Consider the following 115,343-nt stretch of genomic DNA (forward strand, 5'->3'; position numbering starts at 1 on the left):
CCGGGAGGACCATCTCCCAAGGCTAAATACTACCTAGTGACCGATAGTGAACCAGTACCGTGAGGGAAAGGTGAAAAGCACCCCGGAAGGGGAGTGAAATAGATCCTGAAACCGTGTGCCTACAAGTAGTTAGAGCCCGTTAATGGGTGATAGCGTGCCTTTTGTAGAATGAACCGGCGAGTTACGATTACGTGCGAGGTTAAGTTGAGAAGACGGAGCCGCAGCGAAAGCGAGTCTGAATAGGGCGAATTAGTACGTGGTCGTAGACCCGAAACCAGGTGATCTACCCATGTCCAGGGTGAAGGTGAGGTAACACTCACTGGAGGCCCGAACCCACGCACGTTGAAAAGTGCGGGGATGAGGTGTGGGTAGCGGAGAAATTCCAATCGAACCTGGAGATAGCTGGTTCTCTCCGAAATAGCTTTAGGGCTAGCCTCGTGATTGAGAATACCGGAGGTAGAGCACTGTTTGGACTAGGGGGGCATCTCGCTTTACCGAATTCAGACAAACTCCGAATGCCGGATATTTATACACGGGAGTCAGACTGCGAGTGATAAGATCCGTAGTCAAGAGGGAAACAGCCCAGACCACCAGCTAAGGTCCCCAAGTAATCGTTAAGTGGAAAAGGATGTGGCGTTGCTTAGACAACCAGGATGTTGGCTTAGAAGCAGCCATCATTTAAAGAGTGCGTAATAGCTCACTGGTCGAGTGACGCTGCGCCGAAAATGTATCGGGGCTAAACGATTCACCGAAGCTGTGGATGCATACTTTGAGTATGCGTGGTAGGAGAGCGTTCTAACAGCGTTGAAGTCAGACCGGAAGGACTGGTGGAGCGGTTAGAAGTGAGAATGCCGGTATGAGTAGCGAAACATGGGTGAGAATCCCATGCACCGTATGACTAAGGTTTCCTGAGGAAGGCTCGTCCGCTCAGGGTTAGTCGGGACCTAAGCCGAGGCCGATAGGCGTAGGCGATGGACAACAGGTTGATATTCCTGTACCACCTCCTCACCGTTTGAGAAATGGGGGGACGCAGTAGGATAGGGTAAGCACGCCGTTGGTTGCGCGTGTTCAAGCAGTAAGGCGTGTATGTAGGCAAATCCGCATACTTTAACGTTGAGCTGTGATGACGAGCTCGTATGAGCGAAGTTCCTGATTTCACACTGCCAAGAAAAGCCTCTATCGAGGTGAGAGGTGCCCGTACCGCAAACCGACACAGGTAGTCGAGGAGAGAATCCTAAGGTGTGCGAGAGAACTCTCGTTAAGGAACTCGGCAAAATGACCCCGTAACTTCGGGAGAAGGGGTGCTTCTTTGGGTGCATAGCCTAGAGAAGCCGCAGTGAATAGGCCCAGGCGACTGTTTAGCAAAAACACAGGTCTCTGCAAAACCGTAAGGTGACGTATAGGGGCTGACGCCTGCCCGGTGCTGGAAGGTTAAGAGGAGCGGTTAGCGCAAGCGAAGCTGTGAATTGAAGCCCCAGTAAACGGCGGCCGTAACTATAACGGTCCTAAGGTAGCGAAATTCCTTGTCGGGTAAGTTCCGACCCGCACGAAAGGCGTAACGATCTGGGCACTGTCTCAACGAGAGACTCGGTGAAATTATAGTACCTGTGAAGATGCAGGTTACCCGCGACAGGACGGAAAGACCCCGTGGAGCTTTACTGTAGCCTGATATTGAATTTTGGTACAACTTGTACAGGATAGGTAGGAGCCAGAGATCTCGGAGCGCCAGCTTCGAAGGAGGCGTCGGTGGGATACTACCCTGGTTGTATTGAACTTCTAACCCATGCCCCTTAGCGGGGTAGGAGACAGTGTCAGGCGGACAGTTTGACTGGGGCGGTCGCCTCCTAAAGAGTAACGGAGGCGCCCAAAGGTTCCCTCAGAATGGTTGGAAATCATTCGTAGAGTGTAAAGGCATAAGGGAGCTTGACTGCGAGACCTACAAGTCGAGCAGGGTCGAAAGACGGGCTTAGTGATCCGGTGGTTCCGCATGGAAGGGCCATCGCTCAACGGATAAAAGCTACCCCGGGGATAACAGGCTTATCTCCCCCAAGAGTCCACATCGACGGGGAGGTTTGGCACCTCGATGTCGGCTCATCGCATCCTGGGGCTGTAGTCGGTCCCAAGGGTTGGGCTGTTCGCCCATTAAAGCGGTACGCGAGCTGGGTTCAGAACGTCGTGAGACAGTTCGGTCCCTATCCGTCGTGGGCGTAGGAAATTTGAGAGGAGCTGTCCTTAGTACGAGAGGACCGGGATGGACATACCGCTGGTGTACCAGTTGTCTTGCCAAAGGCATCGCTGGGTAGCTATGTATGGACGGGATAAGTGCTGAAAGCATCTAAGCATGAAGCCCCCCTCAAGATGAGATTTCCCATTACGCAAGTAAGTAAGACCCCTGAAAGACGATCAGGTAGATAGGTTCGAGGTGGAAGTGCGGTGACGCATGCAGCTGACGAATACTAATCGGTCGAGGACTTAACCACATTTTATTGCTCAATTCAATGAAACGTTTATCCAGTTTTGAAAGAATGAAATTTCTTTTAACTAAATAATTAAGTGAAGTGATGATGGCAAAGAGGTCACACCCGTTCCCATACCGAACACGGAAGTTAAGCTCTTTAGCGCCGATGGTAGTTGGGGGCTTCCCCCTGCGAGAGTAGGACGTCGCTTCGCTTATTTTTTTTGGAGGATTAGCTCAGCTGGGAGAGCACCTGCCTTACAAGCAGGGGGTCGGCGGTTCGAGCCCGTCATCCTCCACCATTTTAATCAAGAGCCATTAGCTCAGTTGGTAGAGCATCTGACTTTTAATCAGAGGGTCGAAGGTTCGAGTCCTTCATGGCTCACCAGTTTATAATCATTATTTATACTGTCAGAGTAAAAATATCTTAAGCATTTTGCGGAAGTAGTTCAGTGGTAGAACACCACCTTGCCAAGGTGGGGGTCGCGAGTTCGAACCTCGTCTTCCGCTCCAAAAAATGCCGGGGTGGCGGAACTGGCAGACGCACAGGACTTAAAATCCTGCGGTGAGTGATCACCGTGCCGGTTCGATTCCGGCCCTCGGCACCATCTTTATAAATAAACAATATGCGCCCGTAGCTCAATTGGATAGAGCGTCTGACTACGGATCAGAAGGTTGTGGGTTCGACTCCTGCCGGGCGCGCCATATTACTCAACTGGATAGAGCTTACATTGCTTTAACTAGTAGAGATAACTATTGATCTTGGCTACCTAGCTCAGCTGGCTAGAGCATTCGGTTCATACCCGAAAGGTCGTGGGTTCGACTCCCTCGGTAGCCATTTTAAAATTTTGGAGGTATACCCAAGTCTGGCTGAAGGGATCGGTCTTGAAAACCGACAGGCGGGTAACACCGCGCGGGGGTTCGAATCCCTCTACCTCCTCCATTTTTACAAACTGGGTACTTAAAACAGGTTCAAACATAATATTATCGCGGGGTGGAGCAGTGGTAGCTCGTCGGGCTCATAACCCGAAGGTCGCAGGTTCAAGTCCTGCCCCCGCAACCAAATGGTCCCGTGGTGTAGCGGTTAACATGCCTGCCTGTCACGCAGGAGATCGCCGGTTCGATCCCGGTCGGGACCGCCATTTATGGGTTTGTAGCTCAGTTGGTAGAGCATTAGATTGAAGCTCTAAGTGTCGGCGGTTCGATTCCGTCCAAACCCACCATATGCGGGTGTAGTTTAGTGGTAAAACCTCAGCCTTCCAAGCTGATGTTGTCGGTTCGATTCCGATCACCCGCTCCAGTTTTTAAATAGGGCCTATAGCTCAGCTGGTTAGAGCGCACGCCTGATAAGCGTGAGGTCGATGGTTCGAGTCCATTTAGGCCCACCATATATAATTATTCCGAAGTAGCTCAGTTGGTAGAGCATCCGGCTGTTAACCGGCAGGTCGCAGGTTCGAGTCCTGCCTTCGGAGCCATGGCCCGTTGGTCAAGTGGTTAAGACACCGCCCTTTCACGGCGGTAACACGGGTTCGAATCCCGTACGGGTCATTTCTAAGCATGTAGCAGAAGCTGCATGCTTTTTTTATTTGTAAAGGATTTTAAATTTCTTATAGTCCGTAGTCTTTCTCGAAATAGGATATTAGTTTAACGATATAGAGATTGTTGTGAAAAAGGGGAGAAGCGACAAATCCTAACTATAATTTTGAGTGGTCATGAAAAGGATGAACAATCCATTACTACCAAAAAGATAATTTAAATACTATTCAAAAATAACTTTCTTTCTTTATTAAAAAATTTATAATAAATAAGGGAGGTTAGAAAATGAAAAAAGTATTTAGTCTATTATTAGTGTTTCTTCTAACTATATCCTCGATGTTATATGCTACACCAACAAGTGCGGAACAAGTGTTTACCGATGTATCGCCAAAGCATAGTAACTATCAGGATATAGCTTTTTTATTGGATAAAGGTATTATTAGCGCCGATAAAAAGATATACGGTGTAAAGGATATTGTGACACGCGAAGAAGTGGCTGTCATGGTCGCAAAAGCTGTTGGTCTTGACGGCACACAGCGAGCTACGAAGTTTAAAGATGTTCCGAAGTCTCATAAAAACAGCGGGTATATTCAATCAGCTGTGGAGGCCGGTATCATTAACGGCTATACGGATGGTACATTTAAGCCGACGACAAAAGTGACACGTGGTCATATGGCTGCATTTATTGCACGTGCATTTGATTTACCGAATGGCACGAAAACCTTTAAAGATGTGAAAAAAGGGCATACGGCATATGAAGCAGTGAGCCAATTAGCTGCAGCCAATATTACAACTGGTTATGAGGATGGTACATTTAAGCCTGCGAATAATTTAACGCGTGCTCATATTTCTGCATTTTTAGCACGTGCAGTGAAATATCAGGAAGGTTTAGGCTCAACATCTTCTAAATTGAACGTACACTTTTTAGATGTTGGACAAGGAGACTCGATTTTCGTTCAAGCACCAAATGGAAAAACAATGCTTATTGATGCAGGGACGAAAGAATACGGCAGCACGGTTGTTGCTTATTTAAAATCTAAAAATGTGAAGAAGCTTGATTACGTAGTAGCAACACATCCAGATGCCGATCATATCGGTGGATTAGCTGCAGTACTGGAAAGCTTTACGGTTGGCGAGTTTATTAACAGCGGGAAAGTCCATACAACGGTAGCATATGAAAATTTACTGCAGATGGTAGTTGATAAAAAAATTCCTTATACAGAGCCGAAAGCGGGAGACTTGATTTCATTGGATTCAAATGTGAAAACTCAAGTTTTAGCTGTCAATGCACAAGCAAGTGATATGAATGATGCTTCCATCGTATTAAAACTGACGTATCAAAATATGTCTTTCTTATTGATGGGCGATGCGGATGCAGGAATCGAAGAGCAAATTGCGAAGAAATATGATGTTTCCGCAACGATTTTAAAAGCGGGTCATCACGGTTCAAGTTCAAGTAGTTCGCTTGGATTTTTACAAAAAGTAAATCCGAAAGCGGTTATTTTAAGTTATGAAGAAGGCAACAGCTATGGCCATCCTCATAAAGAAGTGCTTTCAAACATTAAAACGGTTGGTACAAAAGCTTACGCAACTGCACAGGATGGAACAATTGTTGTGACAACGAACGGTCAATCCTACTCGATTAGTGCGAAAGAGTTCATCGTGCCGAATACGATACCTGAAAAACCAAAAGGTGATGTGAATTCAGGGACGTATGTCATTCCAGGAGCACCGACTGCATTTAAAAACTGTACAGAAATGCGGGTTTATTATCCGAAAGGTGTCAGCTCATCGCATCCTGCTTATGCAACAGCAAGAGACGGCGATAAAGATGGCTGGGCTTGTGAATTATAATATACGTGAAGCAGCTTAAGTGAAATTTTGCTTAAGCTGTTTTTTATTGGGCGGTTTTATTAGAACATTGATGTGGGTTATTAGAAGAGTAGTAGGGGATATTAGAAGAAATTTGAGCGATATTAGAAGTTTCGCCGGTTCCAGCTGTATTGAAGTAACGTTTTCAGCTTAATACGTTGAAACTGAAATGCAATGCGATTTTATTAGAACAACCGGACCGGATATTTGAAGAAGTCCGGGGGATATTAGCTAATCCAAAAGGGATATTAGAACAAAGTGACTGCTTATTTTCCGTTTACGGCAAACAGTGAAGAGTTTAAAGAAATGCACCAGCAGTTTTCTTATTTACTGGGCGAGTACTACAGGCAAGAAAAGAAATTTGAAAAAGCAATCCAATTCATTTAATTATAAAGGAGACGAGGAATATGAAGAAAAACGTTAAATTATCGCTATTATTATTAAGTGTGGCATTGGTGACATTGTCTATCCCAATTTATCCCCCAGTTTTATCTTAATAAAAAGCGCCATTCAGAAGCTTTATTTAAGCTGCTGGATGGCGTTTTACATTATTTCATTACCTTTGATTTCATCAAAAAAGCATATCCTTCTGCACTCTCCAATGAAAAAGATGCGCCCTGACCTTCCATTACATCAACAAGAACTTGCATATGCTTCAAATACTCCGACTGATGCTTATCAATATAATACGGAACATCCGAAATTTCCCCGAGAAGTACAAGCTGGCTGCTAATATAGTGCCCGTCCTTTGTAAAACACATTGGCACCGTACCATCGCAGCAACCGGAAGACTGCTCAAACACCAAATTTCCATGCTTTGCCTTCAACAGCTCGATAACCTCAACCGCTTTTTCAGTCGCGACTAACTTTTCCATAAAGCATCCTCCTATAAAAAAGAGGATGTACTGTAAAAGCACATCCTCTAATAGTTCGCTTCTCGCTTTGGCTTAGAAGAAACCTTGAGCGTTTTTGTTGTAGCTTACTAACATACATTTTGTTTGTTGGTAGTGATCTAACATCATTAAGTGGTTTTCGCGACCGATACCTGATTTTTTATATCCGCCGAATGCAGCGTGAGCAGGGTATTGGTGGTAAGTGTTTGTCCAAACACGACCAGCTTGGATACCACGTACAGCGCGGTAAGCTGTATCCATGTTACGTGACCATACACCAGCACCTAGACCGAATTCAGTGTCGTTGGCGATTTCCATAGCTTCTTCGAAAGTAGAGAAAGTTGTTACAGAAAGAACTGGACCAAAGATCTCTTCTTGGAAGATACGCATTTTGTTGTGACCTTTGAATACTGTTGGTGCTACATAGTAGCCGCCTTCTTGGTCAGCATCTAATTGGTTTTGGTAGCCGCCGATAAGTAGCTCAGCGCCTTCTTCTTTACCGATTTCGATGTAAGATAAGATTTTTTGTAATTGCTCATTTGAAGCTTGAGCACCCATCATTACTTCTGTATCTAACGGGTTACCGATTTTGATTGCTTTAACGCGTTCTAATACACGTTCCATGAACTTGTCATAGATAGATTCGTGAACTAATGCACGTGAAGGACAAGTACAAATTTCACCTGAGTTTAATGCGAACATTACTAAACCTTCGATAGCTTTATCCAAATACTCATCGTCATGATCCATTACGTCTGGGAAGAAGACGTTTGGTGATTTACCGCCAAGCTCTAATGTTACAGGGATAATATTCTCTGTAGCGTATTGCATAATTAAACGACCTACTCCAGTAGAACCAGTGAACGCCACTTTGTTAATGCGTGGGTTCGTAGCAAGTGGTTTACCAACTTCAATACCTAAACCATTAACAACGTTGAATACGCCTTTTGGTAATAAGTCTTGAATTAATTCGATTAATACCATGATTGAAGCTGGTGTTTGTTCAGCAGGCTTCATCACGATTACGTTACCAGCAGCTAATGCCGGAGCAATTTTCCAAGAAGCCATTAATAATGGGAAGTTCCAAGGAATAATTTGACCGACAACCCCGATTGGCTCGTGGAAGTGGTATGCTACTGTATCGTTGTCGATTTCAGAAATTCCGCCTTGTTGTGCACGAATCGCACCAGCAAAGTAACGGAAATGATCCACTACTAAAGGAATATCAGCATTTAATGTTTCACGTACTGCTTTACCGTTGTCCCAAGTTTCAGCAACAGCGATTTTTTCTAAATTTTCTTCAATGCGGTCTGCAATTTTATTTAAAATATTCGCGCGGTATGCAACAGAAGTTTGTGCCCAGGCACCTTTAGCTGCATGTGCTGCGTCTAATGCTAATTCAATATCTTCTTCAGTTGAACGTGCAACTGAAGTAAATACTTTACCAGTTACAGGTGATTTAACATCTAGGTATTGTCCTTTTACAGGAGCTACCCATTCGCCACCGATAAAGTTATCGTATTTTTCTTTAAAGTTAACTACTGCACCAGCAGTATTAGGGTTTGCATAGATCATCTATTAACACCTCTATTATTGTTTTAAAGTTATAGTAACTTTATGTCCTCATTATGCAACTAAGTACGTAAAATAGCAAATGAAAATGCTTACATACTTAGTTATGTCGTTATACTTGTAAAATGAAATTGCATGGAAAAATCATTTTTAGTGAAATTGTTTATGTATTGGTACAGAGGTATTAGGTGGGGGAGGTAATGAAAAATGTGGATTAAACCTTATATCATTATAATAAGTGGTTATTATATAACAAAAATATACAGTGAAACTATATGTATAAAAATTCATGAACATTTATAAATATTTGTTATTATGTGTTATATTTTCTATTTAATTAGTAGCTTTATAAGGTTGGAATTGTACACATTCTATTGTATTACCAGTTTAATAAGTTGTTCGCATTACGAAATAATTTAAGTTAAAATGAACGTATTCATTAAAAGGAAAGGGGAGAAATTATGCTTCTTGTATTCGTCATTGCACTTATTGGGGCACTTCTATTCTCCGCGCTTTCATTTCCGATCCCATGGCTGATCGGTCCTATTTTTTCGGTGCTGGTTGCACAGTTTTTCATTAAAGATAGGCTGCGATGGCCGGCTGTTTTGCGAAATACAGGACTTGTAATCGTTGGTGTCGCAATTGGTCAGCAATTTGATTTCTCGCTATTTTCCGATTTCAAATCCTTGCTGTTTTTTATGGTCATCGTCAATGTTCTATTATTTGCATTTTGTTTAGGGATTGCATGGGTGATTGCTCGATCAACGGGTCTTACATTTAAAACGGCCGTCGCTGCCAATGTTCCGGGTGGGTTATCCCAGCTTGTATTGTTTGCGGAAGAGGAAGGGGATGTCCATTTAACAGCGGTCACGTATTTTCATATTGTCCGTGTATTGGGGGTCGTGCTGCTCATCCCGTTTTTAGTGTCAGGTCATGTTGTTGGGGGAGCAAGTATTCCATTGACATGGGATGTATGGCAAGTGGGTCTGGTCATTTTGCTCGCTGCTGTTGCCGTCCCGCTTGGCAGAAAATTAAAGCTTCCTGTCGCGCACTTTTTAACACCGATCATCGTTGTCATCGGATTAAAATTTTTTGGAATTGAAGCACCGACAATGCCGAGTGATGTTCTTCATATTGCGCAAATTTTAATCGGTGCCTATATTGGACTGTTATTAAAGCCGGAAACATTGCGTCTTCCATTGAATGTTTTGATCGGTGGGATGGCCAGTACGGTTGCGATGATTATTCTCACATACGGCACAAGCTTACTCATTGCCCGGTATTTAGATTTGAGCTTTGCGACAAGCTTTTTAAGCACGGCACCTGGTGGACTCGATCAAATGGGGCTTTTAGCGGCTGCGGTAAAGGCAGATATTTCCGTTGTAACCGTTTTCCAGCTGTTTCGTTTGCTGTTTATATTCTTATGTGTACTACCTATTATTAAGTGGGTTTACCGAGAGCGGGAAGAGTCTGTACAACAATGAATGATAAGCCGTTTCATTAATTGTCTGTCCAGCAATTCAATCATTAATTGTGACAGGATTATCACGACATTTTAAATGGAAAAATGAGAAAAAAAGCCTGGATGCTAACCCTTTATGTCCCGATTAGGTTATACTAGAGAAAGTGATTAATTAGGAAGTAGGATTAAGAACATGCAAACGCAATCGAATCGACAGTTGTGGGCGCAAGCAGTGAAGACCGGCATTATAAAATCTAACTTAATTCCGATGATCGCGGCATTAATGCTCGCCCTGTATACGTATGAATTAAATTTTATTGATCATATTCCCGCTATTATTTATGCAATTATTGGTTCGGCAGCAGTTATAGCTGCAGCAGGTGCATATAATAACGTCTATGACCGGGATATTGATCAAATTATGCCCCGTACAAAAACTCGTCCAACCGTTACTGGAGAACTTTCTGCGAAGTTAGTGCTAATCGTTGCGACGATTTTATTAATACTAGGATGTACGGCGCTTTATTTAGCATCACCGTTAGCTGCTTTGTTAGGGTTTTTAGGTGTATTTTTCTATGTTGTTCCTTATACAATGTGGACAAAACGTCGTACAATCTGGAATACAGAAGTTGGTAGTATTTCAGGCGCTATGCCCCCACTCATTGGATGGGCAGCCGTCGCTCCGGATCTGTGGCATCCGGCTGCATGGGCGCTGTTTCTAATTATGGTCATTTGGCAAATGCCTCATTTTTATGCCATTGCCATTCGTAAAAAAGAGGATTACGCCGCGGCGAATATCCCGATGCTACCTGTAGCAAAAGGGGAAAAGCGCACATATATTCAGTCGAATATTTATCTCGTGCTGCTAATTTTATCGAGCTTTTTGTTTTTACCGCTTAGCTTAGGTTTAACAATCGTTTCACTTGTCCTTGGTGTCATTTGGCTATGCATGAGTATTGCTGCGTCAAAAAAACAAGGTGAGAAGAAGTGGGCGAATATTATGTTCGGTTATTCGCTCTTCCATATGATGGCTGTATTTGGGACAGTCTTTATTTATGCAACAGTTGGCATGATTTTAAATGCGCTTTAAAGTTGTAGAATCAAAAACTCATTCATTTTCCTATAGAGAAAATGAATGAGTTTTTTTATATAGGTTAAGCACATGTATAATCTTCTTTTTTATTTAGTAATAAATACTTATATGGAATAGACTTTTCTTATATATTATAGGATTTCGTCAAAAATCAATTAAGAAACATCAAAATATTATTATTTTCTATCCGCTTGTTGAGAAATTGTGAACAGAAAATGTGAGCATAATATGACAATGATAGCCCACGTATTTTTTGCTTGAAGGAGACATGCTATCATTGGTTTATCAAGTAGAGCGGTGTGCATGGAAGGCAAACTTGCTCACTCATTGATATGCTATGTTACTCATAAATCTCGTACATGACTTCGACAACATATAACCCCCCTATTTTTATATGGTCCCGTACGGATTCCAAAAGACGCCAATGCTGTAGTGAGCATTGGCGTCTTTTTTGTTTATCGTCCAGGCTAGGCTAAAGCGCCAACTCCTCAGACATTTCGGTCCCTCCAAAAGAGGCTCTCACGGTGTGAGTCATTGGGGGGCATGCCACAGGGACGTGGCGTTTTGCCCACTAGGAGTTGGACTGGCGCTTTAGCACACCTTGTTTTTAAAATTTAATTGTTGCTACTTCATGCATGTAATCGCCAAGTACTCGCAAGCCTTGGTCGAAGTTTTCAAGATGGAAGTGTTCGTTTGGTGCATGGAAGTTTTCGCTTGAAAGACCGAAGCCCATTAAGACTACAGGCAAACCTAAAATTTCATCGAATGCTGCAACGATCGGGATTGATCCGCCACCGCGCGTATAAGCTGTAGGTACTTCATATACTTTTTCATATGAACGACCTGCCGCCTGAATTGCCGGGTGATCGAATGGTGTTAAGTAAGGTTTTCCTTTATCAAATTCAGAAATCGTCACTTCGACACCAGTTGGTTTATGCTTTTCAATATGCGCTTTCAGTAAAGAAACGATTTCCTCAGAGTCTTGATCCGGTACTAAGCGGCATGTAATTTTTGCACCCGCTTCAGCAGGTAAAACTGTTTTAATGCCTTCACCAGAGAAGCCGCCGAAAACACCGTTTACTTCCAATGTTGGACGTGCCCATGTTTGTTCCAAGTAAGAATAGCCAGCTTCACCGAATAATTCTTTCACACCGACTTCTTCTTTTAATGCTTCTTCATCAAAGTTCAAATCACGGTAAGCTTGGCGCTCTTCTTCCGATAGGGGACGAACTGAATCATAGAAGCCTTCCACTTGAATTGTCCCGTGCTCATTACGGAAAGAAGCTAAAATTTCTGCAAGTGCATGGATCGCGTTTTGAACACCACCGCCATAAAGGCCAGAGTGCAGGTCACCTTTTGCACCGCGCACATCAATCTGCACACCTGTTAGTCCGCGTAAGCCATAGCATACTGCGGGTTTTCCTTTTGCGTATAGACCTGTATCGGAAATGACGATTAAGTCAGCTGCTAATTTTTCTTTATTGTCTTCTGTATACTTCGGAAGAGACGGACTGCCGATTTCCTCTTCACCTTCGTAAATGAATTTCACGTTTACCGGTAATGTACCTTCTGTCGCAAATAACGCTTCGATCATTTTTAAATGCATGAACACTTGTCCTTTATCATCTGAAGAACCACGTGCAAACAGTTTATTGTCGCGGATGGCCGGTTCAAAAGGAGGTGTTTCCCATAAGTTTAATGGATCAACTGGTTGTACATCATAATGACCGTAGAACAGAATTGTCGGTTTGCCTTCAGCATGAAGCCATTCCCCATAAACGACCGGATGACCCGCTGTTTCATCTACTGATACGTTTTCGATGTTTAATGATTTTAAGTGGTCCGCCAGCCAGTTTGCCGCTGACAACATATCTGCCTTGTGCTCAGATAAAGCAGAAATACTAGGAATACGTAAAAATTCGTTTAACTCCGCTAAATGACGTTCACGGTTTTCCGTAAAGTAACCGTCTAACTTTTCTAAATGACTCATATGGTTGAGTGCCTCCCTTTATTTCGGTTGTAGAAATAATTATAGCATAGAACATCTGGAAATCAGCTTCTCATCTTTCCTTTTTTTGAGCCTGCATCAAACACCCAATACATTGTCGCTGTCGCGATGGCAAAGACAATTCCGCCATATAAAGGCAAGTAAATGGATTCCATTATGAGTGAAACTGTCATTAAAAGCGTAAAGGAGATAAGTAAGTGCGCAAAGTATTTGTGGAACCGGTGATTTTGCGTTGTTTTTAATTCAATCAGGACATCAGAAAACATAACAAACGCAAATTCAATGACTCCATAAATTAGAATGAACCAAATTAAGTTTCCCCAACCTTCAAATTCAATTCCGACAAGCAGTAAAATGCCTACTTCCACAGAAATTGCGATTCCGATGATCGCTATAAATAGTAATCCGATAAAAATAAAGCCTATAAATCCTCCGAAATTCTTCATATAAACTCCTAACAAATTTGAATAGATAATAGTTAGTATAAATGATTTTTAGAAAAAAGAGGGAAGCACGCTCCGTCAGGAAATATAAAAGTACACTTTTTTCAATTGTTCTCTAAATGATTATATGGAGTACCCGCGAATAATCATTTTATAAACCCATTTAAAGTTAAGAAATACTGTATTGTGTTTTTGATAAATATGGAAAGCAATCGGTGCAACTTCTGCTCAAATACGCTACGATAAAAATAATAATTCCAAAAAGGGTGATTAAAATGTTCTATATACTGCTAAGTTATTTACTCGGTACAATCCTTTTTGCGGTCGTTCTAGGGAAAGTAAAAGGAATTGATCTTCAGCATGCGAATAGCGGTAATCTTGGGGCACGAAATGCCGGGCGTACATTAGGGAAGTGGGCTTTTATCTTTGTGGCAGTTGGGGATGGATTAAAAGGGCTTCTTGTAGTAGTTGTAGGACGAATGCTTGAGCTTCCTGAACTGACGATTGCACTTGCTGTTATTGCTGTAGTGCTTGGCCATTTGTACCCGTTTTGGAATCGCGGAAAAGGTGGAAAAGGAGTTGCAACGGTAATTGGAGCAATGGTCGCTTTTTCACCGTTATTGATTTTCGTATTTTTAGCTGGCTTTTTATTGAGCCTGCTCGTAACAAAAAGTGCAACACTTAGTATGACAGGCGGGTTTATCTTGTATGGAATAATTATGAGTGTATATATAGAAGCAGGATTCATCGTAACAATCGCACTTGTTCTCGTTATTTGGAAACAGCGTCATAGTATTGTAGAAAGGGTGAAACCAAATGTACTGGAGTAAAATTGCAGCAACAGATGAAGAATTTGATGCAATCGCAGCATTAAACTATGAAACTTTTGTAGAGGAAATTCCCCAGCATGAACACAATCCGCTGCGTCGGCTTATCGATAAATTTCATGATGAAAATATGTATGTAATCGTCTATAAAAATATGGAAATGGTCGGTATGGTTGCATTCCGCGATACACGACCATTTTCAATCGATCGAAAAATCGGTAATGTAGAAAAATACTTGGATGCAGAAGTTTGCGAACATTTATGTGAAATCCGGCTGCTCGCGGTGAAAAAGAATCACCGGAACGGGCGTGTTTTTACGAAGCTTGCAACAGCGATCTACCGCTATTTTTATGATGTAGGATATACAGCATGCGTCATTTCCGGTACGGTCCGAGAAGAGAAAATGTATACGCAAATGGGGTTCAGGCAATTTGCGTCAGCTGTTGGAACAGAGGAAGCACGGTATTTGCCGATGGTTTTAACACGGCAGGACAGCGCGGTTTTCCGTGAGCGTCTGCGTGAACAGAATAGAGTGTTTTTCCCGGGACCAGTTGCATTGGAAAATCCGCTGATTCCGTCCACCATTTCCCATCGCTCCGTAAAATTCCAGCAGGAGCTTGATGATATGAAAAGCGGGTTATGTAAACTTGCAAAGGCAAATTACGTTATACCACTTGTCGGTACAGGGACACTTGCCAATGATGCGATGCTCGGCCAGCTGAAAAGTGAATTTCCTCTTGAAGCCGGACTAGTATTGGTAAATGGGGAATTCGGTCAACGTCTTCATAACCAGGCGAAACAGTGGGGACTACATATTGAAAAGATTGATGTTGGATGGGGAAATCCATTCGATATTGCAGAAATTGAAGCGTATTTACAAAAGGTGGGGTATCGATACATTTTATTTGTGCATGGCGAAACATCAAACAGTACATTAAATCCGCTTGCCTCGTTAGGGAAGTTGGCGGAAAAATATGAGATAAAGCTATGTGCGGACTGTATTAGTTCGTTTGGTTCCATACCATTTTCGATGCAGGGGCTTCACTATGCAACAGCAGTCAGTGGGAAGGCGCTTGGCACGGTGGCGGGACTTGCTTTCATCTTCTGTAAGGAACAACCGATTTCTAGTGATGCACCACTGTATTTGAATTTGCCTTATTATATTGAAAAGCAAATTCCGTTCACATTGCCGCATAGTTTTGTAGAGGCAGTAAGCGATGTACTAAAGTTGTATCCGGAGCGCTTTGAAGTATTGGAAAAGCGGATGGAGGCAATTAAGAATTCAACGCTTGAAGTAACAGCAACTTATCCGATGATCGCTACATGGGAGCACCCAAAAATGGCTGAAATCCTTACTGCATGCGAATTAAATGGTTTCTATCTGCATGGCGACAGCGCATATTTAAGAGAACGCAATATCGCTCAAATCAGCACAATCCAACCGAATTTTGAAAAAGATTTTAAAAAGTTAAATGAATTGCTTACTTATGTAATGGAAACTTTGTAGGGGGAGGACTATGCGGGGGATGCAGAAACATTTATTTCGTTCAAATGATTACAACCAATCTTACAGCATTGTAAGGTAATTGAAAGCCAATCCGATAGAGTGTAATTGTTTAATTTGGCACAATAAGGTCATAAGGAAATTTAACATACACATACGATGTAATTATGCCAAGTGCGCACTTCATATAAAATCTATCGGAGGACTTTCAAATGAATGAATTATTAACGACTATTTATGATGAATACAACCGCTACATTTACCATCTTTGCTTAAAGCTTACACGCAATCAAAACGAAGCAGAAGATTTAATGCAGGAAGTTTGGGTAAAAGTTGTACGCTATGAAGAATCAGTATCAAAAGTAGACCATGTAAAAGCATGGCTTACAACAATTACGATGAATACATTCCGCGACCGCTATCGCAAAAATGTACGTCGCAGTAAATACATGATGAATCAACCTGAACAATTAGACGTACCGATTTTAGATTTGGTTCCCAACAATGATTTTACGACAGAAGAACTTGTGGAAAAAACAGAAATCACAAAAATCGTGCAGGAGAAAATGGCACAGCTTGATAGCATTTACCAAAAAACTTTATGGTATTTCTATGTGGACCAATTCTCATTAGCCGAAATTTCCGAATTGATGAAAGTGTCAATCGGTACGGTGAAATCTCGTCTATTCCGCGCAAAAGCACGCTTAAAAGAAATTTTACTATCCGATAATGGTGTCGCAGAAGCAGTATTGGCTTAGTAAAAGATAGGACGAAAGCTATGGCAGAAAGTTGCCGTAGCTTTTTTTGATTGCCTGGAGATCAAACCTTTATTAATACGTGATTTGCTTTCAATAATATAATATGATAAATTATGAATGAACGTCAGTCATTAATTGTAGGAGGTAAGAGATGAAAAAGTCATGGATTTATGTAGGGTTAACAAGTTTGTGCGAATTATTATGGATTTACGGCTTCAATGTAGCAAGTGCGTCATGGCATTGGGCAATTATTATCCCACTTATCACTGTTGATTTTTATTTTTTAGCAAAAGCGTGTGAAGGACTACCGACTGGAACAGTTTATGCAATTTTCGCTGCCATTGGGACAATTGGTACGGCATTGATGGATGTTTATTTATTTGGTGAATCCTTTACAACATTGAAAATTGTATTCATAAGTATCATTGTAATAGGTGTGATGATGTTAAATATAGCGGATACATTGTCTGAACGGAAGGTAGAAAAGGGGGCGCTATAATTGGGATGGATTTTTGTAATTTTAGCTGCAATATTAGAAACAATTGGAGTTATTGGACTTAAGAAATTTAGTACCTCGAAGAAGCCGAAAGATTTAGTAACACTTGTTGCGGGTTTCGGTAGTGCTTTTTACTTTTTATATGCATCTTTTGAATATTTGCAGGTAAGTATTGCTTACGCTGTTTGGATTGGTCTTGGAACAACAGCAGCAGTCATTATTAATATGCTTTTTTTCGGCGAGTCAAGGAGCATAGGAAGAATGGTGGCTGTGTTTGTGATTGTTATTGGAGTTTCCGGATTAAAATATGTTTCATAGCATGATATTATTGTTTTGGTACATTGTTTCTTCTTTGAACTTTCGTTATCATGAAAGTAGTTTCTGAATGAACTTCATTCAACAAGATAGGGGATGGCGTATTGAATAAAAAACAAAAAATTATTGAAGCAACAATTGAGCAATTTATAAATAAAGGTGTAGAAGGCACAAAAATTTCAGATATAGTTAAGGCCGCTGGAATTGCTCAAGGCACATTTTATTTGTACTTCCCTTCAAAATTTTCAGTCATGCCTGAAATTGCTAAATATGCTGTAGATGAAATTATGAAAAGTATCGAAGAAAATGTTAATTTAGATGAGTCTTTTGACCAAAAAATTGAGCAACTTATTAAAGCAGTGTTCCAAATTAATGAGCAGAAAAAAGAGTTGTTTGCGATTTTATATGCAGGTCTTGCACAAAGTGAACATTTAAAACAATGGGAATCAATATATGCGCCGTTTTATGAGTGGGTGTATAATTTATTGAATGAAGCATTACAAAAAGGCGAAATTCGTTCGACTATTGATGCTTCACGTACATCGCGAATTTTAATTGGTTTATTCGAGTCGACAGCGGAGCAATTATATCTATACGATTCTACGACAACTGAAGAAATTCAGGCCCAATATGAGGAACTTGTTAAATTTACGAAAAGCGCATTGAAATAGATGCGTTTTTTATTTTAATAATTGACTACAATAGCTGATTGCAACAGAAAAAAGCGAGCAAAGAGCTGCTCGCTTTTTTAAAACTTCGTACATTTTTCAAAGATTGCCGTTAAAGTTTTAATTTCATCTTCTGTTAACATGCCGAACAGATTTTCGAAAAGATTGTCTACTTGCTGTTGAGAGCGTTCGAGTACTTCGATTCCTGCTTCGGTAATATGAATTTGCGAAGCGCGGCGATCCGTTTCATTTTGTGTTTTTTCAATGAGCCCCGCCTTAATGAGCTTCGTCGTCAAAACAGTCACGCCACCTGTTGTCACTTTCAGCTTTTCTGCAATGGCAGAAGGGCGCTTTGGTCCGTCTGTATGCAAATAAGCCAAAATTAAAATATGTGATTTCGAGAAGCCTAACTGATTTTGACTGTTCCATTGATTAGCAATTTTGCGTTCCAACGATGTCATCTGTTCAAAAAGTTCGGTTAACTGCTCGCGTTTATGCTCATTCATCAGTGTCAACTCCAAATATTATCACTATTCTACGGCTAATTTTTGAAGGGCATTTAATTCAAATGCACGTACTTTACGAGGGATGAAACGACGAATGTCCATTTCGTTATAGCCGATCTGAATGCGTTTTTCATCAAGTAAAATAGGGCTGCGCAACATACGAGGATGCTGCTGAATTAAGTTGTACAACTCTTGAATGGATAACTGATCAATATCAATGTCCAGATTTTTGAAATCATTCGAGTTTGTCGCAATAATTTCATCCGTACCATCTTCAGTCATACTTAAAATATGTTTAAACTCTGCTAAAGTCAAAGATTGAGAAGTTGTTCTTTTTTCAGTATAAGTAATATTATTTTCGTTTAGCCATTTCAATGCTTTTCGTGATGAGGAACAGCTCGATTGTGTATAGATTGTTACTGTCATAATTAATTTCCTCGCTTTCCCATAATCAATAATTTGGTGATAGCTTAGTTGTAAGACATTTACTTATAATAATATCTTACCAGTAAGCTATTAGTAATGCAACAAGTTTATTATATGTTTCCCTATATCTGTTTACCCATTCTTCTAATAAATTATACGTATAAAACTATAAAAAGTTTCTAATTTAATATTACAGTTTTGTAAAGTAGAAATTAGAAGAGGGAGGGGATTACTGGGCGCGGTGAGTTTTAAATGGGAAATTATTCTAATATGTAGTTGGAGAGTGCTCTAAAATACCGCGACTTTTTAATATATTCCTGAATTATGCCAGTTAGAACTTTCTGTAAAAAAATTTTTTGGAATTCAGAGGATATTGAACTGAGATTACCAATAAAACAGCATTTGTTTCAATAAAATTGGCAGTGTTTCTAATAAATGCTCGAACATTTAATATATTCGTTAGTTATAATAAAAAGTCCTTGCCAAGCGCTATTATATTGGCGGAAAATTCCGAAAACTAAAGGTAATTTTCAAATATTTGCCACATTTATTCTGGGTAAAACAAACCGAAACTCAAAACAGCGCACTCCGTAAAAGAGTGCGCTGCTTCATTAAAAACTATTTAAATTCGTTTAATTCCTTTGTTTCGCGCGTCGTGAACCAATCTTGCACGTTCCACACTTTCGTAGCCAAGCCCTCATAGAATTCCGGTTCATGCGATACAAGAACGATTGTACCTTTGAATTCTTTCATGGCGCGTTTAAGCTCTTCTTTCGCATCAACGTCCAAGTGGTTTGTCGGTTCGTCAAAGATCAACCAGTTTGTTTGATCCATCATCAGCTTGCAAAGACGTACTTTTGCCTGCTCACCACCAGAAAGAGAATTCAGTGGGCGAGTAATATGGTCCGTTTTTAGACCGGCACGTGCCAATGCAGCACGAACTTGTGCTTGTTCCATAGAAGGGAACGCATTCCATACATCATCGATCGGTGTGATTTTATCTGCTTTTACTTCCTGTTCGAAGTATGATGGCTCCAAATAGTCACCTAAAATCACTTTACCGTCCAACGGTTGAACTTTGCCTAACATTGTTTTCAGTAATGTCGATTTCCCGACACCATTCATGCCGACTAACGCAATTTTTTCACCGCGCTCGATTTGGAATGTAAGTGGCGGCAATAATGGTTTTTCTTTATCATAACCAATTACCAAACCTTCCGCTTCCACTACGTAACGGCCAGGTGTACGCGCTTCTTTAAAGCTGAACTCTGGTTTTACGGCAGTTTCCGGGCGATCAATGCGCTCCATACGATCCAACTGCTTCGCACGTGATTTGGCACGACCACTTGTTGAGTAACGTGCTTTGTTGCGTGCAATGAAATCTTCCTGCTGCTTAATAAATTCCTGCTGTTTTTCATATGCATCGATATGCTGGCGCTTGTTAATTTCAGCAAGCTCGATAAATTTCTCATATGTGGCAGTGTAACGCGTCATTTTAGCAAATTCTAAATGTAAAATCACATCGACAACATTGTTCATGAATTCCGTATCATGCGAGATTAACAGGAATGCATACGGATAGTTTTTCAAATAGTTTTTCAGCCAAGTAACATGCTCTTCATCAAGATAGTTCGTCGGCTCGTCCAGTAATAATACTTTTGGCTTTTCAAGTAAAAGCTTAGCAAGTAAAACTTTTGTACGCTGTCCACCAGATAATGCGGCAACATCACGCTCCAGGCCGATTGCATCCAACCCTAAACCACGAGCAATCTCATCAATTTTCATATCGAGGCTATAGAAGTCACCGGCATCCAATGCATCCTGGATTTCAGACATTTCTTCCAATAGGCTGTCGTAATCTGCATCAGGCTCGCCTAATTCCACAGAAATTTCATTTAAACGCTCTTCCTTCTTATATAAAGGTGCAAACGCGTCACGTAATGCATCACGCATTGAACGGCCGGCAGTTAAAACCGTATGCTGATCTAAATAACCGTAATGTGTGCCAGGCAGCCATTCCACTTTTCCTTCATCATGAATTGCTTGCCCTGTAATGATGCTCATCAATGTTGATTTCCCAACACCGTTTGCACCAACAAGTCCGATATGATCGCCTTCAACAAGACGGAACGAAACATCTTTAAATAACGTACGGTCACCAAATGAATGACCTAAATTTTCAACAGTTAATATTGCCATATATAATCCTCCGAGTGTTTAAGTGTTTGCTACTAATAACGTTGATTTTTGTTTGGCGGAAGCTTTACTCATCGCCTGCATTCCAATCAACTAGATTCTTCTGAAAAATTTATCCATTAAAAAACCCGCAACATTAAAGTGCTGCGAGCTGTTTGTTTAGTTCTGCTAGCCGTGCTTCCATATTTTCAAGGCGTGCGAGCGCTTGTTTTACTGAGTCTGCATGGCCAAGTGATTCTAGCTTTTCCATGTCGCCTTGAAGATTGATGTAATCATTCTTTAATTCGGCGATTTGCTGCTGAAGCTGGTCTTTTGTTAGCATCATTAATTACTCCTTTATTTTCGGAAATTAATCTTTTCATATTGTAACATAATGCATACATTTATGTGATGGGGAAAGCCTAATTTTTTAGTTAAATATGGGCCATATTATGACGGGCATAAGCTAAATCGAGCAGCAGGTTTTTGAGGATTTCATTATTTGTTAAAATTTCAAGACTGCGCTGCTTGCGTACAGCTCGTTCACGGCGCTGCTCATGAAGTAAAAGTTCCATCACGGCATTTTGAATAATGGATTGCTTCATTTTCCGACCTAGGCCAATATGGATAAAGCCGTTCATTTCGCGTGTGAATGCATAGTTCAGCTCATTATCCTGCTGGGCCGTTGTAATACAAGGGATCCCGGCTGCTGCCACTTTGTATGGTGTATAGTTGGCATTGCAAATAATCAAGTCTGCTTGTGGCATCAACTCGAGCAGGGCATCAGCTTTTTGAACGATGACAGTATTCTTTCGGCTTAGTGCCATCATTTTTAGACTATCAATGTCATGATGGTATTCATCGTCAATCGCGACTGAAATTTTTAATGGAATTTGCAATTGTGTTAAGTGGCGTAAAGTGCGGTAAGTCAGGTTGTTGCTATCCCCATCTTCAAATGCGACAACAATATGGGGTAGCGAATCTTTAATCGAGCTGTCAGGTTTTTCAAGGATGTGGTGTGCGACCTTTTCTAAATTTGGCGGGACGGCAAACGCATAGCTGCCTGCCAGTTCATGTGTATGCGGCTCTTCATGGGATTCCCCAAACAACGAAACGATATGACAGTCGCTAAGCTGTGCACCCATGCCAAAATCGTCAAAATGAACAATCGTCGAGCAAAACGGTTTAATCATTTCAATTTGTTCAACTTGGGTATCTTTACCTTCATGGATAATTAAATGAGGCTCCAATTCACGCATTTTCTTTTTAAGTTCGATAAAACGATCAAACTTTACAATATTTAAGCCTGTTTGGGCCAATTTATCAAGAAGCTGTTCGTTTGCAGTTTTTACAAAGAGAATGACCTCTTCATCCTGCAACAGATTTGCCAAAGTTACTGCACGCTCAAAAGGATATGTTCCTTTAATCTCACAATGCTCGATAATCCATATAATTTTTCTTTTTTGCACGTAAATCCCATCCTTTCCACTATCTCTATAAAATATGGTGGGATTGCCGAAATTATGAATGAAAGAGCTTTCTACATATACATACATCAAAATAAAGAAAAGAGGAAACATATGAAAACCATGCGTTCAGCGTTGGTCGTAGGTGCAACAGGATTGGTCGGTTCTTCCCTTGTGAAGTTATTATGCGAGAGTGAGGAGTATGCAGCTGTCAATGTCCTTTCGAGAAGACCGCTTGATTTTACGCACCCAAAATTAGTTGTAAAGCTGTGTGAATTTGATCAGATTGCAGATAAGGATATTGAATTTGCTCATGAGGTATTTTGTTGTTTAGGAACGACGATGAAAAAAGCCGGGTCAAAGCAACAATTTGAAAAGGTCGATTTTGAGTACCCATTAACGATTGCAGCCATCGCAAAAAACCGAGGAGTTGGTCATTTCATTGTTATTTCCGCAATGGGAGCAAATGAGAAGGCACTTGCTTATTATAGTCAGGTAAAGGGAAAATTGGAGGCAGAACTTATTAAAATGGATTTCCCGCGACTATCCATCGTACGTCCATCACTTATTACAGGAGATCGCCAAGAATTCCGTCTAGGAGAAACAATAGGTGATAAAGTATTAAAGGTGCTGAACCCAATCTTAGTCGGACCGTTGAAAAAGATGCATTCCATTCCGGCAACGCAAATTGCATTGGCAATGAAAGTAATTGCACTACACGGGAAAAAGCAAAAAGTGGCGATATACTTATCCGATGAAATGTTGGAAATGCAAATGCCCATTATTGAAGAGAAAGAAGCTTTAGAAGAGGAAGAAGTGAGCTTTAACTGGGATAAATACAAAGAAGAAGTGCTATCGCCAGTAGGTATTGAGGACGAAGAGGTCAATCGGAAAAACGAAAACCCAAATAATAGGGAGTAATGCTGGTTATAAGGCTAATCTTATCTGCTATTTCTGAAACCGGTCAAGAAACGAAACCGTAACGAAACTTAGCAATGCTAGTGGGAAATTATTCTAATCCCTTTCCCGATATAACAATGTAAGACGAAAGACTGAAATTGAACTTAACTAAGCAACTACCTATTAAAAAGCAATGTTATTCTGATACAATATGAGTACAATGATTTACATGGAGGAACATTTATGAAAATATTACTTGTCGATGGAACCATTTTTGGTCGTAAAACCGGCGTTCTTTTGGAACAGGTTCAACAATATATTCAAGCTTTCAACCCTTCGCTAGAATTGGAGATTTTATATTTCTCGAAATTACAGCATCAAATTTTAGATGGCAGTCCGCTAAATGATGATATGAAAAAAATGATTCAAAAATTTGAAGAAGCAGATGCTTACATTTTCGCGTCGCCGATTTTCCAGGCATCAATTCCAGGCGTACTGAAAAATGCCTTTGATATGATTCCACCAAAAGCGTTACGCTACAAGCCGGCAGCAATTATCGGCAATGGCGGAACATACCAGCATCATTTAGTACTGGAAAACCAGCTGCGTCCGATTCTTGATTACTTCCGCTGCCTAGTTACACCAAACTATGTATACACACATGCGGACCACTTCGATAAAGAAAATAAAATTATTGATGAAGATGTACACAACCGCCTGCGCGAACTTGCACGCGTATTCGTTCAATATTGCGAAATGACAAAAACATTATCAAAACAAGCAGTTGATATGCAATAACCATTAAGAAGCCTCCGTTTAAATACGGAAGCTTCTTTTTTATTACCCTCAGCAAATGCATCATAACTCCTCAAAAATTCATGTATATAAACTTGCGTATAATATATTTCTTTATTCAACATAATTTAGGATTAGGAAGATGCTATAATAGGATTGTTAAAATTTGTAATGAGGAGGATTCGTAAATAGTTTCAATTGAATCCAACGTCATTTTGAAGTACCATGAATATTTATGTAAAGAGAAGATTTTACTTCCGGAGCATTTGGAGGCGAACCGATAGTGGAACAAACGATATGGCAACAGGAAGAGACACATTTAAAGGAAATTAGTGCACTTCTAAAACAACAAATAAAGATTCAGTCCAATCATTTAAAAAAGCAAAAAGGCGACATTGTTGAGGAACGCTCACAAGCATCTTCGGAGTTTAACGATGTATCAGGGGAAAGTGCCATCCAGTTTTCGCAAATGCTGCAAACGATGCAATTGCGCGAACGGGAGTACCTGAATGCAAGCGAACAATTAAGCAAAATGCAAATTTTATATAAAAGTCCGTATTTCGGGCGTATCTCAATTGAAAATGAAGAAGGCGAACGTGAACATTTATATATTGGCCTATCGACATTCCGCGAACCTAAAACGGATGATGTGCTGATCTATGATTGGCGAGCACCGATCTCCAGCCTTTTTTATGAAAATAAAGTCGGAAAGGCGCGCTATCAAATTCCAGACGGGGAATATATACCGGTTACAATACAAGGCCGCCGTCAGTATAAAGTAAAGTACGATGAGCTTTTGCAAGTACTGGACGCGGATATTTATGTAGGCGATGAAGTGCTGCAAAGCCTGCTGTCGGATACGGCAAAAGAAAAGATGAAATCGATTGTCGCAACGATTCAAAGTGACCAGAATATCGTCATTCGTTCATCAAATAAAGATAATTTAATCGTACTCGGACCGCCCGGCAGCGGGAAAACATCTGTTGCGATGCAGCGAATTGCTTATTTACTGTATGAATACCGCCAAACAATGAATGCACGTAGTATTTTGCTTATTTCGCCATCCGATTTGTTCAATGACTACATTTCGAACGTATTGCCTGAGCTCGGTGAGGATAATGTTCAACATACGACGTATTACCGTTTATTGCGCGATTTGAAATTATCTTATTACAAAGCAGAGACAAGCTACGAAAATATTGAACGTCTTCAAAAGGGGAGCAAGGAGGAACGCGAGCACTATGCATTCAAAGGCTCGCATGCATACGTAAAGCAGCTGCTGAAATATATTGAAAGTCTAAAGAAGAGTGGCATGCCATTTTATAATTTGAAGGTGGAAGAAAAGCTGTTTGTTTCCGCTAAAAAACTGACCGACCTGTTTTATGACAAGTTCGGCACATTGGATATAGATTTTCGCCTAAAAAAAATTCGTACAGTACTGCTGGAAAAAATAGAGCAGGAAAAAAAGAAAGACCGCAAAGTATTAATGAAGGAATTAAAGGCGGTCAATACGTATATCGGCACAGATAAGGAAATCGAGCAACAGGCAAATGAAAAGCTGCAAAAAAAGTACGGCAAACTTGAAAATGCGATTCATCAGCTAGGTTTTGTGAATTTAAATAAAATGTATCTTCATTCGTTAACATTCCAAAACGATAATTTAAAAACACAAATGATTCAGGCTGTAACGACTGAAACGCTGAAACAGCGCATATTATATTACGAAGATTTGGCCCCAATCATGTATATGCAAGCGGTTGTAAAAGGCTTGTATACGGATAATACAATTAAACATATTGTCATTGATGAAATCCAAGACTATTCGTATTTGCAATTGTTGACGATTAAAGCAATGCATCCAAAAGCGCATTACACGTTGCTGGGTGATAAAAACCAGGTTGTGCATCCGCAAATGAAGGATTCGCTGGCAGGTCCATTGTCCAAGCATTTCAAAGCTGTCGAGCTGAATAAATCATATCGTTCGACAAATGAAATTACCGATTTTATGAGCGCGATTTTGAACAACACGACAACCGAGTCGCTTGGTGTATCTGGAGATAAGCCACAAATGATCGAAACGAAATCAGTGGGTGAAACAATTGCTCGTCTTGTCGGTTCGCATTATAAAGAAGAGGAAAGCTTCGTCATCTTATGCAAAAATAAGCTGGCATGCGAACAATTATACAATGAATTAAAACCGCTTCTTCCACAGCTTCAGCTCGTTACAGAAGAACAGAAAGTTTATATGAAAGGGTTGCTCATCATGCCAGGCTATATGGCGAAAGGCTTTGAATTTACAACTGTTCTTGTGGCAGATGCCAATGCCCATGCATACCGGGAAGAGATGGATGCGTATTTACTGTATACAATTGCTTCTCGAGCGACCCGCCACTTATTTTTAGTAACGGACGGAACAATGCCAAAAGCGCTTGCACACATCAAAGAACAGTATTATCGTAAGGAAGTGAACATTTAGGCGTCTTTTGCGTCTAACAGAGGAGAACTACTTTTTTAGGAGATACAAATGGAAAATTTTGATTTAATTTTAGTGTTAAAGCATTTTATTATCGGTATTGTCCAAGGCTTAACTGAACCAATTCCGGTGTCATCAAGCGGGCATGTCATGATTGTAAGTGAACTTCTGGGAATGGGTGAACAGGGCTTTACATTCGCGATTCTAACGAATACGGCATCATTGATTGCGATTATGTTTATTTACCGTGAAGATATTATTCGATTAATTACTGGATTTTTACTGTATATTAAAACACGAAATGCGCGATACCGTACAGACTTTAATTTTGCACTGTATGTCATTATCGGTTCGATTCCAGCAGGTGTTTTAGGTGTTTTGCTGAGTGATGTTATTGCAGATAGTGTGAGCATGACGACGATTGCGATTATGCTGTTTGTGACAGGTATTGCCTTATGGTTAATTCGAAATTTACGCGGAACGAAACGTGATGGGGATTTATCAGCAAAGGATGCCTTATTAGTAGGTTTTGGGCAGGCTGTAGCATTAACACCGGGAATTAGCCGGTCAGGTGCAACAATTATTTCCGCAATTGCTGTTGGAATGAAACAGGAGACGGCACTGCGTTTCTCATTCATGCTGTATATTCCGGTAAGTTTAGGTGGTGTCGTATTAGGGTTTACGGACTTCCTCGATGAGCCAAACAAAATGGATTTAGCCATTCCGTATACAGTTACATTCCTTGCGACATTGTTTATGACATATTTCGCTATGCGATGGTTCATGGGGATTATGAAAAACGGAAAGCTCCACTACTTTACGTATTACTGCTTTTTAGTAGGTATTTTATTATTAATATTCTTTTAAAACAAATGAACACGCTCGTAGTCTTTAAGGCTATGAAGCGTGTTTATTTGTTTTAAGGAGAAGGAGGAGCTAATGCAGATGCATGCATAACTTGATTGATCCTTTTTAAAAGCATCATGCAATGCCAATTCAATAGCGTTCAGCAAAAAAAGATTGACAAATGAAGTAGAGTTCTATTTAATTAGTTAGGTTAACTAACCATTATAGAAAATAAAGGGAGGTAATCTAATTATGACTTTCTTTTTACAATTGCACCGTTTTCATAAACGTTATATGCAGCGTCTTACTAGTATGCTGGCAGGGCATGAACTGTCCAATGCCAACTGGTCTTTGATGCAATATTTGGCGAATGAAGAGCTGGCTACAATGAGTCAAATCGCGAAATATTGGGATGTCGAGAAGCCAACTGTTTCTGCAAATGTTAAGACATTGACGAAACGAGAGCTTATCCAACTGAAACAAGGCAATGACAGACGTGAAAAATATATAAGTTTGACGGAAAAAGGAGAAAAATTGTATGAAAATATTTCCCCGGAAATTAAATTTCTACAAGATCAGCTATTAAATAACCTGACAGACGAACAACAGGAGCTTTTCAAAAAAGCGCTGTCTGATATGGAGAAAATATTGAAAGAAGGGCTAGAATGAAGGAAATAAAAGAACCTATATGGACGAAAGATTTTATTATTGTATCGATCATTAACTTTGTATCCATTTTAATGTTCTTTCTTTTAATGGTGACTATTTCAAGTTATGCAGTAGATACATACCATGTTTCTACAAGTATTGCGGGGCTTGTTTCGAGTATTTTTATTATCGGTTCATTGATCGGCCGGTTAGGGGCTGGGCGTCTTATCGGCAATATCGGGCCACAGAAGATGCTTTTAATTGGCCTTGTCTTATTTTTTGTAACAACAACACTTTATTTAATGGAGTGGGGCGTTGTCTATTTATTGATCATCCGTCTATTGCAAGGGATTGCAGTCGGGACGATCGGGACAGCGACAGGTACGATTGTTGCTATGATTTTACCGATCTCACGTAAAGGAGAAGGGATTGGATACTTTAGTCTTAGCGCGGTTCTGGCAACAGCCATTGGTCCATTCGTCGGCATGTTCATGCTGAAGCTTGAAAATGGCTTTGATGTCATTTTCTATATGAACACCGGTCTTTCGCTTATGTTACTAATTGCTTATTTCTTTGTTAAAATCTCTTTACCACCAGTGAACAAGCAAAATGGGCAACAGACAGAGAAGTTATCGTTTATCGAAAAATTTATTGAACCAAAAGCGCTTCCGATTTCATTTATTGCCTTATTAATCGGTTTTGCGTACTCTGGCGTCATGACGTTTATTACGTTTTATGCAAGAGAAATCAACTTAGTGGAAGCGGCAAGCTATTTCTTCTTGGCATATGCAGGAATTGTCATTATTTCCCGCCCGTTTACAGGGAAATTAATGGATGTTCGCGGTCCCAACGTGATTGTATACCCATGTCTTGCTGTATTCGCAGTAGGAATGTTGCTGTTTAGCCAGGCATCTGCAGGCTGGATGCTGTTAGTAGCAGCTGTCCTAATTGGTTTTGGCTACGGGAACTTCAATTCCATTGCTCAAACAATTGCGGTTAAAGTAACGGAGCCTCATCGATTCGGCTTAGCAACATCGACATATTTTATTTTGTACGATTTAGGATTAGGGGTAGGGCCTTTTATTCTTGGAATGATCGAACCCCATACAACATACCGAACAATCTTTGTTTCTATGATTCCGCTAATTCTTATTTGTATCCCGCTTTACTATTTATTAGTAGGAAGAAAGCAAAGGCTAGCGTAAGTTATGACAGTTTATCAGTTTAGGTAAATAATCGGAATAACAACTTCATGTCAGGATCTTACTAGCAATAAGCATGTATCTTCTAAAATGGTACATGCTTATTGTGTATTTAGTTGAAAAGTGATAAAATTTTGAAAATTACAAAAAGGAAGAGAGTCCACTATGCAATATTCTGATAGTATTTTAAAAACCCCGTCATCATTCATCCGCAATATTTTAAAGGTAACGGATGCGTACGACGTCATTTCATTTGCGGGAGGCTTGCCAAATCCAATCTCATTTCCAATTGATGAGTTAAAACAGTCGGTAAATGATGCGATTGATGCGAATGGTGCAAAGGTATTCCAATATTCTACGACACAAGGCTATTTGCCGCTACGTCAGTATATTGCAGACAAGCTTAATAACAAGCAATCGAATTTAAATTATACAGCAGAGGATGTCCTTATTACGACAGGATCCCAGCAGGCATTGGAGCTAATTTCCAAAGTTTTGCTGAACAAAGGGGACGGCGTTGTTATTGAAGAGCCAGGCTATTTAGGCGCGATCCAGGCTTTTACATTACGTGAACCAAGTTTCTACGGTGTCACACTGGAAACAGAAGGGCTGAATGTTGAACAGTTTAAGGATGCGCTAAAACAGCCAAATGTGAAAATGGTATATACAGTACCAAATTTCCAAAATCCTACTGGGTTAACGTATACGAAAGAGCGCCGTGAAGAAGTGTTTGAGGCGGTAAAAGATCAAGATGTCATTTTTATCGAGGACGATCCATATGGCGAGCTTCGTTTTACTGGTGAACACTTGCCGTATATCGCAGCAGGGAAGATGACGAACAGTGTCGTATTAGGTTCGTTTTCAAAAACGGTTACACCAGGTATGCGCCTAGGTTATATTTTGACGAAAAACCATGAACTACTAAATCATGTCGAAACTGCGAAGCAGGCAACGGATTTACATACTAATATTTTTGCACAATATATTTTGCACCAGTATTTAACGAATAATGAATATGAAGCGCATGTTGAAAAAATTATAGCGCTATACAAAACACAAGCAGATGCAATGCTGGCGGCAATGGAAAAATATTTCCCACCATATGTGAAATATACAAAACCTGAAGGCGGTATGTTCGTGTGGGTCACACTTCCGGAAGGAGTAAATGCGCTTGATAAGTTTACGGAGGCGATGGAGAAAAAAGTGGCATTCGTGCCGGGAAATCCATTTTACACGGATAAAGAATCAGTTAACACACTACGCTTGAACTATACAAATGCAACACCGGAAACGATCGAAGAGGGTATTAAACGTTTAGCAGAAATATTATAAGAAAATGTGGGGGAGCTATTGCTCGGAGAAATTCGAGTGATAGCTTTTCTTATTCTGTGTATTTATACAAAGATAAAAGGATATGTGAACTTAAAAAACCGTTGCACCATTTCTGCTTTTTCCACTAACACCGTTCCTCTATCGTTAATTTGCAAAAAGTAAGGGAAATAATTACATGCACACGCAATAGTTACATACAGCTTATCCCTTCAAAGTACAAATAAATTAGAAGTGCCGTTATCATGAACAAAAGTTACGGAGTTAAAAGAGATTGTCGGATTATAATGGATTTCCTGGGAAATAGGGTATACGATACATCGATTTACACTATATAATTTCAATTTGCGACATTTCACCGTCGATATGATGCCTTCATCAACTTTCTTCATTAAATGTACTCGTTTTAAAGTGGTTGAATGGTTGCCAAGCACACAGTTATCGCAAATAGCAGAACTTTCACAAGCAGGAGGGGGACCTTCCGGAGTTAATAAGTACATTACCATCATCACAATTTGGGCAGTATAGCTGTTATCAAATCGATTATATTATTCAAGAAACGAACGAAACATGAATAGGTGTGAAAAATAGAAATAGCCGTGTCGAAAGTTAATCTCCGGCACGGCTATTTTTTCATCATTATGAAACTATAAAAAGAAGCATACCCGATAGAGTATGCTTCTTGCAACTAACTATGTGAACTTAATTCGTTAGAATTAAAGTTTTGTTACGTTAGTAGCTTGTGGGCCACGGTTGCCTTCTTCAACGTCGAATTCAACTTTTTGACCTTCGTCTAAAGTTTTGAAACCTTCGCCTTGGATAGCTGAGAAGTGTACGAATACATCGTTACCGCCTTCAACTTCGATGAAACCGAAACCTTTTTCTGAGTTAAACCATTTTACTGTACCTTGTTGCATGAGAGAAAACCTCCAAAAAATTAATTAATTGAATTGCTAAATGTATAAAAAATTCACACATTAAAAAAGGGAGCGTACACGTTCACTTTTTTAATATGTGAATTGATCGTAAACAGCTTAAGCAATTTAATTAAGTTTATTGTATAACAACATTATCCAAATGTCTACTAAAAATTCTCGAAATACAGTAGAGAATTTTGATTTTTCGTACAAATGAAGGGATAGTATGAGATGAATATACCGATTTAATAGTGCTTTTATATTGTTTAAAAGGAATAATAAGTAAAAATTTATGTATTTAATAATTTTTTTACCTTTTATTAAAAATATTCGTTATCAACTACCCAAAATCATTTTTGAATAATTTTGTTGCTTAAAACTAATATACCCGTCCTTTCAAAAGCTAAACATCATATTATATTCTTATACAAATTTATTGTGACATTCAATTATATTTTTTCAAAAACGGACGTAAAGCAAATACGTCTAGGTACTATTGATGTATGGTATAGTTGGTTCAAAGAGTTACGAAAGGATTGTTTACAATGGTTAAAAGCTTAGTACTAGCAGAGAAACCTTCAGTTGCACGGGATATTGCGAATGTGCTGAAGTGTCATAAAAAAGGTAATGGATTTTTAGAAGGAGACAAATATATCGTCACATGGGCTTTAGGACATTTAGTAACGCTGGCAGATCCGGAAAGCTACGACGAGAAATATAAGAAGTGGGATTTAGCAGATTTACCGATGCTGCCCGAACGTCTGAAACTAACAACAATCAAGCAGACAAGCAAACAGTACAATGCCGTAAAATCACAGCTTACACGTAATGATGTTAATGAAATTATTATTGCAACAGATGCCGGTCGTGAAGGAGAACTTGTTGCACGCTGGATTATTGAACGCGCAAAAGTAAATAAACCGGTTAAACGTCTATGGATTTCTTCGGTTACCGATAAAGCGATTAAAGAAGGCTTTGCGAATTTAAAGCCAGGGAAAGCATATGAAAATCTATATTATGCAGCGGTTGCCAGAAGTGAAGCTGACTGGTATATCGGACTGAACGCAAGTCGCGCATTATCGACGAAATTTAATGCACAGCTTAATACAGGTCGTGTACAAACACCGGTTGTTGCAATGGTTGCCGCTCGTGAAGATGAAATAAAGAATTTCAAACCTCAAACGTATTACGGAATCGAAGCTCAAACGAAAGAGCTGAAATTGACATGGCAGGATCAAAACGGCAATGCACGCAGTTTTGATAAAGAAAAGATCGACAAAATCGTTCATACATTAGATAAGCAAAATGCGAAAGTCATCGATATTGAACGTAAACCGAAAAAGACATTTTCTCCTGGACTTTATGATTTAACTGAATTACAACGTGATGCGAATAAGCTATTCGGATATTCAGCAAAAGAAACGTTGAATATTATGCAAAAGCTATATGAATCACATAAAGTGCTCACATACCCGCGTACGGATTCACGTTATCTTTCATCCGATATTGTCAGCACATTACCTGAGCGTTTGAAAGCTTGTTCTGTAGGGGAATATCGTACGTTAGCAAACAAAGTACTAACAAAGCCGATTAAAGCAAGTAAATCGTTTGTTGATGATAGTAAAGTATCCGATCACCATGCGATTATTCCGACTGAAGAATATGTGAATTTTGCGAACTTCAATGATAAAGAGCGTAAAATTTACGATCTGGTTGTAAAACGTTTCCTTGCAGTTCTTTTCCCTGCACATGAGTATGAGCAATTAACAGTTCAAGCCGAAATCGGGAAAGAGAAATTTATCGCACGCGGTAAGACGGTTATTTCTGCTGGGTGGAAAGAAGTATACTCGAATCGTTTTGATGACGAGGAAACTTCAGAGGATGTGAAGGAACAGCTGTTGCCGCGTCTTGAAAAAGGACAAGTGCTAAACGTGACATTACTTGCCCAAACATCTGGACAAACAAAACCGCCAGCGCGTTTTACAGAGGCGACAATACTGACAGCGATGGAAAATCCGGCGAAATATATGAACACGCAAAACAAAGCGCTTGCCGATACATTAAAATCGACAGGTGGGCTAGGGACTGTTGCGACACGTGCCGATATTATCGATAAATTGTTCAATTCGTTCCTTATTGAGAAGCGTGGAAAAGACATTCATATTACGTCAAAAGGCCGCCAGCTGCTGGATTTGGTACCGAATGAACTAAAATCTCCGGAAACAACCGCACAATGGGAGCAAAAGCTTGAGCAAATTGCTAAGGGCAAGCTGAAAAAAGATGTCTTCATTAATGAAATGAAGCAGCATACAAAAGCAATCGTTGCCGATATTAAAAACAGCGATAAAAAGTTCAAGCATGATAATATTTCAACGAAGTCCTGCCCGGATTGCGGAAAGCCAATGCTTGAAGTAAACGGGAAAAAAGGAAAAATGCTCGTATGCCAGGACCGTGAGTGCGGTCACCGCAAAAATGTCTCGCGTGTAACGAATGCCCGTTGTCCGCAATGTAAGAAAAAGCTGGAGCTGCACGGACAAGGTGAAGGCCAAATTTTTGTATGTAAGTGCGGTTACCGCGAAAAATTATCCGCATTCGAAGCGCGCCGTAAAAAAGAAGGCGGCGGTAAAGTTGATAAACGCAGTGTTCAAAAATATTTGAAGCAGCAAGAAAAAGAAGTAGAGCCAATTAATAACGCGTTTGCGGATTTATTAAAAGGCATGAAATTTGATGAGTAATTCGCTTTATTGATTACATGCAGGAACGGAAACCGTACTTTAACAAGTGCGGTTTTTATGTTTTAAATGGGTACCGTAGTTTCTTCAAATTCATCTAATATAGCGTAAGAATCGAATCCATTGGCGCAGTACCATTCGCAACTGCATTCACTTTGTTAACGTATTGCTTGTTGATTAAATACCTTAACGGTTGCTCTACGGCATTGAAATATTTGAATGTATCTCGTGCCATTTCATCCCATTCTTCATAATAGGTTAAATAGTCATTTGCCGTTACTTTAGTTCTCGATGTGCCTTCCTCAGAGATGCACTCAAAATCCTCAACACCTTTTAAAGTTCCATAATCACATGTTAATTGCTCGCCAGGTTGAATGTCTTTTGCGGCCATTTGAAAATTATAAGCTGTATCGACACAATTTGGTTTGAAACTGTGATTCATATATTTTGCGTGATCCCAATGAAGGACATAGATACCGTCAGTTTCTAAGTACGCATATTTATAGACATCCGCTTTTTGCAAATCACCAAGACTTTCGATAAACTCCTCTGTCAGCATCAAGTCAAGGCCATCTTTAATCCAAACAATCGTCCCTTTAGGGATTAGTTTAGTTGCAAAGACACCGACGCCTACCTGCTCACTGACAAATTGAATTTCTGTATGTGGATGCATCATTTGTTATTCCTCCTTAAAAGTAAAACCCATTTAAATGTTATGTTGAATAAGAGACAAGTTATTTCCTTGAAATCAGATTGTTTTAATATGTTTATGTCATTACTTTCTATTTGGAATAGGCTTTAGTCAGTATTTATAATGCTTTGATACATCATGAGGATAGGGATGTTTTTGATGGGGGTATGTATGACCTGTTGGATGAAGGAAATTAGTTTTAAACACAGCAAAAATACCATTTTCTCCTTAGAGAGTAATGGCATTTAGGCAACTTTATTTTAAGCAATATTTGGCAACGACTTCTGCACCAGCTTTTGCTGCAACTAATAATGCCCGTTCATCAATATCGAACTTTGGATGATGGTTCATATAAGGTACATCTAAGTACGTTGGTTGGCAGCCAATATAATAAAAAGTGGATGGCTTTGCGAGTGCATAATACGCAAAATCCTCTGACCCTGAAAACAACGGTGCTTCTTCAATCGCAATGATTTCTTCCTGTTCCGAAGCTTCCAATGTTTCAACGACAAAGTTTGTCAGGTCCTTATCGTTAACTAACGGTGGATAATCCTTTTCGTAAGTGAGCGTGCAAGTAACACCAAACTGGACTTCTAAACCGTCTACTAACCGTTTGATTTCCTTTTCAATCGTAGCGTGAACAGTGTCGTTCATATAACGCACATCACCTTCAAGCGTTACGGCATCTTTAATAACATTAAACGTTCCTTTTCCATCAAATGAACCGATTGTAACGACACCCATATCATACGGGTTTAACCGTCTGCTAATAACCGTTTGTACAGTCGTTACAAAGTTCGAGGCTGCAACAATTGCATCATTCGCCAGGTGAGGGGACGAACCATGCCCTCCTGTACCATGTACGACCAATTTGAAAAATGAGCGGCCGGCCATTGCAGCGCCAGCACGATATCCGATATGTCCGACTTTAAATGTTGGGAATAAATGTGCCCCAACAATAATTTCACAGTCATCGAGTAAACCGGAAGCCATCATACTTTTGGCACCACCAGGCGGTTTTTCCTCTGCATGCTGATGAATAATTTTCACTGTTCCGTGTAATTCATCTTTTAACTGGATGAGACAGTCCGCTAAAATGAGCAAATACGCGGTATGACCGTCATGACCGCAAGCATGCATGACACCCGGGTTTTTCGATTTAAATGGGACATCTGTTTCTTCTTCAATCGGTAAAGCATCAAAATCTGCACGTATCCCGATGACAGGACCTGGATTTTGCCCTTGAATTTCTACAATAATTCCGTACCCATTGCCGACATTGCGATGGACCTTTACGTCTTTATTTGCATAGAAATCCGCGATATACTGTGCTGTTTGCTGTTCTTCAAAGGAGAGTTCCGGATGTTCGTGTAGATGACGGCGAATGGCAATCATCTCATCGTTTCGTGCTGCTAACTTATCCATTAACTGTTGTTTAATTGTCATGATGTTTGTTCACTCGCTTTCATTTTTTCAAGAATTACGGCAAAGAGGACTGTTCCTGCAATACAAATAAATGTTTGGAACGACGGCGGAATGGGGCCAAGCGCTGCAAAAATCCCTAATCCAATAGCACCGATTCCCCAAACGGGTTTTTTTAATGCGAATTGCGCAAGCACTCCACCAAAGATAGCCGGCAATACAAAGCTGAAGCTGGCGCGGATTGACTCAGGCAACGCATTAATTAAGTAAGACCCCCCTAAAATCACAGCTATAAGCATTGTTGTATTCACAATGGAAGCGGCAGAAATCGCTAATGTTGCGGTAACTTCACCTTTGCGCGTCCCTGGCTCTGCTTTTACGATGGATTGGGCAATAGATGCGCTAGGTAAGCACATATTTCCGATATTACCTGTTAGAAAGGCCAAATACGTGCCCGACACACCTAAAATAGGGTAGTAGCTAATTGGCTCGACAAACCAGATGATCGATACAACGGCCCCGTAACTTAAAAAACCTGTTAAGATAACAGACCAACCTGGATGGTACCCTAGACCAAATGATAAATAGAGGGGAAGGGCTATCGTACAAATGATGACACTCCAAATAGTAAGACGCCCCCAGAAATGTGCCTGACTATGAAACGTTGCAAAGTTTTCCTCGCTTTTTGTAGGTGAAGCATCTGTTGTGTGACGCTCTAAAACGACCATTTTAATCATCCTCCTTCAATTAAATTAAGAAATACCCGACGCTCATACCGATTAAAATAACTAATCCTAGTGACCACTCACGGAGCCAATTCTGGTTAAAGCGTTGAGCTGCCCACATAATAACCGGCATTACAAGTAAAGCGACTATAAAAATAATCGTTTCATTCATACCTTTTGCGATCTGGCCACCACCAAAATATCCGAAAGCACCAATCATTGCTGCAGTCGAAATGACACTTAACCATTTTGCCCGATTGCCGCCACCACTCGTTAACTTACTTTGAAGGCGACCAAGAGATTTCGTAAACAATGCTGTAACAATCAACCATCCCATGCCGCCTAAACACATTGTCCAAACTGCTGCTGTAAATGCTTGTGCTGAGAAGCTTTTGTCACTTAACTCTTCACCTGCTGCTTCGGCCCCAAGACTTGCTCCTACTGTTTCGATCGGTGCTGATCCGACAATACCAATTCGCATCATTGTCGTTGGTTCACCAATTAAAGTAATTAAAGAAATGGCCACGATAATAATGGCAAATGATGGACCTAATGAACTAATTGCACCTGTTCGAATAATTGAAGTGACTTCCTTGTTCGTTAAGCCTACTTCTGGTGCTACTTTCTTTGAAATCCTTATAAAGACAATGGCTTGGAAAATTACAATGAGTACAACGACAAATGCTATAACCCATAAAATCGGATGATCCATAATCTCTGATGCTAAGTTCAATAAAACCCCTCCTTTAAATTGACGAACAATTCAGTTTTTTAATACTATACTTTGTTTTCTTGTTGCGAAACAATGTGTAATCCTCTATATTTATAAATAAAATTATGGAATATTCTATATATTTCAGAAAGAGGGGAATGTCTATGTCAGATGGACAAGAAGCAATTCTACGTCACTTAACACTTTCAAATAAACAGTTATCTATCCTCGTGGAAAGTATCCGGACAATCACTTCCAAACTTCATATTGATGAAGTATTACATACAATCATGCGGCATGCACTGAACGTTATTCCTGAAGCAGATGCAGGGTATTTAATGCTTTTTGATGAACAGAAACAGTGTCTAATTCCGAAAACCTATATTCATTTCCCGCCACTTATTGAACAATTTCAAACAAAGCCGAATGAGGCCATTACTGGTCGTGTATTTGCGACAGGAATCGGTGAGTTCTTTAACAGTTACGATGAAATTATGGCTGCTATGTACCATCAAAATGTAAGCCCGCGTAATTTACAGACAATATTAAAGAGCGCACATGTTCCGCAAGCAGCTCTTTGTGTACCGATAACTGTTGATGCTAAGCCAATCGGCATCATGATCCTTCACCAACTTCAAAAGAAAAGAGACCTCACACAAGAAGATCTATTATTTTTTCAAGCCTTTGCCGATCAGGTAGGGGTGGCAATTCAAAAAGCCCAGTATTATGAACAGATGACTGAGAAAGTAAAAGAAGCGCACGAATTATCTCTGGCATTAGAGACAAAACATACCCTTCTTAAACAGCGCTATGATGTGCATGCTACATTAAATCAATTGCTCTTACAAAACGAACCGATCTCCGTCATTTTAAATGAACTAAAAAACTTAACACAATTACCAATTGGTTTTTATGATGCATATGATGATGTGTTTTTTGAAGATGATCAGTCCATTCCCCCTCACACAAAAGCTAAAATAAAAAAACAATTATTCTTGAAAATGAAGCCATTTGAGTATCGGCTTAAAAATGACCGCAGCTTTATTGTTTATCCTCTCTATAATTTGGATATTTGTTTAGGGAGTATGATTATTGAACAGAAAGGCATCATTTCCTACAAAGATCAGCAAACACTGGAGCAGGGGGCCAATATTTTAACACTGCAAATTTTACGCAATAAAAATGTTCTGGAGCACCATAACAAACGAATGCAGGAAACATTCCAGCATATCATCGATGCACCTAATCAAAAAACAGTTGCTTCTATGGCATATCAACTTGATCTAGATGTGCTGGACTACTACCGATTATGTATTTTCGAGTTCAAACAAACGGCCGACATGTTATCGATTGAACAATATTTACATCAGTTCATCTCCATGCTAAAGGAACAATTTACAGGTGAACGGAAATTACTTTTTTATGAAAAAAACAAAATCACTCTTTTAATCGGTGTGCCGTCACCAGCAATGCTTACAACATTAAACGAAACACTCTCGCGCCTACAAAAAAAGTGGCAATCACTGCATAAACCGCTTTTTCGGTGCGCAATTAGTAAACAATATAAAACCCTACAGACAGTTTCTTCTCTATACGAAGAAGCGCTGCAAACATTGCGCTTTTTACATGTACGTGGTGAATGGACAATTACGAGCTACGATAAAATCGGTCTCAACCAGCTGATTTTACAAGTCCCGCCAAAAGACTTGGCAAACTTCATTCATGACCAAATCGGTGAGTTATTGACTAAAGCCAATAAAAGTCACCTGTATGAAACATTGTTGGCCTATTTCAGATTTAATCGCTCCGTTCAGCAAACAGCACAGCATTTACATATTCATACCAACACTTTGTACCAGCGATTAAGCCGAATTGAGCAAATATTAAATATCTCGTTTCAAATACAGGAAGATGCACTGAAAATACAATTAGCTTGTTATTTAAAAGAAAATTACTTAACGCCTGTAAAAAAACGAGAGTAAATATAGGGGAGTGAGGAGGATAACTGTCATGCTAGAAAATTAATACATCTTAATAAAAATGTATACTAAAATTTCAAGTGAGTATAAAATAGGACAAGTTAGCATCGGTGTAGGAAAATGACTTTGTATTTAGGAGATGTTGGTGCAGAATTTTAATAGTTGACGAAGTAGCACGGCCTACATACCAACAGAAAAAGTTGAAAAAATAGAGGAAGTGAAACAATGGATTGGTTCGGTAATATATTGGGTGAAGTGAATACAATATTATATTCATATGTATTAATAATTTTATTAGTAGGAACAGGCATATTTTTAACGGTTAAAACAAAGTTTATTCAATTTAGATTAATAGGTGAAATGTTTAAACTTATAACAGAATCGGCGCCAACAGATAAGTCAGGAAAAAAAGGTATATCTTCTTTTCAGGCTTTTACAATTTCTGCTGCTTCTCGAATTGGAACAGGTAATATAGCGGGTGTCGCCACGGCAATTGCTCTTGGCGGTCCCGGTGCGATATTTTGGATGTGGATGATTGCGCTGATCGGAGCGGCATCTGCACTAATTGAAAGTACATTAGCACAAGTATATAAAGTGAAAGATAAGAGTACTGGATTGTTTCGTGGTGGTCCTGCTTATTATATGGAAAAAGGCTTAAATAAAAGATGGATGGGTATTCTTTTTGCTGTTGTCATTACAATTACGTATGGCTTTATTTTTAATTCTGTCCAGGCAAATACGATTTCCATTGCATTTGAAGAAAGTTTTGGTGCCAATCGATTTGTAGTAGGTTTAGTATTGGCTGCTTTAACAGGGATTATTGTTTTCGGTGGATTAAAGAGAATTGTTAGCTTTACTCAAATAGTTGTTCCTGTTATGGCAATTTTGTATATTATAATTGCTCTTATTGTTGTATTCCTCAATATTTCCGAAATTCCGAATGTATTTCTTCTTATCATAAAGTCTGCCTTTGGATTGGAAGAAGCCTTTGCGGGAATGATCGGGGCAGCAATTATGAATGGTATTAAACGGGGATTATTCTCAAATGAAGCAGGGATAGGTTCTGCACCCAATGCAGCAGCAACAGCAGCTGTTTCACACCCAGTAAAGCAAGGGTTAATTCAAGCCCTTGGTGTATTTATAGACACATTAGTCGTTTGTACAGCAACAGCTGCAATCGTATTATTAGGCGATGCATACCTTCAATCTGACGCAACTTCAGTCAATTTAACGCAAGCCTCTTTAGTCGGAAGTTTAGGTGATTGGGCAGGCAGCTTCTTAGCGATCATTGTATTTATGTTTGCTTTTAGTACGGTTATTGGCAATTACTATTACGGTGAATCGAATATTAGTTTTATAAAAGATTCAAAGACCGGTTTATTAGTATTCCGTATATTTGTCGTACTTTTTGTTATGTTTGGTTCCATTGCAAAGGTACAAGTTGTATGGGATTTAGCGGATCTGTTTATGGCCTTTATGGCGATCATTAACTTAATTGCTATTCTCCAACTTTGGAAAGTGGCCAAACCGGTTATTAATGATTATTTAACTCAACGGAAGCAAGGCAAAGATCCAGTATTCTATAAGAAAAACGTACCTAATTTAGGCGAGGTGGAATGCTGGGGCGAAGATGAAGAAATAGAAGGAAAACGTTAAATTTGAGCTTTCATTCAGGAATACTACTTCGTAAATAGCTATTAAAATTTAAAATGGGGCAATCACTAAATTGGTGATTGCCCCATTACATTATATTAGAAGCGAGTCTAGTTTAACCCGTATGGCTGTAGACCCTTCTTTTTTACTTGAATACGCCACACCTCGTTCTTTGATGATTCGGTTACGTACAGGTATCCATCATGAAAAGCTAAGTTTGTTGCGAATGTTCCTGCATCTTCAGGAAGGCGAATGGTTCCGTATTTAAAACCATTGGCGTCAACCACTACTACTTCTCCAGCTTGGAAATGGGCTACGTACAGATTACCTTCAGCATCTACAGCTAACCCATCCGGACCGATTCCACCTTCAAAACGAGCGAAAATAAACGGTGATTCAGGAGAATTTGCAGCATTTACAGAAGGTACTGATAGAATTTGATTTTTATCAAACTCTGATATATAGACGCGTTGGCCATTTGCCGAAATAGTGATCCCATTAGGATAAGCAATATTCTCTGAGAAGAGGATTGCTTCAGTTTTACCAGGAGGTAAGTAGAAGACGCGACCTGTTGGATGAGTAGCACTAGAACCCATTGGCTCAGTAAAGTAAAGACCACCTGTTTCGTCAAAAACAAGGTCATTTAAACCGTTTAAAGGTTTCCCGTCGTAAGAATTGACAATGGTTTTGCGTTCGCCAGTAGCAGGATTGTAGGAATATAATTCACCTTTGCCATCCGTAATAAATAGGCGACCATCTTTATGGAACTTAGCTCCAATTGGCATTAATTTATCTTTATCTCCTAAAACTTTTTCAACTTTGTCGCCTTTAATAGTTAAGATTTCGCCAGTTGTCGGGCTAACTAACCAGATGTTTCCTTTACGATCAAAGTTAATACCTTCCATGAATCCACTACCTGTAGCAACCTTTTCCCATTTACTGCTTTGATGAATAATTTCAGAAATGTCATGTCTTTCCTTTGCCGGCACTGGCTTTGTTTCATACAATGCCTTAGCACCAGTGAATGTGACCGTTATAAGGGAGAGAACAAGAACCAATATCCATACAAGTGCACCTTTTTTAGACCTCATAAATACCTCCTAAATGACAGTGAATTTTTTTAAACAGTATTCAAGAAGAAAGAAGTAATTAATTTATTAACCTTTTTAGAATATAAGCGCTTATATTCTTGGTATCATATCATTTGTTCAATGGTCAAAATAGCAGAAAAAGAACTCGAATGAAACTAATAAAAAGTAGTATTTTTAGCTATTTAGAAAATTCTTTATTTGTTATACTGGAAATTTAGACTATTATAAAAAATACTTGCTATATAATTGGACTTTTTAACAAAGAATGTAGTCTATAAACATTTGATTTAAAAGAAAGGGGGACAACCTTTTTGCACTCTATACACAAAATAGGTAAAAGTTTTTGGTATATCACCTCAGTCTCGTTGACTGACCGCCCGATTTTAGGAATGGTGGTTGGCAGTAAAAAGACATTAATGATTGATGCAGGAAACTCGGAAGAACATATGCATTATTTTCTGAATGAACTTCAAAAAAGGGAAGTTCCTAATCCGGATTTAGTTGTCCTAACACATTGGCATTGGGATCATATATTTGGTCTTTCCGCATTACCCGATACTGTTTCAATTGCCTCCAAAGAGACTGAAAGGGAAATGGAGAAGCTTATTCCATTTTCATGGTCAGATGAAGCCATTGATGCGCGAGTAAATGAAGGCGTGGAAATTGAATTTTGTGCAAAAGCGATTAAGGAAGAATACACGAATCATCGAAATATTAAAATTACTTTGCCGGATATTACAATAGAGAAAAGGGCAGAGATAAATCTTGGTGATGTGACTTGTATCGTACAACAAGTTGGAGGGGACCATGCTGCAGATTCTGTCATTGTGTATATAAAAGAAGAGAAGATTCTTTTCTTAGGGGACTGCATTTATCCAAGAATGTATGCCGAAAAAGTACACTATACAATTAGTGAAACTTTACGGTTATTAGATGTATTAGAAACGTTTGATGCGGAAACCTTTATCCCTTCACATCAACAACCAATTTCAAAAGAAGCTTTCGATAAAGAAGTCGTTATGCTAAGAACGATTGCCAAATATACAGAGGTCTGTAAGGGAGATTTACCGACAATAGTGAAGGAATACGAAAACTATGTAAAAAGGGAACTTACCGAAGATGAATTAGAAACCATCTCCCATTTTGCCGATGGATACTAACTGATTGCGCTCCTTTACGAAAAAAATTACAATTTTGAAAAACCACCTAATTGTTGATATACAACGAATTAGGTGGTTTTTTCTGAAAAGAAGACGTTAGACCAAAGAAAAATTAATAGAGAGAACATTTATAAGGTATTCTCTTTTTATTTCCCCCTATATAAGTCAGCTGTTTCCTGTACTGTGCAACCCAAAAACCCCTTTGATTCTTAAAAATTTAAACCGTCTGTATTAATTGCCAATTTGACAAAAGTAACAACCTATTTATAATTATAAGTTGTTAGATGTTAATTTTTACATATAAGTAAAACAATCAGAAAGGAAGATTTTATGAAACTCATTAGTTTATCGAAGCTAGGATTAATTTTAGTATTAAGTTTATTATTAGCTGCATGTTCTTCGGAGGCTGAAGGTACAGAAAAACAAGCTGTCAACTTAGCCTATGTTGAATGGGAGACTGAGGTTGCCTCCACTCATGTAGTAGGACAAGTTCTAGAAGATTTAGGATATGATGTAACGCTGACGCCTTTAGATAATGGAATTATGTGGGAAGCTCTTGCAAATGGAGAGGTTGATGGCATGGTTTCAGCTTGGCTACCGCAGACGCACGCCCCGCAAGTTGAGAAGTACAAAGGCCGTATAGATGATTTAGGTGAAAATTTGTTAGGCGGAAAAATTGGGTTAGTAGTCCCTAGTTATATGGATGTGGATTCCATCGAAGATTTAACAGATGAAGCGGGTAAAACGATAACGGGCATCGAACCAGGTGCAAATATAACAGGAACTACAGAAAAGGCGTATGAGATATATCCGAATCTTGAAGGGTGGACAGTACTAAGCTCATCTTCAGTAGCAATGACAGGGGCTCTTAAACAAGCGATTGAGAACAAAGAAGAAATCATAGTGACAGGTTGGTCTCCTCACTGGAAATTTAACTTATTTGATTTGAAGTATTTAGATGATCCTAAAGGGATGTACGGAACTGAAGAATATATCGGTACATTTGCACGTAATGGATTCAAAGAGGATAATCCTGAGGCATACAGTGTTCTCGATAATTTCCACTGGACTCCGGAAGATATAGAAAGTGTTATGTATGATATTATGGAAGGCATGGATCCGAAAGATGCAGCAAAAAAATGGATTGAAGAAAATGAAGCTAAAGTTGCCGATTGGACAAAAGAAGTTAATTAAGTACCAAGTACCGGATGTACTCAATTTGATCGATCTCAGCATATAAGTCATCATGCTAAGGAGCGCTGGTTAACGGGATTGTCTGCTAGTCTCATTTCTATCGCTTTTATTTTTACCTTAGCAGAAAACATACTCTTATCCCCATAAAAAAACACCTCCATGTTGATTCTTGGTATTCAATACCCATTTTTCAACGAAAGGTGTTTTTTATTTGTGTCATTATTTTAGGTCAGTGCAAAAATACATAAATTATTTCTGATTGTTTTTTATTTCTAATAACCCATGTCATACATTAGGAGTATACTAGGATATTTATGGAAAGGAGACAAAACTTGAATAAAACCTTACTTAATGCACTTAGAAATGGGGGATTTATATTTTATGCAAGGCATGGAGAAGCGACTGTCGGAAGCGATTTAGCTAACTTAAACTTTCAAAACTGTTTAACTCAGAGAAATCTTTCTGAAATGGGACGTAGGCAAGCAATTTACTATGGAGAAATACTTCGGTATTTAAGAATACCATTCGAAATCCCTGTTTCCTCAAGTCCCTATTGCAGGACAATCGAAACAGCACAGTTAGCATTTGGTAGTGGTAATGTTCAAATTAATCCTTTTTGGGTTGAGATAAATAGGTTAAGCGAAAATTTACCAAGTAATGATAGGCAAATAATTTTGAGTAATCTTCAATCAATTTTAGAATATATCCCGGATAAGGGAAATAATAAAATGATTGTTGATCACATTTTTCCTGCAAAGGTTGGATTAGGTCCAATCCCTTATATGGGGACAGTTATTATTAAGCCAAAAGGGCGAGGTAACGGCTATGATATTGTTGGTCAACTATCTTTAGAAGATTGGTCTACATTAGATAGTTAGAAGAACATTGTGGGAACAAAAAACCATGGAGACCTAAGCACGGTATTCCCGATTGAATGAACTGATTTACAAATTAGTTATCATCTATATTTAATTTTTCAAACCAGCCGAATGCAACTTCTGCTTTAACTATTTGATTATTAGGTGAAATTAAGAAAATTACAAATGAACTACCTGGTGGAAAAATAAATTTTCCATCTTCATCTAAATCTATATCTGAAAACCGCACTTAAATTTGTTACGGAAATGTACCGTATCATAAGTAAGTGCGGTTTTCTTTAATACCTTCAAGAAAATGAAATTTCTCCAATATAAATCTTAAAACCGAAAATTTATGTAGATTTAGTAATGTACAGTAAATCTTCAATGAGTAAGCAATCGTTGTTTATTTTATTTCTGCTACCATTTAAGGGCAAAAAAAATACACCTGCCAAATGCATTGTAAAAAATGCGGACACGTGGTAAGTTTATATAGATATACATAACTATTTATACTTGTGTATATTATTCCTTATTCTAATTATATATAAAATTTCTTTATTAGTCAACTCTTAAATATTTTCAAGGAGTGAATGTTATGAAAGCAGATTTCCTGAACGAACAAAAGAGGTTAAATAGTGTTGTGAACGTAATTGATGATCAAACACTTCAACTGGAATCAGAAACGTTAAAGCTCCGAAATGAAGTAGTAAATACTCGTAAGCATTTTTGGGATGAAATAAAAGTTAATACGGATTCGTTTGATGACTTTTTGGAAACCGTGATTAACTTAAGACAAGAAGCACAGGCATTAGCTGTAGGCGAAAGTACGCACCATCACGCATCCAAAAGATTAGCTGTCTTGCATCGGATGAAGTCAGTCCCTTATTTTGGACGAATTGATTTTCTTGAAGAAGGTTTTTCAGAGCAGGAGAAAATTTATATTGGGATTTCATCTTTGATGGATGCAAGTGGTGAGGACTTCCTTATTTATGACTGGAGAGCACCGATTTCAAGCATCTACTATGATTATGAGCCTGGTCCCGCACAGTATACAACGCCTGGAGACAAGGTTTACGGTGATCTCAAGGAAAAGTGGCAATACGTTATTCGTGATGGAAAACTGCAATCTATGTTTGACACAAGTCTCACGATTGGTGACGAAATTTTACAGAAGGTGCTTGGAAAAGGCGCGGATAAGTATATGCAAAGTATCGTAGCAACGATTCAAATGGATCAAAACCGTATTATACGCCATGATCAAGGGCGTATGCTCATTGTGCACGGTGCAGCAGGCAGTGGTAAAACTTCTGCTGCATTACAAAGAATCGCATTTCTATTATATAAATACCGGGACCGTATAAAAGCCGACCAAATTATATTATTTTCACCAAATGCTATGTTTAATAGCTATGTTTCCAACGTACTTCCAGAGCTCGGTGAAGAGAATATGCAGCAAGTTACATTTCAGGAATATTTGGATCATCGCTTAAGTAAAGATTTCCATTTGGAAAACCCGTATCATCAATTGGAATATGTGCTGACGGCAGCAAATAACCCTTCATATAGCGCAAGAATTAAAGGCATTCAATTTAAAGCATCCGTAAAATTTTTCGAGGCGATTAAACTATATCGAGAAACATTGGAAAAATCAGGCCTGCTATTTAAAGATGTCAAATTTAGAGGGAAAATGATCTTTTCCTCACAACAATTGTCGGAGACGTTTTATAGAGAGCATATTTCACTGAGTTTCCAAAGCAGACTTGAAAAGCTGAAAGACTGGCTAATGAATAAAATTAAAGAAATAGAAAAAGTAGAACGTTCTCAGCCATGGGTAGAAGAGGAAATTGAGCTACTAAGCGATGAGACGTATCATAAAATTCATAAATATTTAGCAAAGAAAAATGGCTTTGAAAGAGAAGAGCAAGCGGATTATGAAATGGATCAGGATGCGCTTATTCAAGTAATCGTCCGCCTGAAATTGAAGGCAGTGAGAAAACAAATTCAAACACTGGACTTTATTGATTTAGAAGGGATCTATAAGCAGCTATTTACAGATCCATTACTGATGCAACAGCAATTAAAAGTAGAAGTGCCAGATGAGTGGCAAGCTATATGTGAAGATACACTTCAAATACTGGAATCGGGAACCCTGTATTATGAAGACGCGACACCATTCCTATTTTTGCAGGAATTGATTCAAGGCTTTCAAACAAACCGTTCGATCAAGCATATCCTCATTGATGAGGCGCAGGACTATTCACCGTTTCAATTTGAATTTCTGAAGCGCCTATTCCCTTCAGCCAAAATGACAGTGCTAGGTGATTTTAATCAGGCCATTTTTGCTCATGCGAGTGGAGTGGGAGATTTTCAAACGCTCAACCATCTTTATGGAGAAGAACAAACAGAAGTAATCAATATGACAAGAAGTTACCGTTCAACGAAACCGATTATCGAATTTACACGGAATCTGATAGCAAATGGAGAAAAAATTATCCCGTTTGACCGTGCTGGCGAGTTGCCGGTGTTGACCGAAGTGGAGAATCATACAGACTTGCACCAATGCATACTGTCTAAAATTTCGGAATTACAAAGTGAAGGCTATGGAAGTATTGCAGTTATTTGTAAATCAGCGGAGGAAAGTAAAGCGGCATTTGAGGCATTGAATAAAATTGATGGGATTAAGCTAATAAAAAGCGGTACAGCAGAATTTGAGAAAGGGGTTGTAGTCATTCCTTCGTATTTAGCGAAGGGAATTGAATTTGAAGCGGTCATCATTTATGACGTATCCGAAAACGTATATGGAGACGAAAGTTTACGCAGAATTTTTTATACAGCCTGTACAAGAGCGATGCACGTGCTACAACTATATAGTGTAGGGAAACCGAGTCCTTTTATGCAAAAGCCTTTAAAAGAGAACCTTGTACAACTTGAGTTGAATTCAGAAAGCCTTAGGTAAACATAGTTGTTTCATTAAAACTTAAAGTAAACGGAGCCCGAGAGTGTACCGGGCTCCATTTTAATTTTGGGTCTAAAATCCATATTATCTGTTATTTCTTAATAACCGGAATCCACATTTCGCCGTATACCTGACCGTTTTGTTGATCCATTACAACTGCTGCGTTTGGACCTCCTACATAGGCATAATCTGTTGCTTCTTTTAACGCTTGCCCAAAGGCAATTCCAGTAACAGTATTGGCCAGCTCTTCTGCAGTAGGAGCTTCGCCTTTAACAACTACGTACTCACCTTTAGGAAATTGGATAACTCTAGTTGCCTCTGGTAATGTTTCATCAGTCAGAACCCCGGCATAATGCATCATCTTATTATTCACTGCTTCGTTCACGATAAAAATATAGTCGTTTGTGGCTACAGCCTTTAATGCATCCAGTCTTCCATCCTCATTGACCGCATGCCAAAAATCGGCCTTTTCTTTATTTATTCCCATATAGTCTGTGTAATCGCTCTTTAGTTCTGTTCCGAAACCTAAAACAACAAAGCTGTCCTTTTCTTCAATCGTGTAATTTGCCATATAAAACCCTTCTTTCAATTTTGTTTTAATCAAGATTTGTTTTTTTACTTGATAGGTTTATAATAGCCATAAATCATGTCAGAATATGATACTGTTTCGGAGGTGCCAATGAAAAAAGTTGAACGGATTAATACAATTATGCGGTATATCAACAACCGTGCTCACTTTACCATTTCTGAAATTATGCAAGAGTTTAATATCTCGCGTTCAACGGCTATACGAGATATTAGAGAAATTGAAACTATTGGGATGCCCCTTGTCGCTGAAGTTGGAAGAGAAGGGGGTTATAGTGTTCTGCATAATTCTGTGCTTCCAGCTGTTCGCTTTACAGATAATGAGATTAAAGCTCTTTTTATTGCCTTTATGGCGACAAGAAATCAACAGCTTCCATATTTAAAAAGTCGCCAGTCGTTAGCTGAGAAACTACTCGGTTTAATTTCAGAAAACCAGCAAGACGACCTTGTGCTGTTAAACCAAATCTTGCTGTTCGAAGGTACGAACCCTCACAATCCGGATTTGCTGGATTTATCCGATTTACCTGATCCTGTGATAGAAAAGCTTATACAAACACTTCTGATTGACCGCTATTTAATTATTTCAGTGAAAGAAGGGAAGTTAATAAAAACATATTCAATTTATCTCTTGTATCTTCATCATAAAAAGGGGAACTGGCTGATAGAAGGCTTTGATGCAGGTGAGGAAAAGAATCGGATTTTTCCTGTCTCGCATCTTATCGATATAAAATCGGACGAGGGGAAAAATAGAATCAGTAAGAAGGAGATTTTAAAAAAGCTTAGTGAGTGGAGTAAAGAGAATAACCTTGTACTTGAGCTTGGTCCAAAAGCGATTGCGCAGTTTAAAAAATATCATCCTTTAAAGCTTTCTATTTCCTATACAAATCCTTACCAAACGACAGCCATTCTAGAGGCTTTCATCAATACTGAAAACGAGGAAGACATAGTAGAAATAACGAATTGGCTGCTGTTTCTGGGAGCGGATATAACAATTAGAAAATTGCCGGAAGAAGTGTTAAAAGGGATACAAGAGAGCGTGTCCGTATATTGCCGTTGAAAAACCCACTTAAACTGTATAAGTGGGTTTTATCATTGAAGACAAATTTCAATTTATATCTTTAACATATTGCTCCAGATCAGCGGGAGATTTTAGCTCATTCAGTTCTTTTACAGACTCCGCATCCTCTGATTCATACGAAAAATAAAATCGGGCAGTTCTATCATCCAAATGTTTGAAGTTAAACTCATTATAGGGTAGTTTGCGGTCCCTTTTCGTCAGCTGTTTTTGCACATCTTCATTAAAGAACACAATTTCAATGTTGAAGTAATTTAAATTCTGATTTTTAAAATGCTGAATCATCTTATAGGCTTTCTCCAGCTGGTCGTTTATATTGTTGGAGGATTCCAGAATAACATTTGCAAAGACAATATTTCCGATACCGTTAGCTTCTTTTTGCAAAATCTCTTCGTACGTGTCGTTATGGTCATATCGTGCTTCGATTTCATCCGAAAATGACACATTTACCATATAGGAGTATTTTTCAACCGTTCCATAAAGCTCTTCATACAGCAACCCGAATCGCGTATTCAGTTCATCACGCCAATGGATTTGCAAATACGTATCATAAAACGGCTCCATATCCTCATTTACCGAAACCGTAACTTCCAGATCAGGATTCTTTTTTGGATGAGCGATAATATGGTAATCCCCGAAATCATTGCCCAATGGTTTGGAGTAGGTAGATTCATCTATCACAAAGTCTATGTTATATTTTTCTTCAAGAGAAGCTTCGGCGGCGTTTTCTGCTTTGAAGCTTATAACTGGGTAGTAAAAATAATCAAATGAAGCAATCGTGAGAATTAAAATAAAGAAGCCTGGAATCGCTAGTAACGCAATCGTTATAATTCGCATCGGAGTTTCTCCTAATACGTATAGCGTGCTACTTGCTCACCTTCAATAACAAAGCCGTCTATTTCCCGGAAGCCCATTTTTTCATAGATGCGCTTTGCATGCTCATTGTCAGGTTCATAAGAAAGGCTAATCGTTTGGTTGTGAGGCTCTTTCATTGCTCGAATATCCTCTATGACGAGCTGAACTGCTTCTTTCCCATATCCTTTTCCCTGATGTTTCTGGTCAATCATCATACGGTAAATCCAGTATTCATTGTCATCTTCATCAATACCATAAAGTGTGAATCCGACCATTTCTTCACCGTAGTAAATTCCTTTTGCATGGAAATTTTCCAAAAAGTTCAGCTGCGCCAGTGACACCGTATTTGATGCTACAAACTTTACTTGATCCTCCCGCACTTTTAATGAAATCGCTTTTATCCAATTGTCTTTTGTAATCGTTTTTAAATGCAGCATTTCTTTTACCCTCTCTCATGTAAAGTGAAGTGTCGTGCATTACGCACTAACAATTAATACCATAAAAGGGAGTGGAATTGAATATTACATTTTACCGCATTTCATAAAATTAAAAGGAGTTGGAAAAACTGCTGAAAGTCCCAAAAATCTCTTGTTTATATAACTGGGGGTATGTGGATATGAAGTTTACGATGATTAATCCATTGTCCAAAGCTGGTTAGACATTGAATAAAAAACGGTCACCATACCGGATTGCCGTCAATGCGAGAGGCAATTCGCGCTCGAATACTTCATAACGCCGCATTGCTGTATTGAAATCCTGACCTTCTTTGTTAACCATTACATAGGCATTGTAATATATACAGTGCCCATTCGTTTTCCATTCGCCGATTACTTCATCTCTCATATCATTATTCACTTTGTCCCACGCAAACTGTGTTCCAATTGTTAAAAATAATTCTCCGGTGTCATCAGAATGGGTGAGTGTATGGTGTCTTGAAATAACGGGATCTGTTGCGGTAACACCATCCCTGTATTCAACGGACAGCCTTTCAGGATTAAATTTGTTCATGTCATTGCTCCAATCATTTTCTATATTCATATGCAACTTTTTTATTGGAGGTGAAGAGGTCGTTACTATGAGTAATTAACGTTTCATCCGAGTATTTCAAATGTCTATATTGCGTAAAATCATGAACATATACTAGGTTAGATGTCAAACTTAGTAGGGAGGTGAATGACATGCCATTTTTTGGGCAAAATTCTAGAGCAGGGATGTTTCCGCCAAATGGACAACAATTTGGTCCTGCACCGCAAATGGGCAGACAGCAGATGGGAATGCCTCGATCCAATGAATTTGCAAGACCGAGGGAAGCCTTTTATCCGCCATATCCAGTGAATCCTAGACAGGGGCAGGGGCAACAGCAGTTCAATCCATATCCACAACAGCAGTTCAACCCTTTTCCACAACAGCAACAACAGCAGGGTTCTCGCTTTAGCGGTCTTTCGGATAATTTAAATACAATGATGGGCCATGTGGGGACATTAACTAATGGAATTAATACGATGAGACAAGTAGGCGCAATGCTGAATCTCTTCAGATAATTAAATATAAAACTCGAAATATCAATTTAGCCTATCAATAGAAAATTATTGATAAGCTTTTTTGTTTCTGTAAAATAAAAAGACGCTAACCAAAGGCTGTTTGCACAGTTGATTAGCATCCTAATTAATTTTTATTATGCTGATGAAGAATTGTTCTTTTTGATCGTTTTTTCATGCGAATGATGTTTGGACCGATTTCATTTAATACAATCGCTACGAGGATTAGCACAATACCGAGCCATTGCACAGCTTTAACCGTTTCAGCCAAAATGATGCTCGCTGATAAAATTGCGACAGGCAGTTCAACAGAAGTTAATATATTCGCCAAACCTCCTGAAATCAACGGTGCACCGACCGCGTAAAACAGTGGCGGCAATACAGCTCCAAATAATGAAACCCCTGCAGCGCTTGTCACCAAGCTTCCTTCAAGGGGAAATACAGTAGGGATGTCCTTCATAAATAGGATAAATACTAAAATCGTTGAACCTGTCACCATTAAAGAAGTACGGGTTAATGGATTGACATCAACGGCGACTTTTCCGCTGAAAAAGATAAAGGCAGCATAAGTAAAAGCAGATAATATGCCCATAACAAAACCTTTAATCGGAAGGCCCTGCATATCACCGTTTAAAATATTCGATGCGAAAAATACACCGACAAGAATGAGCACAATCGAAAAAATAGTAATCGGGGCGGGCTTAATTTTATTGAAGACCCATTCGAACAGAATGCCGATCCAAACGAACTGGAACATTAAAATGATGGCCAGTGAAGCAGGTAAATACTGCATCGCACCATAATAAAAAATACTTGTTAAACCGATAAAACATCCGGTAATCATAATTGGAATGATATTCTTTTTAGTCAGTCCTTTAGTCCCGTCGCCTTTTAAGAAAGCGATTGACCACAAAAGCAAAAAGGAGATGACCATTTGGACAAGATTAATTTGTCCAAGTGAGTAACCGTGCCCAAACCCTAACTTAGCGAACACAGGTGTAAAACCAAAGCATCCTGCACCTAGCAGTACAAAGAATACTCCTTTATTTATCTTCATATCTATAAACCTCCGATAATGCTTGAGAATAACGATTTTATATTAACATATATAACTTGCGGTGGCAGTGGTGACGGGTTATGAAGGAGTTGAAAAAGTTTTGTATATGAAAAAGGGAAAAAACCAAAAGAATGGGCTCTTTTGGTTTTTCTTTTCCTTAAATTTAAACATTGTATAATGCGCCATCTATCGTGAGAGAAGATGAACTTACATATGAAGCTTCATCAGAAAGTAAGAAAGCAATAACATTTGCTACTTCTTCCGGTTCACCATAGCGTTTCATCGGTACAGCATCATTGTATGCTGCTTGAGCTGCCTCTGCAGCGCCCGGCGCAACATTTGCTTCAATTTTACGCATCATTTGTGTATTGATCACACCTGGATTTACCGTATTTACACGAACATTATACGCTGCTGCTTCTAAAGCGGCCACCTTATTAAGACCCATTACTGCATGTTTAGATGAATTATATAGTGCCATACTTGGAGAACCGATTAAGCCGGCTACTGATGAAGTATTGACAATAGAACCGGATTTTTGTTCTTTCATTACCGGCAGTACATATTTTAGGCCGAAAAGAACACCTTTTACATTAATGCCATATACAAAGTCGAATTCTTTTTCTGTAATTTCTTCAAGGGGTTTTGCTGGGCCTTCAACACCTGCGTTATTTACAAAGCCGTCGATTCGGCCGAATTTCGAGATTGTTTGATCTACATAGTTTTTCACATTGTCTTCTTTTGACACATCAGCTTTTACAATTAAGCTGTTTTCATCTGTAAGTGAAAGTTCTGTTTGAACGGCTTTAATCGCATCTTCGTTTAGATCGACCAATACAACTTTTGCTTTTTCACTAACCAGTTTTCTTACAACCTCTTTACCGATACCTCCTGCCGCACCTGTGACAATAATAATTTTGTTTTCAAATTTCATATTCTGCATCTCCTGTTTCTTTAAAATAATTTTTATAACTTATTGAATTCCCTATAGAAAGTATGGACTTTCTATTATTTCTCAACCGATTAAAAGATATGAAATTATTGACAACTAAAATCATAATATGGTAAATTTGTCTCGAAATAAAGATATTTTAATTCAAACTAAATATACAAGGAAGAGGTAGCACAGTATGAACTTTGAAGACTTAGTAAAATCTCGCCATTCCGCAATGAACTTTATAGAAACTGAACAAATGACAGAAGAAGATTTTAAAAATATATTTGAGCTGACAAAAATGGCTCCAAGCGCATACAACCTGCAGTTTACGAATTACCTGGTCATTACAGATCAAGAGAAGAAGGAAAGAGTAAAAGAATTAAGCTACAACCAATATAAAATCCATACAGCAAGCGGTGTTGTGATTGTTATGGGCAATAAGAACAGCATTGAAATGCCGGAAGTCGAAAGAATTTACAGTCCATTAAAAATGCTGAAGATGATGGATGAAGTGGAGTATGATATGACGATGGAATTGATTAAAGGGTATAGTGACGGCTTAAAAAACAATCCGCATGAATTGAATTTAGAATTAGTGCGCAATGCCGGTATTCACGCTATGCTCTTTATGCTGAGCGCCAAGCATTACGGATTCGATACATGTCCAATGCATGTCCATAATGTCGATGAACTAAGAAAAGAGTTTAATATTCCGGATCATTTAGAGCCGATAATGATGATTACGATAGGGAAAAGTGTTGATAAAGTACGTGCCCGTGGTTACCGTAAACCGGTCGGGGAATTTGTGAATTTCAATGGGTATTAATCAATAATGTTAGGCGGCTGAACTCCATTTTGGATAATTCAGTCGCCTATTTTATATTGCCGAACTTCATTCATAGCAAGGGTTTTTTCCTTCAATTAAATCTTGATGAGGGCGTCCGATTGCATAGCCCTGAGCATAATGAACGCCAACTGATTGGATAAATTCATATTCCGATTTTGTTTCAATCCCTTCAGCAATTACCTTTGTCCCCGATTCAATCGCATAATTTAAAATGACCGTTAAAAGCTGCTGCTGTGCTTTATGCTGATCGATATTTTGAATTAGTGAGCGATCCAGTTTAATGAATTCCGGCTTTAAGTAAATTAATGTTTTTAAACTATTGTAGCCGGAACCGACATCATCCACCGCAATGCGATAGCCTTGTGACCGGTAGTGGGAAAGGACCCGTGCAAACTCTTCGAAGTCCCCGACAGCACTGCGCTCCGTCAATTCGAAAACGACCTGCTCAGGGGAAATATTCAATTTTTCCAGCAAAGCTCTCGTTTCACCGCTATGATAATTTTTATCGAGCAAAACATTCGGGTGTATGTTGATAAACAACGTGAAATCCTTCTTCCTATTGTAATTGAGCCATTTTTTATGATAGCGCACGAGCGAAAGATTACGGCAAAAACACTCAAACAGAAATACTTTATCCGTTTGTCCAACAAATTCATAGAAAATATCGGCCGACTGAAAAAGCTTCAGTGCCATCGGACGATTCAATGCTTCAAAACCAAATGTCGTGTTGCTTTTCACATCATAAATAGGCTGGAAATATGTATTCATCGCTTCTTGCGCAATGATATTTTTCAATGCTATTGACTGGGATAGATGGCGGATCATTTTATTCTTTAACAGAAACCGCTGCATCATTTCCTTGAAGTCGACCGGATAGTTCGGTTTTGAATTTACTAAAGTTTTCATGGAATGCTCCTACCTGAAGTTATTTATGATTCTTAATTGTAAACAGCAATTGTTTTGGCATTATAAAGGCGGTGTAAAGATTGGTTTTTATAGGTAATGGGTACTTGAAATTAATGAAAAAATAGTCCATTTTATAGGTGAATAATGCAGAACAGGTTGGTAGGAAAGTTCTGAATATGAACAATTGTTGAATATCTTCTATATAAAAGCGGTATATGTTGATATATTAATTAAAAATTAATGCAACTTTTACAAATGGGGTGAAGAAGATGAAGATTTCTAGCTTGGCACGAGGCTTTAGTTCAGAGTTAGATGAAAGAAGACGTTTCCAGCTTCGCAAAGAGGCAGGCGAAGTATATAAAAAGCATGCACAATATACGGATCCAAGTAAAAACCCGCTACTGAGGGTGCTTGAAAACCTTCTTTCCGGTAAAACAGATAAAGATTTGCTGAAAAGCGACAATGCCGATCAGGCAGAAAACCTTGCATTGCCAACTGACATCACGTATTCACAAACACCAACACTGGATAATGCATATCTAGCATCTGCTGTCCCTTCATCTCAAGATTTACTTACAGCAGCAAATGTTTCAACCTCCATTCCGCAAACGCCGGCAAACATTCAAAAAGAACTTACAGAGCAAGAACAAGATGAGGAAGCAATTCCGTTGTCGAACGAAAATCTTTCTTTTACGATACCGGAAAAGTTCCAACAAAATTTTGCACGTAATCCAGATGAGAAAACGGTCTTTGGTCAAGAGTTGGAAAAGCGGTTATTTCAGCGTTCCTTCAACATAGCTGCACAAAAATACAGCGCTCATATTGCAATGGTGAATAACGGTTACCGTTTGACAGAGGAATCGGTTTTTTCCCAAATTGCATGAAAATAAGCCCGCTCATATGGAGTGGGTTTTTTATATTTAAGTAAATTACAAAATTGCATTAAGCAGCACTTAGCAAATCATTCAGTGGTATAATATTTCCAAAGTTTAGAATTTGGAGTGGTCTTTTTGGCGAAGAAGCAGGCAAAGACGAATGCAGTTCGTTTAATTGAGCAAAAAAAAATCGCACATGAAATTTTTGAGTATACAATCAATGACGGGGAAGCGGTGGATGGATTGACTGTTGCCGGGAAAATTGGCCAGCCTGTCGAACATGTTTATAAAACATTGGTCGCCACTGCAGGAAAGGGCAATTATTTTGTTTTCGTTATCCCGGTCGATGCGGAACTGAATTTAAAGGCTGCCGCAAAAGTGGTAGGGCAAAAGAAAATTGAGATGCTGCCCGTAAAAGAGCTACTCGGTTTGACCGGTTATATTCGGGGAGGCTGCTCGCCGATCGGGATGAAAAAGCTGTTTCCAACAATTATTGAGGAAGCGGCGACTGCACTTGACTATATAATTGTCAGTTCCGGAAAAATCGGGATGCAGATTAAGCTTGCACCGGAAGATTTACAACAGGCAACGAACGGGCAATTTGCATCGATTGTTTCTTGATAGAAAGAAGGATTGTTGTGTCGAAAAAATTTAAGTGGCAATGGGGAAGTTTCTTTGTAGGAATGATGATCATGGCGCTTGGTATCACGATGACGATTAAAGGGAATGTTGTCGGGACCGCACCATGGGATGTATTCCATATTGGTCTTTACAAGCAAATTGGGTTGACGATCGGTTCCTGGTCCATTTTAACGGGTCTGACGATTATTATCGGGACATCGATTTATTTAAAGCGCATTCCGAAGCTTGCGACGTTTTTAAATATGCTGTTCATTGGTTCATTTATCGATTTGTTCAATTGGCTCTTGCCAGAGACAGGTATTTTTGTACTGGAACTTACGTATTTTACAGCCGGCTTTTTTGTGATGAGCATTGGCTGCGCGCTGTATATCGCGGCAAGTCTTGGCGAAGGCCCGCGTGACACGATTATGATGATTATTGCGAGTAAAGGCTATTCTGTGAAAACAGGGCGGCTTGTTATGGAAGTATTTGCGACTGGCGCCGGCTGGCTGCTTGGTGGTCCTGTTGGTTTTGGGACGGTTATTTTAGCGCTCGGCACAGGTTATGTCATTCAGCCTTCACTGTTTTTCTTTAAAAGAAAACTTGAGGAAATAATCGGAGAGCCGCTTACATAAAAAATTCCCCCTCTGTGCTAAAATATAGTGGAAATAGATATCGAAAGGATGAACGCGCATGTCAAACGTATTAAATACCTTTTTAGATGAAAACTTACTGGCACTACAAGCACAAGGTTTATACAACGAAATCGATCCGGTAGAAGGAGCAAACGGCCCGATTATCAAAGTTGGAGGCAAACAGCTTGTAAACCTGTCTTCAAACAACTATTTAGGTTTGGCGACGAACGATGAGCTGAAGAAAATCGCTCAAGACACGATCGCTTCATACGGTGTCGGTGCTGGTGCTGTTCGTACAATTAACGGCACACTTGATCTACATGTAAAACTAGAAGAAACATTAGCAAAGTTTAAAGGTACAGAAGCAGCAATTAGCTATCAATCAGGCTTCAACTGTAATATGGCGGCAATTTCGGCTGTTATGGACAAAAATGATGCAATATTATCGGATGCATTAAACCATGCTTCAATTATCGACGGCTGCCGTTTATCAAAAGCAAAAATCATTCCGTTTGCGCATGCGGATATGGATGATTTACGCGCAAAAGCAAAAGACGCAACAGAATCAGGCCTTTACAATAAAGTAATGGTCATTACAGATGGCGTTTTCTCGATGGACGGCGATATTGCCAAGCTTCCGGAAATCGTGGAAATCGCAAAAGAATTTGATTTAATTACGTATGTAGACGATGCACACGGTTCAGGCGTTACAGGTAAAGGTGCCGGAACAGTGAAGCATTTCGGTCTGCAACATGATATCGACTTCCAAATCGGTACATTGTCAAAAGCAATCGGTGTTGTCGGCGGCTATGTGGCAGGGAAGAAAAATCTGATCGACTGGCTAAAAGTTCGATCCCGTCCGTTTTTATTCTCAACAGCATTACCACCAGGGGATGTTGCGGCTATTACACGTGCTGTAGAGATGATTATGGAATCAACTGAGCTGCATGACAAGCTTTGGGAAAACGGTCAGTATTTAAAAGACGGCCTAGCAAAACTTGGCTTTAATATCGGGGATTCGGAAACACCGATTACACCATGTATTATCGGCGAAGAAAAGCTGACACAACAATTCTCGAAACGTTTACTTGAAGAAGGTGTGTACGCAAAAGCAATCGTGTTCCCGACAGTACCAAAAGGAACAGGCCGCGTGCGCAATATGCCAACAGCGGCACATACGAAAGAAATGCTCGATGAAGCACTAGCGATTTATGAAAAAGTAGGCCGCGAGTTAGAAGTAATTAAATAAACGATGTAAAGCTCAGCGCTGTTTTTATGGTGCTGAGTTTTTTGTGATTTGAGGATTAAAAATGGAATTGAGGATTATAAAATAGAGACTGAGGATTATGTGAGAGCAAGTGAGGATTATTAAGTGATGGTTGAGGATTACTGAGTCAAAACTGAGGATTAAAACAAAAATGCGGCGAATAAAACACCGCATTTCTGATAGCAGAACCATACAATGAAAAGTTATTTCAAAACCGTCTCCTCAAACAGACCAAGCTTTGCGACACGCTGCATTGCTTCGCGCAAACGTTCTTCACCGACGAGCAGTCCGACACGAATATAGCCTTCGCCGTATTCACCAAAACCATTACCGGCTGCAACGGCAATATCCGCTCTTTCCAGCAAATAGTCGGCAAATAGCTCGCTTGTATATGGTGCAGGTACAGGGAGCCATGCGAAAAACGAGCCTTTCGGAGCTGTGATTTCCCAGCCGATTTTATGAGCCTCTTCAACGAGTACATTGCGGCGACGCTCATATAATGCACGAAGTTCCTGTACACAAGCTTGCTCCTCGTTCAGTGCAACGGCCGCTGCATGCTGAATAGCAGGGAACTGGCTGCAAAACAGATGGTCCTGAATAATATTGATCGCTTCAATCATTTTTGCATTGCCGACAGCAAAGCCGATGCGCCAGCCTGCCATATTGTACGATTTTGACAATGTATAAAGCTCAATACCGACTTCTTTTGCGCCTGGTGCTTGCAGGAAGCTTGGCGGACGCCCCCCATCAAAACCTATTGCCCCGTAAGCAAAGTCATGGGCAACCGCAATGTTATTTTCTTTAGCGAACTGTACGGTCTGTTCAAAAAAATCATGTGTTGCGATACCGCCAGTCGGATTGTTTGGATAGTTTAAATACATCAATTTTGCCCGTTGTTTAATGTCTGCGGACAATGCTTCGTAATCTGGCAAAAAGTGATTTTCCTCTTGAAGCGGCATCGTATCAAATTTTACATCTGCGAGTGCGACACCGGATAAGTAATCGGGATAACCCGGATCTGGAAGGAGCATATAGTCACCCGGATTCAGGAGCCCAAGCGGAAGTTCGACTAAACCGATTTTTGTTCCGCCAAGGACAGCCACTTCTGTAGCAGGATCAATATCGACATTATATTCACGTTTGTAAAAATCTGCAGCCGCTTGCTTGAGCTCTGCAATACCGCGGAATGGGGAATATTTATGTGTTTGTGGGTCGTTTGCCGCAATTTGCAGTGCTTCAACAATATGTGCCGGTGTCGGCTGGTCCGGATTTCCCTGACCTAAATTAATGACATCGCGCCCTTCAGCAAGAGCTTCATTTACTTTATTTACAAGTGCTGCGAAAAACTGTTGTGGTAATTGTTGCAGCTTTTTCGAGAATTCAATCATTTTTTATCACCTCTGAAAAATAGTAAGGTTAATGTTAGTCTAAAACTTCACTTAAGTAAAGTGAAGATTTTGACAACTTGAAGTGAGATGTTACAATGAGTACGAATAAGCGAAAATTGATTCGCACGGAATTTTTAAGGCGGTGGCAGTTATGAAAATTGGTTGTATTCAGTTGAATGTTGGTTTTGGCAAGGTAGATGAAAACTATGAACGCGCGGAGAAGTTTATTCGCGAAGCGGTAGCAGGCGGTGCTGAAATCGTCGTATTGCCGGAAATGTGGAATACGGGCTATGCGCTCGAAAAACTGGAAGAGCTGGCAGACGAAAATGGTAAACGTACAAAAGCATTTCTAAGCAGTCTTTCAAAAGAATTGGCGGTACATATTGTAGGCGGTTCGGTATCGGTGAAGCGTGATGATAAGTTTTACAATACGATGTATACGTACAATCGCGATGGTGAATTAGTCGGCGAGTACAGTAAAGTGCATTTATTCCGCTTAATGGATGAGCATTTATATTTGGAATCCGGCAGTAACATGAACCGTTTCGCATTAGGTGAGCTCGAAGCGGGCGGAGCGATTTGCTACGATATCCGCTTCCCGGAATGGCTGCGCTCTCATGCATTGGACGGTGCTAAGGTACTGTTCATACCAGCACAGTGGCCGACACCACGTATTGATCACTGGAAAATATTACTGCAGGCGCGTGCGATTGAAAATCAGTGCTTCGTCGTTGCGGTAAATCGTATTGCCCGTAAAGTGGAAAATTTTAATGGCCAGTCGATGATTATCGGACCATGGGGCGAGGTGCTTTGGACAGGCGCAGAAGATGAGGAGCTGGCGATTATTGACGTTGATTTTTCAACGGTCGATGAAGTGCGCAGCCGCATCCCTGTATACGAAGATCGCCGTCCAGGTCTTTATGAAAAAGTAATAAAAGAATAAGTTTTAGAAGCGTACTGGATAATGCCAGTGCGCTTTTTTACATTAAGCAGCAAAATAACTCTTTCATACCGAAAAAAATCCCTAACAACCAAAACAGCCACTACTTTCCACTTGCCATCTCACACGTCTCATTTTAATATAAGAACAAACGTTCGATATAAGGAGATGAGCTTTATGTATGAAAATGCGCCGGAACGTTCGATTATTTGTATTGATATGCGCAGTTTTTATGCAAGCTGTATTGCATCAGTTGAAAATTTAAATGTAATGGAAGTCCCGATTGCGATTGTCGGAAATTTTCAGCAAAAGGGAAGTGTTGTACTTGCAGCGTCCCCTCCGATGAAAAAGCGCTTTAATATTCGCACAGGTTCGCGATTATACGAAATCCCGCCACATCCGGATATTCGCCTTTTTGAGCCGCGGATGTCGTTATTTATTCGCATATCAATGGAAATTACACGTCTGTTCAATGAGTTCGTTCCAAAAGAGGCCATTCATGTATATAGCGTCGATGAGAGTTTTATCGATTTAACCGGAACAGAAAAGTTATGGGGACCGCCCGAAGAAACGGCAAAATATATTCAGCAGCTCGTTTACAACCAATTTGAAATTCCATGTGCAGTCGGTTTTGGCCCAAATATGCTGATGGCGAAACTGGCGCTCGACATCGAAGCAAAAAAGACGGGATTTGCAAAATGGACATATAATGATGTACCGGAAAAACTGTGGCCGATCATGCCGCTGTCTACAATGTGGGGCATCGGTAGCCGAACGGAAAGAACGCTGAACCATATGGGGATTTACTCTGTCTATGATTTGGCGCATGCCGATTTAGCGTTACTTGAAAAGCGCTTCGGTGTTCTCGGCAACCAGCTTTATTACCACGCATGGGGAATCGATCATTCGACAGTCGGAGCACCGATTATGCAAGGGCAGATCAGCTTTGGGAAAGGCCAAATGCTGATGCGCGATTATCGCAGCCGAAAAGAAATTTTAGTCGTATTGCTGGAAATGTGTGAAGACGTGGCAAGGCGGGCGCGGGAAGCGAAAAAAATTGGGCGGACGATTTCATTAGGGCTTAGCTACAGTAAAGATGCCTTCGGAGGCGGATTTCATCGTTCCCGCACAATTGATGAGCCGACAAACGATACAATGAAAATTTTCGAAGTATGCAAGCAGCTGCTCGACGAATTTTATGCAGAACGACCGGCACGCAAAGTTACGATTACATTAAGCAATATTGAAAGTGAATATTCGATGCAGCTCAGTCTGTTTGATGAGATGAGATGGCGCAACCGCAAGCTCGGAGAAACGATGGACCGTTTACGTACAAAATACGGCACAACAGCGATTTTGCGTGCTGTTTCCTATACGGAAGCCGGCACTGCACTCACACGCGCTAAACTAGTAGGCGGGCATAAACAATAAGGAGTGAAGGCGATGAACAAAGATAGAGGAACAATTAAATGGAGCGCAATGATGCTGCCGGAGCATGTCCAACTATTGCGTGAATGGCAGGAAGAGGACACAATTGTTACCCAACCCCAACTCGACGAAGCCCAGTTAGAACAAATTAACATCAATCTGCAGCGAGCCTACACAGAGCATTGCCCGATCCAACTAAAAGTATGGGAGCAAACAGGCCTTTATACAGTTTCCGGAGCAATTCAAAAAATCAACATCCACGAACAATACGTCAAGCTGGCAAACAGCGAAAGAATTCAATTCCGCCATATTTATGAAGCACTCTTGGATGAGTAGACTTTCTAATCGTCCAATAAAAAATAAGATGATAAAACCAGATATTAAGTAAGTTGATTGGAATGAGGGGAGGCGAGTGTTCGTGCTGACGGTTTCACCTTTCGCTACAAGCAAGCTTCCAGCGGGAACAGCAAAATTTATTTTGCGACGAAAGCGAAGCGTCAGGAGCACCGACGCCTGAGCAAAAGGAACAAAAGCTAAGAACGCCACGTCCTGTGGCAACGCTTTTGTGACCAACATCGTGTTGGCCTCGTGCCCGCGGAAAGCGTCCGACCTGGAATGGAAATCAACCCAATGTTAGAAAGGGAAATTAAATTTCTCTCGATTTTACAACCAGAGCCATTCGTATAAAAGTAATCTTTCTATTCGAATATTTCACACGTACAAATGTATTGCTGAAAAAGAATATTTTTTAAATATTGTTTTTTAGAAAAGAACACCATATAATGAATTTCATGAAAATGTTTGAACATCAAGTTTTACGGATGGTTCTATGTATTTTCCACAAGGACATTTGTTTTAATAGATGAGAAATAATAGACGGTATATTCAGCGGTAACAGGCTGAAAATTGTCTTTTAAAGGATAGGGAGGCTTCAGCGTGAAGAAAATTATGGTGACCGGTGCTTTAGGTCAAATTGGTTCGGAATTAGTAGAGAAATTACGCCATACGTATGGCACAGATAATGTATTGGCAACAGATATTCGAAAGATTGATCAGCATGAAGGTCCATTTGAAGTATTGGATGTAACAGATGGGAAACGCATGCACACACTTGCCCATGATTTTGGTGCAGACACGATGATACACATGGCTGCATTACTCTCGGCAACAGCAGAAAAAAATCCGGTTTTCGCCTGGAATTTAAATATGGGCGGTTTAATGAATGCACTTGAAGTGGCGCGTGAACTTGATATGCAGTTTTTTACGCCAAGCTCAATCGGCGCATTTGGTCCTTCTACGCCAAAGGACAATACACCACAAGATACACTGCAACGTCCAACAACGATGTACGGTGTCAATAAAGTAGCAGGCGAATTGTTATGCGACTACTACTACACACGCTTTGGGCTGGATACACGCGGTGTCCGTTTCCCGGGGCTGATTTCGTATGTGACGCCACCTGGTGGAGGAACGACGGACTATGCGGTAGATATTTATTATAAAGCAATCTTGGAAGGACGCTACACATCGTATATTGCGGAAGGTACGTATATGGATATGATGTATATGCCGGATGCACTGCAGGCTATTGTTGATTTAATGGAAGCGGACCCTGCAAAGCTTGTGCACCGCAATGCATTTAATATTTCGGCGATGAGCTTTGAGCCGTCACAAATCGCAGCCGAAATTAAAAAGCATATTCCAAGCTTTACAATGGATTATGATGTCGACCCGATCCGTCAGGCAATTGCGGACAGCTGGCCAAATGCAATCGACTCATCGGCAGCGATTGAAGAATGGGGCTTCAAGGCTAGCTACGATCTGGAAAAAATGACGGTCGATATGCTGGAAAAACTAAAAGTACGATTAGCACAAAACGCGATTTAACTTATAGAAGCGAGTGAAACTGTTGAAAAGCAGTTCACTCGCTTTTTTATATAGGTGCCTGTGGAAAGCCTCGATGTGGGAGACCCTAAAAGCAAAATTCTGTAATATTCGGTTCTCTAGTAAAATGAAATCGCTGCATTATTAACAAAATATTTTTATTTTTCAGTATATTATATTAAAATGATATTGTGGGAGAAATTAGGAGGCGTTTTATTGGTAATGGGGATTGCCGGTAAAGATAGTGCCTCATAAAAGGGGGAAATATATTGATGATGCAAACACCACTCGTTCTAACAGATATGGTCAAGCGTGCAGAAACGTATTATGCACACAAAGAAATTATTTCACGTACAAGTGAAAAGAAGGTTCATCGCCTTACATACGGGCAATGGGTAAAGCGTACAAGAAAGCTAGCGCATGCATTAACAAAGCTGGGCATGGAGCGCGGTGATAAAATTGCGTCATTTGCCTGGAACCAGCATCGCCATTTAGAAGCGTATTTTGCGGTTCCATGCGCAGGTGCAATTTTGCATATGGTCAATATTCGCCTGTCAACGGAACATATTGCGTATATTATTAATCATGCGGGAGATAAAATAATTTTAATAGATGAAGATTTAGTGCCGCTCATTGAGGAAGTACAATCGGAATTGAAAACAATCGAGCATTACATCATTATGACGGATGGGGAATTGCCGGAAACGACTTTGCCGAATGTACTGTCATATGAAGCATTGCTGGAAGAAGCAGATGAAAACTTTGCATTCCCGGAAGATTTGGATGAAAATGCGCCGGCAAGCATGTGCTATACAAGTGCAACAACAGGGAATCCAAAAGGGGTTGTGTATACACATCGTTCGCTCGTGCTGCATTCCATGTCGATTTCAATGGTGGATACGATGGCAATTTCAGAACGTGACACGATTTTACCGATTGTTCCAATGTTCCATGTCAACGCTTGGGGAATGCCGTTTGCAGCAGTGAATGTAGGGGCTACGCAAGTATTGATCGGTCCTCAATTTACCCCGCCCCTAATACTGGATTTCATTGAGCAGTACAATGTAACGAAAACGGCGGGTGTACCGACAATCTGGCTTGGCGCATTGCAGGAACAGGAAAAAAGAGCCCGTGATTTATCCACATTACAGGAAATTTTCTGTGGAGGATCGGCTTCACCAAAAGGCCTTATTAAAAAGTACGAAGAAATGGGCGTCAACTATATTGTGGTATACGGCATGACGGAAACTTCACCGATTGTTTCGATGTCACGTGATATGTCACATATGAATGACTGGTCATTGGATGAAAAAATTGAAACACGCGCAATGCAAGGCTTAACGGTTCCAGGAATTGAATCGAGCATCGTCAATGAAAACGGTGAAGTGCCGTGGAACGGAGAAACAATGGGCGAGCTGCGTCTGCGTGGTCCATGGATTGCGGCGGAATATTATAAAGATGAACGTACAGCGGAAGCCTTTTCTGATGGTTGGCTGTATACAGGGGATATCGCGGTTCGTTCAAAAGAGGGATTCATTAAAATAACAGACCGAACGAAAGATTTAATCAAATCCGGTGGTGAGTGGATCTCATCCGTTGATTTGGAAAATGCGCTTATGTCGCATGAAACGGTATTTGAAGCGGCAGTCATTGCTATTCCACACGCGAAATGGCAAGAGCGTCCGCTGGCATGTGTTGTCTTGAAAGAGGGGGCCTATGCAACAAAAGAGGAACTTATAGCATTTTTGGGAGGCCAATTTGCAAAGTGGTGGCTGCCGGATGATATCGTCTTCCTAACGGAAATTCCGAAAACTTCTGTCGGGAAGTTCTTAAAGGCGAAGTTACGTGAAAATGTGAATGAAATTTATCCACAGCTTCAACTGTAATTTGAAATGATGGGAACGCTCTGAATTACCGGGCGTTCCTTTTTTATATTTTTACTAGAATAAAAAGGGAAGGTGTGCAAAAATAATGGCAAGTTGATTTCAATTAAAGAAGGTGCGGAAATTGCGAATTTTAGTAGCGGACGATGATCATACATTGTGTGATAACATCGCGAAAATATTGAAGCTCGATTTTTATGCGGTTGATTCCGTGTTTGATGGAGCAGAAGCGAAGGATTTAATTGAGTACTATCAATACGATCTGCTCGTGCTCGACTGGATGATGCCGGAAGCTTTAGGGATTGAAGTTTGCCGGTATGCACGGAGCAAAGGATTTGATGGTGGAATTTTAATGCTGACGGCAAAAGATGCAACGGAGGACATTATCGAAGGATTGGATAATGGCGCGGATGACTATATGGTGAAGCCATTTAAAATGGAGGAGCTTCGCGCAAGAGTCCGGGCACTGTTGCGTCGGAAAAACAAAATGGTGGAAGAGGAAGTCAGCGTAGGTTCGCTGAAGCTTAATAAAAACAAGCGGACCGTTTTTATTGAGAATTTCGAAGTAAGCCTGACGAAAAATGAATTTCTGCTGCTCGAATATTTAATTGAAAACAGAGGACAAGTACTGACACATGAACAGATGCTCGACTATATTTGGGACATTGACGATAATGCCAACACAAATACGCTGGCAGCACTCATCCGTCTAGTGCGCAAGAAAATCGATATGGAAGATGAGCCGTCCTATATTCAAAGTATTCGCGGACTTGGCTATAAATTGAGGGACAGCGATGTTTAGAAAAATAAAAATGCGCCTCACATGGATGAATGCCATCAGCTATTTTGTTTTTCTCGTGCTGTTTTTAATTGTTTTCTATATATCTTTTGCGCAAATTTTGAACAAAGTGCAGGAAAATATGGTTGAAAGTTATGCGGCTAACAATATTGATAAGTTTTTCAATATTTATAACGGACCACCGAAGCCTCCTCAGCGTTTTGAACTTGAAGTCGATCAAGTGAGCTTCTTTTATGTTATTAACCGTGATCTGGAGATTCTGTACGGAGAAGAGTTGCATGCCGGATTCAATGAAGTATTGCAGGGGAATTTAACGCCGGTAGAGACGAAACAGTTTAAACGATATGACTACGAAGGCGAAACATTGCTCGTCATGACACAGGCTGTGCGCATGAAAGGGGAGACATTAGGCTATATCGCAGTTGGCCAAGATGTCACGACATATGAAGAACTGTTACAAAACGTGCTTATTTTACTTATCATGCTTCTGACTGTTTCAAGTATCGGCATCGGGATATTAAGTTATTTCCTAGTGAAAAAATCGATGGCACCAATTCAAACATCGTATGAGCAACAGCGCCAATTCGTAGCAAATGCTTCCCACGAGCTCCGGACACCGCTTGCCGTACTGTACAGCTCGCTGGAATTATTCGAAGCGCAGATGAAGCAAAAGGAAACCGATTATCCAACAGATACGATGGATGATATGAAAAATGAAGCGAATTATATGAATGACATGCTTTCAAGTTTGCTTACGTTAACACGTTCGGATCAAAATCAAATTCAGCTGACAATCAATGAAGTGGATTTATCGAAAGTACTCATTCAGCGAACACGCCGCTTTGCCAAAACTGTGCAACATCTATCATTTCAGCTCGATATTGAAGAGGATTTGACGATTGAAGCGGATAAAATATTGGTAGAAGAACTGCTTTATATTTTATTGAAAAATGCAGTGATCTATACGACGGAAGGTACGGTTCATGTTCGCGCATATAAGGAAACAAGCTTCGTGAAAATCGAAGTGGCAGATACCGGTATCGGCATTGCGGCGGAAGATTTGCCTCATATTTTCGAAAGGTTTTACCGGGCAGATAAAATACGCAATAAATCAGGAACGGGGCTCGGACTTGCCATCGCAAAAGTCATTACTGATTTGCATGGCGGGCAAATTACAGTAAAAAGCGAGCTAGGCGAAGGGACAGCGTTTACTGTTGAATTGCCGATTGTTCAAAAATAGGCGAGGAGTCTTATTAAAAAGTCTTCCGCAACAAAAACAAAATACATGAATCAAAAAACTCAACTTTTCTCTTCTGGAGGAAAATTGAGTTTTTTATTTATCCGGACGATTTTTTCATTTTCATTTCATTTTTCCTCTGTATTGTAACGTTTGTAAGGAGGAATGACTTTGAAAGTGCGTACAAGATGGCTAGTTGTGCCGATTGTTTTAACGGTTGCCGTCGTGATAGCTGCAGTCTATGGGCTTAATTATTTTAATGTAGAAAAACCGACAGCAGGCTATGACTATAAAGAGCAGTTATTTAAAGAAGATGAACTCGGCGTCGTAGAAATAACAGTGAGTGACAGCAACTGGAATAAAATTTTGGATAATCCAACTGCCGAGGAATATGTGGAAGCAAAAGTAACGATTAACGGTGAAGCATATGACAATGTAGGTGTTCGTGCAAAAGGGAACTCCTCATTATCAAGTGTGGCGAACAGCGATTCAGAGCGTTACAGTCTAAAAGTGGATTTTGCTCAATATGATACGAACCAGACGTTTTACGGTTTGGAGAAAATCAATTTAAACAATAACTTTTCAGATACAACACAAATGAAGGAATTTGTCTCATACGAACTGATGGAACAGGTGGGAATCGTGACACCAGCACACTCTTATGTAAAAGTGCTTGTGAATGGTGAATATTACGGACTGATGCTTGCCGTTGAAGAAATTGGAGAAGCCTTTGCGAAAACAAATTTCGGATCGACAGAAGGGTTTATTTTTAAACCAGAAGGCGATGGCAGTGATTTAGCCTATAAATCGGATGATACAGATGATTACGCCGGAATTTTTGATGAAGTAAAAATGAACAAAAAAACGGCTGAAAAAAATTCAAATGTTGTCAACATGCTGAAAGAAATTAGCGAGGGTGACACCTCTTCGGTAAATATTGACGAGGCAGCACGCTATTTCGCATTAAATACGGCACTTGTCAGCATGGACAGTTATCAAGGCGCATTCAAGCATAACTACTATTTATATGAAGATGAAAATGGACAATTCTCGGTTATTCCATGGGATTATAACATGTCATTCGGTGGATTTGGCGGTGGAGGCGGTCGTCCGGACGGGAAAGTCAATGCCGATGCCGGGCAAAATAACGAAGCACAAACAGAAGAACCCACAAACAATCCGCCACAGATAAACGGTGATATGGGTGGCGGCGGTATGATGCTTAACGAAACGATCATAACTGACTCCAATATTAATTTCAGTATTACGGAGCCTGTATCGGGAACAACCGTTGATGCACGTCCATTATTGGAAATTATTTTAGAGAACGAAGAAGCGCGGGCGTTATATGACGGTTATTTAGAAAAAATAGCGGCTGAAATTTTAACAGAACAAAATGTACTTGAGATTACAACTAAATTACAAGATTTGCTGCAGGAAGCAGTAGAAGAGGATCCATCCAAATTTGCAACGACAGAGCAATTCCTGGCAGGAGTGAGCGGTGAACAAAGCTTGCCGGAATTTGCAAAACAGCGCAGCGAATCGATTTTAAAGCAGCTTGCCGGTGAAATTGAAGGTGTATCAGGTGCAGGATCAGGATTTGGCGGGGCCCCGGGCAGTGAAATGAATGGTGAAATGTCTGAAATGAACGGCCAAGCCCTACCGGATTTCGGGAACAACGGGCAAGGGAATGCCAATCAAGGGAGCGGTAATCGTCCACAAAGAAATGGACAGCTACCCGCGAACGGTGAAAACGGAGCACAGGGCGGACCACCGGAAATGAACGGAGAATTATCCAATTTCGAGAACATGCCCCAAATGAATGGTATGCCAGGGCAGCAACGTACAAACGACACGGCAACAGGGAGTTCAAAACAAACGATCATCATATTGGCAGCTTCCTTTGCAGCAGTCATTATCGCAATCGGTGCTGTTGTAATCCTAAGCAGAAGAAAATATAAAAAGGGGTGAGCATGGTGCGAAAAAAAACATCCTATAATCCAAATGGCCGCAGTGAAATGAAATTTGGGATTACGTATATTGACTATCAAATTTTAAAAATGAAGCTGCGTCATATGATGAAGCTCGATCCGCATGCAAATGCAAACGGCCGTTATCTCATCCGTTCCTGTTATTTCGACAACTTCGACAATAAGGTAATGAACGAAAAGAAGGAAGGCTTTTTAAACCGGGATAAATACCGGGTGCGAATATACAACAAAAGCGATGCGGTTATTCATCTTGAGCGCAAATCGAAGCGCAATAACCAGACATACAAATCTAAATGTCCACTGACAAAAAAAGAATTTGAGCAATTGCGTGTAAATGATTTCGAATGGATGAAAGGTGATGAGCGTTCATTAATCCGAGATTTGTACAAAGACATCAGACTTTATCACCTGAAACCAACGACCGTTGTCGACTATGAACGTGAAGCCTACTTGTATGAGCATGGCAATGTGCGTATAACATTCGATAGCAAGGTACAGACAAGCTTGCGCAATATCGATATGTTCGACAAAAACTTACCAATGGTCGATGTACTTGATCAAAATGAAGTCATTTTGGAAGTAAAGTATGACGAATACTTGCCGTCAATTATTAAAATGTTACTGCAAGGCATTCATACGCGCCATGAAGCGTACTCAAAATATCAGTTAAGCCGCATGTTCGGCTAAATATAGGAGGAATTTTAAGTGTTTACATTATTAGCAGCAACGAATATCACCAATTTTGATGATATTTTTAAATCGAGTTTCTTAGAAAAGACGTCCAGCTTTTCTTTAATCGATGCATTAATTGGACTGGCAAGTGCCTTTTTATTAGGTGTGTTTATTTACTTCATTTATAAGAAAACATTTAACGGCGTTGTGTACTCTCATTCGTTCAATATTTCGTTGATGATTATGGCTATGGCAACAGCGCTTGTCATTATGGGGATCAGTCAAAACGTTTTATTATCACTTGGTATGGTCGGTGCATTATCAATCGTTCGTTTTCGTACACCGATTAAAGACCCGATGGATTTAATATTCCTGTTTTGGTCAGTAGTAGTCGGAATTTTATGTGGTGCAGGATTTATTCCTTTAGCGGTAATCGGTTCCGTCATTATTGGAGTAGTCATCATTGTTTTCCAAAATAAAATTGTGATCGAAAATCCGTACTTAGTTGTAGTACGTTTTGAGCATGAAGAAACGAATGCAGTAATTGAAAGATTATTGAAAGAAGCTTCAAAACGTTATTTACTAAAATCAAAATCGGTAATGAATGATGAACAAATGGAAGTCACATATGAAGTACGCTTAAAAGGGAACGATGCTGCTTTCGTATCAACATTATCAAAAGTAGAAGGTGTGTCATCAGCGGTAATGTTAAGCTATGACGGCAACTTCACAGCCTAAAAACAAGGAGTGTACTAATGAAAAAAACTTTAATCGGTATCACAATGACGGCTTCATTTTTAATGGCGGCATGTGGTAATACAGATAACGAGATTGTCGCAACAACGGCTTACGGGGATATTACAAAATCCGGATTTTATGAGCAAATGAAAGAAATAGCCGGAACAACTCTTTTGGAACAAGTCGTAATTGATAAAATTTTAACGGATCAGTATGAAGTGTCGGACAAAGAAATAGAGGAACAGCTCGAAACGTATATAGAAATGTACGGAGAAAGCTTTGAATCGGCTTTGGCGACGAATGGCTATACAGAAGAAACATTCAAGGACACAATACGCTTCCAATTGCTCCAGCAAAAAGCGATGGAAGATGTTGAAGTAACAGAGGAAGAAATCGAGACCTATTATGATCAAGGAAAATATGAGCTTCATACACGCCACATATTAGTCGAGACGGAAGAAGAGGCACAGCAATTGTATGAGCAGATTTCGGAAGGGAGCGATTTTGAAACGATTGCTAAAGAAAGCTCACAAGATAGCGAAACAGCTGAAAACGGCGGCAATCTAGGTTGGCTGTCAATTTCCGATATGGAGACAACATTTGCAGATGCGGCATATGCGTTAGAAACTGGAGAAGTATCAGAGCCGGTGGAAAGTACTTTAGGCTTTGAAATTATTCAGCTAGTAGATAAACGTGAAGTGAAAGACTATGCTTTACTGGAAGAGCAAAAAGAAGAAATCAAAAAGACATTGAGAGAGCGAATTGTTGCGAATACTGAGTGGGAAACAGTAGAGGCACGTTTATTGAAAGAAGCGAATGTTACAATTAAAGATGCTGATTTTAAAGGTGCATTTAGCGAAACATTAAATGAAGAAGAGTAAATGAAAAATAAAAACGGGAACGCATCGTTTTACCGAGCGCTCCCGTTTTTCGTCGTCCCGCCTACGAAAAAGCGTTTCATAAGGGAGAGTCCTAAATTGAATAGGAAAATAATGAGTGCAACACGAAAGAAAGCAACGAAATATTGCCAAGCAGTTGTACTTTCAATAAAAAGGTTCGGCATATTAGCGACTAATGCGTAAATAAAATAACCCGCCAGTCCAATAAAAAACAAACCGGCAAAAAAGTCCTTTACATTCATTTTGAACCTCCACTAAATAGGATTTAATCAAAGGATACCATATAAAGGAAATGTAATATATAGAAGAAAGCAGGATGCAAAAGAGCTGATTGGGTAGGAGAAAACCTCCTATTCACCAAGCCGTTGCATCCTTTATCATAAGCGGCAATTAAATTGCGGCCGTCTTCTTCGTCGCCTGTACAAGGGCTTCTATTGTTGCCCAGTCTTGCTCAACGAGTGCCGTAACAATTTTACTGCCGACAATTACGCCATCCGCAATGTCGCCGAAGCTTTTTACATGTTCCGTCGTAGAAATACCGAATCCTGCTAGAACCGGAATATTGCTCGCTGCTTTCAAGTTTGCAAAGTGCCCGGCAAGTTCCGCGGCAAAGCTTGCACGTTCACCGGTAATACCATTTACAGTAACGGCATAAACGAAGCCTTCACTTGCTGCGGCTAATTTCTTAATACGATCAGGTGGGCTCATCAATGATACGAGCTGGACAAGCGCAATGCCGTTTACCTTTAAAGCATCATGCAATAAAGCACTTTCTTCATAAGGCATATCCGGTACAATCAGCCCTTGAACACCACCGCGTTTTGCATCCTCGGCAAATGCTTCAATTCCATAAGCTAAAATCGGGTTTAAGTAAGTCATGACAACGAGGGGAATATGGATTTCCTGTGCAAAGCTTTGCAGTTCAGCTAGTACTTTTTTCAATGACACACCGTGGGCAAGTGCACGTTCACCGGCTTGTTCAATCGTTGGTCCATCTGCTACAGGATCGGTAAATGGAATGCCGACCTCAATTGCGGAAACCCCGATTTGCTGCAGCTTTAATATAGTAGGTTTTAACGTTTCAAGCCCGCCATCGCCTGCCATAATATAAGGAACAAATGCTTTATCCCCTGTTGCTAATACGTCTTCGAGCTGTTTTTGCAATGTCATTTCAAGCCACCTCCAAGTTTATCCATTAATGTATGAACATCTTTGTCTCCACGACCTGATAAGCAAACAACAACAATTTCATCAGCAGGACGGTTCTTGGCAAATTGACTTGCATAGTAAATGGCATGCGCGCTTTCCAATGCAGGCAAGATTCCTTCTGTTTCACATAACAGCTTCACACCTTCAAGTGCCTGTTCATCGGTAACAGAAGGGTAGGCAGCACGACCTGTTTCATGTAAATGACAGTGCTCAGGTCCAACTCCCGGATAATCAAGTCCTGCTGAAATTGAATGGGCTTCTTGAACAAAACCGTTATCATCCTGCAATAAGTACATGAACGCACCGTGAAGGACACCTGTTTTTCCAACATGAATTGCTGCCGCATGCTTGTCGGTATTAACACCGGAACCTGCAGCTTCCACGCCATATAATGCAACATCCTGATCTTCCACGAACGGGTAGAACATTCCGATTGCATTACTGCCGCCGCCAATACAAGCAATAACTGTATCCGGAAGACGTCCTTCCTGCTGTAAAATTTGGGCACGTGTTTCATCCCCAATAACACGCTGGAAATCACGGACAATTGTAGGGAAGGGGTGTGGCCCAAGTGCTGATCCTAAAATGTAATGCGTATCTTCTATATGAGTAACCCAGTGACGCAATGCTTCATTAACCGCATCTTTTAATGTTGCGGAACCTTTTTCTACTGCAACAACTTTTGTCCCGAGCAGCTCCATACGGAAAACGTTCAGTTGCTGACGGCGTACATCTTCTGCCCCCATATAAACGATACATTCCATATCAAGCAATGCACACGCAGTTGCTGTTGCGACACCATGCTGACCTGCCCCTGTTTCAGCGACAATCTTTTTCTTCCCCATACGCTTTGCTAAAAGTGCTTGGCCGATCGCATTATTTATTTTATGTGCGCCAGTATGATTTAAATCTTCACGCTTTAAATAGATTTTTGCACCGCCGACTTTTTTTGTTAAACGCTCCGCAAAATAAAGTGGAGTTTCCCGTCCGACATATTGCTTTAAATAATAGTCAAGTTCTTCCTGGAAAGAGGGGTCCTTTTTTGCTTCCTCATATGCAAGTTCCAATTCCTCAAGTGAAGTCATCAATGTCTCGGGTACAAATTGACCGCCGAATCGCCCGAAGCGTCCTTTTACTGTCGTCATAAAATCAACTCTCCTTTTGCTGTTTCAATAAAACTCGTAATCGCTGCTGAACTTTTTCGACCATCTACTTCTACACCACTTGAAACATCTACCGCAAATGGCTCGACAAGCATAATCGCCAGCCCAACATTTTCATTATTTAATCCGCCTGCCAAAATAACCTTTTCAAGCGGGATTTTCACTTTATCGAGGAGCATCCAGTCAAAGGATTTTCCGCTCCCTCCACGGAAGTCACTTCCAGGCGCATCAAACAAATAGTAGTCCACATCATATGTCGCCGCACGCATCACATCCTCTTCGCCATGAATCGAAAACGCTTTAATTGCCGGCAGTCCGATCTCCTGAATTTGTTCGGGCGTCTCATCCCCGTGATACTGGATATAATCGAGTCCGACTTCTTTTGCAATTTGACGAATAGTGGCTGATTCTTCATTGACAAAAACCCCGACTTTTTTAACTGTACTCGGAATTGCCTTTGCCAGTTCCACTGCTCCCTCTACTGTAATGCGTCGTTTACTGGGCGCAAACATAAATCCGATAAAATCAGCACCTGCTTGGACCGCTGTTTCCACATGTTCGATTTCTTTTAATCCGCAAATTTTTACTTTTGTCATCGATTTTCGCCAACCTTTGCTGTTATGTCGATTTGTAGGGCTTTAAGTGATTTTTTGACATTTCCGCTCCGCATTAATGCCTCGCCGACTAATATTCCTTTTGCGCCAGCATTCGCCACAAACTGTGCATCTTCCGGACCTAAAATGCCGCTTTCACTAATAAAGGCAATCGGTGATGGGGGAAGAAGCTGCGCAATTTCAAGTGTTGCTGAAAGTGAAACATCGAATGTTTTCAAATTCCGGTTATTTACCCCGATGATGTTTGCCCCAATGGCAAGGGCACGCTTTAATTCCTCGGCATCATGTACTTCAACGAGCACTTCAAGCTGTTTTTCTGTCGCATAGGCGTGGAGGGATTTCAGCTGAACGTCTGTTAATGCTGCGACAATCAACAGTACAACCGATGCGCCGGCTGCCTTTGCATAGTCGATCTGCACTTCATGGATGATGAAGTCTTTACATAAAACAGGGATGTTTACGGCATTTGCAACTGCATTTAAATCCGCATAGCTACCTTTAAAAAATGCGCGCTCTGTCAATACGGAAATACAGGCAGCACCTGCTTCTTCATATTGTAAAGCTTGCTCAACAGGGTCGACTTCTGTCGCAATATCACCTTTGGAAGGGGAGGCACGCTTCATTTCCGAAATGACTTGCAATGAATTGGCTGACATCAATGTTTCATATAAAGAAGGTCGGGCCTTATCAATTGATAAAAACATAGGCTTTGTCGAAAGCAATTGTGGCAACTCAGTCTTTTTTTGGTCAATAATACGGTCTAAAATCGTCATTTTACGGGTTCCTCCTGCATCTGTTTTTGGCTATAAGCAACGATATTTTCTAACTTTTCATAAGCGCGTCCGGACAAAATGCTGTCCTTCGCCATTTCGATTCCTTCCTTCATCGTACCGGCAAGCCCATATGCAAAGAAGCCAATGCCGGCATTTAAGAGAACTGTATCGAAATACACGCTTTGTTTTCCTTTTAATAAATCACGCATAATATCCGCATTTTCTGCAGGAGTGCCGCCGCGTATTGCAGAAAGTGGCTGTGCGGCTAAGCCGACATCTTCAGCGCGCAGTTTAAATGGAATCATATCCCCGCGGTCTAACAGCACAAAAGTGTTTTCACCATCCAGTGATGCTTCATCCATTCCTTGTGCACCAGATACGACGATTGCACGCTCACGTCCAAGCATATGGAGCACTTCCGCATAATCCATCGTGAAGTTCGGTCGGTTAATGCCGACAAACTGTGTTTTTAATGGAACAGGGTTTGTCAGGGGGCCGACTAAATTGAAAATCGTCGGCTTGCCGATTGCCTGTCGCACTTCACCGATCCGTTTTAATTTTGGATGCATATTCGGTGCATGTAAAAAGGCGATACCATGTTGTTTGAGTAATTCGGATGTTTGCTCGATATTCGGCAGTAGCGTAATGCCAAGTGCCTCTAACACATCCGAACTTCCTGAAGCACTTGATACTTTTCGGTTGCCGTGCTTCGCTACCGAAATGCCTCCTCCTGCCAATACAAAAGCGGAAGTCGTACTAATATTGAAGCTTTGAAGTCCGTCGCCACCTGTGCCACAATTATCGATATAAATGCCTTCCGGTACGTCGACGGCAACGGCATGTGATTTCATTACAGAAGCTAAACCTGCAACTTCGTGTGCCGTTTCTCCTTTTGCACTCATGGCTGTTAAAAAGGAGGCGATCTGTTCTTTCGGTGTTTGCTCATTAAAAATAAGCTGTGCCGCCTGCTGCATTTCCTCAAAAACTAAGTGCTCTTTTCGCTCAATCTGTTCAATGTATGGAAGTAAAGACATGTTCATCATCCTTTCAGTAAAGAGTGGAATGGCACTTCTTCATCTGCTTTCGAATGAAGCTGAGCGACATTTCCTTGAATTATTATCGTCTGTTCAGGTGTTGTGAAATCGACTTGCCCATTAAAGCCGATATAGCCGATCAAGCCTTGTGCTGGTAATAGCCCTTTCACGACATCGATTGCATGAAGGGTAGGGCTTAACGTACCTGTTGTAACATTGGCAAGTTGTTGCACTGAATTTTCCGTACTATAGCGTTCAATTGACGGTGCATCATTCGTAACGGAAATATTTCCGTCCCTTACTTGCATGTAGTTTGATTGTGACGTACCGATTACTGTGCAATCATCAAATTCGACATAGTACATATATGGTGCAGCGTGCTCAATGCGCATTTTTCGATAAAGAGAAAGGGCGTCACCTGTAAATTGTGCGCGATAACGTTCATTTTCATCTTTTTCGACATGTTGCAATGTGTAGGCTGACTGTTCAGGTGTTGGTGTTGTAAACAGCTGTTCAATCAACTGATCAATGTTTGGCTCTACTTGCTCTGCTTCAATATTTGTATGGAAAACAGCGATTTCATCTGTTAAATGATCAAAAATAACGAGTGTATCGTAAACGTGAAACTGCAGTTCAGGCAATGGCTTTTGCAATGCATGAATATAGCCAATCCCGCCACCAGTAAACGGATATTCCGTATGTGACGAAATGCGCGGCATCGCTTGTTTTAAGAGTTGGATCAGTTCACCTTCATATGTGTAGGCTTTTTTTGAATGATGCGTATGATCTAAGAGGTGATCATCTGTCCCGATATATGTTTTGCGGGGATTGACCCCGATGAACGAATAGCGTCCATTGCCATCATATTTAGAGGAACTTTCCAATAAAAACTTCCGTTCACCTTGCAATCGCTGGAAAATAGAAATCGGTGTCAGTAAATCCCCATTTACTTTTTTCATTGATGTACGAAAATGTTGCTGAACTACCATTTGAAACACTCCTTTTTTGAAATAAACTACGCCTTTACGATTCGGATTATTTAGCAATCTTGTAATTAAAGTTTGCTGAATAAAAAAAATCGCCCTCAGCAAAAGAATTAACTTTTGCTGAGGACGATCTGCACCGCGTTGCCACCTCGTTTGAAGCATGCCAAAAAAGCCATGCCTCCACTTAAACCTGATAACGGCAGGGTACCGTCCACCGACTAGCGCCAGCAGCTTTCATAAGGCCCATTCACATTTACCTTTTGGCGTATTTTCACCATCCATACGCTCTCTGGACAAAACAATAAATGCTACTCTTCTTATTCAACAATTTACTCAACTAAGCTCAACTAAACGAAAACGGTGGTCGCGCTCCCGCAACCTGCTACCGTAAATAACAATTTAATATGCTTTATTCTAACACTCAAAAATGAAATGTCAAACAATTCTAAAATGTTTTCGCTAAATAAAAAAACCAGCTGGCGTTCAAAAACCAGCTGGTGAAACAATCGATACTAAATTAATTTTTTGAAATTCAATCGTTTATTTAAAGTGTACATAATCGGTGCTCCAACCGCCAATACAACAAATTCGCCAAATGCTACAAACAGCCAAGTTTCCCAGAACGGGAAGCCGAGAACAATATTCAGCTGTGCTGCAATGATAAACATTGTAAACGTAAATAGCGTTGTATTAATGATCAGACGAGCCCAAATATTTTTCACAAACTTACAAATGAATATGAAAATTCCCAGTGTAATAATCGTATGTCCCACACCGAATATTAAGTCAATTGGACCGATTGAAGACAGCAGGAAATTGGAAATAAATACACCTAAAACAACACCTAACATATAGCGCGGGTTAAAAGCGACTAAATGGTTAAAAATTTCGGCAATACGGAACTGTACTTGCCCAAAGCTAATAGGTGCAACAAGCATTGTGACAGCAATATACAATGCTGCAATAATGGCACTCGCTGCAATAAACTTTACTTTCATATGAAATTCCTCCTAGTTTTTTAACGTGGGATGGTTACGAACCACGCAAAGCAACTGCAATCATAGCAATATTGAAAATAAAAGTAAAGATTTATAGGTCTTTTTTTTCAATAATTGTTCGAAAAATTTACAAAGAGTAAAAAGTTCAACAAACCCCGCCGCATAGCGGTTTGAAGTGCAGTAAGTAAAATTTAAAATAAGGCGCATTACCTAGAATAAATTCAGAAGATTCTAAATGTTATTGACTATCTAAATATGACGCGGTAATATTATTTCAACACACTTCATCCAAATGAAGTTCGGCGCTTTAAACCGATAAAGTAAACTAGGGGGAAATAAGATGAGAAAAAACTTAATGAAGCTGTCCTTTTTATTATTCGGGCTTCTTTTATTATTAGCTGCTTGTGGCGCGGAAGAGAGCGAGACATCTTCGAATGAGACAACAAATGGCGAGGCTGTAGATACAGCTAATGCAGATAGTGAAAAAACATTTAAAATCGGGACAACACAAATTGTTGAGCATCCATCATTAGATGCAGCAAAAGAAGGATTTAAAAAAGCAATTGAAGATGCAGGTATTAAAGCAGAATATGTAGATAAATCAGCAAACAACGATAACAGTGCGAACATGACAATCGCCCAGCAGTTAGTCGGGGATAATGTAGATCTGATTTTCGCGAACTCAACACCTTCAGCACAGGCGGCAAAAAGCGCAACATCTGATATTCCGGTTATCTTCACATCGGTAACGGATGCAGTAGGTGCAGAATTGATCGAGTCAATGGCCACACCTGGTGCTAACGTAACAGGTACGATTGATTTACATCCGGAAACAATGCCGAAAACAGTTGCTTTCCTAAAAGAATTAGGGGCAAAAAATGTAGGGATGGTATTTAACGCTGGTGAGCAAAACTCAGTTGCACAAATTGCGGCAGTAAAAGAAATTGCAGCAAAAGAAGGCGTAACGATTGTGGAAGCAGCGGTATCTGCTTCATCTGAAGTACGCCAGGCAGCAGAATCATTAGTAGGAAAAGTAGATGCGTTTTATATTATTACAGATAATACTGTTGTATCGGCACTTGAATCTGTAATCGAAGTAGCAGATGCAAACAAATTACCGCTAGTTGTTGGTGAGCTTGATTCAGTAGAGCGAGGCGGTTTAGCAGCATACGGTTTCGAATACTACGATATCGGCTATGAAGCAGGGCAAATGGCAGCACAAATTTTATTAGAAGGCAAATCACCTTCAGAAGTTCCAGCTGCATACCCGGCAAACTTAAAATTGGTAATCAATAAAGCAACAGCAGAAAACTTAGGCTTGGAAATTAAGCCTGAATGGGAAGCCGAAGTACAATAATTCACTTTATCAAAAAAAGCAAGTCAGCCTAAACAGGGATAAATGTTTGGGCTGATTTGCTTAAAACTTTTAAAAAAGTCAGGAGATGATTCGAGATGTTTACAGCTATGTTTGGGTCAGTGGAGCAAGGGATCATCTATGCAATTATGGCGCTTGGGGTTTATTTAACATTCCGCGTGCTGGATTTTCCGGATTTAACGGTTGATGGAAGCTTTGTAACGGGTGCAGGGACGGCAGCGATGATGATCGTACTTGGTTATAATCCGTTGCTTGCCACATTGGTTGCAACAGTTGCTGGATTTATTGCTGGATGCATGACAGGAATTTTACACACTAAAGGGAAAATTAATCCACTGCTTGCAGGGATTTTAATGATGATTGCCCTCTATTCGATCAATCTTCGAATTATGGGGTTAAGCTCAGATACCGGTGTAACACGACCAAATATTCCATTATTAAATTCGGAAACAGTTTTTTCGACGTTCGGAGCTTTCTGGTCGAATTTAGGCATTGATTCCGCGATTACAAACCTATTGAAATCAATGGGCTTAGCTTCTGTTCCAACAACTTGGGGAATTTTAATTTTAATGGTTGTTGTCACGGCGGTTATTAAACTAGTAGTAGACTGGTTCTTAAAAACGGAAATCGGTCTGGCAATCCGTGCAACAGGTGACAATAAACGAATGATTCGCAGCTTTTCGGCAAATACCGATTCACTCGTCATTTTAGGGCTGGGAATTTCAAATGGTATGGTGGCATTATCGGGTGCCTTGATTGCCCAATATACAAAGTTTGCCGATGTCGGACTGGGAATTGGTATGATCGTTGTCGGATTGGCGTCTGTAATTATCGGTGAAGCGATTTTCGGAACAAAGTCGATTGTTCGTGTCACATTTGCAGTTATTGCCGGGGCAATAATTTACCGAATGATTTACGCATTGGCTTTACGTGTAAAATGGCTTGACTCAGGTGATATGAAATTAATTACGGCGGTTATCGTTATTCTAGCGCTAGTAATCCCGCAAATCGTAGGGAAATATAAAGAGAAAAAGAGAAAAGCAAAACGTTTGGAAGAACGTCTCGCATTACAGCAGGCAGAAGTAGATATTGAGCAGGGAGGGAAGAGCCTTGCTTAAATTAGATGGCATTAATAAAGTGTTTAACGAAGGAACACCCGATGAGAAAATTGCGCTGGACAATATTAACTTGCATTTGGCACCTGCTGACTTCGTTACAATTATCGGAAGTAACGGTGCCGGTAAATCGACAATGATGAATATGATTTCCGGAGCGTTAACACCCGACTTTGGCTCTGTCGAAATTAACGGCAATAATTTAACCCGTTTGCCGGAGTATAAGCGTGCTGTCCATATCGGCCGTGTTTTCCAAGATCCAATGGCAGGGACAGCACCAACGATGACGATTGAAGAAAACTTGGCGATCGCCTACTCGCGCAACACGAAGCGTTCATTGCGTTTTGGTGTTGATAAAAAGCGTCGAGAGTTTTTCAAAACGTCATTGGAAAAGCTGCATTTGAATTTGGAAAATCGTTTATCGGCTAAAGTCGGGCTATTATCGGGTGGGGAACGCCAGGCATTAAGTTTATTAATGGCGACTTTTACGAAGCCTTCAATTTTGCTGCTTGATGAACATACAGCAGCACTCGACCCATCACGCGCAGAACTTATTACAAAGCTGACAAAAGAGCTTGTCGAGGAAAGCCAGCTGACAACACTGATGGTCACGCATAATATGCAGCAGGCGCTCGATTTGGGGAATCGCCTCATCATGATGGATAAAGGTCAGATCATTCTGGAAGTCGGCGAAGACCGCAAACAGGACTTGACGATTCCGGATTTAATGCACGAATTCGAACAAATCCGCGGCGAAAAAATGAACTCAGACCGCGCGCTGTTAGGGTAATTGAAAAGTTCCGGATAGATATCGAGCTTCTTTTAATGAGTAAGCATCAGTTTGAATTAAAACTTGATTAATTGATTGGAGTGAAGGGACGACTCCTGGGGGATAAGCGCGACGCCTGAGACTAGGAACAAAAGCTAAAAGAACGCCACGTCCTGTGGCAACGCTTTTGTGACCAACATCGTGTTGGCCTCACGCCCCCGGAAAGCGCCCCCATAACGGAAATCAATTTTTAGAAGCAAAAGACTCAATTTTCTCGTGGAGAAAATTGAGTCTTTAAATTTTTTAACAATATTATCTACACAAGCAACGCAAACAGTGTACTGTCGTTATTTACTTCCTTATACTCGAAGCCGTTTGCACGCATACGTTCAATTAATCCTGCGTGGTCTTCGCGATGTGCAAGCTCTATGCCGACCAATGCCGGTCCGCTTTCTTTGTTGTTTTTCTTCGTATACTCGAATGTTGTAATATCATCATTCGGACCAAGAACTTCCGTTAAAAATTGGCGTAATGCTCCTGAACGCTGCGGGAAACTTACGATGAAATAGTGCAGCAGCCCTTCATAAATGAGTGAGCGTTCTTTAATTTCCTGCATACGCCCAATATCGTTATTTCCTCCAGAGATAATGATGACAACCGATTTTCCGCGAATTTGCTCTGCGTAAAAGTCAAGTGCTGCAACCGACAATGCTCCAGCAGGCTCGGCAATAATAGCATGCTTATTATAAAGATCTAAAATAGTCGTACATACTTTGCCTTCCGGAACGGCGATAATATCATCCAAATAGTGACGGCATACTTCATATGTATCATGCCCAACACATTTTACAGCAGCGCCATCAACGAATTTATCGATCGTGTCGAGTGAAACCACTGCTCCGTTTTGGAAAGCAGATTTCATACTTGCCGCCCCTGCAGGCTCTACACCAATAACTTTACTCGAAGGGGATAAGTTTTTAATGTACGAAGAGACGCCTGACATTAAGCCGCCACCGCCGATACTGCCAAATACATAATCGATCGGCTCTTCGATGTCGTTCATAATTTCTACCGCCACTGTTCCTTGGCCAGCCATTACATCTGCATCATCGAATGGATGGATGAAAATGCGGTTTTCCTGTTCACAATAGGCAAGCGCGCTTTCTGCAGAGTCGTCAAATGTATCGCCTGCCAGCACAATTTCCACAAAGCTTCTTCCAAACATCCGCACTTGATCGATCTTTTGTTTCGGTGTTGTTTTCGGCATGAAGATTGTTGCTTTAATTTCCAGCTTTGCACATGCGTAGGCAACGCCTTGTGCATGATTGCCTGCACTTGCACAGACGACACCTGAAGCACGAGCCTCAGTTTCAATTTTTTTAATTTTATAGTAGGCACCACGTAATTTAAATGAGCGAACATGCTGCAAATCTTCACGCTTGAAGTAAATTTTTGCCCCATATTTTTCTGATAAATATTCGTTTAATTGCAGGGGTGTATGTACAACAACATCTTTTAAAAAATGATGTGCGATTAATACGTTTTCGACTGCAATCGTATTCGGTTGAGTAACTCCCATTTCCATGTAACCTCCGTCATCTGATTAAAGATTATATTATTCTATCATAAATTTATGACGTAATGGCATAAAAATTCTGTAAATTATGAAAATTCATCAATATGCCATAATGAAAGCGGTTTAATACAGAAATTAGGCAAGGATTCATACAAAAATCCCTTCAAATTGAAACGCCAACTAAATTCCTTGGAAGAGCATATCGTAGAACAGAACAGGAAAAGCTTATGTTTAAATCACCTCTCATGTTTATTTGAAAAGTAAAAGGGAAAAATAAATTATTGTGGCAGGACAATTTTGCGGATAGGAAAAACTTATTGGCAACGTCCAAAATCATATAATCAGGGGGAATAGGGATGACTAAAACAGCGATTATTACAGGTGGAGGCAGCGGGTTAGGACAGGCAACAGCCATCCGTATGGCTCAGGAAGGTATTAATATTGCAGTAGTGGATGTCAGTGAAAAAGGCGGAAACGAAACAGTTGAACAAGTAAAAACACATGGCGTAGACGCTATTTTCATTAAAGCGGATGTTTCAAAAGCAGAAGAAGTAAAAAACTATGTGGATCAAACACTGAAGCATTTTGGTTCGATCGATTACTTCTTTAACAATGCAGGGATTTCCGGAAGCGGTAAATTCTATTTAGATACTACCATCGAGGAAATTGAACAAATTGTCGGCATTAACTTGCTTGGGGCACTTTATGGTGTACGCTATGTGGCCGAAGTAATGCTTCAAAACGGTGGCGGTTCTATTGTGAACACAGCATCAAGTGCCGGTGTAATTGGACAGGATTCCGTTGTTACATATTCAGCAACGAAACACGGAATTGTCGGCTTAACAAGAAGTATGGTAGCGGAATACGCAAAAGACGGGCTACGCGTTAATGCCATCGCACCAGGGCCGACTGAAACACCAATGGTAAAAGCCTTTTATGAAGCAAATCCGCAAATGAAGGAAAATGCTACTGGTGGAATCCCTCAAAAACGCTTAGGTACACCAGAGGAAGTAGCAGAGCTTGTAACCTTCCTGCTAACTTCAAAAGCAGAGTATATTAACGGGGAAGTCATTCGAATCGATGGCGGCTTCACAAGCACGAAGTAAATAGTAAAAAGGGCTGCCCGGAACGTCAGTAGAGAATCTGACTTTCCGGCAGCCCTTTATTGTTTAATTAAAATAAAAGATGTGCAATTGCTGCGATAATCGGAATCGAAATGATTGTACGGATTAAGAAAATGATAAATAGATCCCAGATTTTTAATGGAAGCTTCGTACCTAAAATCAGTCCGCCGACTTCTGACATGTAGATTAACTGTGTAACCGATACTGTCGCGATGAAGAAACGTGTCATTTCTGATTCAATGCCAGCACCTAAAACTGAAGGTAACAGCATGTCCGCAAAACCGACAATCATCGTTTGTGCAGCTTCACCGGCTTCAGGAATTTGCAGAAGCGCTAAAATCGGCTCAAATGGCATTCCTAGTATACGGAAGAAACTTGTAAACTCTGCTAACACTAATGCAATTGTTGCGAACGCCATAATAATCGGTGTAACCGCAAACCACATTTCCAGTACATTAATAAATCCATTTTTGATCATTTTACCTAAGTTACGGTTAGAATCGGCTTTCGATAAAGCATTGTGCAATCCAAAAGAAAATACATTATATCCATTTTGTACATCTTCACGGTTTGCAGGCACTTGAGAGCCATCAATTAAAGTATCCGCTTTTTGTTTTAACGGGTAAATACGAGGCATAATGAATGCTAAAATTAAACCACAAATAATGACAGAAGCATAGAACTCGATGAAGTAATCACCAATGCCGATTGTTTCAACTACAACTAAACAGAAAGTAATCGATACAACCGAGAAAGTTGTTGCGATTGTTGCAGCTTCACGGCCTGTATAATTTTTTTCTTCATATTGCTTGCTTGTAAGCAATACGCCGATTGTGCCATCACCAACCCAAGAAGCTAGACAGTCAATGGCAGAGCGTCCTGGGATCTTGAATAGGGGGCGCATAATTTTCACCATCATTGAACCGAAGAACTCGAGTAAACCGAAGTCTGTTAATAAAGGCAACAATAAACCGGCAAATAAAAACAGTACAAACATGAAAGTTACAAGACCGGATGCCGGATCAAGTAACACGCCTGTTGTAACGTCACTTGTTAAACTCTCAGGTCCGATTTGGAACACATACATACTCGCAAAAATGACTGCAAGCACACGCATAATTGTCCAGAACCAGTTTACACGGAATAATGAATCAGCGAGTGTACGTTGCTCTTTTTTTTGCGGAATAAACTGCATTACGACAGATCCTACCGCCGCAATAATAAATACGATGAATGCGAACCAGTGAATGAATGGTTCCACTTTACCTGCCAAAAAGTTCGCAAGGATCGCAATCGGTACTTTTATGCCGTCTTCTGTACCAATCGGTGTAATAAATAGAAAGACACCAAGTGCAGAAAGGGCAATAAATAGAAACCAAGTATAAGAAGAAAATTTTGTTTTCATATATGATAACCTCTTTGATTGTTAGTTTGAATATTTATACACTATAAAACGTGTTTATTCATTTGTCTACTGTTTTACATAAAGATTAATATTTCTGAAAACTATACCGATTAAAAAATGAATATAATTAGGCGGGCGAAAGGTTTAAACGTAATAAACATCATATTTTTGAAGAAATAAGCTAAAATTGAACCGAATAAAAATACAAGAAATGAATAAGAGAAAAAAGGACGCCTGCAAATCCCAAAATATGCAAACGTCCTTGAAATTATAAATATACATTAATCATTGAATGTTACAGTATAAAATCTTTCGTGGCTTAACCAGTTATCTAGTGAGACATCTCCGGTATCTACCCGTTTTTCTGCGTCTTGTATCATCCAGGCAGTTTGAGAAGCATGCGCTTTTAAAGCTTTTAACTTATCTGCTTTAACAGACGAGATTTCGATTGTAACATCCGGCTCACCGTTTTTCTCCACTGTGTCATTCGCAAATGCACAAGCTAAAATACGAGGGCGATACTGTTTATCGATACGGCGTACCGCTTCGACGACAGCGCGTCCAGTTGCTTCATGATCGGGATGGACAGCGAAGCCAGGTAAAAATGTGAAGATTAATGATGGATTCAGCTCGACAATTAAATCATTTACGAGCTTGATCATTTTTTCATCATCTTCAAATTCAACTGTTTTGTCACGTAAACCCATCATACGCAAATCACCGATACCCATTGCCTCACACGCTTCCATCAGCTCTTTTCGGCGGATTTCCGGCAATGACTCGCGCGTTGCAAATGGAGGATTTCCTAGGTTTCGTCCCATTTCGCCTAATGTTAAACAAGCATATGTAACAGGAACTCCCATGTTGTGGAATAAGCGTAATGTACCTGCAACTGAAAAGGCTTCATCATCCGGGTGCGGATAAACGACTAAAACGTGACGTTCTTCTTGTAATGTCATATAAGCAACCTCCTTAATAAGCAAATGGCGTTTCGCTGATTTCTAATGCAACCGCCAGCTTTCCAGTATTATCTAAACCGGCCATTAGTAATCGGCCCTGATCGTCCAGTTCAAAATGTGTAATTCCTTGCGCGTAAACCCAGCCATGCGGCATTTTAAGTCCGACACGGTGCGGTGCGTCCCCTACAACTTTTCCTAATTCATAGCGTATTTGTACATTGCGTATAAATGCGCCTGCATTGAAAAAGCCTTCATTGTAGTGTGTTGCATAAGAGCCGTTTGTAGTTTCTAGATGAATAAAAACGTCTTTGTTCGCAAAAGAATTAATTAACTCCTGGAGCTCGTTAGTATTTACTTCCTTCATCACTCTTATTAACTCCTTTCGAATCTTTCTATTAATAGTATAGTCAAATATATTCGACTGTGAAACGAAAAAGTCACACAAGAAATGAGTTCTTGTGTGACGCAGCTATATCAAGTACGCCTCAGCGTAATTGCTCCGGATTCGGCTTTGCGTTAAAGCAAAGAATTCCTTGCCGAATCTGTGACATCCGCCGGAGGCAAAACTTCTACTTGTAGAAGTTTTTATGCATGTAGATAGTTTGGAATTGTTGTAACAGTAATTTCAGGTGCTCCGAAACGTGGTTTTGCACCGTGCATTACTGGTCCAACATGTTCATTTAAAGCCCATCCGTGTTTAATCGCCGCTGAAACGAATTCTTTCGCTTCAATAACCGATTCCTCAACAGAAAGACCATTTGCTAAGTTTGCACAAATACTCGCTGCAAAAGTACAGCCTGCCCCATGATTATAAGTAGAAGAAACTTTTTCTGTTTCTAATAATTTAAATTCTACTCCATTATAGAACAAATCAACGGCTTTATCATGTACTAAGGCTTTTCCACCTTTAATTACAACATTTTTTGCCCCAAGCTCATGAATTTTCACAGCGGCAGCTTGCATTTGCTCGATCGTTTTCGGCGTTGTTGTGCCTGCCAGCTGTCCTGCTTCGAAAAGGTTAGGTGTGACAACTGTTGCATAGGGTAATAAATATTTAATCATTGCTGTCGTGTTGCCAGGGTTCAATACTTCATCTTCGCCTTTGCAGACCATTACAGGATCAATGACAATTTTATCTGTGCCGGAAGCTTGAATCGCTTTTGAGGCCATTTGAATAATTTCTTCAGTTGAAAGCATGCCTGTTTTAATGGCATCGACACCTGTTGAAAGGGCTGTATCGATTTGCTTTTGCAATAATTCTGTCGGTAGCGGTGTTACTGTGTGGCTCCAAGTTTTCGGGTCCATTGTTACGACTACAGTCAATGCGACCATTCCGTATGTGCCATGTTCCTGGAAGGCTTTTAAATCGGCCTGCATTCCTGCGCCTGCAGAAGTATCAGAACCAGCAATTGTTAAAGTTTTTTTTAGTGTCATATAGCATATCTCCTTATAGTGAATATTCGAATTATAATAAGGTTAAGTATAACTCCTATCTGACTATATAAAAATGGTCAGAAAACGAAAAAACTATAATGCCAGAAGAACTACTTGAACTTCTGCAGCAAATACAATAGCGTTTAAAATGAGGTGGAAATTATGATGGAACAGTTAACAAATAGTTGGAAAGATTTATTGTCTCGAGAAGAAGAGCAGCCGTATTATAAATTTCTCGAAACATTTTTAGAAAGACAATACATGGAACAAACAGTGTATCCGAAGAAGGAGAATATTTTCAATGCCCTCCAGTTAACGGATTACGATAATGTAAAAGTAGTCATTTTAGGCCAAGACCCGTATCATGGTCCGAATCAGGCACATGGATTAAGTTTTTCGGTTGAAAAAGGGCAAAAATTACCACCCAGTCTTAAAAATATGATGAAGGAACTGCAACAGGACATTGGCTGCGAAATACCTGAGCATGGAGACTTAACATCGTGGGCAAAGCAGGGTGTATTATTATTGAACACCGTTTTAACTGTACAAGCAGGCATTGCCAATTCTCATAAAGGGCAAGGTTGGGAACAATTTACGAATGCTGTTATTGAACTTCTCGCGAAACGTGAGCAGCCTATTGTATTTTTATTATGGGGAAAACCGGCGCAAAGTAAACGAATGTTAATTGAACAAATTTCAAGTAACCATATCATTCTGCAATCGCCACATCCGAGTCCACTAAGCGCACACCGAGGATTTTTCGGAAGCAGACCGTATTCAAAAGCAAACGAAGCGCTTTTATCATTGGGACAACAGCCGATTGACTGGTGCTTAACGAAGAAATGGGGAAACAGCTAAACTTTTGCCCAAAAGCATGGTAAAGTATTGATAGAAAGAGAGGGAACGGCAAATGAAAGTAGATTGCTTTAAATGCCAGTATTTTCGTGTGACATGGGATCAGTCTAATCCGCGCGGTTGTACAGCATATGGCTTTAAAACGAAGCAGCTGCCATCTCTCGTTGTAAAACAGTCTTCGGGAATGGACTGTTTAAAATTCGTACCGAAAAATAGAGAAGGTGGGCAAACGCGATGATTACGTATGAAACGATTGTTAAGCAAATTGAAAAATTGACAGCAGAAGCAGCACATGCGGCAACAGAACAACAAGCCCGTGAAAAGCTTACGGCAATTCGTGCACTATGTGATGTCGTTTTAGACGAAAAAGTCAGTTCGCCAAAACCTGCTTCCATAAATAGCATGAGTATGAGTACAACAATCTCGACCCCGGTATACACGCAACCAGTCGCAATTCCAGCACAAAAGCTTGAAGAAGACGATGCAAACGGCGACTCATTGTTTGATTTTTAACTGATATTAAAATTAAGAATCGTAAAAAGACTTTTTATACATCAACCCCTTGTTAGGGAAATTCGGTATTAGAAAAAGAAAGAGGTAAAAGAAATGAAAGGTACAATTATATCTGGTGCAATTCACGGATTTTTAGCAGTTGCCTTAGGCGCATTTGCAGCACATGCATTGGAAAATTTGCTCGATGATTACAGTGCAGGAATTTGGGATACAGCAATCCAATATCAAATGTTCCATGCAGCAGCACTTATTTTGGTCGGTATTTTAATGTCAAAAGCTATTTTCGGTGAAGTAAAGCAGTTAAAAATTGCGATGTTCTGCTTTAATGCAGGCATTGTGTTCTTCGCTGGAAGCTTAATGGTGTTAGCATTAACAGGAATCGGTATACTAGGTGCCATTACTCCTATTGGCGGGGTATTCTTTTTAGTGGGCTGGATTATGGTTATAATAACAGTAGTAAAAAAGACTCAATAAAATCTGTAGCATATACTTCATAAATTGGAAGTATATGCTTTTTTTATTATTTTAATTTAAAAATAAAATCTTTTATCTAAATTATTTGAATTTATTGTATAGTTATAAAGTAAGAGAGTAAAGGGGTAAGGAAAATGGACCAATTATTATTAAAGTTAGAAGATAATTTTGAAGAGATGGTAAGTATTCGACGCTATTTACATGAGCACCCGGAACTATCCCATCAGGAAATACATACACCTGCATACATTGCAAATTACCATCGGGAGCTAGGCTTGGAAGTTCGCGAATTTGTAGGAGGGCGTGGAGTTGTAGCCACATTAAAAGGGGCAAAACCAGGAAAGACAGTGGCTTTACGTGCTGATTTTGATGCATTGGCAATTCAGGAATTAAATGATGTTCCTTATAAATCGAAAAATGATGGAGTGATGCATGCGTGCGGCCATGATGGGCATACAGCAACATTACTCGTTCTGGCAAAAGCATTAACAGAGATGCGGGATCAACTGTCCGGCACTATTGTATTTATCCACCAGCATGCAGAAGAGCTTGCTCCAGGTGGGGCAAAGGCAATGATTGAAGATGGCTGTTTAGACGGAGTAGACGTAATATTCGGAACACATTTATGGGCACCGACCCCTTTAGGGGAAGTTCTTGTACGCGAAGGGGCTATTATGGCGGCAGCAGATCGGTTTGAAATTGTGATCCAAGGAAAGGGTGGACACGGTGCAGAACCACAGCATTCAGTTGATGCAATCGTTGTTGGCGCACATTTTGTTACACAATTGCAGACGATTGTTTCTCGCCGTGTCGCCCCACTTGAATCGGCTGTAGTGACACTCGGGCAATTTGAGGCGATCAATCCGTTCAATGTCATAGCGGATACAGTGAAAATGCAAGGGACTGTACGTGCCTTTGACGAACAAGTACGAAGACAAATGAAAGAGGAAATTGAATTATTATTGAAAGCGACCTGCTTAGGAATGCATGCTGACTATCGATTTGACTATTTTGATGGTTATCCGCCTGTAATAAATCATGTAGAACAGACACAACTTGTCGCGCAAATAGCGAACGAAACACCGGGTGTTGAAAAGGTAACAGTTTGTTCTCCATTTATGATAGGGGAAGATTACGGCTACTATATGCAGCACGTTCCAGGTACTTTCTTCTTTACAGGAGCCAAAGACCCGGACTGGGAAACGGTATATCCGCATCATCATGCCCGATTTGATTTCGATGAACGTGCAATGCTCATCGCAGCAAAAGTTTTAGGACAGGCAACATTGGAGTTTCTTTTAACTGAACAACGAGAAGAGGAATAATATGAGCGTAGGAAAAAGATTAAATGCTGCACTAATTATAATGATAGTGTTAATTATGATTACAGTAATACTGAATTATATTAGTCTGAAAAATATACAGGGAAATATGAATGAAGCACTCGACTACCGGGTTGAACAAATTCGTTCCGTAGACAAAATCCGGTTTAATGTCGCGATGCAAGGAATGTATGTACGCGCACTTGTTTTTGATGGAAAAGAGGAATCTGCCGAAAGCTTTAAGCAGTATAATGAGTTACTGGATCAGGAGATTGAATATTTAGGGAAATTAGTCTCAAGCGATACGATGAAAGAACTGATGGAACAAATCATTAAGTACCGAGATGACTTTAATTACGGTTACCTTGATATGATGGATGCTTTCGAACGGGGCGATCAAATACTCGCAAACGGTTTTATTAATACAAAACTGCGCGCAGCAAATGACGGAATGTTCGATGCAACAGCTCAAATGGTTGAGCATCAGGAAAAGGAGCTTGATGCAATTAAAACGAAAGCCGACGATGCGATTGGCTTCTCCGTTTTAGTTGCCGGTATTGCTTTAGCAATCAGTGTTCTTATCGGCATACTTGTTATGATTTATATTCGTAAAACTATTATTTCCCCTTTAAATGGAATTGTGAATGAAGCGAATCTTATTGCAGCAGGTGATTTATCGCAGCAAGATATTCATGTGAAAACAAAGGATGAAATAGGACAACTGGGCAACGCATTCAATTCGATGAAAAATAATTTATCGAACCTGATAAAAAATATTCAAGTCAACTCAGAGCAAGTAAATGCGGCGGCACAGGAGCTTTCAGCAAGTACCGAAGAAATAACGGCAACGACGGAAGATGTCACGATGCGGGTAAATGATACGACAGAAAGAGCGCAAATTTCTGCAAATGCATCAAATGAAAGTGCCCGTGCAATGGAAGAAACAGCAGCAGGGGTACAACGAATTGCGGAATCAACACAGAAATTGCTTGGAAATTCGGTTGATGCGACACAAACAGCAAAAAATGGCGGTCAAATTATCTATGATGCGCAACAACAAATGAGCATTATTAGTTCATCAACAAACTCTGTAAATGCTTTAGTACAAAAACTGGCACAACAAACAGAAGAAATTAATAATATTTCCCAATTAATCACATCGATTACGGATCAAACGAATTTATTGGCATTAAATGCAGCGATTGAAGCAGCGCGCGCAGGAGAACATGGAAAAGGGTTTGCTGTCGTGGCAGATGAAGTACGGAAGCTGGCTGAGCAATCGAAGTCATCTGCCAGTTCAATTGTCAACTTAACACTTGAAATTAAAGCAGATACGGAAAACGTAGAACGTGCCGTATCGGAGTCGTTAGTTTCTGTGGAAGATGGTGTAAAGATTATTTCAAATGCCGGCGATTCATTTACAACGATTGTAGATGCAGTGACACAAATGTCGATGCAAATCCAGGAAATTTCAGCTACTTCTGAAGAGCTTTCTGCAAGTGCAGAGCAGGTGACGGCATCGGTTAATGAAATAGCCCAAAGTTCAACTGAATCAAGCGGCAACTTAGAGATGATCGCGGCAGCAGTAGAGGAACAGACCGCTACAATGCAGCAAGTAAATGCAGTTGCCGTGACATTAAGCGATAATGCACAAACACTCCAACAGGAAATTTTGCAGTTTAAAGTATAATCCTTTCCATAAGGGTGAAATGAATGGAAACCTGCTTGAAAAAGAGTTAAGTACTCGTAGTAAGAAGCTAATATTTTTTTTACAGCAAAAAACGTCATTTTTCTCCTGAGAAAAATGACGTTTTTGAGTTATGTCTGCTGCTTTTCTGCAACAAAAAAAGGCGCTTAAAAAATGCGCCTTACTTCTTTTAAGGTTGTTGTGTGAAATAACTTAATTCTTCATCGAATTCCGCATAGTCAAAGTAAATCATCGGGAACAGGAATCGGTGGTTATTTTTTAAATCACGTAAAATTACATGGTCACGGCCGGCTGCTTCCACAACCCCACGGACCGCCCGTGTATTACTGCCAGCTACCGCATTATCAAATGAAAAATAAAACGTACCTGGTTTACCTCTGTTTAATCGTAAAATATTCTCGATATAGGATTCCTCACGTGGAAAGCCTACTCCTTGCATACCTGGTATACCCGAAGACATCGGAACCGTCGCAGGATTCATTTGTTGCATTGGAGACGTCCAATAATAAGTCAATTTTGCATCCTTTCATAAAGAAATTTAATATACTGCAGTCATCGGCGCAAGAAACAGTAAACGAAGAAATGGCTGCTGTTTCTCTGTGTTCACAATAAGCAGGACACTTGCTTCACCTTCTGCCGCACTGTAACCGAAGAAAGAAGGGCGGCATGTAAACCTTTTATTTGAAGTTTAGGCGTTCGATGTGACCTCCTTTTTCGACTTAGTATATGCATAAATAAAAAAGTTGAACACCAAAAACAGTGTTGTTTTTTGAACAGGTGACATACTATAGGTTAATTAGTTCGGATATATGTAATAAATTTCAATGTATTGGGAAAGATAAAGTAAATAAATAAGAGATTGTTGCCGGTGTTGACGAAAAGCGCAGGAGTGGAACATCATGAAAATAGGAGTTTGGTTAGGCATAATAATTAGCGCATTATTGTCTTTTGCGGTTGCAATATTTTATGAACAGCCGATTCATTGGTATTTATTGGTTCTTCTAATCATCATCGGTTTCTTCATTAATACAATCATTATAATTTTAAAGTTGCAGGATGAATCAAACGTAAAAGATGAGCCGAAATAGATCGGCTCATCTTTTACGTTTCAGGAAAAAATAAACCCGTTCCACACTTTTGAAGTTGGTTAAGCCAAACATCAAGTGGGGGAACGGGTTAAGACATTAAATTGCTAACAGTTTTTCTAGTTTTTCATTGTCCAGCAAGTTTCCTACTAGAAACTCACCGAATTCGCCGTAACGAGCTGAAACTTCATCAAAGCGCATTTCATAAACGATTTTCTTGAATTGAAGCATATCATCAGAGAACAATGTAACGCCCCACTCATGATCATCCAAGCCGACAGAACCAGTTATAATTTGCTTGATTTTACCTGCATAGCTGCGGCCAATTAGACCGTGGTCATACATCAATTTTTTGCGATCTTCCATAGAAAGCATGTACCAGTTGTCATTGCCTTCACGTTTTTTATCCATTGGGTAGAAGCATACGTATTTTGATTTTGGCAGTTCAGGATATAAACGCGCACGAACATGCGGGTTTTGATATGGATCTTCATCTGATTTACCTGCTAAATAGTTCGATAATTCGACAACGGAAACATATGAATACGTTGGAATTGTAAAATCGGCAATCGCCAATTTCGCGAATTTTGTTTCGATTTCATTTAGTTCTTCAGGTGTTTCACGTAAAGTCATAATCATGAAATCTGCTTTTTGCCCAATAATTGAGTAAAAAGCATTCGAACCCGTATCTTTATTTAAGTCTTCCAAAAATGCGATAAATTCTTTTGTAGCGGCTTCGCGTTCTTCAGCTGAAACTAATTTCCATGATGCCCAGTCCATTAAGCGGAAATCATGTAATGCGTACCAGCCGTCTAATGTAATTGCTGCTTCATTCATCTGTTCAAACACTCCTTGTAAATGAAAATGATTCACAATTAGTGTAGCATAGTTTCAGGAAAAAATATCATTTCAACATTGCAAAATCCGTCAATTCACCAATTTGACATGACTTTAAAATGCGGTATGCTAAAGTGAGGAAAAATTAGGCTAGGAGTATAAAATATGAATGATTTTTTGCAGCAAACAATGTGGCGTTTTATCGATCAGTCGATCAGCGCGAATAAACGCTCGCCATTAGAGTCCTTTGCAATGGATGATACACTTTGTCATCTTGTCGGTCAGAAAATGACCAATTCGACAATACGTACTTGGGTTCATCATGATGCAGTGGTTCTTGGCATTCAAGATCACCGCTTGCCTTATATTGAGCAAGGAATGGAGACATTGAAGAACAGTGGATATGATCCGATTGTCCGCAATTCTGGGGGACTGGCGGTCGTATTGGATGCAGGAGTTTTAAATATTTCGATTGTGTTAAATGAGGACAAGCCGTTAAGTATTAATAATGCGTTTGAAATGATGGTTGCATTAATTCGTCAGTTATTCCCTGAAATTTCAACGAAAATAGAAGCATATGAAATTGTTGGTTCTTATTGTCCAGGTTCATATGATTTAAGTATTAATGGGCAAAAGTTTGCCGGTATTTCACAGCGCCGTATGAAAAGCGGAATTGCAGTTCAAATTTATTTATGTGTGGAAGGCAGTGGCAGTGAGCGTGCGGAACTGATTAAACGTTTTTATGAAAATGGTCTGCAAGGCGAGAAAACGAAATTCAAGTATCCGGATATAAAGCCGGAAGTCATGGCTTCACTTCAACAACTGACAGGACAAAATGTGACAGTATTCGAAGTGAATGAAAGGCTTCGTAACCTATTGAGGCAGTGGAATGGACAGCTGTTCGAACTGCCATTGGAGCAAGAGGAAATGGAATTGTACGACTACTATTTAGAACGCGTGTTCAAACGCAATGAGTCGATGCTAAGTAAATAAGAAAATAAAAAGAGGCGAGGTGCTAATATAGCGCTTCGCCTGAATCATTTAACGATGTTTGGGAAATCAAGTTGCCGTTACGCTCCATTTTGAATGTTGGCGTGGCCTCAGTATCTGTTTCTAGTGCTACAAGTCGTCTTGCGCGGTTCATAATAGAAACAAACTGCTCGTAATCTTCTTTAATCGCTTTATTCTCTTTTTGCAGTGCTGTCAGCTGTTGCTCTAGCTGGCTTTTCTGTTCTGTTAATAGTGATGTCAATTTGCGCCATTTCAATAAATCCTGTTCATTTGAATTCGTATGCTGCAGTTGTACTAAGTATGCAATGACGATATCTAGTGATAATGCCGATAATGGAATCGATGTTGGCTGATTTTCGTTTGACGGCAGTAAGTATACTGGAGTTGTTCTGCGTTTTGTAGCCGTATTCATCATGCGCATACGTTCTTTGCGTTCCTTTTTCGCCTGTGCCAAATCTTCTTCATAAATGCGTCGGACTACAGCATTCCAGCGAAAACCGCAAGCTGCAGCTGTTCTGTTTAGTAAATCCCCAGCTTCCTCAAATGCATTTAATTGTGTACTGCCTTCTTTTACATGGCGTAAAACAGCCTCTGCTAACAGCTCATCATTCTCTTTCACCCATGCGTCTTGTCTTGTTTTTGTCATAAAAAACTCCCCCTGAATTATAATAGTTTTGTTGTTGTAAATCTATCATGTCCAAAGAGGAAAACATTTATTCAATATATCGTAAATTGTTGCTAGAATGATGAGAAATATGTTCCTAGCAGAACTTTGAACGGAATTGCTAGGATAAAGCTTGAATGAAATAAGCAAAATAAGATACAATAGCAAATAGGTTAAAACAGCGAAAATAGCATATAGAGAGGTGTTGACACTATGGCAAACTTATTCCACGTTTGCGATGAATGTCAGGCCGTTAATTTAAAGACGTTAATTCCAAAATTAAAAGAAATTGATCCAGAAGCAACGATTGAAATTGGCTGTCATTCATACTGTGGTCCAGGCCGCAAAAAAACATTTACATTTGTAAATAACCGTCCAGTTGCCGCATTAACTGAAGAGGAGTTAATGGTAAAGGTACTCGACAAATTGAAAAAGTAACAGCGTAACAAGGACGCGTTCTGAAAGATTTTCAGAACACGTCCTTTTTGCGTTTTCGGCGGATTCATTTCTATTTCACTGACATCTCACTTATAATGTTGTTAAGAGATAAGGAGGTGGGCTATGTTGATGACATATGCAAAAACAAAACTGCAAGAGGAAAAAGTTTTTAAAGACCCTGTCCATCGCTATATTCACGTTCGGGATCAAGTCATCTGGGATTTGGTCAAAACAAGAGAATTTCAGAGATTGCGCCGTATCAAGCAGCTTGGTACGACGTATTTAGTGTTCCATGGAGCTGAACATAGCCGATTTAATCACTCATTGGGAGTATATGAAATTGTCCGTCGAATCGTGGATGATGTATTTAAAGGAAGAAAAGAATGGGATGATTCTGAGCGTCTACTCGTATTATGTTCCGCATTACTGCATGATTTGGGGCACGGGCCGTTCTCTCATGCATTTGAGAATGTATTTGAAACAGACCATGAATATTTTACGCGTCAAATTCTGCTGGGGGACACAGAGGTAAATGCCGTGCTCCGTCGAGTGGCCGATGACTTTCCGGAAAAGGTCGCGCAAGTAATTGAAAAAACGTATCCCAATGAATTGGTTGTCAGCCTAATTTCCAGTCAGATCGATGCAGACCGTATGGATTACCTGCAGCGTGATGCGTATTATACGGGTGTCAGCTACGGACATTTTGATATGGAGCGTATCATGCGTGTTATGCGTCCACGTGCAAATGGTGTTGTTATAAAAGAAAGCGGGATGCATGCGGTCGAGCATTACATTATGAGCCGCTACCAAATGTATTTGCAAATTTACTTCCACCCGGTGTCAAGAAGTGCGGAAGTCGTGCTGAATCATATTTTAAAACGAGTGAAAGTGCTGTGTAAAAATGATTATCCATTTAAATATGAACCGACGCCTTTTTTATCCTTTTTCAGAGGGAATGTTACATTGGAAGACTATATTGCGCTCGATGAAAGCATTATGCTGGCGTACTTCCAATTTTGGATGGGAGAAGACGATGAAATTTTACGGGATTTATGCCGAAGATTCGTCAATCGGAAACTGTTCCAATATACGAATCTGAATCCTTACAAGCAGCCTGAAGTATATGCACAGCTGCAACGTCTATTTTTGCAGGCTGGCATTGATCCGGAATATTATTTAGTGCACGATTCCACATCGGATTTACCTTATGACTTTTACCGCCCTGGTATTGAAGGGACGAAGAAGCCAATTTACTTGCTAATGCAGGACGGTATGCAGCGTGAACTATCAGAGGAAAGCCAAATCGTCGAAGCAATTGCCGGTCGCATCAAAGTCGACCATAAAGTGTATTACCCGGAAGAGTTATTTAAAGACGAGCGGATTCCAGCTACATTGCGGAATGAAATAAAACAGCTCATTGAGGAAGCGTAACGGGTGCAGGAAAGGTACATAGTTTGAGTGAATAGATGGAAAACCTTCGCTCAGTTAAAAAAGTCAATACCCGCAAAATTAAAAACACCCCAATTTTCCCTAAAGAAGATTGAGGTGTTTCGATTATTAATTAACTGAAATTCAACGCCAGCTTAACCATTATTGGTCGCTATAGCGTACGCCACCTTTAGCATAGTGGTTTTTAGACATTTCTTCAATAATGATTGATACATTTTCTACTGGTGCGTCAACTGTTTTTGAAACAGCTTGTGTAACTTCTTCTACGAGCGCGCGTTTTTGTTCATCAGTGCGGCCCTCAATCATTTTAATTGTAACGATTGGCATAAAGTCGCCTCCTAGTTAAAATATAGTGTATAGTATTTATATTAGCGTATTTGGAGGGATTTACAATGGCAAATGAAGAAAAACCAAAACCGAAAATGGGTTTTACGATAATAAAAAATGATCCTACCGATGGGCATAAAGGATTCGGTATTGGTTCACTTTCTTTGGAAAATGTATCGCCGGTCATTGTCGATGTCGCAGAAGGAACAGCAATTGTTGATATCGGAGCAATGCATGCGAAAAGTGAAGTAGAGCGCGGCATTAAGTTTACAATGAACCGTGAAGATTCAGCTGGCGGAAAAGATTACTGGCTTGTATGGGTAACAATTGACCATAAAGAATCAGGTGCTTATTTTGCCGGTGTGACAGCATGTGAAATGGTCGTAAACCGTGAAAAACGCCGTGGCTATAAAATTTTGGCAGACCATGTGAACAGAATGGATAAATCAATGAAGCGTCACATTATTGTAGACCATATGGATGAGCCGTCAAAGAAAATACTGGCCGACTTCCTGAAAAGCCACAACGAAGAAATGTGGAACAACAGTGATGAGAAATTGAGACAGGATTTAGCATAAAGCTGCACCTTGAACGAAATAAACATCTTACAATAATATTACAAAATTCAGTGAACAATATGTGAAATTTCAAATTCTACCAAAATCCGTAGTTGAAACTGGTTCTAAAAGAAAGTAAACTGAATTTAAAGCTTGCGAAATAGTAGGCTAGGACATGTGGGAAATGAAACAGGTTGAGCAGTATGCGGCATTTGAACCTTCCCAAGCCGAATGCCCCATGGTTCTCAACCATTCATTCACCACAATAGAAAAGCTCTTTCGTGTCACGGACTAGAACCGGATACGAAAGAGCTTTTTTAATTTTTTAATTTATTCCCAAAAGTTCCGCAATGCTTCAAAAGGCAATGATTCAAAGAAATTACCCCAAGAATCCTGATTGAAAAGATCGAATGATGCACATGATTCTGTTGGTACATCTTCAGTTTTCATGTAAACAATACGCTGGCTTGAGCACGACTCGTGCGCCAGTTTACCCGTCCGAATATCGACCGTTACAGGCTCTACACCATTTGGCATTGTAAATGTTTCGTTTGCTTTTCCATCAAGCGCTGTTTCCATAAAATCTATCCACACTTGCTTCGATGCGGCCATATCTGTCTGGACAGATAATGTTTTGCCTTGGTCATAGCCATTCCATACACCTGCCGTTAAGCTTGGTGTAAACCCAATCATCCATTGGTCACTATTTGTCGTTCCTGATTTGGCTGCATATGTGTGGCTCATACGTGAACGCAATGATAAACCTGTTGCCGGAGAATAATCACTGAACACAGGATCGAACATACCTGTCATCATTTGCGTTAAAATAAATGCATCCTGTTTAGAAATTACTTGTTCTTTTTCAGGTTTCTTATATTTGTAAACGACTTTTCCTTTCGCATCGGTAATCGACAATACAGTAATCGGTTGTCGTTTTTCTCCGCCTGCAGCAATGATATTATAGGCGTTTGTTAAATCATACAGCGAGTTTTCGGCAGTTCCAAGTGCAATGGAAGGTATATCTTTTTCGGAATAGTTGAGCCCGAAACGTTTCTGGACATCCCGGAAAGATCGGTAGCCGATGTTTTCCAGTGCTTTCACCGCATAAATATTGTCGGAAATGGCCAATGCCTGTGCCATGGAAAGCTCATGGTCAGCATACTTCTTATTGACGTTTTGCGGTGTATAAGTTGCTCGTCCACTATCATACGTAAAGGTCGTTTCGCTCACATCCAAGAAGGACATAGGTGTGAAATCCTTTTCCAGTGCGGCTGCATACAAAATCGGCTTAATGGCAGAACCAGGCTGTCGGTTACCTAACGCAACTCGGTTAAACGAACTTATACTGTAATCACGTCCGCCGACAAGAGCTGTTACAAACCCTGTATCTGCTTCCATGCTCACAAATCCAACCTGCAATTCACTGTTGGGCATATTCGTTTTGATCGCATTTTCCGCTGCTCGTTGATGTGCCTGGTTAAGTGTTGTTTGAATTGTCCATCCACCTTCACTAATACTCAAGTTTTTCTTTTCTAAAATATCGCTTGCTTCTTCCCATACAACATCTAAAAAGTAAGGAGCGATTGATTTATTTGCAATCCAATCATCACTTTTTAGAGCAACATGTTCTGAAGTGGCATGAGTTTTTTCTTCGTCTGTAATTTTCCCTTGTTCATTCATCAACCGCAAAATTACTTGCTGACGATTTGTCGCCTTTTCCAAGTTATTAATCGGAGAATAATACGTCGGTCCTTTTGGCACACCCGCAAGCATTGAAGCCTCGGCCAATGTCAGATCCTTAACGGATTTGCCGTAGAAGTAACGGCTTGCAGCTTCAGCACCGTACATACCGTGCCCATAATAAACCGTATTTAAATAGCCTTCTAAAATTTCTTCTTTTGAGTAAAATAACTCCAACCGATAAGCAAAAAGGGCTTCATTTAATTTTCGGTTCCATGTTTTTTCATGAGTTAGATAAAGGTTTCGTGCATATTGCTGTGTCAGCGTACTGGCACCTTGCACTTTACCCCCGGCTTTAATATCCGCTAAAACGGCTCCCGCGATCCGGGAAAAGTCAAAACCGCTATGTTCGAAGAAATCTTTATCTTCAACAGCAACAGTAGCATCAATAAGGTAAGGCGATATTTCATCCAGGTCTGTCCAGTAGCGACGTTCCTTTGTAAAATAGTCACCAATCTGATTATGGTTGCTATCTAAAAAAATTGAAGCTTTCGGAACGGTAAGCGGAGGTGCTCCGGCAACTTGCGCATATATACGTAATGAAAGGAACATAACAGCGAAAAAACATAAAAGGGCAATCATAAAGAGTCCGATTTTTTTCGCGAAATTTTTTCGCTTTTTTCGTTTTTTAAATTGCTGTCTTTTCAAGTTTTTCCACCTCATTTCTTTTTTAATAGAGAGCAAACTAAATTTATTCAATTACAAAAAGTAATGAAAATTCTATTGCACTTTTAATGAAAACAACTATACTTTTTCGTAGCGCACCTTACGAATTTAGTCGTATACGCAGCTATTACAAAAGCAATCCATAATGTCGAATTATGTCAGTTGCTCTTAATTATACGAAAATAGCGAAACAAAAGTTTCATATGTTAGATTTAGTATGAGCAACTTCTTCTATCGCTATGCATTCTAAATTAAGAAATCGGTTTAAAATACGTATTTAAAAATAGAGAAAGGTATAGGTGACTGTAAATGAGATTTGATGAAACTTACGCAGGGAATATGTTTATTAAAAGCCACCAAAACTATGAAGAAAGTAAAGCCGTTTTATACGGCATGCCAATGGACTGGACAGTTAGCTACCGTCCCGGTCAACGTTTTGGTCCTGCCCGAATTCGTGAAGTATCGGTTGGTTTAGAAGAATACAGTTTTTACTTGGATCGTGAGCTGGCAGATGTACCGTTTTTTGATGCGGGGGATATTCCACTGCCGTTTGGGAATCCGGAAAAATCATTAGCAGAAATTAAAACGTTTGTCCGTAAAGTACTGGCAGACGATAAAATTCCAGTAGGGATGGGCGGGGAGCATTTAGTATCACTGCCGGTAATGGAAGCTGTCTATGAAAAGTACGAAGATTTAGCGATTATTCATTTTGATGCACATACAGATTTACGTACGGATTACGAAGGGGAGCAATACTCACACGCAACACCAATTCGTAAAATTGCCGATACAATCGGACCGGACAATGTTTATTCATTTGGAATCCGTTCAGGCTTAAAAGAAGAGTTGCAGTGGGCAAAAGAAAACGGCATGCACATTTCATTATTTGAAGTTTTCGAGCCATTAAAACAAGTATTGCCTACATTAAAAGGTCGCAATGTTTATGTGACAATCGACATTGACGTGTTGGACCCTGCACATGCACCTGGGACAGGCACGGTTGATGCTGGCGGTATTACTCCAAAGGAACTATTAGCAGCAATTCATGAAATTGCACGATCTGAAGTAAATGTTGTCGGCTTTGACCTAGTTGAAGTGGCACCAATATACGACCATTCCGAAATAACAGTAAATACAGCTGCAAAATTGATTCGTGAAATGATTTTAGGCTGGGTAAAATAGCACGGGTTTATATAACATAGATATAGTAAGGCATTGCGGGGTTAACTGCTAATGTTATTTTGAAGGTACTCTACGGAGTACCTTTTTTTATTGAATTTTGAGGAGGTGTTGATGCATACAGCATGGGTAACTTGGGAGAAATTCATAGGGAATAATAAACAATCAAAAGTACACTTGCAAAGTAGCTAAAAAGCATGGTATCCCATTCGGGACGATACAGAGCAGATGAATACATTGATCTTCATTTAGACAAATGCTTATGTTCGAAAAAATGTGCCAGGTTACAGTTCAATCTTAAAGGGGTAAAGAATGATATGCTGCTGCCATGACCAAGTGAAATCGGTTGATTCGGGTATTTCGAGGCATTGCGCTAATAACGAAGCATATAACGCATCGATAAAACCCCAAATTATACATAAAGTATTGCATCATACGAGGTGCCAACTGTCAGTAAAAGCCCGATTGATTGGGGTCTGCAGGAGGCGTGGAAATAAGACATTGCAACAGGACGTAGCGAACTTTGTTTATTTGTTCGGCTACTAAACGGGTATAGCATGCCAGAGCCAAGTTAGAAATAGGAGTGTTTATGTTGGAAAAGGGTCATATTGTATTAATAATTTCATTACTAGTAAATGTACTGTTGTTAGGTACAGGGAGCTATGTGGTGAGAAATATCGGTGGACTTGAAGTTGTTAAAACAAAAATGCAGTCAGCACCTTCTCCCAATAAGGATTCTGCTTATTACTTTACGAAAAAAAGCGTCTTTGAACATTCGTCAATTAGTAATATTGATAAAGTATTCATTGGTGACAGTATTTCCGATTACGGAGAATTCCAGGAATACTTTCCTGGTGAGGTTGTGCTGAATCGGGGAATCCGGAATGATTGGACAGAAGGTGTATTGAACCGTATACAGGAAGTAGTGGACCGAAACCCGAAAGAGGCGTATTTAATGATCGGTGTCAATGATATCCGTTATGGAACGGAAGCCGAAGTATTTAAAAGTAACGTCGAGAAAATCGTGGATTCGTTTGAAGGAAAAGATACAAGTCTCGCTATTCAATCAATCCTGCCTGTGAATAACGGGTTATTAGGAAATGAAGTGACAAATGACAAAGTGAAGCGGTTTAATATTATTTTGCAAAAGATTGCGGATGATAAGGGAATTGAGTATATCGATCTGCATTCGAGCTTTACTGATAAAAACGGGCAACTGGATAAGCAGTTCACTGGTGATGGGCTTCATTTAAATGGGAAAGGGTATGAAGTTTGGGTCGATCGGCTTCGCTCAAAATAAAATCAATTATAAAAAAGCTGAACCTCGGAGATGAGGTCCAGCTTTTTTACGTCGGAATCGGTGTCTTTTCTTTCTTGTTTGAAAACCCGCCAAGCAGAATTTTTCCGTTCGGCAGCAAATTTTTGATTAAAATTGAAACAATGATAGGAATGAATATCCCGATCGTTGTGTAACCAATAAGCCCATACGTGAAATAATCATTTAGTATAATATCTGCAAATATATGCAAATACATAATGGAAAGCGAGTGATTTTCTATTTTCTGCAGCCAGTTAATCGACAGTTTTGCTGCGAGCAACTGGAAGCATCCTACTAATACAATTGTAAATGATATGGGAATGACTAAATCTAATATAAAATGGTCATACCGTAAGAACTTCATACTCAATCGGTAATCGATGATATTAATTCGATCAAGCAATACCGCCGTTGCACTCAGGAACAAGGCCGTACTCATCCATCGTTTTGAAATATCCATCCATAGATGTTTGAAATAATACCCGATTGCAAAATAGATGATTGCCATCAGCGCCACATCGAGGTTCCAAATCATTGGAATCGATTGCGCTGCTTCGGAGGGTTTGCCGCCAATGACTTTCATAGCGACGATGCTCTCAAAATTTCCGAGAACATAAAAGAGCCCAAGAATGACAAACTGTTTCTTCCGATTGAAGTAGGTCGTCAACCACATGAATAACAGGTAGGTGAAGAATAATGTCGTCACAAACCAGAAAACACCATATGCTCCTCGAACAAAACGCCCCCCTATGACAAGTGTCCATAAATCATTAAGATACCATTCTAAATTCCAATTGCCTGAAAAAATCTCCATTCCATAACGGACTAGTGTAATACTTGCAAGGAAAAATAGGTAAGGGACGATTAATTGCATAAAACGCTTGTGAATCGTCGGCTTTATTTCCTTTTTATCTAAAATCGGCTTAAAGAACAAACCGCTTAATATGAAAAATGCAGGCATATGAAACCAATAAATATATTTCGCGAGTGGAAAGTCGAGCTCTCCTGGATAATGCCCGATGACGACAAGGATCATTAAGAATCCTTTCGTAATATCCACCCACGTTATCCGTTTATTCTTCATTAATCCACCTCTTAAAAAAATATGCTCCCATTATATACCCTCTTTTCGTGTGAATAGCGCAATGTAACAGCATCGTTATGTAATTGTTAAATAAACGGTAAATCACGGATATAAAGGATTCTTATGGTGTCATAAATCATAAAAGAAATTCACTGCATCTTACAAAGTGGAAATTTTAGGCTGAGTAAAATAAGAAAAAAGGTGTGTTAAAAGTCTTGAAAACTTTTAACACACCTTTTTAGTATCGCTGTTTCATCTGGTTGTAATGGCAGATCTGAATATTTGCCTGATGCTTTGCTCTTAATAAGGCTTCGTATGAAAAGCGGTAAAGCTCTTTAACGCTCTGTCCATTTTGCGGAAAAGAACAGATTCCAATTGCAAGAACGAGCTGACTGGATGGATAATTTTCAAAAGTGAGCTGCTGTACAGCTTTATTGATTGCGTTGGCTAAAGTAACCGCTTCTGCAGGTACCAAATGCGGCAGCACGACATAAAACTCATCACTATCAATTCGCCCGATCAGCGCATTTTTCGGCAGCTGGTCTTTCATTAGTTTTGAGACTTGGACAAGCACCTCATCGCCAGCTTTATAGTGATACATATAATTCAATTCACGAAACTGACGAATATCGATATGAAGGAGCTCAAATGGAATTTTTGCATTCACAAATGATAATAACTTCTGCTCAATCGCAATATTATTCGGCAGCTGTGTAAGCAAATCCGTTTTCCGCATTGCGTATATTTGTCTGATTTGTTTATTTTTATGTTCAAGCTGCATTAAGATTTTTCTAACTGCAAAAAAAGTGATGGTCGAAACAGCAAAGTAAAGGATTAAATAGAACAGATTATTTATTTGAAAACGGTCATAAATAATGAGGACGATAATGTGTTCGATCGTTATAACGAAAAAATAGACCGGTAAATTTTGATAGGTAATCGGACGTTTGAATGCGAAAAAACATGCAATGACTGTCACTACTAAAGTATTCAGCATGATAATGAACGACAATACTGATGTGTACAATAAAACATACCGACTGATCACAATCATAAAACCTGTAATGAAAATTGAAACAGGTCCTCCAAGCAAACCACTAAAAAGTACAAATATAATCCGATTGTTTATTAGCATACCGTGAGCATAGGGAGTAGCCAATGCAGTCAAAATAAAGGCGGCACATCCGAATGTCACACCGACGATAATGGACTTGTATTTATGGATGAAAGGATTATCTTCATATTGTATAAAAGGCCAGAAAATTAAAATCGTAAAGCAAAATAGAATCGAAAAGTTGATTGTTAGCTCCAAAAACATGGCATCACCCCTTGGTAATGTATCGTTACCCCTTATTTTAGATTATTTATATGGAAATAAGAAGATAGTTTTGTTTTTGCCTGCTGTTTTGCCATAACTAAATTTTCCAGGAGCTCCAAAGATGTTTCCCCATTATCAGGAAATGAACTAATTCCAACCGTTACAGATATATGTAAAGATAAATCTTGGGATACTTCGAACGGCTGTTGGGCAATCATATTAATTAGATTATTGGCCTCTACAATCGCAATAGCAGGAGGTACATCCTTTAATATGAGAAGAAACTCCTCACCGCCTAATCGGCCAACATATGCTCCATTTTTATTGGCATATTCCATCAAGTGTTGGGCAAGTTGTTTAATAACAAGATCACCTGTAGAAAAACCATGCCGTAAATTTATCATTTTAAAATCCCGAATATCGACGAGCAATAAATTGAAAGAGGTTTTCTTTTTCATCAGGTTTTTGACAAATTTCTCATTTTCCTTATTGTTTGGCAACTGTGTCAAAAAATCGATCTTTTTCAAATAAGTCGTCTGTTGTACAGTATCATTGGCAAGTTTTATTTGGCGAATGACAAAGTAAATGAAATAAAATGAAAAAATCGTAAAGATGCCATAAAGCAATAAGTATTCATAGCTTTTAGTATGGAAGCAAAGCCCGAGAAATAATGCGATAAATGTTTCAATAAAGCATCCCCAAAAAAATAAAAATATATTTTTTTGCGTCATTTTATATTTACTTGTGACAAAGAATAATATCAGAACAAGTACAATAAAGTTAATATTCAGGAACATCGGTACCCATGCCAAATATGGCAGGAAAAAAAGTCCGATTCCTATAATCAGACCACTGATCAGAATAGCAAATGGCCCGCCTAAAAGCCCACTGTATAACAACGGAATATACTGAATGTTCATCATGAAATCATTCGTAAGGTGAACAGCAGAGAAAGTCAGCACAAGGCCGGTTACACCAAACTTCAATCCAATTACATAAGGCTTCGTTCGACTGATGAATGGTGTCTGTCTAAAGTAGTTGATAAATGGCCAATAAATTAAAAGTGTAAACGTAAATAATATACAGAAGTAAGATAGTAATTCGATTAACATAATAAGCTCCTTTATACACTAATCATTACTGTTCCGAACGAAAATTGCTATAAAAATAGTGGAATTGAAGGAAAATTGTCCAAATCAAGATGATTGAGGGAGTAAGCGCAAAGTTAAGTTCGTTGTTGCTTAAAGAGATATACTTATCCTATAATAAAAAGGTTATAGAAATATATGTATAGGAGCTGACTGCTATGGCGAACGAGAGCGGGAAAACAGTCAAAATTAAACTAGTTTCCTCAATCATTCCAACCGAGGGCGAGCTTGAACAATATGAAATGTGGCTTGAAGGCAGTTGTGTGGAAAAAGGGAACAGTCATTATCTGCGCTATGAGGAAGTTCAGGAGGATCTGCAAATTCAAACGACGATTAAACTGAATGAAGCGAATTCGTTTATTATGCGAAAAGGCGGTGTGAACATGCGTTTGCCTTTAAATCCGGACTTACGCGAGAATGGTCATTATGAAAGTCCATTCGGCTCATTACCTCTTGTTACCGATACACATCAGTTAGCCATAGAAGTAGTACAAAGCGAAAAAGTGTCAGGGCAATTTAAAACGCATTATGACCTTATCATAGGTGGCAACTCAGTTGGCCATTACAAATTAGATATTCAATTTACGGAGGTATAACGATGAACGCAGTAGAACAATTACAGCAATCGATTAAAGCAGCACTCAAAGCGGCAATCGATCAAGCAGGCCTAGTAGAAGCAGGCACGGAAATCAATATTCATTTAGAAACACCAAAGGATAAAGCAAACGGAGACTTCGCAACAAATATCGCAATGCAATTGACAAAATTGGCGAAGAAGCCACCACGTGCAATAGCTGAAGCAATTTTAGCGCATTTAACGACTGAAGGTACAGATATCGAGAAGATTGAAATTGCCGGACCAGGCTTCATGAATATCACAGTACGTAAAGACTTCTTGGCAAGTGTAGTTACAGCTACATTTGAACAAGGCGAAAACTACGGTCGTTCAACTGCAGGCGCAGGAGAAAAAGTACAAGTCGAGTTCGTATCTGCTAACCCGACTGGTGACTTGCATTTAGGACATGCGCGCGGTGCATCTGTAGGCGATTCATTGTGTAATGTATTGGATTTTGCTGGTTTTGATGTATCACGTGAATATTATATTAATGATGCCGGTAACCAAATTAATAACTTGGCGTATTCGTTGGAAGCACGTTATAAGCAAGCGTTAGGTATGGAAGCAGAAATGCCGGAAGACGGATACCACGGTCCGGATATTATCGGAATCGCTGGTAAGCTGGCTGAAGAATACGGTGCGACGATTTTGGACAAGTCCGATGAAGAACGCTTTAAATTTTTCCGTGAGCACGGCTTGAAACTGGAATTGGCAAAACTGCAAAACGACCTTAAAAACTTCCGTGTTGAATTCGATGTTTGGTATTCAGAAACATCTTTATATGAAAACGGTAAAATCGATGTAGCGTTAGACAAACTAAAAGCAAATGGTCATGTGTTTGATGAAGACGGCGCAACTTGGTTCCGTTCAACAACATTCGGTGATGATAAAGACCGTGTATTAATTAAAAACGATGGTTCATACACATATTTAACACCGGACATCGCTTACCATGAAGACAAACTGCGTCGTGGATTTGATAAACTGATCAATATTTGGGGTGCTGACCACCACGGCTATATTCCACGTATGAAAGCGGCAATCGAAGCACTTGGCTATGACCGCGGCACATTGGAAGTAGATATTATCCAAATGGTTCAGCTGTACAAAAACGGTGAGAAATTCAAAATGAGTAAGCGTACAGGTAATGCTGTAACGATGCGTGAGTTAGTAGAAGAAGTAGGCTTGGATGCTGTACGTTATTTCTTCGTTAAAACGGCAGGGGATTCACATATGGACTTCGATTTAGACTTAGCGGTATCACAATCGAACGAAAACCCAGTATATTATGCACAGTATGCACATGCGCGTATTTCATCGATTTTACGTGCAGCTAACGAGCAAGGTTTCGAAGCTTCATTGGAAAACCTGAACTTGCTAGTAGCAGAAAAAGAAGAAGATGTACTGAAAAAAGTCGGCGCATTCCCGCAAATTGTGGCAGATGCAGCAAAACACCGCACACCACACCGTATCGCAAACTATATTCAAGACTTGGCAGCTGCATTCCATAGCTTCTACAATGCAGAAAAAGTATTGAACCAGGATAACAAAGAGCTGACAGAAGCTCGTTTAGCATTAATCACAGCAGTAAAAACAACATTGGCGAATGCACTGAAACTAATCGGCGTAAGCGCACCTGAAAAAATGTAATTCAACTATTTAAAGCACTCTATTTTCTGTATACGAAAATAGGGTGTTTTTTCTTTGAGGATTGTGAGATTTCTACTGTAAGCGTGATTCGTTTTACGTTTCGAGAGCAACAGTTCTCCTTTTGAGGTGCTATCTTCCACATTAAGTTGAATCAGTTCTCCTTTTTCCGTAATTTGTTCCAATTCCGCCAGCAAACCTTCCAATTACAAAACAGGGAAACGCATCTAGTGTAATCCCTATAAAGGAACTGGGGATATCTATTGACTTGTAATTTCCCGAAACGTACTATTAAATTTGACTTCTATATACAGGACAATAAATATGAGGTGGTGCTTTCCATGAGCAAGGAATTATTTATTCAAACCGACGAGCAGCAACAATGGCTGAAAAAGTTAGAAACAATATCAGAGAGCGTGAAAGTAAATGCTCAGCAAACAGATGAACAAGCAACATTTCCATTTGAAAATTTCCGGAAGCTGCGTGAAATCGGCTATACAAAAATAACGCTGCCAAAGGAATATGGCGGGGATGGCTTCACAGTCTATGATGCGCTATTACTGCAGGAAACATTGGCGAGCTATTGCGGAAGCACCGGGCTGGCTGTTTCGTGGACAATTCAAAATGTAGGCGAGATTTTCGAAAATCGTTACTGGGATGAACAAAAGCTCGACTGGTTTGGTAAACAGGTTGCAAATGGCGCGACAGTCAATCGTGCGGTAAGCGAGTTTGCAATGGGAAGTCCAGTACGTGGCGGACGTCCGGGAACTTCAGCAAAAAGTGATGGGGATTATTATGTAATTAATGGACGTAAAAACTATACGAGCGGTGCACCGGACCTCGACTATTTTTTAGTTTCGGCATGGATTGAAGATGAGGGACAGCTAGGATTTTTCCTCGTTCCGAAAACGGCTGAAGGGGTATCGGTCGAAAATACATGGGATGTTGCATCAATGCGTGGTACGGGAAGCGATGATTTAGTGCTCGATAATGTACGAGTTGATAAAACAAACTTAGTGGAATTACCGAGTTATTCAACCGGATTTAAACTGAACGGCTGGTTGCTGCTTATCCCGGCAACCTATTTAGGCATTGCCCAGGCTGCACGCGATTACGCAGTTAATTTTGCGAATAGCCATTCCCCGAACAGTATTCAAGGAACGATTGCCCAGCTGCCAAATGTACAAACACTGATTGGCGAAATGGATTTGGCGTTGACGAGAGCACGCTTTACGATTTACGGAGTTGCGGGACTATATAATGACCCGATTAAAAAGGCGATACTAGTCAATGAAATCAATATTGCGAAACATGTAGTGACAAATACAGCAATCGAAGTTGTCGATAAAGCGATGCGTCTTGTTGGGGCAAAAAGCCTGCAAAGATCAAATCCGCTTCAACGCTATTACCGTGATGTCCGTGCAGGTCTGCACAATCCGCCAATGGATGACATTACGATTAAACGTTTAGCAGAAACGGCAATTGAAAAAGCTTAAAAGCAAAGGGGTAAGCAGTTCTTTTATTCGTAATTTCAGCGAAATAAGAAGAATTATCTGAAACTTTGGCGATTGAGCACACATTTTTCTGAATATCAGCTATAATAGAGCTATTAATTTTATATGGACGATAAAGGTTCTTGCTCACTGATAGAGTAAGGAGTAAAAGGGAAATCGGTGCAATTCCGATGCGGTCCCGCCACTGTAAATGCTAGTTGAGAGCAGTATGCCACTGAAAAACTTTCGGGAAGGCGCTTATCAACGTTATGCATAAGCCAGGAGACCTGCCTTTATAATGCCCTAAAATAAACCTACGAGGATAGGATGTGGCGGATAAATTCTTTTTCCATTGAATTTTATTTGCATACGTAAAGCTTCCTTCATTTTTAGTAGGAAGCTTTTTATTTTTGTAGAAAATTATACAACGAAATTTTGGAGGTTATTATTTTGAAAAAATGGCAACTGCTATCTTCCGCAGCATTACTTACATTAACATTGGCGGCATGCAACTCGGAAAAAGCAACAGATGAACAATCAGCAAAAGACAATACAGAAGTAACTGAAGCAGCACAATTCCCGGTAACTATAAAAGATGCCTTGGACAAAGAAATCACGCTTGAAAAAGCACCAGAGCGCATTATTACATTGGCTCCATCCAATACGGAAATTTTATTCGGACTAGGGTTAAACGATGAAATTATTGCTGTGAACGACAATGATACATATCCTGAAGAAGCATTATCTAAAGAATCAGTTGGCGGCATGGAATTTAATCTAGAACAAATAATTAGCCTGCAGCCCGACTTAGTTGTTGCACATGAATCGGGATTGTACAGCTTCAATGAACAGGCGATTGCTCAGCTTGAATCAGTAGGAATTCCTGTATTTGTTGTAAAAGATGCGAAAACATTTGAAGAAACATATGACACAATCGAACAAATTGGCAATTTGACGAATAAAGAAAAAGAAGCAGAAGAAATGATCATCTCCATTAAAGAGGGGATTGAAGAAATTGAAGTGAAAGTAGCCGACCTGGAAGAGAAGTCCGTATTTGTTGTTGTTGGGACAAATCCGCAACTATATGTTGCTGGACAGGAGACGTTCATTAGTGAAATGCTTGATGTATTAAATGTAGAAAATGCCGTTCCGGAACTCGGGTGGCCGCAGTACAGCTCGGAGCAATTTGTAAAGAGCAATCCGGATATCATTTTAGTAACATATGAAAACGACTTGGCAGCAATCGAGGAAAATGATGCATATGCAGAAATGGATGCTGTGAAAAACGCCAATGTGAAATTAGTCGATAGCGATACGACAAGTCGACAAGGTCCGCGTATTGTAGAAGGTATTGAATCAATTGGGGAAGCAATTTATCCAGAGGTATTCAATGAATAAAAAATATTCAATCGCCTATGTACTATCGATTGGATTGCTTTTAAGCAGTATATGGATTGGCATTTCGTTCGGGTCAGTTAATATTCCGTTTTCGACATTGTGGGATAAAACAACAGATCCGGTTGCATACAGTATTTTGTGGAAA

General features: G+C 39.9%; 109 protein-coding genes, 14 tRNA genes, 2 rRNA genes, 2 riboswitches and 1 other annotated feature (2 of these 128 cut by a window edge). Of the genes, 80 read left to right on the top strand and 45 right to left on the bottom strand.

The window, feature by feature from the left end; genetic code table 11:
• From MHB58_RS02245 to MHB58_RS02330, 18 genes are all read left to right on the top strand, one after another.
• A 23S ribosomal RNA gene (locus tag MHB58_RS02245) occupies window positions 1-2,480 on the top strand; it begins 449 nt to the left of the window's first position.
• 74 nt (window positions 2,481-2,554) lie between these two features.
• Window positions 2,555-2,670, top strand: a 5S ribosomal RNA gene (rrf, locus tag MHB58_RS02250).
• A gap of 11 nt (window positions 2,671-2,681) precedes the next feature.
• Window positions 2,682-2,757: transfer RNA gene (locus MHB58_RS02255), tRNA-Val, on the top strand.
• Between the two features lie 10 nt (window positions 2,758-2,767).
• A tRNA-Lys gene (locus MHB58_RS02260) sits at window positions 2,768-2,843 on the top strand.
• Window positions 2,844-2,893: 50 nt separating this feature from the next.
• Window positions 2,894-2,968: transfer RNA gene (locus tag MHB58_RS02265), tRNA-Gly, on the top strand.
• A 6-nt stretch (window positions 2,969-2,974) separates the two neighbouring features.
• Window positions 2,975-3,063: transfer RNA gene (locus MHB58_RS02270), tRNA-Leu, on the top strand.
• A gap of 20 nt (window positions 3,064-3,083) precedes the next feature.
• Window positions 3,084-3,160 (top strand) — tRNA-Arg (locus MHB58_RS02275).
• A gap of 59 nt (window positions 3,161-3,219) precedes the next feature.
• Window positions 3,220-3,293, top strand: a tRNA-Met gene (locus tag MHB58_RS02280).
• Between the two features lie 12 nt (window positions 3,294-3,305).
• Window positions 3,306-3,398: transfer RNA gene (locus MHB58_RS02285), tRNA-Ser, on the top strand.
• Between the two features lie 45 nt (window positions 3,399-3,443).
• Window positions 3,444-3,518, top strand: a tRNA-Met gene (locus MHB58_RS02290).
• A 3-nt stretch (window positions 3,519-3,521) separates the two neighbouring features.
• Window positions 3,522-3,597: transfer RNA gene (locus tag MHB58_RS02295), tRNA-Asp, on the top strand.
• 5 nt (window positions 3,598-3,602) lie between these two features.
• Window positions 3,603-3,678: transfer RNA gene (locus MHB58_RS02300), tRNA-Phe, on the top strand.
• Between the two features lie 3 nt (window positions 3,679-3,681).
• Window positions 3,682-3,755 (top strand) — tRNA-Gly (locus MHB58_RS02305).
• Between the two features lie 11 nt (window positions 3,756-3,766).
• Window positions 3,767-3,843: transfer RNA gene (locus tag MHB58_RS02310), tRNA-Ile, on the top strand.
• Between the two features lie 11 nt (window positions 3,844-3,854).
• Window positions 3,855-3,930: transfer RNA gene (locus tag MHB58_RS02315), tRNA-Asn, on the top strand.
• Between the two features lies 1 nt (window position 3,931).
• A tRNA-Glu gene (locus MHB58_RS02320) sits at window positions 3,932-4,003 on the top strand.
• A 273-nt stretch (window positions 4,004-4,276) separates the two neighbouring features.
• Window positions 4,277-5,845 carry an S-layer homology domain-containing protein gene (locus MHB58_RS02325; protein WP_340734597.1) on the top strand — a complete coding sequence of 523 codons (1,569 nt, stop codon included), beginning with the start codon at window positions 4,277-4,279 and terminating at the stop codon, window positions 5,843-5,845.
• 276 nt (window positions 5,846-6,121) lie between these two features.
• Entirely contained in the window at window positions 6,122-6,250 is a 129-nt protein-coding gene (locus MHB58_RS02330; RefSeq protein ID WP_340734598.1) for a hypothetical protein, read from the top strand.
• Window positions 6,251-6,411: 161 nt separating this feature from the next.
• Here the strand turns inward: MHB58_RS02330 and MHB58_RS02335 are convergent, their stop codons facing one another.
• Both MHB58_RS02335 and exaC read right to left on the bottom strand, forming a co-directional pair.
• Window positions 6,412-6,738 carry a DUF779 domain-containing protein gene (locus tag MHB58_RS02335; RefSeq protein WP_340734599.1) on the bottom strand — a complete coding sequence of 109 codons (327 nt, stop codon included), beginning with the start codon at window positions 6,736-6,738 and terminating at the stop codon, window positions 6,412-6,414.
• Window positions 6,739-6,810: 72 nt separating this feature from the next.
• Window positions 6,811-8,331 carry an acetaldehyde dehydrogenase ExaC gene (gene exaC, locus MHB58_RS02340; RefSeq protein ID WP_014824816.1) on the bottom strand — a complete coding sequence of 507 codons (1,521 nt, stop codon included), beginning with the start codon at window positions 8,329-8,331 and terminating at the stop codon, window positions 6,811-6,813.
• A gap of 458 nt (window positions 8,332-8,789) precedes the next feature.
• Here exaC and MHB58_RS02345 point away from each other — a divergent pair, with 458 nt between their 5' ends.
• Together MHB58_RS02345 and cyoE are read left to right on the top strand one after the other, a co-directional pair.
• A complete protein-coding gene (locus MHB58_RS02345; RefSeq protein ID WP_340734600.1) occupies window positions 8,790-9,812 on the top strand; it encodes an AbrB family transcriptional regulator in 1,023 nt (340 codons plus the stop codon).
• Window positions 9,813-9,983: 171 nt separating this feature from the next.
• Window positions 9,984-10,880 (top strand): heme o synthase, encoded by an 897-nt coding sequence (gene cyoE, locus MHB58_RS02350; RefSeq protein WP_008404696.1) that lies wholly within the window; start codon window positions 9,984-9,986, stop codon window positions 10,878-10,880.
• Window positions 10,881-11,490: 610 nt separating this feature from the next.
• Here the strand turns inward: cyoE and MHB58_RS02355 are convergent.
• Both MHB58_RS02355 and MHB58_RS02360 read right to left on the bottom strand, forming a co-directional pair.
• Window positions 11,491-12,873 (bottom strand): dipeptidase, encoded by a 1,383-nt coding sequence (locus MHB58_RS02355; RefSeq protein ID WP_340734601.1) that lies wholly within the window; start codon window positions 12,871-12,873, stop codon window positions 11,491-11,493.
• 62 nt (window positions 12,874-12,935) lie between these two features.
• Window positions 12,936-13,337 (bottom strand): YrvL family regulatory protein, encoded by a 402-nt coding sequence (locus MHB58_RS02360; RefSeq protein ID WP_340734602.1) that lies wholly within the window; start codon window positions 13,335-13,337, stop codon window positions 12,936-12,938.
• Window positions 13,338-13,609: 272 nt separating this feature from the next.
• Here MHB58_RS02360 and MHB58_RS02365 point away from each other — a divergent pair, with 272 nt between their 5' ends.
• The 6 genes from MHB58_RS02365 to MHB58_RS02390 all read left to right on the top strand — a co-directional run bounded on the left by MHB58_RS02365 (window position 13,610) and on the right by MHB58_RS02390 (window position 17,905).
• Complete coding sequence (locus tag MHB58_RS02365) at window positions 13,610-14,164, top strand: glycerol-3-phosphate acyltransferase (protein ID WP_065216676.1); 555 nt, start codon at window positions 13,610-13,612, stop codon at window positions 14,162-14,164.
• Window positions 14,151-15,668 carry an aminotransferase class V-fold PLP-dependent enzyme gene (locus MHB58_RS02370; RefSeq protein WP_340734603.1) on the top strand — a complete coding sequence of 506 codons (1,518 nt, stop codon included), beginning with the start codon at window positions 14,151-14,153 and terminating at the stop codon, window positions 15,666-15,668. The genes MHB58_RS02365 and MHB58_RS02370 overlap by 14 nt, the downstream gene beginning before the upstream one ends.
• 209 nt (window positions 15,669-15,877) lie before the next feature.
• Complete coding sequence (locus tag MHB58_RS02375; RefSeq protein ID WP_008404685.1) at window positions 15,878-16,423, top strand: RNA polymerase sigma factor; 546 nt, start codon at window positions 15,878-15,880, stop codon at window positions 16,421-16,423.
• 151 nt (window positions 16,424-16,574) lie between these two features.
• Window positions 16,575-16,922, top strand: a complete 348-nt coding sequence (locus MHB58_RS02380; protein WP_008404683.1) for a DMT family transporter — start codon at window positions 16,575-16,577, stop codon at window positions 16,920-16,922.
• Window positions 16,923-17,237, top strand: coding sequence for a DMT family transporter (locus tag MHB58_RS02385; RefSeq protein ID WP_008404681.1), 315 nt, complete (start codon window positions 16,923-16,925; stop codon window positions 17,235-17,237). It abuts the gene before it with no gap.
• Window positions 17,238-17,338: 101 nt separating this feature from the next.
• Window positions 17,339-17,905 (top strand): TetR family transcriptional regulator, encoded by a 567-nt coding sequence (locus MHB58_RS02390; RefSeq protein ID WP_065216674.1) that lies wholly within the window; start codon window positions 17,339-17,341, stop codon window positions 17,903-17,905.
• A 77-nt stretch (window positions 17,906-17,982) separates the two neighbouring features.
• Here the strand turns inward: MHB58_RS02390 and MHB58_RS02395 are convergent, their stop codons facing one another.
• The 5 genes from MHB58_RS02395 to MHB58_RS02415 form a co-directional block, all read right to left on the bottom strand.
• Complete coding sequence (locus MHB58_RS02395; protein ID WP_008404678.1) at window positions 17,983-18,408, bottom strand: MarR family winged helix-turn-helix transcriptional regulator; 426 nt, start codon at window positions 18,406-18,408, stop codon at window positions 17,983-17,985.
• 24 nt (window positions 18,409-18,432) lie between these two features.
• The gene (spxA, locus tag MHB58_RS02400) at window positions 18,433-18,834 is read right to left on the bottom strand and encodes a transcriptional regulator SpxA (RefSeq protein WP_008404676.1); all 402 of its coding nucleotides are present in this window, start codon (window positions 18,832-18,834) and stop codon (window positions 18,433-18,435) included.
• A gap of 618 nt (window positions 18,835-19,452) precedes the next feature.
• Window positions 19,453-21,033 carry an ABC-F family ATP-binding cassette domain-containing protein gene (locus MHB58_RS02405; RefSeq protein WP_008404674.1) on the bottom strand — a complete coding sequence of 527 codons (1,581 nt, stop codon included), beginning with the start codon at window positions 21,031-21,033 and terminating at the stop codon, window positions 19,453-19,455.
• Between the two features lie 133 nt (window positions 21,034-21,166).
• The gene (locus MHB58_RS02410) at window positions 21,167-21,355 is read right to left on the bottom strand and encodes an SE1832 family protein (protein WP_008404672.1); all 189 of its coding nucleotides are present in this window, start codon (window positions 21,353-21,355) and stop codon (window positions 21,167-21,169) included.
• A gap of 88 nt (window positions 21,356-21,443) precedes the next feature.
• Window positions 21,444-22,478: a PseG/SpsG family protein gene (locus tag MHB58_RS02415; RefSeq protein ID WP_014824810.1), complete on the bottom strand. Its 1,035-nt coding sequence runs from the start codon at window positions 22,476-22,478 to the stop codon at window positions 21,444-21,446.
• 111 nt (window positions 22,479-22,589) lie between these two features.
• Here MHB58_RS02415 and MHB58_RS02420 point away from each other — a divergent pair, with 111 nt between their 5' ends.
• The 7 genes from MHB58_RS02420 to MHB58_RS02450 all read left to right on the top strand — a co-directional run bounded on the left by MHB58_RS02420 (window position 22,590) and on the right by MHB58_RS02450 (window position 30,671).
• Window positions 22,590-23,396: an NAD(P)H-binding protein gene (locus tag MHB58_RS02420; protein WP_014824809.1), complete on the top strand. Its 807-nt coding sequence runs from the start codon at window positions 22,590-22,592 to the stop codon at window positions 23,394-23,396.
• A 222-nt stretch (window positions 23,397-23,618) separates the two neighbouring features.
• Window positions 23,619-24,173, top strand: coding sequence for an NADPH-dependent FMN reductase (locus MHB58_RS02425; protein WP_008404666.1), 555 nt, complete (start codon window positions 23,619-23,621; stop codon window positions 24,171-24,173).
• A 280-nt stretch (window positions 24,174-24,453) separates the two neighbouring features.
• Window positions 24,454-26,646: an RNA polymerase recycling motor HelD gene (gene helD, locus MHB58_RS02430; protein WP_340734604.1), complete on the top strand. Its 2,193-nt coding sequence runs from the start codon at window positions 24,454-24,456 to the stop codon at window positions 26,644-26,646.
• A gap of 48 nt (window positions 26,647-26,694) precedes the next feature.
• Window positions 26,695-27,510, top strand: a complete 816-nt coding sequence (locus tag MHB58_RS02435) for an undecaprenyl-diphosphate phosphatase (protein ID WP_008404662.1) — start codon at window positions 26,695-26,697, stop codon at window positions 27,508-27,510.
• A 231-nt stretch (window positions 27,511-27,741) separates the two neighbouring features.
• The gene (locus tag MHB58_RS02440; protein WP_008404661.1) at window positions 27,742-28,158 is read left to right on the top strand and encodes a MarR family winged helix-turn-helix transcriptional regulator; all 417 of its coding nucleotides are present in this window, start codon (window positions 27,742-27,744) and stop codon (window positions 28,156-28,158) included.
• Window positions 28,155-29,342 carry an MFS transporter gene (locus MHB58_RS02445; RefSeq protein WP_339263671.1) on the top strand — a complete coding sequence of 396 codons (1,188 nt, stop codon included), beginning with the start codon at window positions 28,155-28,157 and terminating at the stop codon, window positions 29,340-29,342. Before MHB58_RS02440 ends, MHB58_RS02445 begins: the two co-directional genes overlap by 4 nt.
• A 162-nt stretch (window positions 29,343-29,504) precedes the next feature.
• Window positions 29,505-30,671, top strand: coding sequence for an aminotransferase-like domain-containing protein (locus tag MHB58_RS02450; RefSeq protein WP_008404656.1), 1,167 nt, complete (start codon window positions 29,505-29,507; stop codon window positions 30,669-30,671).
• A 713-nt stretch (window positions 30,672-31,384) separates the two neighbouring features.
• Here the strand turns inward: MHB58_RS02450 and MHB58_RS02460 are convergent.
• Window positions 31,385-31,585, bottom strand: a complete 201-nt coding sequence (locus tag MHB58_RS02460) for a cold-shock protein (protein WP_008404655.1) — start codon at window positions 31,583-31,585, stop codon at window positions 31,385-31,387.
• Between the two features lie 545 nt (window positions 31,586-32,130).
• On the opposite strand from MHB58_RS02460, the gene MHB58_RS02465 reads away from it, so the two are divergent.
• On the top strand, window positions 32,131-34,320 hold the full coding sequence (locus tag MHB58_RS02465; protein WP_041865800.1) for a DNA topoisomerase III: 2,190 nt from the start codon (window positions 32,131-32,133) through the stop codon (window positions 34,318-34,320).
• 94 nt (window positions 34,321-34,414) lie between these two features.
• Here MHB58_RS02465 and MHB58_RS02470 read toward each other — a convergent pair whose 3' ends face one another.
• From MHB58_RS02470 to MHB58_RS02485, 4 genes are all read right to left on the bottom strand, one after another.
• Complete coding sequence (locus MHB58_RS02470; RefSeq protein WP_014824805.1) at window positions 34,415-34,993, bottom strand: SET domain-containing protein; 579 nt, start codon at window positions 34,991-34,993, stop codon at window positions 34,415-34,417.
• Between the two features lie 270 nt (window positions 34,994-35,263).
• On the bottom strand, window positions 35,264-36,454 hold the full coding sequence (locus MHB58_RS02475; RefSeq protein ID WP_014824804.1) for an amidohydrolase: 1,191 nt from the start codon (window positions 36,452-36,454) through the stop codon (window positions 35,264-35,266).
• Window positions 36,451-37,158: a hypothetical protein gene (locus MHB58_RS02480; RefSeq protein WP_008404649.1), complete on the bottom strand. Its 708-nt coding sequence runs from the start codon at window positions 37,156-37,158 to the stop codon at window positions 36,451-36,453. Before MHB58_RS02480 ends, MHB58_RS02475 begins: the two co-directional genes overlap by 4 nt.
• A gap of 19 nt (window positions 37,159-37,177) precedes the next feature.
• Window positions 37,178-37,888 (bottom strand): DUF5058 family protein, encoded by a 711-nt coding sequence (locus MHB58_RS02485; protein ID WP_014824803.1) that lies wholly within the window; start codon window positions 37,886-37,888, stop codon window positions 37,178-37,180.
• 143 nt (window positions 37,889-38,031) lie between these two features.
• Between MHB58_RS02485 and MHB58_RS02490 the strand changes: the two genes are divergently transcribed.
• Window positions 38,032-39,849 carry a helix-turn-helix domain-containing protein gene (locus MHB58_RS02490; protein ID WP_014824802.1) on the top strand — a complete coding sequence of 606 codons (1,818 nt, stop codon included), beginning with the start codon at window positions 38,032-38,034 and terminating at the stop codon, window positions 39,847-39,849.
• Window positions 39,850-40,071: 222 nt separating this feature from the next.
• Window positions 40,072-41,502: an alanine/glycine:cation symporter family protein gene (locus tag MHB58_RS02495; protein ID WP_014824801.1), complete on the top strand. Its 1,431-nt coding sequence runs from the start codon at window positions 40,072-40,074 to the stop codon at window positions 41,500-41,502.
• 107 nt (window positions 41,503-41,609) lie between these two features.
• Here MHB58_RS02495 and MHB58_RS02500 read toward each other — a convergent pair whose 3' ends face one another.
• Window positions 41,610-42,590 (bottom strand): SMP-30/gluconolactonase/LRE family protein, encoded by a 981-nt coding sequence (locus MHB58_RS02500; protein WP_014824800.1) that lies wholly within the window; start codon window positions 42,588-42,590, stop codon window positions 41,610-41,612.
• 311 nt (window positions 42,591-42,901) lie between these two features.
• On the opposite strand from MHB58_RS02500, the gene MHB58_RS02505 reads away from it, so the two are divergent.
• The 3 genes from MHB58_RS02505 to MHB58_RS02515 all read left to right on the top strand — a co-directional run bounded on the left by MHB58_RS02505 (window position 42,902) and on the right by MHB58_RS02515 (window position 45,822).
• Entirely contained in the window at window positions 42,902-43,750 is an 849-nt protein-coding gene (locus MHB58_RS02505; protein WP_014824799.1) for an MBL fold metallo-hydrolase, read from the top strand.
• Window positions 43,751-44,080: 330 nt separating this feature from the next.
• Window positions 44,081-44,944 carry a glycine betaine ABC transporter substrate-binding protein gene (locus tag MHB58_RS02510; RefSeq protein ID WP_008404643.1) on the top strand — a complete coding sequence of 288 codons (864 nt, stop codon included), beginning with the start codon at window positions 44,081-44,083 and terminating at the stop codon, window positions 44,942-44,944.
• A gap of 332 nt (window positions 44,945-45,276) precedes the next feature.
• A complete protein-coding gene (locus tag MHB58_RS02515; protein WP_014824798.1) occupies window positions 45,277-45,822 on the top strand; it encodes a histidine phosphatase family protein in 546 nt (181 codons plus the stop codon).
• 73 nt (window positions 45,823-45,895) lie between these two features.
• Here the strand turns inward: MHB58_RS02515 and MHB58_RS02520 are convergent, their stop codons facing one another.
• Window positions 45,896-46,051 (bottom strand): DUF6143 family protein, encoded by a 156-nt coding sequence (locus tag MHB58_RS02520; protein ID WP_231918695.1) that lies wholly within the window; start codon window positions 46,049-46,051, stop codon window positions 45,896-45,898.
• A gap of 348 nt (window positions 46,052-46,399) precedes the next feature.
• Between MHB58_RS02520 and helD (MHB58_RS02525) the strand changes: the two genes are divergently transcribed.
• The gene (gene helD, locus MHB58_RS02525; protein WP_340734605.1) at window positions 46,400-48,760 is read left to right on the top strand and encodes an RNA polymerase recycling motor HelD; all 2,361 of its coding nucleotides are present in this window, start codon (window positions 46,400-46,402) and stop codon (window positions 48,758-48,760) included.
• Between the two features lie 91 nt (window positions 48,761-48,851).
• On the opposite strand, the gene MHB58_RS02530 is transcribed toward helD (MHB58_RS02525), so the two are convergent.
• The gene (locus MHB58_RS02530) at window positions 48,852-49,331 is read right to left on the bottom strand and encodes a GyrI-like domain-containing protein (RefSeq protein ID WP_340734606.1); all 480 of its coding nucleotides are present in this window, start codon (window positions 49,329-49,331) and stop codon (window positions 48,852-48,854) included.
• A 108-nt stretch (window positions 49,332-49,439) separates the two neighbouring features.
• Between MHB58_RS02530 and MHB58_RS02535 the strand changes: the two genes are divergently transcribed.
• Window positions 49,440-50,402 carry a helix-turn-helix transcriptional regulator gene (locus MHB58_RS02535; protein ID WP_340734607.1) on the top strand — a complete coding sequence of 321 codons (963 nt, stop codon included), beginning with the start codon at window positions 49,440-49,442 and terminating at the stop codon, window positions 50,400-50,402.
• A gap of 48 nt (window positions 50,403-50,450) precedes the next feature.
• Here MHB58_RS02535 and MHB58_RS02540 read toward each other — a convergent pair whose 3' ends face one another.
• From MHB58_RS02540 to MHB58_RS02550, 3 genes are all read right to left on the bottom strand, one after another.
• Complete coding sequence (locus tag MHB58_RS02540) at window positions 50,451-51,257, bottom strand: murein transglycosylase (RefSeq protein WP_340734608.1); 807 nt, start codon at window positions 51,255-51,257, stop codon at window positions 50,451-50,453.
• 11 nt (window positions 51,258-51,268) lie between these two features.
• Window positions 51,269-51,712 carry a GNAT family N-acetyltransferase gene (locus MHB58_RS02545; RefSeq protein WP_008404637.1) on the bottom strand — a complete coding sequence of 148 codons (444 nt, stop codon included), beginning with the start codon at window positions 51,710-51,712 and terminating at the stop codon, window positions 51,269-51,271.
• Between the two features lie 217 nt (window positions 51,713-51,929).
• Complete coding sequence (locus tag MHB58_RS02550) at window positions 51,930-52,283, bottom strand: staygreen family protein (protein WP_340734609.1); 354 nt, start codon at window positions 52,281-52,283, stop codon at window positions 51,930-51,932.
• 170 nt (window positions 52,284-52,453) lie between these two features.
• On the opposite strand from MHB58_RS02550, the gene MHB58_RS02555 reads away from it, so the two are divergent.
• Complete coding sequence (locus tag MHB58_RS02555) at window positions 52,454-52,816, top strand: hypothetical protein (protein ID WP_340734610.1); 363 nt, start codon at window positions 52,454-52,456, stop codon at window positions 52,814-52,816.
• 124 nt (window positions 52,817-52,940) lie between these two features.
• Here the strand turns inward: MHB58_RS02555 and MHB58_RS02560 are convergent, their stop codons facing one another.
• On the bottom strand, window positions 52,941-53,870 hold the full coding sequence (locus MHB58_RS02560; protein WP_014824791.1) for an EamA family transporter: 930 nt from the start codon (window positions 53,868-53,870) through the stop codon (window positions 52,941-52,943).
• 163 nt (window positions 53,871-54,033) lie between these two features.
• Entirely contained in the window at window positions 54,034-54,804 is a 771-nt protein-coding gene (locus MHB58_RS02565) for an SDR family NAD(P)-dependent oxidoreductase (RefSeq protein WP_340734611.1), read from the bottom strand.
• A gap of 196 nt (window positions 54,805-55,000) precedes the next feature.
• On the opposite strand from MHB58_RS02565, the gene MHB58_RS02570 reads away from it, so the two are divergent.
• Entirely contained in the window at window positions 55,001-55,633 is a 633-nt protein-coding gene (locus MHB58_RS02570) for a nitroreductase family protein (RefSeq protein ID WP_014824789.1), read from the top strand.
• A 66-nt stretch (window positions 55,634-55,699) separates the two neighbouring features.
• On the opposite strand, the gene MHB58_RS02575 is transcribed toward MHB58_RS02570, so the two are convergent.
• On the bottom strand, window positions 55,700-56,560 hold the full coding sequence (locus MHB58_RS02575; protein ID WP_339263683.1) for an EAL domain-containing protein: 861 nt from the start codon (window positions 56,558-56,560) through the stop codon (window positions 55,700-55,702).
• Window positions 56,561-56,829: 269 nt separating this feature from the next.
• On the opposite strand from MHB58_RS02575, the gene MHB58_RS02580 reads away from it, so the two are divergent.
• The 4 genes from MHB58_RS02580 (at window position 56,830) to MHB58_RS02595 (ending at window position 59,940) form a co-directional block, all read left to right on the top strand.
• Window positions 56,830-57,444, top strand: a complete 615-nt coding sequence (locus tag MHB58_RS02580; RefSeq protein ID WP_340734612.1) for a hypothetical protein — start codon at window positions 56,830-56,832, stop codon at window positions 57,442-57,444.
• Between the two features lie 126 nt (window positions 57,445-57,570).
• Window positions 57,571-58,056, top strand: a complete 486-nt coding sequence (ybaK, locus tag MHB58_RS02585) for a Cys-tRNA(Pro) deacylase (RefSeq protein ID WP_340734613.1) — start codon at window positions 57,571-57,573, stop codon at window positions 58,054-58,056.
• A 17-nt stretch (window positions 58,057-58,073) separates the two neighbouring features.
• Complete coding sequence (locus tag MHB58_RS02590; RefSeq protein ID WP_014824785.1) at window positions 58,074-58,691, top strand: YczE/YyaS/YitT family protein; 618 nt, start codon at window positions 58,074-58,076, stop codon at window positions 58,689-58,691.
• Between the two features lie 58 nt (window positions 58,692-58,749).
• A complete protein-coding gene (locus MHB58_RS02595; RefSeq protein WP_008404622.1) occupies window positions 58,750-59,940 on the top strand; it encodes a glycine C-acetyltransferase in 1,191 nt (396 codons plus the stop codon).
• 221 nt (window positions 59,941-60,161) lie between these two features.
• Here MHB58_RS02595 and MHB58_RS02600 read toward each other — a convergent pair whose 3' ends face one another.
• Entirely contained in the window at window positions 60,162-61,346 is a 1,185-nt protein-coding gene (locus tag MHB58_RS02600) for a pyridoxal phosphate-dependent aminotransferase (protein WP_445683144.1), read from the bottom strand.
• A gap of 151 nt (window positions 61,347-61,497) precedes the next feature.
• Here MHB58_RS02600 and MHB58_RS02605 point away from each other — a divergent pair, with 151 nt between their 5' ends.
• The 11 genes from MHB58_RS02605 to MHB58_RS02655 all read left to right on the top strand — a co-directional run bounded on the left by MHB58_RS02605 (window position 61,498) and on the right by MHB58_RS02655 (window position 73,799).
• Window positions 61,498-62,289, top strand: coding sequence for a carbon-nitrogen family hydrolase (locus tag MHB58_RS02605; protein ID WP_340734614.1), 792 nt, complete (start codon window positions 61,498-61,500; stop codon window positions 62,287-62,289).
• Window positions 62,290-62,463: 174 nt separating this feature from the next.
• Complete coding sequence (locus MHB58_RS02610; protein ID WP_014824781.1) at window positions 62,464-63,717, top strand: Y-family DNA polymerase; 1,254 nt, start codon at window positions 62,464-62,466, stop codon at window positions 63,715-63,717.
• 12 nt (window positions 63,718-63,729) lie between these two features.
• Complete coding sequence (locus MHB58_RS02615; protein WP_014824780.1) at window positions 63,730-64,050, top strand: YolD-like family protein; 321 nt, start codon at window positions 63,730-63,732, stop codon at window positions 64,048-64,050.
• Between the two features lie 600 nt (window positions 64,051-64,650).
• Window positions 64,651-65,601, top strand: a complete 951-nt coding sequence (locus tag MHB58_RS02620) for an L-threonine 3-dehydrogenase (protein WP_014824779.1) — start codon at window positions 64,651-64,653, stop codon at window positions 65,599-65,601.
• A 269-nt stretch (window positions 65,602-65,870) separates the two neighbouring features.
• Window positions 65,871-67,484, top strand: coding sequence for a long-chain fatty acid--CoA ligase (locus MHB58_RS02625; protein ID WP_340734615.1), 1,614 nt, complete (start codon window positions 65,871-65,873; stop codon window positions 67,482-67,484).
• A gap of 112 nt (window positions 67,485-67,596) precedes the next feature.
• Window positions 67,597-68,283 carry a response regulator transcription factor gene (locus MHB58_RS02630; protein ID WP_340734616.1) on the top strand — a complete coding sequence of 229 codons (687 nt, stop codon included), beginning with the start codon at window positions 67,597-67,599 and terminating at the stop codon, window positions 68,281-68,283.
• Window positions 68,276-69,520 carry a sensor histidine kinase gene (locus tag MHB58_RS02635; RefSeq protein WP_340734617.1) on the top strand — a complete coding sequence of 415 codons (1,245 nt, stop codon included), beginning with the start codon at window positions 68,276-68,278 and terminating at the stop codon, window positions 69,518-69,520. The genes MHB58_RS02630 and MHB58_RS02635 overlap by 8 nt, the downstream gene beginning before the upstream one ends.
• Before the next feature lie 162 nt (window positions 69,521-69,682).
• On the top strand, window positions 69,683-71,488 hold the full coding sequence (locus MHB58_RS02640; protein WP_340734618.1) for a CotH kinase family protein: 1,806 nt from the start codon (window positions 69,683-69,685) through the stop codon (window positions 71,486-71,488).
• A gap of 2 nt (window positions 71,489-71,490) precedes the next feature.
• Entirely contained in the window at window positions 71,491-72,195 is a 705-nt protein-coding gene (locus tag MHB58_RS02645; RefSeq protein WP_340734619.1) for a polyphosphate polymerase domain-containing protein, read from the top strand.
• 18 nt (window positions 72,196-72,213) lie between these two features.
• The gene (locus MHB58_RS02650; protein WP_065216647.1) at window positions 72,214-72,918 is read left to right on the top strand and encodes a DUF4956 domain-containing protein; all 705 of its coding nucleotides are present in this window, start codon (window positions 72,214-72,216) and stop codon (window positions 72,916-72,918) included.
• Window positions 72,919-72,935: 17 nt separating this feature from the next.
• Window positions 72,936-73,799: a peptidylprolyl isomerase gene (locus MHB58_RS02655; RefSeq protein WP_014824772.1), complete on the top strand. Its 864-nt coding sequence runs from the start codon at window positions 72,936-72,938 to the stop codon at window positions 73,797-73,799.
• Window positions 73,800-73,828: 29 nt separating this feature from the next.
• On the opposite strand, the gene MHB58_RS02660 is transcribed toward MHB58_RS02655, so the two are convergent.
• The 8 genes from MHB58_RS02660 to MHB58_RS02695 all read right to left on the bottom strand — a co-directional run bounded on the left by MHB58_RS02660 (window position 73,829) and on the right by MHB58_RS02695 (window position 80,594).
• Window positions 73,829-74,059, bottom strand: a complete 231-nt coding sequence (locus MHB58_RS02660) for a sulfate permease (RefSeq protein WP_340734620.1) — start codon at window positions 74,057-74,059, stop codon at window positions 73,829-73,831.
• 148 nt (window positions 74,060-74,207) lie between these two features.
• Window positions 74,208-74,987 carry a tryptophan synthase subunit alpha gene (trpA, locus tag MHB58_RS02665; protein ID WP_014824770.1) on the bottom strand — a complete coding sequence of 260 codons (780 nt, stop codon included), beginning with the start codon at window positions 74,985-74,987 and terminating at the stop codon, window positions 74,208-74,210.
• Complete coding sequence (gene trpB, locus MHB58_RS02670) at window positions 74,984-76,171, bottom strand: tryptophan synthase subunit beta (RefSeq protein ID WP_008404594.1); 1,188 nt, start codon at window positions 76,169-76,171, stop codon at window positions 74,984-74,986. The genes trpA and trpB overlap by 4 nt, the downstream gene beginning before the upstream one ends.
• A complete protein-coding gene (locus MHB58_RS02675; protein ID WP_340734621.1) occupies window positions 76,168-76,785 on the bottom strand; it encodes a phosphoribosylanthranilate isomerase in 618 nt (205 codons plus the stop codon). Before MHB58_RS02675 ends, trpB begins: the two co-directional genes overlap by 4 nt.
• Complete coding sequence (trpC, locus tag MHB58_RS02680; RefSeq protein ID WP_065216642.1) at window positions 76,782-77,576, bottom strand: indole-3-glycerol phosphate synthase TrpC; 795 nt, start codon at window positions 77,574-77,576, stop codon at window positions 76,782-76,784. Before trpC ends, MHB58_RS02675 begins: the two co-directional genes overlap by 4 nt.
• On the bottom strand, window positions 77,573-78,610 hold the full coding sequence (gene trpD / locus MHB58_RS02685; protein ID WP_014824766.1) for an anthranilate phosphoribosyltransferase: 1,038 nt from the start codon (window positions 78,608-78,610) through the stop codon (window positions 77,573-77,575). Before trpD ends, trpC begins: the two co-directional genes overlap by 4 nt.
• A 5-nt stretch (window positions 78,611-78,615) precedes the next feature.
• On the bottom strand, window positions 78,616-79,599 hold the full coding sequence (locus MHB58_RS02690) for a metal ABC transporter ATP-binding protein (protein ID WP_014824765.1): 984 nt from the start codon (window positions 79,597-79,599) through the stop codon (window positions 78,616-78,618).
• A 116-nt stretch (window positions 79,600-79,715) separates the two neighbouring features.
• Window positions 79,716-79,930: a binding site (T-box leader), on the bottom strand.
• A gap of 178 nt (window positions 79,931-80,108) precedes the next feature.
• Window positions 80,109-80,594, bottom strand: coding sequence for a QueT transporter family protein (locus MHB58_RS02695; protein ID WP_008404583.1), 486 nt, complete (start codon window positions 80,592-80,594; stop codon window positions 80,109-80,111).
• A 6-nt stretch (window positions 80,595-80,600) separates the two neighbouring features.
• A riboswitch (PreQ1 riboswitch) is annotated at window positions 80,601-80,645 on the bottom strand.
• Window positions 80,646-80,934: 289 nt separating this feature from the next.
• Here MHB58_RS02695 and MHB58_RS02700 point away from each other — a divergent pair.
• The 3 genes from MHB58_RS02700 to MHB58_RS02710 all read left to right on the top strand — a co-directional run bounded on the left by MHB58_RS02700 (window position 80,935) and on the right by MHB58_RS02710 (window position 83,874).
• Window positions 80,935-81,951 (top strand): ABC transporter substrate-binding protein, encoded by a 1,017-nt coding sequence (locus MHB58_RS02700; protein ID WP_014824764.1) that lies wholly within the window; start codon window positions 80,935-80,937, stop codon window positions 81,949-81,951.
• Window positions 81,952-82,046: 95 nt separating this feature from the next.
• Window positions 82,047-83,087, top strand: coding sequence for an ABC transporter permease (locus MHB58_RS02705; protein ID WP_008404577.1), 1,041 nt, complete (start codon window positions 82,047-82,049; stop codon window positions 83,085-83,087).
• Window positions 83,080-83,874 carry an ABC transporter ATP-binding protein gene (locus tag MHB58_RS02710; RefSeq protein WP_340734622.1) on the top strand — a complete coding sequence of 265 codons (795 nt, stop codon included), beginning with the start codon at window positions 83,080-83,082 and terminating at the stop codon, window positions 83,872-83,874. Before MHB58_RS02705 ends, MHB58_RS02710 begins: the two co-directional genes overlap by 8 nt.
• Before the next feature lie 295 nt (window positions 83,875-84,169).
• Here MHB58_RS02710 and ilvA read toward each other — a convergent pair whose 3' ends face one another.
• Window positions 84,170-85,438 carry a threonine ammonia-lyase IlvA gene (ilvA, locus tag MHB58_RS02715; RefSeq protein WP_014824763.1) on the bottom strand — a complete coding sequence of 423 codons (1,269 nt, stop codon included), beginning with the start codon at window positions 85,436-85,438 and terminating at the stop codon, window positions 84,170-84,172.
• A 347-nt stretch (window positions 85,439-85,785) separates the two neighbouring features.
• Here ilvA and MHB58_RS02720 point away from each other — a divergent pair, with 347 nt between their 5' ends.
• Window positions 85,786-86,535 (top strand): SDR family NAD(P)-dependent oxidoreductase, encoded by a 750-nt coding sequence (locus tag MHB58_RS02720; protein WP_008404573.1) that lies wholly within the window; start codon window positions 85,786-85,788, stop codon window positions 86,533-86,535.
• Window positions 86,536-86,602: 67 nt separating this feature from the next.
• On the opposite strand, the gene MHB58_RS02725 is transcribed toward MHB58_RS02720, so the two are convergent.
• The 4 genes from MHB58_RS02725 to thiD form a co-directional block, all read right to left on the bottom strand.
• On the bottom strand, window positions 86,603-87,958 hold the full coding sequence (locus tag MHB58_RS02725) for a YjiH family protein (RefSeq protein ID WP_014824762.1): 1,356 nt from the start codon (window positions 87,956-87,958) through the stop codon (window positions 86,603-86,605).
• A gap of 281 nt (window positions 87,959-88,239) precedes the next feature.
• Window positions 88,240-88,917: a bacillithiol biosynthesis deacetylase BshB2 gene (gene bshB2 / locus MHB58_RS02730; RefSeq protein ID WP_014824761.1), complete on the bottom strand. Its 678-nt coding sequence runs from the start codon at window positions 88,915-88,917 to the stop codon at window positions 88,240-88,242.
• 13 nt (window positions 88,918-88,930) lie between these two features.
• Window positions 88,931-89,281, bottom strand: a complete 351-nt coding sequence (locus MHB58_RS02735; RefSeq protein ID WP_008404569.1) for a YojF family protein — start codon at window positions 89,279-89,281, stop codon at window positions 88,931-88,933.
• Window positions 89,282-89,502: 221 nt separating this feature from the next.
• Window positions 89,503-90,351, bottom strand: coding sequence for a bifunctional hydroxymethylpyrimidine kinase/phosphomethylpyrimidine kinase (gene thiD, locus MHB58_RS02740; RefSeq protein ID WP_014824759.1), 849 nt, complete (start codon window positions 90,349-90,351; stop codon window positions 89,503-89,505).
• Window positions 90,352-90,513: 162 nt separating this feature from the next.
• On the opposite strand from thiD, the gene MHB58_RS02745 reads away from it, so the two are divergent.
• The 6 genes from MHB58_RS02745 (at window position 90,514) to MHB58_RS02770 (ending at window position 95,205) form a co-directional block, all read left to right on the top strand.
• Complete coding sequence (locus tag MHB58_RS02745) at window positions 90,514-91,209, top strand: uracil-DNA glycosylase (RefSeq protein ID WP_340734623.1); 696 nt, start codon at window positions 90,514-90,516, stop codon at window positions 91,207-91,209.
• A 52-nt stretch (window positions 91,210-91,261) separates the two neighbouring features.
• Window positions 91,262-91,444, top strand: a complete 183-nt coding sequence (locus MHB58_RS02750; protein WP_008404564.1) for a hypothetical protein — start codon at window positions 91,262-91,264, stop codon at window positions 91,442-91,444.
• On the top strand, window positions 91,441-91,719 hold the full coding sequence (locus MHB58_RS02755; protein WP_008404563.1) for a YwdI family protein: 279 nt from the start codon (window positions 91,441-91,443) through the stop codon (window positions 91,717-91,719). Before MHB58_RS02750 ends, MHB58_RS02755 begins: the two co-directional genes overlap by 4 nt.
• A 93-nt stretch (window positions 91,720-91,812) precedes the next feature.
• Complete coding sequence (locus MHB58_RS02760) at window positions 91,813-92,193, top strand: DUF423 domain-containing protein (protein WP_014824757.1); 381 nt, start codon at window positions 91,813-91,815, stop codon at window positions 92,191-92,193.
• A 134-nt stretch (window positions 92,194-92,327) separates the two neighbouring features.
• Window positions 92,328-93,518 carry a M20 family metallopeptidase gene (locus tag MHB58_RS02765; protein WP_014824756.1) on the top strand — a complete coding sequence of 397 codons (1,191 nt, stop codon included), beginning with the start codon at window positions 92,328-92,330 and terminating at the stop codon, window positions 93,516-93,518.
• A 1-nt stretch (window position 93,519) separates the two neighbouring features.
• Entirely contained in the window at window positions 93,520-95,205 is a 1,686-nt protein-coding gene (locus tag MHB58_RS02770) for a methyl-accepting chemotaxis protein (RefSeq protein ID WP_014824755.1), read from the top strand.
• A gap of 187 nt (window positions 95,206-95,392) precedes the next feature.
• Here MHB58_RS02770 and gerQ read toward each other — a convergent pair whose 3' ends face one another.
• Window positions 95,393-95,713 carry a spore coat protein GerQ gene (gerQ, locus tag MHB58_RS02775; protein ID WP_008404558.1) on the bottom strand — a complete coding sequence of 107 codons (321 nt, stop codon included), beginning with the start codon at window positions 95,711-95,713 and terminating at the stop codon, window positions 95,393-95,395.
• 409 nt (window positions 95,714-96,122) lie between these two features.
• Here gerQ and MHB58_RS02780 point away from each other — a divergent pair, with 409 nt between their 5' ends.
• Window positions 96,123-96,311, top strand: coding sequence for a hypothetical protein (locus tag MHB58_RS02780; RefSeq protein ID WP_008404557.1), 189 nt, complete (start codon window positions 96,123-96,125; stop codon window positions 96,309-96,311).
• A 96-nt stretch (window positions 96,312-96,407) separates the two neighbouring features.
• Here MHB58_RS02780 and hemQ read toward each other — a convergent pair whose 3' ends face one another.
• Window positions 96,408-97,145, bottom strand: coding sequence for a hydrogen peroxide-dependent heme synthase (gene hemQ / locus MHB58_RS02785; RefSeq protein ID WP_014824754.1), 738 nt, complete (start codon window positions 97,143-97,145; stop codon window positions 96,408-96,410).
• 165 nt (window positions 97,146-97,310) lie between these two features.
• Here hemQ and MHB58_RS02790 point away from each other — a divergent pair, with 165 nt between their 5' ends.
• Entirely contained in the window at window positions 97,311-98,138 is an 828-nt protein-coding gene (locus MHB58_RS02790) for a lipoate--protein ligase family protein (protein ID WP_340734624.1), read from the top strand.
• A 22-nt stretch (window positions 98,139-98,160) separates the two neighbouring features.
• On the opposite strand, the gene MHB58_RS02795 is transcribed toward MHB58_RS02790, so the two are convergent.
• Window positions 98,161-98,802 (bottom strand): RsfA family transcriptional regulator, encoded by a 642-nt coding sequence (locus tag MHB58_RS02795; RefSeq protein ID WP_014824752.1) that lies wholly within the window; start codon window positions 98,800-98,802, stop codon window positions 98,161-98,163.
• 231 nt (window positions 98,803-99,033) lie between these two features.
• Between MHB58_RS02795 and MHB58_RS02800 the strand changes: the two genes are divergently transcribed.
• Together MHB58_RS02800 and MHB58_RS02805 are read left to right on the top strand one after the other, a co-directional pair.
• Window positions 99,034-99,258, top strand: a complete 225-nt coding sequence (locus MHB58_RS02800) for a DUF1450 domain-containing protein (protein ID WP_008404549.1) — start codon at window positions 99,034-99,036, stop codon at window positions 99,256-99,258.
• Window positions 99,259-99,381: 123 nt separating this feature from the next.
• A complete protein-coding gene (locus tag MHB58_RS02805; RefSeq protein WP_340734625.1) occupies window positions 99,382-100,689 on the top strand; it encodes an HD domain-containing protein in 1,308 nt (435 codons plus the stop codon).
• A gap of 159 nt (window positions 100,690-100,848) precedes the next feature.
• On the opposite strand, the gene MHB58_RS02810 is transcribed toward MHB58_RS02805, so the two are convergent.
• A complete protein-coding gene (locus tag MHB58_RS02810) occupies window positions 100,849-101,034 on the bottom strand; it encodes a 2-hydroxymuconate tautomerase (protein WP_008404547.1) in 186 nt (61 codons plus the stop codon).
• A gap of 65 nt (window positions 101,035-101,099) precedes the next feature.
• Between MHB58_RS02810 and MHB58_RS02815 the strand changes: the two genes are divergently transcribed.
• Window positions 101,100-101,612 (top strand): YwhD family protein, encoded by a 513-nt coding sequence (locus tag MHB58_RS02815; RefSeq protein ID WP_008404546.1) that lies wholly within the window; start codon window positions 101,100-101,102, stop codon window positions 101,610-101,612.
• A 309-nt stretch (window positions 101,613-101,921) separates the two neighbouring features.
• Here the strand turns inward: MHB58_RS02815 and MHB58_RS02820 are convergent, their stop codons facing one another.
• Window positions 101,922-103,979: a transglycosylase domain-containing protein gene (locus MHB58_RS02820; protein ID WP_065216632.1), complete on the bottom strand. Its 2,058-nt coding sequence runs from the start codon at window positions 103,977-103,979 to the stop codon at window positions 101,922-101,924.
• 327 nt (window positions 103,980-104,306) lie between these two features.
• On the opposite strand from MHB58_RS02820, the gene speB reads away from it, so the two are divergent.
• Window positions 104,307-105,179 (top strand): agmatinase, encoded by an 873-nt coding sequence (gene speB / locus MHB58_RS02825; protein ID WP_014824749.1) that lies wholly within the window; start codon window positions 104,307-104,309, stop codon window positions 105,177-105,179.
• A gap of 586 nt (window positions 105,180-105,765) precedes the next feature.
• On the top strand, window positions 105,766-106,476 hold the full coding sequence (locus MHB58_RS02830; protein WP_340734626.1) for a GDSL-type esterase/lipase family protein: 711 nt from the start codon (window positions 105,766-105,768) through the stop codon (window positions 106,474-106,476).
• A gap of 46 nt (window positions 106,477-106,522) precedes the next feature.
• Here the strand turns inward: MHB58_RS02830 and MHB58_RS02835 are convergent, their stop codons facing one another.
• The 3 genes from MHB58_RS02835 to MHB58_RS02845 all read right to left on the bottom strand — a co-directional run bounded on the left by MHB58_RS02835 (window position 106,523) and on the right by MHB58_RS02845 (window position 110,008).
• Window positions 106,523-107,578, bottom strand: a complete 1,056-nt coding sequence (locus tag MHB58_RS02835; protein ID WP_340734627.1) for an acyltransferase family protein — start codon at window positions 107,576-107,578, stop codon at window positions 106,523-106,525.
• A 238-nt stretch (window positions 107,579-107,816) separates the two neighbouring features.
• Window positions 107,817-108,896 (bottom strand): GGDEF domain-containing protein, encoded by a 1,080-nt coding sequence (locus tag MHB58_RS02840; protein ID WP_340734628.1) that lies wholly within the window; start codon window positions 108,894-108,896, stop codon window positions 107,817-107,819.
• Window positions 108,897-108,928: 32 nt separating this feature from the next.
• Window positions 108,929-110,008 carry a GGDEF domain-containing protein gene (locus tag MHB58_RS02845; protein WP_340734629.1) on the bottom strand — a complete coding sequence of 360 codons (1,080 nt, stop codon included), beginning with the start codon at window positions 110,006-110,008 and terminating at the stop codon, window positions 108,929-108,931.
• A 194-nt stretch (window positions 110,009-110,202) separates the two neighbouring features.
• Between MHB58_RS02845 and MHB58_RS02850 the strand changes: the two genes are divergently transcribed.
• The 5 genes from MHB58_RS02850 to MHB58_RS02870 all read left to right on the top strand — a co-directional run.
• On the top strand, window positions 110,203-110,640 hold the full coding sequence (locus MHB58_RS02850) for a DUF1934 domain-containing protein (RefSeq protein ID WP_008404531.1): 438 nt from the start codon (window positions 110,203-110,205) through the stop codon (window positions 110,638-110,640).
• Window positions 110,641-110,642: 2 nt separating this feature from the next.
• Window positions 110,643-112,310 carry an arginine--tRNA ligase gene (gene argS, locus MHB58_RS02855; protein ID WP_014824743.1) on the top strand — a complete coding sequence of 556 codons (1,668 nt, stop codon included), beginning with the start codon at window positions 110,643-110,645 and terminating at the stop codon, window positions 112,308-112,310.
• Window positions 112,311-112,648: 338 nt separating this feature from the next.
• Window positions 112,649-113,803, top strand: a complete 1,155-nt coding sequence (locus MHB58_RS02860) for an acyl-CoA dehydrogenase family protein (protein ID WP_340734630.1) — start codon at window positions 112,649-112,651, stop codon at window positions 113,801-113,803.
• A 117-nt stretch (window positions 113,804-113,920) separates the two neighbouring features.
• Window positions 113,921-114,109, top strand: a riboswitch (cobalamin riboswitch).
• A 141-nt stretch (window positions 114,110-114,250) separates the two neighbouring features.
• Complete coding sequence (locus tag MHB58_RS02865; RefSeq protein ID WP_340734631.1) at window positions 114,251-115,198, top strand: ABC transporter substrate-binding protein; 948 nt, start codon at window positions 114,251-114,253, stop codon at window positions 115,196-115,198.
• Window positions 115,191-115,343, top strand: partial view of a FecCD family ABC transporter permease gene (locus MHB58_RS02870; RefSeq protein ID WP_008404523.1) — the start only. 846 nt of this gene lie beyond the right edge of the window; only the first 153 of its 999 coding nucleotides appear in the window; the start codon lies at window positions 115,191-115,193; its stop codon lies beyond the right edge, outside the window. Before MHB58_RS02865 ends, MHB58_RS02870 begins: the two co-directional genes overlap by 8 nt.

Origin of the sequence: Solibacillus sp. FSL K6-1554 (assembly GCF_038005185.1) — a bacterium.
Classification (GTDB): Bacteria; Bacillota; Bacilli; order Bacillales_A; family Planococcaceae; genus Solibacillus; species Solibacillus silvestris.

What these genes read in the sequence shown, in the direction of transcription:
- MHB58_RS02375 (WP_008404685.1), top strand. Translation starts at nt 15,878, where the DNA reads ATGAATGAATTATTAACGACTATTTATGATGAATACAACCGCTACATT.
- trpB (WP_008404594.1), bottom strand. Translation starts at nt 76,171, where the DNA reads ATGACGACAGTAAAAGGACGCTTCGGGCGATTCGGCGGTCAATTTGTA.
- helD (WP_340734605.1), top strand. Translation starts at nt 46,400, where the DNA reads ATGAAAGCAGATTTCCTGAACGAACAAAAGAGGTTAAATAGTGTTGTG.
- MHB58_RS02760 (WP_014824757.1), top strand. Translation starts at nt 91,813, where the DNA reads ATGAAAGGTACAATTATATCTGGTGCAATTCACGGATTTTTAGCAGTT.
- MHB58_RS02530 (WP_340734606.1), bottom strand. Translation starts at nt 49,331, where the DNA reads ATGGCAAATTACACGATTGAAGAAAAGGACAGCTTTGTTGTTTTAGGT.
- MHB58_RS02560 (WP_014824791.1), bottom strand. Translation starts at nt 53,870, where the DNA reads ATGAAGATAAATAAAGGAGTATTCTTTGTACTGCTAGGTGCAGGATGC.
- MHB58_RS02795 (WP_014824752.1), bottom strand. Translation starts at nt 98,802, where the DNA reads ATGACAAAAACAAGACAAGACGCATGGGTGAAAGAGAATGATGAGCTG.
- MHB58_RS02860 (WP_340734630.1), top strand. Translation starts at nt 112,649, where the DNA reads ATGAGCAAGGAATTATTTATTCAAACCGACGAGCAGCAACAATGGCTG.
- MHB58_RS02395 (WP_008404678.1), bottom strand. Translation starts at nt 18,408, where the DNA reads ATGAATGAGCATAAACGCGAGCAGTTAACCGAACTTTTTGAACAGATG.
- MHB58_RS02600 (WP_445683144.1), bottom strand. Translation starts at nt 61,346, where the DNA reads ATGATTGAATTCTCGAAAAAGCTGCAACAATTACCACAACAGTTTTTC.
- MHB58_RS02815 (WP_008404546.1), top strand. Translation starts at nt 101,100, where the DNA reads ATGGCAAATGAAGAAAAACCAAAACCGAAAATGGGTTTTACGATAATA.
- MHB58_RS02735 (WP_008404569.1), bottom strand. Translation starts at nt 89,281, where the DNA reads ATGAAGGAAGTAAATACTAACGAGCTCCAGGAGTTAATTAATTCTTTT.
- MHB58_RS02370 (WP_340734603.1), top strand. Translation starts at nt 14,151, where the DNA reads ATGTACTGGAGTAAAATTGCAGCAACAGATGAAGAATTTGATGCAATC.
- MHB58_RS02335 (WP_340734599.1), bottom strand. Translation starts at nt 6,738, where the DNA reads ATGGAAAAGTTAGTCGCGACTGAAAAAGCGGTTGAGGTTATCGAGCTG.
- MHB58_RS02570 (WP_014824789.1), top strand. Translation starts at nt 55,001, where the DNA reads ATGAACTTTGAAGACTTAGTAAAATCTCGCCATTCCGCAATGAACTTT.
- MHB58_RS02605 (WP_340734614.1), top strand. Translation starts at nt 61,498, where the DNA reads ATGAAAATTGGTTGTATTCAGTTGAATGTTGGTTTTGGCAAGGTAGAT.
- MHB58_RS02540 (WP_340734608.1), bottom strand. Translation starts at nt 51,257, where the DNA reads ATGCGAATTATAACGATTGCGTTACTAGCGATTCCAGGCTTCTTTATT.
- MHB58_RS02845 (WP_340734629.1), bottom strand. Translation starts at nt 110,008, where the DNA reads ATGTTAATCGAATTACTATCTTACTTCTGTATATTATTTACGTTTACA.
- MHB58_RS02700 (WP_014824764.1), top strand. Translation starts at nt 80,935, where the DNA reads ATGAGAAAAAACTTAATGAAGCTGTCCTTTTTATTATTCGGGCTTCTT.
- MHB58_RS02580 (WP_340734612.1), top strand. Translation starts at nt 56,830, where the DNA reads ATGAAGATTTCTAGCTTGGCACGAGGCTTTAGTTCAGAGTTAGATGAA.
- MHB58_RS02800 (WP_008404549.1), top strand. Translation starts at nt 99,034, where the DNA reads ATGGCAAACTTATTCCACGTTTGCGATGAATGTCAGGCCGTTAATTTA.
- MHB58_RS02850 (WP_008404531.1), top strand. Translation starts at nt 110,203, where the DNA reads ATGGCGAACGAGAGCGGGAAAACAGTCAAAATTAAACTAGTTTCCTCA.
- trpC (WP_065216642.1), bottom strand. Translation starts at nt 77,576, where the DNA reads ATGACGATTTTAGACCGTATTATTGACCAAAAAAAGACTGAGTTGCCA.
- MHB58_RS02705 (WP_008404577.1), top strand. Translation starts at nt 82,047, where the DNA reads ATGTTTACAGCTATGTTTGGGTCAGTGGAGCAAGGGATCATCTATGCA.
- MHB58_RS02410 (WP_008404672.1), bottom strand. Translation starts at nt 21,355, where the DNA reads ATGATGCTAACAAAAGACCAGCTTCAGCAGCAAATCGCCGAATTAAAG.
- MHB58_RS02780 (WP_008404557.1), top strand. Translation starts at nt 96,123, where the DNA reads ATGAAAATAGGAGTTTGGTTAGGCATAATAATTAGCGCATTATTGTCT.
- MHB58_RS02660 (WP_340734620.1), bottom strand. Translation starts at nt 74,059, where the DNA reads ATGAATGTAAAGGACTTTTTTGCCGGTTTGTTTTTTATTGGACTGGCG.
- MHB58_RS02790 (WP_340734624.1), top strand. Translation starts at nt 97,311, where the DNA reads ATGAATGATTTTTTGCAGCAAACAATGTGGCGTTTTATCGATCAGTCG.
- MHB58_RS02805 (WP_340734625.1), top strand. Translation starts at nt 99,382, where the DNA reads ATGTTGATGACATATGCAAAAACAAAACTGCAAGAGGAAAAAGTTTTT.
- MHB58_RS02360 (WP_340734602.1), bottom strand. Translation starts at nt 13,337, where the DNA reads ATGAAGAATTTCGGAGGATTTATAGGCTTTATTTTTATCGGATTACTA.
- MHB58_RS02550 (WP_340734609.1), bottom strand. Translation starts at nt 52,283, where the DNA reads ATGAACAAATTTAATCCTGAAAGGCTGTCCGTTGAATACAGGGATGGT.
- argS (WP_014824743.1), top strand. Translation starts at nt 110,643, where the DNA reads ATGAACGCAGTAGAACAATTACAGCAATCGATTAAAGCAGCACTCAAA.
- MHB58_RS02640 (WP_340734618.1), top strand. Translation starts at nt 69,683, where the DNA reads ATGACTTTGAAAGTGCGTACAAGATGGCTAGTTGTGCCGATTGTTTTA.
- MHB58_RS02380 (WP_008404683.1), top strand. Translation starts at nt 16,575, where the DNA reads ATGAAAAAGTCATGGATTTATGTAGGGTTAACAAGTTTGTGCGAATTA.
- MHB58_RS02625 (WP_340734615.1), top strand. Translation starts at nt 65,871, where the DNA reads ATGATGCAAACACCACTCGTTCTAACAGATATGGTCAAGCGTGCAGAA.
- trpD (WP_014824766.1), bottom strand. Translation starts at nt 78,610, where the DNA reads ATGTCTTTACTTCCATACATTGAACAGATTGAGCGAAAAGAGCACTTA.
- MHB58_RS02695 (WP_008404583.1), bottom strand. Translation starts at nt 80,594, where the DNA reads ATGAAAGTAAAGTTTATTGCAGCGAGTGCCATTATTGCAGCATTGTAT.
- MHB58_RS02495 (WP_014824801.1), top strand. Translation starts at nt 40,072, where the DNA reads ATGGATTGGTTCGGTAATATATTGGGTGAAGTGAATACAATATTATAT.
- MHB58_RS02690 (WP_014824765.1), bottom strand. Translation starts at nt 79,599, where the DNA reads ATGGTAGTTCAGCAACATTTTCGTACATCAATGAAAAAAGTAAATGGG.
- MHB58_RS02655 (WP_014824772.1), top strand. Translation starts at nt 72,936, where the DNA reads ATGAAAAAAACTTTAATCGGTATCACAATGACGGCTTCATTTTTAATG.
- MHB58_RS02565 (WP_340734611.1), bottom strand. Translation starts at nt 54,804, where the DNA reads ATGAAATTTGAAAACAAAATTATTATTGTCACAGGTGCGGCAGGAGGT.
- MHB58_RS02355 (WP_340734601.1), bottom strand. Translation starts at nt 12,873, where the DNA reads ATGAGTCATTTAGAAAAGTTAGACGGTTACTTTACGGAAAACCGTGAA.
- MHB58_RS02755 (WP_008404563.1), top strand. Translation starts at nt 91,441, where the DNA reads ATGATTACGTATGAAACGATTGTTAAGCAAATTGAAAAATTGACAGCA.
- MHB58_RS02325 (WP_340734597.1), top strand. Translation starts at nt 4,277, where the DNA reads ATGAAAAAAGTATTTAGTCTATTATTAGTGTTTCTTCTAACTATATCC.
- MHB58_RS02445 (WP_339263671.1), top strand. Translation starts at nt 28,155, where the DNA reads ATGAAGGAAATAAAAGAACCTATATGGACGAAAGATTTTATTATTGTA.
- gerQ (WP_008404558.1), bottom strand. Translation starts at nt 95,713, where the DNA reads ATGCAACAAATGAATCCTGCGACGGTTCCGATGTCTTCGGGTATACCA.
- ilvA (WP_014824763.1), bottom strand. Translation starts at nt 85,438, where the DNA reads ATGGAAATGGGAGTTACTCAACCGAATACGATTGCAGTCGAAAACGTA.
- exaC (WP_014824816.1), bottom strand. Translation starts at nt 8,331, where the DNA reads ATGATCTATGCAAACCCTAATACTGCTGGTGCAGTAGTTAACTTTAAA.
- MHB58_RS02510 (WP_008404643.1), top strand. Translation starts at nt 44,081, where the DNA reads ATGAAACTCATTAGTTTATCGAAGCTAGGATTAATTTTAGTATTAAGT.
- MHB58_RS02490 (WP_014824802.1), top strand. Translation starts at nt 38,032, where the DNA reads ATGTCAGATGGACAAGAAGCAATTCTACGTCACTTAACACTTTCAAAT.
- MHB58_RS02460 (WP_008404655.1), bottom strand. Translation starts at nt 31,585, where the DNA reads ATGCAACAAGGTACAGTAAAATGGTTTAACTCAGAAAAAGGTTTCGGT.
- MHB58_RS02610 (WP_014824781.1), top strand. Translation starts at nt 62,464, where the DNA reads ATGTATGAAAATGCGCCGGAACGTTCGATTATTTGTATTGATATGCGC.
- MHB58_RS02450 (WP_008404656.1), top strand. Translation starts at nt 29,505, where the DNA reads ATGCAATATTCTGATAGTATTTTAAAAACCCCGTCATCATTCATCCGC.
- speB (WP_014824749.1), top strand. Translation starts at nt 104,307, where the DNA reads ATGAGATTTGATGAAACTTACGCAGGGAATATGTTTATTAAAAGCCAC.
- hemQ (WP_014824754.1), bottom strand. Translation starts at nt 97,145, where the DNA reads ATGAATGAAGCAGCAATTACATTAGACGGCTGGTACGCATTACATGAT.
- MHB58_RS02575 (WP_339263683.1), bottom strand. Translation starts at nt 56,560, where the DNA reads ATGAAAACTTTAGTAAATTCAAAACCGAACTATCCGGTCGACTTCAAG.
- MHB58_RS02440 (WP_008404661.1), top strand. Translation starts at nt 27,742, where the DNA reads ATGACTTTCTTTTTACAATTGCACCGTTTTCATAAACGTTATATGCAG.
- MHB58_RS02500 (WP_014824800.1), bottom strand. Translation starts at nt 42,590, where the DNA reads ATGAGGTCTAAAAAAGGTGCACTTGTATGGATATTGGTTCTTGTTCTC.
- MHB58_RS02675 (WP_340734621.1), bottom strand. Translation starts at nt 76,785, where the DNA reads ATGACAAAAGTAAAAATTTGCGGATTAAAAGAAATCGAACATGTGGAA.
- MHB58_RS02635 (WP_340734617.1), top strand. Translation starts at nt 68,276, where the DNA reads ATGTTTAGAAAAATAAAAATGCGCCTCACATGGATGAATGCCATCAGC.
- MHB58_RS02745 (WP_340734623.1), top strand. Translation starts at nt 90,514, where the DNA reads ATGATGGAACAGTTAACAAATAGTTGGAAAGATTTATTGTCTCGAGAA.
- MHB58_RS02770 (WP_014824755.1), top strand. Translation starts at nt 93,520, where the DNA reads ATGAGCGTAGGAAAAAGATTAAATGCTGCACTAATTATAATGATAGTG.
- MHB58_RS02645 (WP_340734619.1), top strand. Translation starts at nt 71,491, where the DNA reads ATGGTGCGAAAAAAAACATCCTATAATCCAAATGGCCGCAGTGAAATG.
- MHB58_RS02345 (WP_340734600.1), top strand. Translation starts at nt 8,790, where the DNA reads ATGCTTCTTGTATTCGTCATTGCACTTATTGGGGCACTTCTATTCTCC.
- MHB58_RS02555 (WP_340734610.1), top strand. Translation starts at nt 52,454, where the DNA reads ATGCCATTTTTTGGGCAAAATTCTAGAGCAGGGATGTTTCCGCCAAAT.
- bshB2 (WP_014824761.1), bottom strand. Translation starts at nt 88,917, where the DNA reads ATGACATTACAAGAAGAACGTCACGTTTTAGTCGTTTATCCGCACCCG.
- MHB58_RS02840 (WP_340734628.1), bottom strand. Translation starts at nt 108,896, where the DNA reads ATGTTTTTGGAGCTAACAATCAACTTTTCGATTCTATTTTGCTTTACG.
- MHB58_RS02765 (WP_014824756.1), top strand. Translation starts at nt 92,328, where the DNA reads ATGGACCAATTATTATTAAAGTTAGAAGATAATTTTGAAGAGATGGTA.
- MHB58_RS02830 (WP_340734626.1), top strand. Translation starts at nt 105,766, where the DNA reads ATGTTGGAAAAGGGTCATATTGTATTAATAATTTCATTACTAGTAAAT.
- MHB58_RS02810 (WP_008404547.1), bottom strand. Translation starts at nt 101,034, where the DNA reads ATGCCAATCGTTACAATTAAAATGATTGAGGGCCGCACTGATGAACAA.
- MHB58_RS02365 (WP_065216676.1), top strand. Translation starts at nt 13,610, where the DNA reads ATGTTCTATATACTGCTAAGTTATTTACTCGGTACAATCCTTTTTGCG.
- MHB58_RS02720 (WP_008404573.1), top strand. Translation starts at nt 85,786, where the DNA reads ATGACTAAAACAGCGATTATTACAGGTGGAGGCAGCGGGTTAGGACAG.
- MHB58_RS02470 (WP_014824805.1), bottom strand. Translation starts at nt 34,993, where the DNA reads ATGATGCATCCACATACAGAAATTCAATTTGTCAGTGAGCAGGTAGGC.
- MHB58_RS02465 (WP_041865800.1), top strand. Translation starts at nt 32,131, where the DNA reads ATGGTTAAAAGCTTAGTACTAGCAGAGAAACCTTCAGTTGCACGGGAT.
- MHB58_RS02425 (WP_008404666.1), top strand. Translation starts at nt 23,619, where the DNA reads ATGAAAATATTACTTGTCGATGGAACCATTTTTGGTCGTAAAACCGGC.
- MHB58_RS02750 (WP_008404564.1), top strand. Translation starts at nt 91,262, where the DNA reads ATGAAAGTAGATTGCTTTAAATGCCAGTATTTTCGTGTGACATGGGAT.
- MHB58_RS02595 (WP_008404622.1), top strand. Translation starts at nt 58,750, where the DNA reads ATGTCAAACGTATTAAATACCTTTTTAGATGAAAACTTACTGGCACTA.
- MHB58_RS02420 (WP_014824809.1), top strand. Translation starts at nt 22,590, where the DNA reads ATGAAAACCATGCGTTCAGCGTTGGTCGTAGGTGCAACAGGATTGGTC.
- MHB58_RS02405 (WP_008404674.1), bottom strand. Translation starts at nt 21,033, where the DNA reads ATGGCAATATTAACTGTTGAAAATTTAGGTCATTCATTTGGTGACCGT.
- thiD (WP_014824759.1), bottom strand. Translation starts at nt 90,351, where the DNA reads ATGACACTAAAAAAAACTTTAACAATTGCTGGTTCTGATACTTCTGCA.
- MHB58_RS02480 (WP_008404649.1), bottom strand. Translation starts at nt 37,158, where the DNA reads ATGGTCGTTTTAGAGCGTCACACAACAGATGCTTCACCTACAAAAAGC.
- MHB58_RS02835 (WP_340734627.1), bottom strand. Translation starts at nt 107,578, where the DNA reads ATGAAGAATAAACGGATAACGTGGGTGGATATTACGAAAGGATTCTTA.
- cyoE (WP_008404696.1), top strand. Translation starts at nt 9,984, where the DNA reads ATGCAAACGCAATCGAATCGACAGTTGTGGGCGCAAGCAGTGAAGACC.
- MHB58_RS02435 (WP_008404662.1), top strand. Translation starts at nt 26,695, where the DNA reads ATGGAAAATTTTGATTTAATTTTAGTGTTAAAGCATTTTATTATCGGT.
- spxA (WP_008404676.1), bottom strand. Translation starts at nt 18,834, where the DNA reads ATGACAGTAACAATCTATACACAATCGAGCTGTTCCTCATCACGAAAA.
- MHB58_RS02725 (WP_014824762.1), bottom strand. Translation starts at nt 87,958, where the DNA reads ATGAAAACAAAATTTTCTTCTTATACTTGGTTTCTATTTATTGCCCTT.
- MHB58_RS02545 (WP_008404637.1), bottom strand. Translation starts at nt 51,712, where the DNA reads ATGCTGCATTTAAAAACGATTACAAAAGACAATTGGATAAAAGCGATT.
- MHB58_RS02615 (WP_014824780.1), top strand. Translation starts at nt 63,730, where the DNA reads ATGAACAAAGATAGAGGAACAATTAAATGGAGCGCAATGATGCTGCCG.
- MHB58_RS02535 (WP_340734607.1), top strand. Translation starts at nt 49,440, where the DNA reads ATGAAAAAAGTTGAACGGATTAATACAATTATGCGGTATATCAACAAC.
- trpA (WP_014824770.1), bottom strand. Translation starts at nt 74,987, where the DNA reads ATGACATTGCAAAAACAGCTCGAAGACGTATTAGCAACAGGGGATAAA.
- MHB58_RS02475 (WP_014824804.1), bottom strand. Translation starts at nt 36,454, where the DNA reads ATGACAATTAAACAACAGTTAATGGATAAGTTAGCAGCACGAAACGAT.